The following is a 113,162-nucleotide window of genomic DNA, read 5'->3' on the forward strand; positions in this document are numbered from 1 at the left end:
GACGGCCCAGCGCGTCCAGCAGCGGCGCACGGATGCCAGGGAGGAGACGAGGGTGCCGTCGTTGTCGAACAGGAGGGCCTGTGCGTGGAGCTTCATGCACCCGACCCTACGGGGCCGGGGACGGCGGGCCTTTTGGGCCGTAATAGGCTCGCTGCCATGCTTGACGTCCTGACGCTGGTGACCGGCGTCGCCGCACTGCTGCTGGCCGCCTGGTGCGGCTGGGCCGCCTACCGTGACCAGCCGACGAAGGACTGGCACTTCATCGGGATGGCCGCGGTCTCGGCGCTGGCGCTGATCCAGCTGGTGGTCGGCGTCGTGCAGCTGGCGCGGGGCGAGGAACCCGAGCAGGGCACGACGATCTTCGTGGCGTATCTGCTGGGCGCCTTCGCGTGTGTGCCGGCGGCGGGGTTCATGTCGCTGGCCGAGCGCACCCGCTGGGGCTCGGTGACGGTCGCGGCCGGCGGTGTCGTCCTCGCCGTCCTCGAGGTGCGGCTGTTCGACATCTGGGGAGGCTGACGTGGTGGCCACGGAGGAGAAGCGGACCGGGCAGCGGCTGATCGGCGGGCCCGGCATCCTGCTGGTGTGGCTGTACGGCGTGATGGTCGTCGGCGCGGTGTCGCGGTCCGCGTACCAGATCGCGACCGAGTTCGACCGGGCCCCGCTCGCCTACTCGCTGTCGGCCCTCGCGGGCGTCGTCTACGGGTTCATCACGTACACCCTGGTGCGCGGCGGCGAGAGGGCCCGCAAGGCCGCGCAGGTGTGCTGCGCGGCCGAGTTGGCGGGGGTGCTGACCGTCGGCACCTGGACACTGGTGGAGCCGTCCGCCTTCGCCGACACCACCGTGTGGTCGGACTACGGGATGGGGTACCTCTTCATTCCCGTGCTGCTGCCGCTGTCGGCCCTGTACTGGCTGCGCCGGGCCCGCACCGCGTAGCGGTCGCCGGGGCCCGGCGGTCGCTCAGGCCGTGGTCGCGTACGACCCGGCCGGCTTCTCCAGGACGATCATGGGTACGCCGTCGGCGCCCTCGGCGGTCCCGACCGTCTCGTAGCCGACCCGGCGGTACAGCCGCAGGTTGTTCTCGCTGCGGTGCCCGGTGTGCAGCCGGAACCGCTTGGCGCCGCGCTCCCCGCCCAGGGTGGACTCGGCCGCCCGCAGCAGCCGGGCCCCGATGCCGTGCCCCTGGAGCCGGGGATGGACGCAGAGCTTGCCGATGGACGCCGCCCCGTCCTCGGTCACCCGCCCCCGCACCGAGCCGACGACCTCGTCGCCGAGCCGCGCCACGAAGACGCAGTCGGCGGCGACCTCCTGGCGCACGGAGTCCAGGGTCTGGACGAGCGGGTCGATGCGGTAGTTGGCGTACAGCGCCGCCTCGCTCTGGAAGCAGAGGTACTGCAGCCGGAAGATCTGCTCGGCGTCCTGTTCGGTCGCCGCCGAGATGGTCACGCTCATGCCCATGTGCGCATGCCTCCCGCTCACCTGATCACCTGTGGTCCCCCACTCCTATCCCCGTCCTCAGCCGGCCGCAACCTCCGGCGTCAGCAATCGACGCAGACATCCCAGACATCGGGAGCGTTCCGGACCAAGACTGCCCTGTGAGATACCCAACTCCCCCGCGATTTCCCGGTATGTGAGGTCCCTGGGGGACAACAGGGCCTCCATCAGCCGGGGGCAGCGCCCCGGCAGCCTGCGCACGGCCTCGCGCAGGGCGCGGTGCCGGGCCGCGGTGAGCGCGAGCCGCTCCGGCTCGTCCGCGTACGCGGCGACACCGGCGGGTTCGGTCCCGTACGGCCGCTCGTGTCGGGCCCTGCGGCGGGTGCGGCGGGCCTCGGTGCGCACGGCGCTGCGCAGCCAGCGGTGCGGGTCGGGGGGCGGGCCGTCGGCCTCCAGGCGTTCCAGCAGGCGCAGCCAGACGGCCTGTTCCAGATCGCCGGGCTCGGCTCCGGACGCATATGCCTCGGCCGAGGCCTCGGCGGTGAGCAGGGGGCGCAGGGAGGTGACCAGGTCGTGCGTCATATGCACGTCGACGCGGCCGCCCGGGCGGCGGGTTGCCCGGGCGGCCGGAGGTTCACCCCAACCGGGGGCGGTCGCTCAGTCGTTGACGAAGTCCTCGCGGGCCAGCACACCGGTGTCCGGATTGTCGGTGAAGACGCCGTCGATACCGGTGGCGAAGTACGTCCGGAAGGCGCCGAACACGTCGCCGTAGGCGTCGGGGTCACTGCCCACGCGGAACTCCGCGGGCAGGAAGGGGTTCTCGTTGCGCATGGTGTAGGGGTGCAGGATCAGGCCCGCACGGTGCGCGTCGCGGACGAGCGTCGTCGGTGCGGTGAGGCGGCCGGCGGAGTCCTTCGGGATGATCAGGTCGAGCGTCGGGCCGATGCCCTGTGCGTAGGAGGCGATCTCCTTCAGGCCCTCCGGCGTGATGAGATCGGCGGTGGTGCGCGGGTCGCCGGTCTCGACGAAGTCCCAGGGGCGGCTGTTCGCGCCGGACAGCAGGACGGCGAGGGGGTTGCGGACGAGCCGGTTCATCCGCTGGATGCTGGTGGGCTCGAAGGACTGGATGATGACGGGCGAGTTCTTGCGGTCCTTGCCGTACTTGCGCAGCAGCCGGGCCAGGCGTTCCTCGGTGCCGAGGCCCAGCTTGCGGAAGTAGGTGGGGTGCTTGAGTTCGGGGTAGATCCAGACCTGCTTGCCGCGCCTGCGCGTCTGCTCGTTCTGCCAGCGCAGCACCTCCTCGAAGGTGGGGATCTCCCAGCGGCCGTCGTAGAGGGTGTTGTGCGGGCGGTTGGCCGGGATGCGCTCGGTGGCGCGGAGCGTCTTCAGCTCGGCGAGCGTGAAGTCCTCGGTGAACCAGCCGGTGGTGGAGACCCCGTCGAGCAGCTTGGTGCGCCTGCGGTCGGCGAACTCCGGGTGGTCGGCGACGTCCGTGGTGCCGCCGATCTCCGGTTCGTGCCGGCAGACGAGGTGGCCGTCCTTCGTGGGGACCAGATCGCCGGCCTCGACGATGTCGGCGCCCAGGTCGAGGGCCAGCTCGTAGGAGCCGAAGGTGTGCTCGGGGCGGTAGCCGCTGGCGCCGCGGTGGCCGATCACGGTCGGGACGGGCAGGCTCTCGACCCCGCCCCCGTGTCCGCCGCCGTGCCGGGTGCCGGCGGCTCTCGCCGTGCCGGGCACGCCCAGTACGGCCCCGCCCGCGCCGAGCACCGCCGCGCCGAGAAGCGCCCGCCGTCCGGTGCCGCCGCCCGCCCGCTCGTCCGACTCCTGCGTTCCCATGGGGCCCTCCTGCCGTTGACCGTCCCGTGCGCGCCGATCGTAGGGGCGCGTACATGACGAGCGGGAGACCGCGGCCGGAACACGCGGGTGCGCCGAGGTGTCGTGTGGGGCGGACGGCTGACGTGCCGTCGGCTTGGCGGGGGCGTGCCGTCGGCTTGGCGGCGGCGTGCCGGGGTAGGCGAAGGACACGGGCCCGGTGGCGTCGCCCGGGCGGCGCGCCTCACGCGGACCGGGTGCCGTGTGTGCTTCGATCCGGGCCGTGTCCGGTGAACACGCGTCAATACGCGTCAAGGCCGCGCCGGCCCCGGGAGACCCGAGGTGCGTGATCCCCCGGGCCGCGAGTAATGTCCTCACCTGCACAGACTCATACCGCATCCCCGACACCGGAGGGCCACGTTGTCCCGCTTCGTGTTCATCAAGGCAGTGCTCGGTCCGATCATGCGCCTGATGTTCCGCACACGGGTGGAGGGTGTGGAGAACATCCCGGGCGACGGTCCGGTGATCCTGGCCGGCAACCACCTCACCTTCATCGATTCGGTGATCATGCCCCTGACCTGCGACCGGCAGGTCTTCTTCATCGGCAAGGACGAGTACGTCACCGGCAAGGGCCTCAAGGGCCGGCTGATGGCGTGGTTCTTCACCGGGGTCGGCATGGTCCCGGTCGACCGGGACGGCGGCCGGGGCGGGGTGGCGGCCCTGATGACCGGCCGCCGCATCCTGGAGGAGGGCCACGTCTTCGGCATCTACCCCGAGGGCACCCGCTCCCCCGACGGCCGCCTCTACCGCGGCCGCACCGGTATCGCCCGGCTCACCCTGATGACGGGCGCCCCGGTCGTCCCGTTCGCCGTCATCGGCACCGACAAGCTCCAGCCGGGCGGTGCCGGTCTGCCGCGGCCGGGCCGGGTCACGGTCCGCTTCGGCGAGGCGATGGAGTTCTCCCGCTACGAGGGCATGGACCGCGACCGCTATGTGCTGCGGGCGGTGACCGACTCGGTGATGACGGAGGTCATGCGGCTGTCGGGCCAGGAGTACGTCGACATGTACGCGAGCAAGGCGAAGGCGGCGTAGTTCCGCCCACGGCAGGCGACGGGGCGGGCCGCTCGGTGTGCGGCCCGCCCCGTCGCCTTCGCACGCCGTGCGGCAAGGGCGCGCCGTACGGCTACGGGTGTGCCACCCCGTCCTCCAGGCGCTGGCCCCGCAGCAGGTACCAGGACGCCGCCGCGGCGGCCAGGAGTACGGCGGCGCCGACGCCCGCGGCGAGGGTCAGGCCGTCGACGAAGGCCTGCCGGGCGGAGTCGAGGAGCGCCTCACCGGCGGGGCCGGGGAGTCCGGCGGCGGCCTCCACCGCACCGCCCAGCGACTCGTGGGCGGCGTCCGGGGTGCCGGCGGGCCCGGTGAAGTCGCGGTAGACGCCGGTCACGATGGAGCCCAGCACCGCGATGCCGAGGGCGGCGCCGAGTTCGTACGCCGTCTCGGAGACCGCGGAGGCGGCGCCCGCCTGTTCCCCTGGGACGCTGGAGAGGATCACGTCGGCGGTGACGGTGAACGCGAAGCCCGCGCCGAGGCCGACGACCAGCAGGGCCGCGCCGAGCAGCGGGTAGCCGGTGTGCTGTCCGATGACGGTCAGCGCGGCGAGCGCGAGACCGACGGCGGCGAGCCCGCCGGCGACCACGGCACGGACCGAGAAGCGCCGGGCCGCGCGCCCGGCGATCAGACCGGCCGCCACCGCGCCGACCGCGGCGGGCAGTTCGGCCAGGCCCGCCTCGAAGGGCCGCCTGCCCTGGACGAGTTGCAGGTACTGGGAGAGGAAGAACACCAGTCCCGACAGGCCCAGGATGGTCAGCAGGTCGGCCAGGACCGCGCCGCTGAAGCCGCGGTTGCGGAACAGCCGCATGTCGAGCAGCGGCACCGGCATGGTCAGCTGGCGGCGGACGAAGCCGTAGAGCGCGGCGGCGCCCAGCAGCCCCGCGCCGAGCGTGGCCCACGCGAACCCGTGGGCGGCGGTCTCCTTGACGGCGTACACGACACCGACCATCCCGACCAGGGACAGGGCGACGCTGGCCAGGTCCCAGGGGCCCGGGTTCGGATTGCGGGACTCGGGCAGCAGTTTCACGCCGACGACGACCAGGACGGCCATCACGGGCAGGTTGATCAGGAAGACGGAGCCCCACCAGAAGTGCTCCAGCAGGAACCCGCCGACGACCGGACCGACCGCCGCACCGGCGGAGGCGGCCGCGCCCCAGATGCCGACGGCGAGGCTGCGCTCGCGCGGGTCGTGGAAGAGGTTGCGGATCAGGGCGAGGGTGGCGGGCATCAGGGTGGCGCCCGCGACGCCGAGCAGGGCCCGGGCGAAGATCATGACCTCGGGCGTGTGCGCGTAGGCGTTGAGGACGGATATCGCGCCGAACGCCGTGGCGCCGACGAGCAGGATCCGTTTGCGTCCGACGCGGTCGCCGAGGCTGCCCATGGAGACGAGCAGTCCGGCGATGACGAAGGAGTAGACGTCGCCGATCCAGAGCAGCTGGGTGCCGGAGGGTGCGAGGTCCTCGCTGATGTAGGGGGTCGCGAGACCGAGGACGGTCGCGTCGACGGCCACCAGCAGCACGGCCAGCACCAGGACGGACAGCGCCAGCCAGCGGCCGGGGCGCTTCACCGCCTCGGTCGGGCGGGCCGGCCGCAGGGTGCGGGTCATGGTTCCTCTCTCCGGAGTGCGCCGCCGAGCAGCAGCTCGACGATCATGTGGGTGAAGTCGTTGCGGGCCACGCGGCCCTCGGCCACCGCCCAGGCGCCGGAGGCCAGCAGGCCGTACAGCGCCTCGGTGAGCCAGGCGGGCGTGAGGTCGATGCGGAACTCGCCGCTCTCCTGGCCCCTGCGAAACAGCTCGGTGAGCCCGGTGTCGATACGGGCCCAGCCCTCGTTCTGCTCCTCGCCCTCGAACAGCTGGTTCTCGGTGTAGAGGAAGGCGAGCAGACCGGCGGAGGGTTCCATCTCGCGGACCAGCCGGCGCACCGCGTCGGCCGCCGGGCCCTCGTCGGTGCGGGCCGCCGCCAGGGCGGCCTCGCACTCGGCGATACCGAGCGACTCCAGCGCGCGGACGAGGGCGTCGCGCCCGGCGAAGTGCCGGTGCAGCGTGGCCCGGCTGAGGCCGGCGGCCCTGGCGACCTCGTCCATGGTCGCGGTGGATTTCCGGGTCAGCAGGGCCGCGGCGCTGCGGAGTACCTGTTCACGATCGACGGCCATGAGACAACCATAACCCACATGAGACACACTTGTCTCATGCCGGGCGTGCGTGACTCACCTCTCGCGGTCGGTCACGGATCCGGGGCTCAGTGCCAGGGCAGTTGTCCGCGCCGCTCCCAGTAGGCTTCCGGGGCTTCGACGAGGGTGCCGAGGCGCGCCACCTGGTCGTCGTCGAGGTCGACGGCGGCGGCGTGCAGATTGGAGCCGAGCTGGTTCACGGTCGCGGCACCGGACAGCACGACACCCGCCCAGGGCCGGCGCAGGATCAGCGCGAGGGCGACCGCGTCGCAGCCCAGCGCCGTCTCCTCCGCGACCGCCCTGAGGACGTCGGGCGCATGGCGGTCCGCGAGGCGGCCGTTGGCCATGCCCTCCTTGACGATCACGGTGAGTCCGGCCTCGTGCGCCTCGGTGAGCGCGGGTCCGGCGGAGGTCTCCAGCGCGTTGTACGTCGACTGGACGGTACGGAAGAGGGGCTCGCCGCCGACGGTCACGGCGAGCGCGGCGCGGATGGCGTCGGCCTGGGCGGGCCCGCTGGTGGAGAAGCCGATGGTGCTGCCCTGCGCGGCGGCGTCGGCCAGCCTGGAGTGCAGGTCCTTGTCGGTGAGCGCCGGGCTGTCCGGAGTGAGCGAGTGGATCTGGTACAGGTCGAGCCGGTCGCCGAGCAGGGCGTCGGTCTCGGCGCGCTGGCGGTCGTAGGTGGCGAGGCCGTGGTCCTTGACCTCGTGCTTCTCGGCCTCCGTCGACCAGTCGGCGGTGTAGGTGTAGCCCCATTTGCTGCCGACGACCACGTCGTCGACGTCGGGGCGGTCCCGGAGCCAGTCGGCGAGGAACTCCTCGGAGCGCCCGTAGGAGCGGGCCGCGTCGAAGTAGCGCACGCCCTGCGCGTAGGCGGCGTCGAGGAGGTCGTGGGTGCGTTCGCGCAGCGCCTCGACGGTACGGGCCGCTCCGAGGTCACGGTCGCGGTCGAGGTTGATGTAGCCGGGGCGCCCGACGGCGGCGAGACCGAGGCCGATGTGGCAGGTCGGGGTCGTTGCGGTGGCCAGGCGGGCGAAGGGCATCGCGGGCTCCGTTCGGTCGGCTGCTGAAGCTGCTGAGCTGTTGACCAACGTAACCGCGATACCCCTCGGACACACCGGCTGCCGCTGCGGCCTGCCGCTACAACCTGCTGCCGCTACTTCTTGGCGTCCGCCCAGGCGTGCTGGGCCGCCACGTCCGCCTTCACCTCGGCGAGCTGGACGGCGACCGCGCTGGGCGCCGTGCCGCCGCGGCCGTCGCGGGAGGCGAGGGCGCCGGGGACGTCGAGGACGGTGCGCACCTCGGGGGTGAGGTGCTCGGAGATCTTGGCGAACTGCTCGTCGGTCAGCTCGTCCAGCTCCTTGCCGTCGGCCTCGGCGACCTTGACGCACTCGCCCGCCACCTCGTGCGCGACGCGGAACGGCACGCCCTGCCTGACCAGCCACTCGGCGATGTCGGTGGCGAGCGAGAACCCGGCCGGGGCCAGCTCCGCCATCCGTTCGCGGTGCACGGTGAGGGTGGCCATCATGCCGGTGAAGGCGGGGAGCAGGACCTCCAGCTGGTCGATGGAGTCGAAGACCGGCTCCTTGTCCTCCTGGAGGTCGCGGTTGTACGCGAGCGGGAGCGCCTTGAGGGTGGCCATCAGGCCGGTCAGGTTGCCGATCAGGCGCCCGGACTTGCCGCGGGCCAGCTCGGCGATGTCGGGGTTCTTCTTCTGCGGCATGATCGAGGAGCCGGTGGAGAAGGCGTCGTGGAGGGTGACGAAGGAGAACTCCTTCGTGTTCCAGATGATGATCTCCTCGGCGATCCGGGAGACGTTGACGCCGATCATCGCGGTGATGAAGGCGAACTCGGCGACGAAGTCGCGCGAGGCCGTCCCGTCGATGGAGTTGCCGGAGCTGCCGTGCTCGAAGCCCAGGTCGCGGGCGACGGCCTCCGGGTCCAGGCCGAGGCTGCTGCCCGCGAGCGCGCCCGAGCCGTACGGGGAGACGGCCGTGCGCTCGTCCCACTGGCGCAGCCGCTCCGCGTCCCGGCCCAGCGCCTGGGCGTGGGCGAGGACGTGGTGGGCGAAGAGCACCGGCTGGGCGTGCTGGAGGTGGGTGCGGCCGGGCATGGCCACGTCCGGGTGGGCCTCGGCGAGGCCGATCAGCGCGTCCTGGAGGTCGGCGATCAGCGAGCCGACGGTCCGGGCGTGGTCCCGCAGGTACATCCGGAAGAGGGTCGCCACCTGGTCGTTGCGGGACCGGCCGGCGCGCAGTTTGCCGCCGAGGTCGGGGCCGAGCCGCTCCAGCAGCCCGCGCTCCAGGGCCGTGTGGACGTCCTCGTCGGCGATGGTGCCGGTGAAGGAGCCGTCGGCGACGTCCGCCTCCAACTGGTCGAGCCCGGCGATCATCCGGGTCAGCTCGTCCTGGGTGAGCAGCCCGGCCTTGTGCAGCACGCGCGCGTGGGCGCGCGAACCGGCGATGTCGTAGGGCGCGAGCCGCCAGTCGAAGTGGACGGAGGCGGACAGCTTCGCCAGGGCCTCGGCGGGACCGTCGGCGAAACGGCCGCCCCAGAGCCGGACATCACCGCTGTTGCTGCTCACTGGGTCGCTCCTCAACCGTACGATCACTGTCATGCATGAGTATGCAGAACTCTGCATGTTTCGTCAATCTCGCAGGCCGGCGGCGCCCATCGCGTCCCGTGCCCCCATAATCGTTAGGCATGGGAAAGACTTATGAGCGCATAGACGGCAGACTCCGCGCCTTCATCGAGGCGCAGCCCCTCTTCTTCACCGCCACCGCTCCGCTGGCCGACGACGGCACGGTCAACCTGTCCCCCAAGGGCCTCACGGGCTGCTTCGCGGTGCTCGACGAACTGACCGTGGCCTACCTCGACTTCGCGGGTTCCAACGCGGAGACCATCGCCCACCTGCGGGAGAACGGGCGGATCACCCTGATGTGGTGCGCCTTCCAGGGCCCGCCGAACATCGTGCGGGTGCACGGCCGCGGCGAGCCGGTCTTCCGCGACGACGCCCGCTTCCCGGAGCTGCTCACGCACTTCCCGGACATCGACCCCACCGTGCACGGCCTGCGCGCCGTGATCGTCGTGAGCGCCGAACTCATCCGGGACACCTGCGGGTACGCCGTCCCCTTCATGGCGTACGAGAGCGACCGGGACCTGCACGGCAAGCGGTTCGCCCGGGAGGACGACGCCTCGCTCGACGCGTACTTCACCAAGAAGGAGCACATCGCCACCAGCATCGACGGCCTCCCCGGGCTGCCGTTGCCGCTGCCTCCTTCTACCGTCTGAACCATGCGCCCCGGTGCCGTCGCCGTCCTCGTGTCCGCCACCCTCCTCCTGCTCGGCGCCGCCCCCGCCGACGGGCCGGCTCCCCGGCCGCTGCCGGACCGGATGGCGGACACCGGCGGCGGCACCCAGCTGATCACCGCCGTCGCACCGGACACCGGCTCGACCACGGGCACCGTCACCTGGTGGGACCGCGAGGGCCAGGACGGCGGTCGCTGGGTGGCGGCCGGGTCCGCGCCCGCCCGCTTCGGCTCCGGCGGACTCACCGACGGGACGACCCGCGTCCAGGGCACGAACACCACGCCGACCGGGCTGTACGACCTGCCGTACGCCTTCGGCATCGAGGCGGCGCCGCGCGGCACGGCGTACCGCTACCGACCGGTGGGCCAGAACTCCTGGTGGTGCCAGGACAACGCGTCCCGCTCCTACAACCGCTGGACCGAGCCGCGCCCCGCCGACTGCCGCGCCGCCGAGGCCGAGCACCTGATCACCTACTCGGCGCAGTACGCGCACGCCCTGGTCGTCGGCTTCAACTACGACCGCCCGGTGCGCGGCCGCGGCGCGGGCATCTTCCTGCACGTCGACGGGCGCGGGGCGACGGCCGGCTGCGTGTCAGTGCCGAAGGAGGCGATGCGGCGGATCCTGCGGTGGGCGCAGCCCGGTGAGCGCCCGCACATCGCCATCGGCACCTCGGGCGGGGCGACGGCGGTCACCCGGTACTGAACGCGGACGGCATCGCCGGTCCGGGCTGAACGCTCGCCCGGCACGGCGCGTATCTGTGGGCCAAGGGCCGAGTCCCACGGAGGAACCGTGACCACCACGCTCGCCGGCGGCCGTGCCGCCCGCCGTCAGACGATGCGGCGCATCCGTCCGCGCCGCTCCCCCGCCGTCCCCCTGCTGCTCGCCGTGTGGGCGGGCGCGGCGGGCGTGTTGTGGCTGTGGTGGCGCAACACGCCCGCCATCTCCGACGACACCGGCAAGATCCTGGGCGCGGGCCGGATCACCGGTCTGCTGGCCGGGTACCTGATGGCGCTGGTGGTGCTCCAGATGGCCCGGGTCCCGGCGCTGGAGCGGCGCGTCGGTTCCGACCGGGTCGCCCGCTGGCACGCCATGACCGGCCGCTACACCCTCTGTCTGGTCCTGGCCCACGTCTTCCTGATCATGTGGGGCTACGCGGCGCAGGCCGGCCGGGGCCTTGGCGACATCGTCGCGCAGACGGTCGACTCCGTGAACCAGCTGCCGGACATGGGCAAGGCCGCCATCGGCACCGGCCTGCTGGTCGTCATCGGGCTCCTGTCCGTCGGCCCCGTCCGCCGCCGGATCCCGTACGACGCCTGGTACCACGTGCACCTGCTCACCTACGCGGCGGTGTTCCTGACCTTCTGGCACCAGCTGACCACCGGCAACGACTTCGCCGTCGAGCCGGTCGCCAGGACCGTCTGGTACGTGCTGTACGGCTCGGTGACCGCGCTGGTGCTCTGGTACCGGGTGCTGACGCCCCTCCGGCTCAACCTGCGGCACCGGATGCGGGTGGAGGCGGTGATCGAGGAGACGCCCGGCATCGTGTCGGTGCTCATCGGCGGGCGCAGGCTGCACCGGATGGGCGCGGAGGCCGGGCAGTTCTTCCGCTGGCGGTTCCTGGCGCCCGGCATGCGGTTCAGCTCGCACCCGTACTCGCTGTCGGCGGCACCGCGCCCGGACATGCTGCGGATCACCGTGAAGGCGATCGGCGACCACAGCGCCCGGCTCCGCGAGCTGACCCCGGGCACCCGGGTGTGGGCGGAGGGCCCGTACGGCGCCCTGACCGCGCAGCGCCGCAGCCGCGGCAAGGTACTGCTGGTGGCGGGCGGGGTGGGGATCACGCCGATGCGGGCGCTGTTCGAGACGCTGCCCGGCGCGTCCGGCGACATCACGCTGCTCTACCGGGCCAACAGCACCCAGGACCTGGCTCTCTGGGACGAGCTGGCCGGGATCGCCGACGAGCGCGGGGCCCGGCTGATGTACGCGGTCAACAGCCCGGACGGGGAGCGCCCGGACATCTCGGCCGAGACCCTGGCCCGGAAGATCCCGGACGTCGAGCGCCACGACGTCTTCCTGTGCGGGCCGCCCGGCTTCGCCCAGTCGGTGTACGAGGCACTGCGCGGCGCGGGGGTCCCCGCTCGCCGTATCCACCACGAGTCGTTCGAGATGTGAGCGACGGACATCGGGAGTCCAGGACAGATGAGGAAAAGCCACCCCGTTCGGCGTGCCGTGCTCGCCGGGGCCGCCACCGTGTCCGGGATCGTGCTGCTGCTGTCGCTGAAACCGGCGTCCGACCCGGGCGCCGGCTCGGCGGCGGGCGGCGCGGCACCGCCCGTGGCCGCCCAGTCGCCCCAGGGCGGCCGGGGCGCCGGAGCCGGCACGCTCACGGGTGACGCCGCGCAGACCCAGTACGGACCCGTGCAGGTCCGGGTCACCGTCAGCGAGGGCAGGATCACCAAGGCCGAGGCCGTGCGGGCGCCCAAGGGCGGGCAGAGCGACCGGATCACCGCCGACGCCGTACCCAGGCTCAACCGGGCCGCCGTCACCGCGGGCACCGCCGACATCGACGCCGTCTCCGGCGCCACCTACACCAGCGCCGGGTACAAGCAGTCCCTCCAGTCGGCACTCGACAAGGCGGCCGCGGCCGCCGGACCCGCCGGGCAGGAGTCGAGCGGCACCGGGCAGGGCACGCAGGTGCTCACCGGGGACGCCGCGCAGACCCAGTACGGAGCCGTGCAGGTCCGGGTCACCGTCAGCGGCGGGAGGATCACCGACGCCGAGACCCTCCAGGCACCCAGTGGCGGCCGCAGCGACCAGGTCACCGCCGACGCCGTACCCAGGCTCAACCGGGCCGCCGTCACCGCGGGCACCGCCGACATCGACGCCGTCTCCGGCGCCACCTACACCAGCGCCGGGTACAAGCAGTCCCTCCAGTCGGCGCTGGACCGAGCCGGTGGCTGACGCCGTGACCGAGTCCGCCGGGGCTCCCGCCGCGGTGCGTCATGCGGAGGAGGCGATGGGGACCGTCTTCTCCTTCGACGTCCGCGGCGGGGAACCCGCGGCCGTACGGGCGGCGCTGGACGAGGCGGTCGCCGGGCTGCACCGGGCCGACGAGGTGTTCAGCACGTACCGGGACGGCAGCCAGATCTCCCGGCTGGCGCGCGGGGAACTGACCGTCGCCGCCTGCGCGCCGGAGGTCTCGGAGGTGCTGGAGCTGGCGGCCGAGGCGGAGCGGGTGAGCGACGGCTGGTTCAGCACGCGGTACCGGGGCCGGCTCGACCCGACCGGGATCGTCAAGGGCTGGGCCGTGGAGCGCGCCGCACGGGGAATCGCGGCGGCGTGCGGTGCGAGCGGGGTCAGCGTCAACGGGGGCGGGGACGTGCAGTTGCTCGGGACGCCGGGTGCGGAGCGGCCCTGGCGGGTGGGTGTGGCCGACCCGCTGCGGCCGGGCGGGCTCGCGGCGGTCGTCTCGGCGGCGGGGGTGGCGGAGCTGGCCGTGGCGACGTCCGGCTCCGCCGAGCGGGGTGCGCATGTCGTCGACCCGCGCACCGGGCGCTCGGCGGTGACCGACCTGCTGTCCGTGACGGTGGTGGCGTCCCGGCTGACGTGGGCGGACTGCTGGGCGACGGCGGCGTTCGCGATGGGGTCGCGGGAGGGGCTGCGGTGGCTGGATTCGCTGCCCGGCGTCGAGGGGCTGCTGATCACGGCGGGGGACGAGGTGCGGTGCACGGGAGGGCTGGCGGCCCGCTTGGGCTGAGGTACCGGCGTGGCATTGGCCCGCGTCGGCGGGCGCAGGTTGCGCGGGGGGGGGGTGACGTTATGGCCCGCCTCGCTGCAACGCCCTCAGGGGCGCGGGGAACTGCGCGACCGGCCACGGACCACCCGCAGTCGACGGACGTGGGAAGCCGCCGCGGCGCTCAGCCCCCGTTCTGGGCCAAGCGCAGCAAGTGGTCCGCCAGGGCCTGCCCGCCCGTCGGCTCCCGGCTGATCAGCATCAGCGTGTCGTCGCCCGCGATCGTCCCCAGGATGTCGTGCAGCTCCGCCTGGTCGATCGCCGAGGCGAGGAACTGCGCCGCCCCCGGAGGGGTCCGCAGGACCACGAGGTTCGCCGACGCCTCCGCGGAGATCAGCAGCTCCGCGGAGAGCCGCCGCATCCGCTCCTCCTTGGCCGACTCCCCGAGCGGCGCCCGCGGGGTGCGGAAGCCGCCCTCGCTGGGCACCGCGTAGATCAGGTCGCCGTCGGTGTTGCGGATCTTGACCGCGTTCAGCTCGTCCAGGTCCCGGGAGAGTGTCGCCTGGGTGACGGTGAGCCCGTCGTCGGCGAGCAGCTTCGCCAGCTGGCTCTGCGAGCGGACCGCCTGCCGGTTGAGGATGTCCACGATCCGGCGGTGGCGGGCGGTGCGGGTCTGCGGCAGGGCGGGCCCGGCCGTCTGCTCGTGCTCCTGCGCGTGGCTCATCGTCGTCTCATTCTCCGGATCGTCCGTCCCCGTGGGCCGTCTCGGCGGCCTGGTCAAGGATGCCGGGCAGCGCCCCGAGGAACGCCTCCACCACGTCGTCGCCGAGGTTCAGCGCGGGCATCAGCCGTACGACATCGGGTGCGGGCGCGTTCACCAGGATTCCGGCGTCCTGAGCCGCCTGCTGCACCTGGGCGGCGAGCGGCTCGGTGAGCACGATACCCAGGAGCAGTCCGGCGCCCCGGACGTGGGCGACGAGCGGGTGGCCGAGCGCCTCGACCCCGCCGCGCAGCGTCTCGCTCTGCCGCTTGACGTTGTCGAGCAGTCCCTCGTCGGCGATGGTGTCCAGGACGGCGAGTCCGGCGGCGCAGGCGACCGGGTTGCCGCCGAAGGTGGTGCCGTGGTGGCCGGGCCGGAGCAGGTCTGCGGCGCGCCCGAAGGCGACCGTCGCGCCCAGGGGCAGTCCGCCGCCGAGGCCCTTGGCGAGGGTGACGACGTCCGGCAGGACGCCCTCGTGGGCCTGGTACTCGAACCAGTGCCCGGTCCGGCCGACGCCGGTCTGCACCTCGTCCAGGACGAGCAGCGCGCCGGTGGCGGCGGTGATGGCGCGGGCTGCCTTCAGATAGCCGGGGGGCGGCACGACGACGCCGTTCTCGCCCTGGATCGGCTCGATGATGACCAGCGCGGTCTCCTCGGTGACCGCCGCGGCCAGCGCCTGCGGGTCGCCGTACGGCACGTGCGTGACGTCGCCGGGCAGCGGCAGGAAGGGCTCCTGCTTGCCGGGCTGGCCGGTCAGCGCCAGGGCGCCCATGGTGCGGCCGTGGAAGCCGCCCCGGGTGGCGACCATGTGCGGCCGGCCGGTCAGCCGGCCGATCTTGAAGGCGCCCTCGTTGGCCTCGGCGCCGGAGTTGCAGAAGTAGACCTTGCCGTCGCGGCCGAAGTGCTGGAGCAGCCGTTCGGCGAGGGCGACGGGCGGCTCGGCGATGAAGAGGTTGGAGACGTGGCCGAGGGAGGCGATCTGCCGGCTCACGGCGTCCACCACCGCCGGGTGGGCGTGGCCGAGCGCGTTGACCGCGATGCCGCCGACGAAGTCGAGGTACTCCGTGCCGTCGGCGTCCCAGAGCCGGGCGCCCTCGCCGCGCACCAGGGGCAGGCGCGGGGTGCCGTAGTTGTTCATGAGGGTGGCCTGCCACCGCTCGGTCAGCTCTTCGTTGCTCACGACTCCCCCTGTTCGTCGGGCACGACCATCGTGCCGATCCCCTCGTCGGTGAAGATCTCCAGCAGGATCGAGTGCTGGACCCGGCCGTCGATGACGCGGGCGGTGGTGACGCCGCCGCGTACGGCGTGCAGGCAGCCCTCCATCTTCGGCACCATGCCGCTGGAGAGGTCGGGCAGCAGTTTCTCCAGCTCGGACGCGGTGAGGCGGCTGATCACCTCGTCGGAGTCCGGCCAGTCCTCGTAGAGGCCCTCGACGTCGGTGAGGACCATGAGAGTCTCGGCGCCGAGCGCCGCAGCGAGTGCCGCAGCCGCCGTATCAGCATTGACGTTGTAGACATGGTGGTCGTCCTGGGAGCGGGCGATCGACGAGACGACCGGGATGCGGCCGTCCGCGAGCAGTGCCTCGATGGCGCCGGTGTCGATCTCGGTGATCTCGCCGACCCGGCCGATGTCGACGAGCTCGCCGTCGATCTCGGGCTGGTGCTTGGTGGCGGTGAGGGTGTGCGCGTCCTCGCCGGTGAGGCCGACGGCGAGCGGTCCGTGCTGGTTGAGCAGCCCGACCAGCTCGCGCTGCACCTGCCCGGCGAGCACCATCCGTACGACGTCCATGGCGTCCTCGGTGGTGACGCGCAGGCCGGCCTTGAACTCGCTGACGATGCCGTGCTTGTCGAGGGCGGCGCTGATCTGCGGGCCGCCGCCATGCACGACGACGGGCTTGAGTCCGGCGTGCCGCAGGAAGACGACGTCCTGGGCGAAGGCGGCCTTGAGGTCCTCGTCGATCATGGCGTTGCCGCCGAACTTGATGACGACGGTCTTGCCGTGGTGCCGGGTCAGCCAGGGCAGCGCCTCGATGAGGATCTGGGCCTTGGGGAGCGCGGTGTGCTTCCGCGTGGGTGCGTTGCTCGTTCCGTCGCTCATGAGGAGTACGCGCTGTTCTCGTGGACGTAGTCGGCGGTGAGGTCGTTGGTCCAGATGGTGGCCGTGGCGTCGCCCGCGGCGAGGTCGGCGACGATGTGCACCTCGCGGTAGCGCATGTCGACCAGCTCGCGGTCCTCGCCCACGCCGCCGTTCTTGCAGACCCAGACGCCGTTGATGGCGACGTTCAGCCGGTCGGGCTCGAAGGCGGCGTCGGTGGTGCCGATGGCGGAGAGCACGCGGCCCCAGTTGGGGTCCTCGCCGTGGATGGCGCACTTGAGCAGGTTGTTGCGGGCGATGGTGCGGCCCACCTGGACGGCCTCGTCCTCGGTCGCCGCGTTCACGACCTCGACCTTGATGTCCTTGCTGGCGCCCTCGGCGTCCCGGATGAGCTGCTGTCCGAGGTCGTCGCAGACGGTGCGGACGGCCTCGGCGAAGGCGTCGTACTCCGGGGTGACGGCCGAGGCACCCGAGGCGAGCAGCAGCACGGTGTCGTTGGTGGACATGCAGCCGTCGGAGTCGACCCGGTCGAAGGTGACGCGGGTGGCGGCGCGCAGGGCGCGGTCCAGTGCCTCGGTCTCCAGGTCGGCGTCGGTGGTGATCACGACGAGCATGGTGGCGAGGCCGGGGGCGAGCATGCCCGCGCCCTTGGCCATGCCGCCCACCGTCCAGCCGTCCCTGCTGACGACGGACGTCTTGTGCACGGTGTCGGTGGTCTTGATGGCGATGGCGGCCTTCTCGCCGCCGTGTTCGGAGAGCTGGCCGGCGGCCGTCTCCACGCCCGGGAGCAGCTTGTCCATGGGCAGCAGCACCCCGATGAGCCCGGTGGAGCACACGGCGACCTCGCCCGCCCCCGTCCCGAGCACGTCGGCGACCTTCTCGGCGGTGGCATGCGTGTCCTGGAAGCCCTTGGGCCCGGTGCAGGCGTTGGCGCCGCCGGAGTTGAGCACGACGGCGGTCGCCTCACCGCTCTTCAGCACCTGCTCGGACCACAGGACGGGCGCGGCCTTGACGCGGTTGGAGGTGAAGACGCCCGCGGCGGAGCGTCGGGGGCCGGTGTTGACCACGAGGGCCAGGTCGGGGTTGCCGCTCTCCTTGATCCCGGCGGTGATGCCCGCCGCCGTGAATCCCTTTGCTGCCGTCACACTCACGGCGCAACTCCGATCGTCGTCAGTCCGGTGGTCTCGTCGAGACCGAGGGCGAGGTTCATGCTCTGGACGGCACCGCCCGCGGTGCCCTTGGCCAGGTTGTCGATGGCGCTGATGGCGATGATCCGGCCGGCGGCGGCGTCGTACGCGACCTGCACCTGGACGGCGTTGGAGCCGTACACGGAGGCGGTCGCGGGCCACCGGCCCTCGGGCAGCAGGTGCACAAACGGTTCGTCGGCGAAAGCCTTCTCGTAGGCGGCCCGCACCGTCTCGGCGGTGACCCCGGGCTTGGCCTTCGCGGTGCAGGTGGCGAGGATGCCGCGGGGCATCGGGGCGAGGGTCGGGGTGAAGGAGACGGTGACCGGCTCGCCCGCGACCGCGCCGAGGTTCTGGATCATCTCGGGGGTGTGCCGGTGGCCGCCGCCGACGCCGTACGGCGACATGGAGCCCATGACCTCGCTGCCCAGCAGGTGCGGCTTGGCCGCCTTGCCCGCGCCGGAGGTGCCGGAGGCGGCGACGATCACGGCCTCGGGTTCGGCCAGCGCCGCGGCGTACGCCGGGAAGAGGGCCAGGGACACGGCCGTGGGGTAGCAACCGGGCACCGCGATGCGCTTGGACCCCTCCAGCGCGGCGCGGGCACCCGGAAGTTCGGGGAGGCCGTAGGGCCAGGTGCCGGCGTGCGGCGAGCCGTAGAACCGCTCCCAGTCGCCGGGGTCCTTGAGCCGGAAGTCGGCGCCCATGTCGACGACGAGGACGTCCGGCCCGAGCTGCTCGGCGACGGCGGCGGACTGCCCGTGCGGCAGCGCGAGGAAGACGACGTCGTGACCGCCGAGCGCCTCGGGGGTGGTCGCCTCCAGCACCCGGTCGGCCAGCGGCAGCAGGTGCGGTTGCAGCGCGCCGAGCCGCTGCCCCGCGTTGGAGTTGCCGGTCAGGGCGCCGATCTCGACCTCGGGATGGGTCAGGAGCAGACGCAGCAGCTCACCGCCCGCATACCCGCTCGCTCCGGCCACCGCCGCACGTACCGCCATGGAAAACCCTCCTCCTGGAGAGCATGACTATACGTGCCGCTGCACGTTTATGCAACGCCATGCGGTATGGCCCCGGGGCGCCGCCGCAGGTATCGGCTAGCCTGCCGCTTCCGGACTCCGAGCACCGTGGGGGTGGCTGTGCGTGCGTGGGTGGTCGAGCTGGTCGTCGGGCTGAGGCCGTGGCAGCGTGCGGCGCTCGTCGTGTCCCTGTGCGCCCTCGCCATTCCTCTGTGGTTCGCCGCGGGGAACACGGACCGGTATCGGCAGGGGCAGCCGGCCGTGACGGAAGGGTTCGTCGACTGCGAGTGGGACGGGCCGTGCCAGGGCGCGTGGACGCTGGCGGACGGAAGCCGGGGCCGGGGCACCATCGAGGGCCTGGACTTCTACGCCGATGAGGAGCTCGTCGAGGACATCCCGCTCTTCGGCGGCCGCGACTGGGCGGTCACCGACCGCGGGACCCTGCTCCGCCACGCGGTGGCCCAGTACACGGTGGCTCCGGTCGGCGCGGCGCTCGTCGTCTGGATCGCCCGGCGGCGCTCGAATTACAACCAGGAGATGCGTGCGCTGATCCGGCGGTACCGCAGCACTACGCCTTGACGGCCTCCGCGATCCGCAGCGCCGCCTCGGCGGGCGTGAGGTGCGTGGTGTCGACGACCTCGGCCTCGGCGTGCAGCCAGGTGCGGGCGGCCTCGGCGTACGGCTCGAGGTACCGGAGACGGAACGGCGAGTTCGGCCCCAGTACGGTGTCCCCCGCGATGCGCCCCCGCAGGGTCTCCTGGTCGGCGTGCAGGACGAAGTGCCGTACGGGGATCCCGTGCGCGGCGAGGCCGCCCGCGATCTCCCTCCAGTACTCCTCGACCAGGACCGTCATCGGCATCACCAGGGTGCCGCCGGTGTAGTCGAGCACCCGTCGGGCGGTCTCGACGACGAGCGGCCGCCACGGCGGCCAGTGCTGGAAGTTGTCCGTGTCGGGCAGCCCCGGCGTGATGTCCATGAGCGTCTCGCCGACCTTCTCGGCGTCGAACACCCGCGAGTCCGGGAGCAGCTCCCGCACGAGCGCGCCGGTCGTCGTCTTGCCGGCGCCGTGGGTGCCGTTGAGCCATACGATCATGCGCCCACGCTAGCCGCGGACCGGCGGTGCCGTTGCACGGTTTCGCCGGTCCGGGGCGCGAGGTGCCGGGCTACCGCTGCCTGATCCGCAGGAACGTCACGGAGTTCGCCGGGAAGGTGTACGTGAACTCGCTCGCCGCTCCCGAGAAGGTCGAGGTCACCGGGGTGACCGGGGTGTCCGTCTCGGTGTTGACCGCGTCCTTGCCGGCGGCCAGCGTGGTGACCGCGGCCCTGGACGCCACCTTCGCGCCGCCGAGGTCGACGGCGGTGCGGGCCGCGGTGTCCTGGGCGTTGACGACCTTGACGATCAGCTCGCCGGTGCGGTCGTCGCGGGTGACGGTCTGGCGGAAGGGTTCGGCCGGCTTGTCGTCGGTGAAGCCGCCCCACTCCTCGCCGTCGAGGTAGAGGGTGACCTGGCGGCCCCTGACCTTGACGTCGATGTCGTAGGCGCGGCCCGTCTCGATCGACCCGGCCTTGGACAGCAGCGTCGACTTGCCGCCGTCGGAGGCCTGCTCGACGGCGGACCGGGTGTTGTTCCAGCCGCCCAGGTTCCACCAGTAGTGGTTGCCGGTGTCCTTGACGCCGAAGGCGACCAGGAAGCCCTCGTTGCCGGACTTCTTCGTGGCCCTCACGTGCAGGTCGTAGTCGTGCCAGGCCGGGTCGCCCGCCGTGACCATGGTGTTCTCGGCGGCCGTGTCGCTCTGGACGTACTGACCGTCCTGGACCGTCCAGCTGCCGGTGCCCGAGTGGGTCCACTGCGAGGCGTCGCCGGAGAAGTCGTCGGCCAGGAGGGTCTGCCCGTCGGCCGAGGTCACCCGCACGTCGTCGTACGCCGCACTGGTCGCCCAGGTCGACAGGCCGACGGCGCCGGTGATGGGGCCGCTGACGGCGGGGGTGCCGGTGGCCGTGGAGGGGACGACGCGGTCGCCGGTGTTGTTCATGAACAGCTTCTGGACCTCGTAGTTGGCCGAGCCCCAGGACGCGTGGTTGTTGAACCAGATCAGGTCCGGGCTCCACTGCACGTAGTCCTCGTTGGACAGCAGCGGGGCGTAGGAGGCCAGCTTCACCACGTCGGCGTTGCGCTCCAGGCCGGTCATGAACGCGGCCTCGGCGAGGGCGTTCTTCCAGGCGTTGCCCTGGGAGGCGTACTCGCCGAGGAAGACCTTGGGCCCGTTGCGGTCGTAGGAGTCGTAGCGGTCGTTGTTCTGGAGGAACCACTGCGGGCTGTTGTAGTAGTGCTCGTCGACCATCGCGACACCGGCGTCCCGGTTGAGCTGCCAGGCGGTGTCGAAGGTGGTGCCGGAGTCGTCGGGGCCGGAGTTGGAGACGACGGTGATGTCCGGGTACTTCGCCTCGACGGCGGTGCGGAACTGCTCGAAGCGGGCGAAGAACTCCTTCGGGAGGTTCTCCTCGTTGCCGACTTCGAGGTGGGTGAGGTGGAAGGGCTCGGGGTGGCCCATCTCGGCGCGCTTGCCGCCCCACTCGCTGGTGCGGGGGCCGTTGGCGAACTCGATGAGGTCCAGGGTGTCCTGGATGTGCCGCTTCAGCAGTGCGTCGTCGTCGACCGCCTTGTTCTGGCCGCAGCCGGTGACCAGGGCGGGGACGACGGGCAGCGGCATGGCGCCGATGTCCTCGGCGAAGCGGAAGTACTCGTAGTAGCCGAGGCCGTAGCTCTGGTTGTAGCCCCAGAAGTTGGCGTTGGTGGCGCGCTCCTCGACCGGGCCGATCGTATCCTTCCACTGGTAGGACCGCTTGCGCTGCCAGCCGGAGTCCGCGCTGTAGTCCGCCATGGAGCCGGTGTTGACCAGGCAGCCGCCGGGGAAGCGCAGGAAGCCGGGGTGCAGGGCCTCGATCTTCTCGGCGAGGTCCTTGCGCAGGCCGTTCGGCTGGTGCCGGTAGGTGTCGCGGGGGAAGAGGGACACCATGTCGAGGGCGGCGGGGGCGGTGGTGCCGACGGCGAGGCGGCCGCGGTTGCTGGTGCGGGCCGCGGTGAAGGTGGCCGTGTACTTGCGCCACTGCCCCTTCGCCGCCACCTGCCGCGCCTTCGCGAGGGTGCCCGCGGCGTCCGCGAGCGTCACGGTGAGGGTGGTGCCGTGCTCGGCCCGGGACCAGACCGAGAAGTCGTACCGCTCGCCCTTCTCGACCCGGATGCCGGTGTTGTAGCCCGCGTTGGTCACGGTGGAGCCGGCGGCGAGGGAGAGGTAGTTGCGGTTGCGCTCGTTGAGGCGGCCCCCGTCGTTCACCACCTCGGCCGTGCCGTCGGCCGCCCACGCGGTGAGCGGTGTGTACGAGGCGTTGTCGGCGGTGGAGTACTCGAAGGACCGGTTCTGCACGAGTTCGGCGTACAGGCCGCCGTCGGCGGCGCGGTTGATGTCCTCGTAGAAGACGCCGTACATCGTGTCGTCGATCGCGGGGCCCCGGCCGGACGGGTCGACGGTGATCGTGTAGTCGGCGACGGCCTCCGCGTGCGCCGGGGACGGCAGCAGGGCGGATGCCGTCAGGAGGGCGGTGACGCTGAGACCGAGTCTCCAGCGGGTGCGTGACATGGATACTCCGCGGCTCTCACCAGATAGTCGTTCGGGATATCGGACATTGGTCAGCACTTCGAACGGCAAGATAGGGAGGGGGTCGCGGGGCGTCAATGGGTCGCGCGGCGATGAGTGGGCCGGAGCGGGAAAGCGAGTGGAAATGGGCGAGTTGTGGCCGGTGCCCGACGTGCTGGCGTACCTCGCGGGGCGCTGGCGCACCGAGCGGTCGGTGCGGGATCTGGCAGGGGGCCTGGAGGGCCGCTTCGAGGGGCTCACGTCGTTCGACGCGCTCGACGGCGGCGGGCTGACCGGCCGGGAGTCGGGCTCCTTCACCTGGCAGGGCGTGACCCGGCCCGCCGAGCGCACGCTGCGTTACGAGCCGGGGAGCGGGCCGGGCCGGGTGGACGTGCGTTTCGCGGACGGCCGCCCCTTCCACGGCCTGGACCTGACCTCGGGACACCATGTGGCCGACCACCCCTGCGCCGCCGACCTCTACCGGGGCGAGTTCACCGTCCGGGGCCCGGACCGCTGGCGGACGGTGTGGCGGGTGGGCGGCCCGGCCAAGGACCTGCTGCTCACGACGGATTACCTGCGCGAAACGCCGGATGCGTAGCACCCTGGTCCGGCGCCCCCTCGAAGCGGAGGCTCCAGCGGCCGGCGCGGCCCGTCACGGTGGTCGTGGACAAGGGCCGGACGTCCAGGTTCCAGTAGGTTCCGGGCGGCGCCTTCAGCGCGTAGACCAGCGCGGCCCGGATCACGGAGGGCTCGGCCACGGCGACGATCCGGTCACCGTCCTCCCCGGGGCGGGTGTCGAGCCAGCCGCCCACCCGGGTGATGAACCCCAGCAGCGGCTCCCCGCCGTGCGGGGCCGACCGGGGGTCGGCGAGCCAGGCGTCCACGGCCGCCGGTTCGCGGGCCATGGCCTCACCGAGCGTCAGACCGCGCCATCGGCCCATGTCGCAGTCCCGCAGGGCCAGTTGGGACAGCGGCGCGCAGCCGATGGCGTCACCGGTGGCACGGCTGCGGGGCGTGGGCGAGCAGTAGCGCAACTCGGCGGCGGCGAGCGGCAGCAGGTCGCCCGCGGCGCGCAGCGCCTCGTCCCATCCGGCCTGGTCCAGCGGCCGCTCGTCGTCGAATCGCTCGGCGAGCAGCGGTGAGCTGCGCGCAGCCGCGACGAACGTGACCCGAAGCGCCATGCGGTGATGGTGGAGCCGGAAGGTGTCCGGGTCAAGGGTTGTTACCTGTGGGTCACCCAGGGTGTGTCACGGCTCACCGACCGAAGGCGGACGCCGACCACTGGTCCCCGTACGCGTCGGCGAGAGCGCGTCAGCCGCCCCACACCTCCTGGCAGGCGGTGCGCAGGCGCCGTATCCCTTCCGCGATCTCCCCGACGTTCGCCACCGCGGCGAAGCTCAGCCGGAAGTGGGCGGCCGGGGGTTCGGCGCTGAAGTACGGGCGGCCCGGGGTGATCGCGACGCCCGCGCGCAGGGCGGCCGAGGTGAGGGCGGTCTCCTCCGTGCCCTCGGGCAGCCGGGGCCACAGGTGGTAGCCGCCGGAGGGGACGTGGGCCAGGGAGATCTCGGGGAGGTTCAGCCGCAGTGCGGAGGTCATCGCGTCCCGGCGGGCCCTCAACTCGGCCGAGACCGCACGCAGGTGGCGCGGCCAGGCGGGCGAGCCGACGAGTTCCAGCGCCGCCTCCTGGAGCGGCCGGGGCACGAAGAAGGTGTCGACGATCTGAATGGCGCGCAGGCGTTCGAGGACCGGCCCGTGCGCGGCCAGGGCGCTCACCCGGAAGCTGGGCGAGGTCGCCTTGGTCAGCGAGCAGACGTGGACCACGACCCCGTCCGGGTCGTCGGCGGCGAGCGGGGCGGGCAGCGGGCCCGCGTCCTCGTGCACGAGCCGGCGCACGAAGTCGTCCTCCACGACGAAGGCGCCGGCCGCCCGCGCGATGCGCAGCACCTCGCCGCGCCGCTCGGGGGCGAGCACGGCGCCGGTCGGGTTCTGGAACAGGGGCTGGCAGACGAAGACCCGGGCGCCGGTGGCGCGGAAGGCGTCGGCGAGCAGGGCGGGCCGTACGCCGTCGGCGTCCACGGGGACGGGCACCGGGCGCAGGCCGGCCGCCCGCGCGATGGCCAGCATGCCGGGGTAGGTCGGGGACTCGACGAGCACGGGGGTACCGGGCGGGGCGAGCGCGCGCAGGGCGGTGGCCAGCGCGGACTGGCCGCCCGCGGTGATCAGCACCTCGGCCGCCGTGATGGCGCCGCCGATGCCCCGCGCGAACCACTCCCGCAGCTCCGGCAGCCCCTCCATCGGCGGCCGGCCCCAGGCGCCGGGCCGCCGTCCGGCCCGGGCCAGGGCCGCCGCCATCGCCCGCTCCGGCTGCAACGAGGGGTGCAGGTACCCGCCGTTGAACTCCACGACGCCGGACGGCGGGGCCGCCAGCGAGACCAGCACCCCGGAGGCGTCCACCGAGCGCGGTACGAGGTCGGCGGCGCCGTCGGCGCTCAGCGCCACCTCCTGCCAGGAGGTGTCCCCGGCGGGTGCGGCCGGGGGGCGTGGCCGGGCACGGAAGGCCCCGGCACCGGGCCGGGTGACCACCAGCCCCTCGGCGGCCAGCTGGGCCAGGGCACGGGAGACCGTCACCGGGCTGACCCGGAACCGGTCGACGAGGGCGCGGCTGGACGGGAGCTTTCCGCCCGGTGAGTAGCGGTCAAGCTCTCGCCGCAACACAGTCACCAGGTCAGCGACACTGCTACGCTCTTGCATGAGAGCACAGAGTAGCGCTACCGCGTCACCCCGGATAGCAGTCGGCGCCCCCGGCGCGGACACCGGCAGTGCGTCCTTCGGCACCGCCCAGGCCGCCCTCGGCGTCGTCGCCTTCTCCCTCACCTTCCCCGCCACCGCCTGGGGCCTGGAGGGCTTCGGGCCCTGGTCCCTGATCGCCGTGCGCAGCATCCTCGCCGCCGCGGTCGCCGGGGCCTGTCTGGTGGTGCTGCGGGTGGCACCGCCCGAGCGGCGGCACTGGCTGGGTCTCGCGGTGGTGGGCGCCGGGGTGGTCCTCGGCTTCCCCCTGCTCACCACGCTCGCCCTGCAGACGTCGACCACGGCGCACGCCGCCGTCGTGGTGGGCCTGCTGCCGCTGACCACCGCGCTGCTGTCCGCCCTGCGCGTCGGCACCCGCCCCTCGCGCACCTTCTGGATCGCGGCCCTGGCGGGCGCGGCGGCCGTGATCGCCTTCACGGTGCAGCAGAGCGGCGGCGCGCTGACCTCGGCCGACGCCTATCTCTTCGCGGCCCTGCTGGTGTGCGCCGCCGGCTACACGGAGGGCGGCCGGCTGGCCCGGGTGATGCCGGGGTGGCAGGTCATCGGCTGGGCGCTGGTGCTGTGCCTGCCGCTGACGGTGCCGATGGCGGCGGTGGCACTGTCCTTCGAGCCGGTGCACCTGACGGCGCACGCCGTGACCGGGCTGCTGTGGGTGGCGATCGGTTCGCAGTTCCTCGGCCTGGTCGTCTGGTACCGGGGCATGGCGGCGATCGGCATCCCCAAGGCCAGCCAGTTGCAGCTGGCCCAGCCGCTGCTCACACTGGTGTGGTCGGTACTTCTCCTGGGCGAGCACCTGCCGGTGGCCGCTCCGCTGACGGCCGCGGCCGTACTGGTGTGCATCGCGGTCACCCAGCGGGCCAGGGGTTAGCGCCCGCCCTCGGGCCACACACAGGTGAGGAGGCCTCACGGATGCACGCAACCAAGGGCGACCAGCTGGTCCAGCACGGCCGGGTGGTCGGTGAGCACGACAAGGTCGCGGAGATCGTCGAAGTGATGGGCGACAAGGGCACTCCCCCGTACCGGGTCCGGTTCGAGGACGGGCACGAGGCCGTGTGCTCGCCCGGCCCCGACTCGGAGATCCGGCACAAGGAGACCCGGCTGTAGCTCAGGGGCCGCACCCCCGCGTCGGAGCGGTTCAGCGCGGGGCGGCGGCCGGCTGCGTGTAGTGGTCGGCGGCCACCCGCGCCATCGCGCCGCCGCGGTCGTCGGCGACGTCCTTGGCCGAGAAGTAGACGTGCCCGCGGACCTCCGGGTACCGAGCGGCCAGCGTCAGGTGACGGGAGAGTTCGGCCGGGTCCTGCCAGGCGGCGGGCTGCGCCGGGTCCCCGGACTTGTACAGCGCCTCGCCCACGTACAGCTGGGTGCGGCTGCCCCGGGCGGTCTCCGCCCACCAGGGCAGCAGCTTCGCGTAGTCGGCGCCGTCCAGGCCGATGTTCCAGTACAGCTGCGGCACGACGTAGTCGATCCAGCCCTCGCGCACCCACTTGCGGGTGTCCGCGTACAGGTCGTCGTACGTCTGCACGCCCGCCCGGGTGTCGGAGCCGCGCTCGTCGGTGGCGGAGTTGCGCCACACGCCGAAGGGGCTGACGCCGAAGCGGGCGGCAGGCCGGACGTCCTTGACGCGCTGCGCGGTCTCGCGCACCAGCCGGTCGATGTTGTCCCGCCGCCAGTCGGCCTTCGTGGCGAAGCCGGTGCCGAACGTGCCGAAGGTCGCGCCGTCGGCGAAGCTCTGGCCCGCCACCGGATACGGGTAGAAGTAGTCGTCGAAGTGGACCCCGTCCACCTCATACTTCGCCACCGCGTCCATGATCGCGTCCTGGACGAAGGCCCGGACCTCGGGCAGCCCGGGGTTGTAGTAGAGCTGCCCGCCGTACGGCACCACCCACCCGGGGTTCTTCCGCGCGGGGTGGGAGGAGACGAGGCGGGCCGGGTCGTCGTGGGTGGCGACGCGGTACGGGTTGAACCAGGCGTGCAGTTGCAGGCCGCGGGCGTGGGCCTCCTTGACCGCCGTGCCCAGCGGGTCCCAGCCCGGGTCGCGGCCCTGGCTGCCGGACAGGTACTGCGACCACGGCTCGTGCGCCGAGGGCCACAGCGCGTCGGCCGTCGGCCGCACCTGGAGGATCACCGTGTTGAGGCGGTGCCGGACCGCGTTGTCGAGGTGCTCGATCAGCTCCGCGCGCTGCTCGGCGGCGCGCAGCCCCGCGCGGGTGGGCCAGTCCCGGTTGGCCACGGTCGCCAGCCACATCCCCCGCATCCCGGCGGCGGCGCTGCGCGGGGGCACCGGCTTCGCCGGACCCGGGGTCGCTGCCGACGCCTCGGGCACGAGCGTGAACGCCGACAACGCCGCCACCGTGAAGGCACGGCGCGAGACACCGCCCATGGGAAGACCTCCTGAACGCTGTGGATCCGTACGGTCACGGATCGTGTACGGAGCCTCAGCATGCCCGACCCGGGAGACGGAACCGTGACCATTCGGGGGTAACGTGCTCGATCGGAGCAGGCGCCGGGGACCCCGGCATGCCTGCGGCCAGCAGTGGAGTCAGCGAAAGGGACGATGTGACCGGCATCTCGGGAGATATCGCACGCGTCGGCGTGGTCGGCTGCGGTCAGATGGGGGCGGGCATCGCCGAGGTGTGCGCCCGCTCGGGTCTGGAGGTGATGGTCGCCGAGACCACCGGCGAGGCTCTGGAGATCGGCCGCACCCGGCTGTACAACTCGCTGGCCAAGGCGGCCGAGCGCGGCAAGATGACCGAGGAGGAGCGGGACGCGACGCAGGCGCGCCTCAGCTTCACCACCGACCTCGGCGAGTTCGCCGACCGCGACCTGGTGATCGAGGCCGTCGTCGAGAACGAGCAGGTCAAGACCGAGATCTTCCAGGTGCTCGACCAGGTCGTGACCCGGCCGGACGCGATCCTGGCCTCCAACACCTCCTCCATCCCGCTGGTGAAGCTGGCGGTCGCCACCTCGCGGCCCGACCACGTCATCGGCATCCACTTCTTCAACCCGGCCCCGGTGCAGCAGCTCGTCGAGCTGATCCCGGCGCTCACCACCTCCGAGGGCACGCTCAGCCGGGCCCAGCTGTTCACCGAGAAGGTGCTGGGCAAGCACGCGATCCGCGCCCAGGACCGCTCCGGCTTCGTGGTCAACGCGCTGCTGATCCCCTACCTGCTCTCCGCGATCCGGATGTTCGAGTCGGGCATCGCCAGCCGCGAGGACATCGACAACGGCATGGAGATGGGCTGCGCCCACCCGATGGGCCCGCTGAAGCTGGCCGACCTGATCGGCCTGGACACGGTCGCCTCGGTGGCGTACTCGATGTACGAGGAGTACAAGGAGCCCCTGTACGCCGCTCCCCCGCTGCTCCAGCGCATGGTCGACGCGGGCCGCCTCGGCCGCAAGAGCGGCTCGGGCTTCTACGCCTACGGCTGACGCCGGTCGCGGCGCCGCTCCTCATCCCAGGCCCTTGTCCTTCCTGAGGCCCAGTCCCCGGCTCTGCTCCTGCTCCCGGTCCTGGCTCTGGTTCCGGCTCTGCTCCTGGGTGACCGCCGCCGTGCCGTCGGGCCCGCCGCGTGCGCGGTTCTCGGCGGCCCGGTTCGGGGGGCGGGGGCTCGACAGCCCCGCCGCGGCCACGCGTAGCGTGTTCGCCACGTCGGGGTCCAGTCTGCTCGATTCCCGGGGAGCGTCGCTTTCGTCGTCCGGCCCGTCCCGGTTCTCCCGCTCCCGGTCCGGGTCCTCCCGACGACGTGCCTGAGCCGAAGCCTCGTAGGCCTGTTGGGCCTCCACGGCCCGGGCCATGTTGGCTCCGCGCATGCGGTCCACGTTCGGCTCGAGCTTGAACCCCTCGATCTTGAGTTCCTTGGTCTCGATGTCGGATCGGTCCTCGTCGTCCTCGTCCCCGCCGTCGTCGGGCGGTGCGCCGTGGTCGTCCGGGTCGTCGGGACCGTCGCCGGAGCCGCCGGGAGCACCGGCTCCGTCCGGGGGCGGGCCGTCCGCGGGTGGTCCGACCCTGAGGTTGAGCCATGGATTGGGGCGCTGCTCCCCACCGTCTCCGTCCGGCTCCTGGTCTGCCGGGCCCTCCGGGTCGTCCGCGTAGGTATCCGGTGGATCGCCGTCCTGCCAGGCGCCGTCCGGCGGCCCGTCGGCGGCAAACGCCTCACGAGCGGCGTCGGCCCGGCCTTCGAAGGCGGCACCGGCGGCGGCTTCCTCCAGGGCGTTCGCGGTCTCCGCAACAAGATCCGCGGCGCCCTCGGCTGCGGCGACAGCGATTTCGGCCACGCCCTCGGTCGCCGACACCAGGGCCCTGCCTGCCTCGTCGAGCTCACTCCGAGCCGTCCGGCCCCCCGGTTCGGCGGGCTCCGGCGGCTCCCGGTCATCCGCTTCGGAATCCGGGGTCGAGGCCGCCCTGTCCGGTTCCCCGGGCTCCGGCATGGCCGCCGCTTCGGGCTCCGGCTCGGTGTCCGGCCGCGCTTCCGCGACCGCAGCTTCTCGTTGCGGCCGTTGCCCGGACGCGGGCTCGGGCTCGGGCGGGGGCTCCGCGTCGGGCGGGGGCTCCGCGTCGGGCGGGGGCTCGGGCGCCCCCTCGTGTCCCCGCTCCGTCTCGGACGCGGACTCGGCGAGCGGTGCGGGCTCGGGCGCTTCGTCGGGGTCTCGCTCGGAGTCGTGCTCCGGGTCCGGCACGGGCTCCGGCTCCGGCTCCTGCTCCGGCACGGGCTCCGAGTCAGGGTCAGGTTCCGCCGTGGGCCTCGCTTCCCTCTCAGCATCGGGGTCGCGTTCCGACTCGGGCCCGGGCTCTTGTTCCGGCTCGGGCTCTCGCGCTCGCTCCCGCTCGGTCTCAGAGACGGGCTCAGGTTCCGGCTCGCGCTCGGCCTCGGGCTCGGGCTCGGGCTCGGCCTCAGGCTCGCGCTCGGACTCGGGCTCGGGCTCCGCCTCGGGCTCGGACTCGGACTCGGCCTCAGGCTCCGCCTCGGGCTCGGACTCGGCCTCCGCCTCGGGCTCGGACTCGGCCTCCGCCTCGGGCTCGCGCTCGGACTCCGCCTCGGGCTCGCGCTCGGACTCCGCCTCGGCCTCGGGCTCGCGCTCTGCCTCGCGCTCGGGCTCGGGCTCCGGGCCCGGGTCTGCGCGGTCCTGGTCCGGCGGCTGTGCCGGCTCCGGCTCGTCCGGCTCCGGCTCGTCCGTCGGCGGGTCGCCGTCCTCCGAGGCCTCCACGACGGGCGGCGCCGGATCGTCGGGCCGGGAGTCGGTCTCCGGAACGTCGCCGTCCCCGGTGTCCTCCGCCCGTTGCCCGTCCTGCGGCGCCTCCGCGTTCTCGCCGGACCGGTCCGGCACGTCTCCGTCACCGGGTGCGTGCGCGTCGCGAGGGGGCGGGGGCGGTGGAGGGGGCGGCGGGGCGTCGTGGACCGTACCGCCGAGTTCGCTCATCCGTGGGCCCCCGTCCCCTCGGCGCACACCTGCGCCACCCGTGCCGCCGTCTCCGCCACCAGCGCGCGCAGCCGCGGACCTTCCTCACAGGCCAGGGCGAAGGCCCGCCGTACGTGGTCCTCCGTCGTGGCACCCGTCACCGCCGCCACCGCCCGGCGCAGTCCGCTGCGCTCCACGTCGCCGATCCGGGCGTGCGCCTTCCCCGGTCCGTACCCGGGCAGGGCACGGACCTGGAGGCGGTGGGCGGCGCCGGAGGTTCCGGTGAGCACCAGCCCGCGGGCCGCCCACTCGGCCTCGTGCTCCGGGTACGCGTGGGGTCCGTCCGGGGCCGTCTTCCGGGCGCGCTGGATGACTTCCAGCACGTCCCGGAACCGGTAGTTGGCGTAGGTGTACCGGCGCCGGTCGACGGGCGGCGGCTCCCGGCCCAGCAGCGCGGCGTACAGCACGGTGTGCAGGCGCTCCGCGAAGTCCCCGGGGTCGACCTCGTCCCGCATCAGGGTCTCCCGCGCCGAGACGGCTCGTTCCGCGGCGTATCCGAGGGTGCACTCCAGATCGCGTGCGGTGAGGTCCGTCAGGGCCGCCCGTACCCGGGACGCCGGGGCCGGGGCGGCCATGCCCATCGCCTGGGCGCAGGCGGCTGCCTCCACCCAGATCAGGTGGAGCGGCTCCGTGGACCGGTGGTGGGAGTCGTTCATGGCGCGCAGCGTGCAGGGTTCGCCGCGGCACGTGGGCCCGCACAGGCGGCTGCGGCTGCCCAGCAGCGGCGGTTCGCCGGAGGCGCCCTTCGCGCTCTCGTCGTGCTCGCCGTGCGGGACGGACGTCAGTACGGGCCGGTCCATGCCGTCGGCGGCGACGGCGGCGCGGCCCGGGGGCAGGGCGACGACGCTCTCGCTCTGCTCCGGCCGGAGGTTCATCGTGGCGCCCACGAACCGTCGGTCGTCCTCGGCGGGCAGCCTGTGCATGATCTTCAACGCGCTGTTCTTGACCACGTCCGGGAGGATCTTGCTGGGGATCTGCTCGACGATGACGACGCCCTCGCCGTAGGCGCGGATCTCGGCGAGGAGCGATGCGAACAGTTCGACCGCGGCGGCCGCGGGGCCGTCGTCGACGTTCTTGAGCAGGCGGTGCGCCTCCTCCACGACGAGCACGTGGCGCAGGGGCACGCCGCCCGCGCCGTGGTGGACCCGCAGGTGTTCGACGAGGCGGATGAGGGTGGCCCCGATGAGGAAGGCCTTGTCCTGGTCGTTGGTGATCGTTTCCAGTTCGAGGACGACGTTCCCGGAGAGCAGTCCGGCGACGTCCAGCGGGTGGCCGCCCTCGAAGAACCGGCCCGGGGTGCCTTCCCGCAGCGAGCCCATGCGGACGTCGACGAAGCCCCGCACGTCGGCGGTGACCTCTTTGCCGTAGCCGATCGTCTCGACCACCTGCCGTGCCGTCGCCTGGAGTTCGCCGAGGGTCGGGTAGGCCGCCGTGCGGGGCTCGTCCGGCTCGTCCGGCAGGAACTTCGGTTTGTGGGCCGGGCGCGGCTCGCCGGTGACCAGGTCCCATCCGGCCTCCGTGTAGCACTGGGACAGTGCTCGGGCCAGCACCTGCGGGAACGGCTCGTGTCCCTCGAAGGCCGCCAGGAAGAGGGCTCTGACGAGGTCCACGTGGCTCTGCAGGGGGAAGCCGGGCTCCGGTTCCAGCGGGTTGAGCGAGGCGGGCGGGACGTCCACGTCCCCCGGCCGGATCACGGTGACCCGCCGGGCTTCCTCCGGTCCTCCGGCCGCGCCGAGGCGGCCGGCCATGCGCGCGTACTCGGCCTTCGCCGGTTCGATCGCCAGCCAGGGGACCGGCCGTTCGTGCGTGGACAGGGCGGTGAGCAGGCTCCGCACGGTCTGGGACTTGCCCGAACCGGTGGCACCGCAGATGAAGGCGTGCCGGTTGAGGGTCGCGCGCGACACGTGGAGCCGGCCCGTGGCCGACAGCGACTCGTCGAGAATGTCGCCGATCGGGAAACCGTCGGCGGCCGTGCCCTGCGCCGTCCCCTGGACCGTGCCCTGTTCCGTGTCCTGTTCCGTGTCCTGTTCCGTGTCGTCGGAGGTGACGTCGAAGCGGTTGGGGGCCACCGTGCGGATGCCGGGCAGCTCCCGCTCCGGTGGCCGGGCGAGCGCGGCCACGAGTTCCGCGGGCGCGACGAAGGGGGTGGCTCCCGGCGGCACGGAGGCGGAGGCGGCCTGGGTGGTCGCGGTCAGCGCCTCGGCGAAGGGCAGCGGGTGCCTGGTCGGCACGAGGACGTACGGCAGGTCGTCCAGGTCGCCCGAGCCGCACAGCAGCGCGGCCGAGGCGAGGGCGGACCCCGGCCGCTCCGCGCCGACCAGCACGCGTACGCTCCATACGCCGGTGGCGAGCGCCCGGGTCAGTTCGCGGTGGCGCGCTTCGGCCCGTTCGGCCGCCAGCCGGTCGGCCGCGGAGTTCTCCCGCTGGCGCAGCCGGGGCAGTTGCACGGACAGCGCGGCGCGCTCCCGCTCCAGCCGCTCGTACGGGAGGGGTTCGGCCAGGAGCAGCCAGGCGAAGGCGTCCGGGAGGTGGGCGACGGCGTCGTCGAAGGAGCCGCGGCGTTCGGCGGGCAGGGCACGTTCGTCGTCGCCCATGCGCAGGGCGTCGTGGGACCCGAGGCAGGGCAGCCAGTACGGCATCCGCTCCAGCAGTGCGGCGGCCTCGCCTGCCGGAACGTCCCGGGCGGTGGCGCCGGGCGGGTAGCCGACGGGGCGTTCGGCCGTATCGTGGGGCCGATCCCCCGCGGGCGGGAAGTACGGGGCGCCGCCCACCAGGAAGTGCATGGGCCGGTGCGGGCCGGGTCGGATCCACGCGGTGGCGAACCCGGTGGGCCCGCCCTCGCCGCGGTGGCCGAGCACCGCGTGGGCCGCGGTCACCGCGGCGGTCAGCTGAGCGGCCGTACGGTCCTGCCCGGGTTGCCGCTCGTCCGGTCGGCGGGGCACGGTGAGCAGCCGGTGGAAGCGGTACGCGGCGAGTTCCGCGGGCCCGCCGCGGGCGCCGGTGCCCGGCGTCACGGCAGGCTCGGGCGCGGCCGGTCGGACACTTTCGGCAGGAAGTTGATCCCGGGGCTGCAGTCCCCGAAGACGACCCGGCGACCGCCCGGGCCGGTCTCGACGAGGACCAGTCCGGTCGCGGGCAGGGCCTGCATCTGGGTGGGTTCGACCGTGAACTCGTACACCCGGCTGAGGTTCTCGCCGGTCGTGGTCGAGTGGGCGGTCGAGGTGGTGGTGGAGTCCTGCCAGCTACGGGAGAGCGAGGTGCCGGTGGAGTCCGAACTCCCCCAGTTGCTGCCCGTGCCGCTGCCGCCCCGGTTGAATCCCGAGGTCCGGGACAGTCCGCTCTGGAAGGTGTAGCTGGTGCCGCGTCCCTCCGTGAGCGTTTCCCCGACCTGGCGGGTCAGCTGATTCACGAGGAACTTGTGCTCCTGTCCGATGAACTGCGCGGCGGCTCTCGCCTCCTCGCCGTTGCCCATGCGCATGAACACCGTCGCGCTGTCGGATCCGCCGGCGACCTGGACCGCGGCCTCCCGCAGGTGTTCCAGGAGCACGACGAGCCGTACTCCGGCGGTGCGTGCCTGACGGGCCATCGTCTCCAGCGCCTCCCGGCCGAGGTGGTCGGCGCCCGCCACGACGAGCGTGCCCGAGCCCGGGGCGACCGTGCGCTTGCGCAGCGCGTGGAGCAGCTGGAAGAAGACGAAGCGGTCGGTGAGGTCCTTGCGCCGGTGCACCTGGTCCTCGGTCGTGACGACGGTGAGCCCGCCGGGTCTCCACCAGGAGGAGACGGGAGCGTCGGGCGTGTGGACCGTCTCCGCCCTGGTCAGCAGTTCCGTCTGGGCCCGCACGTAGCGGAGTTCGTTCTGGACGCGTTCGCTCTGGCCGACGAGGTCGATGGCCCGGGTCATCGACTCGACCTCGGAGTCGCTGAGCGGGCCCGGTGCCTGCGGGCCGGGGTCGTAGACGCGGAGCAGGACGCGCAGTCCGGCGGCCAGGCGGTCGAGGGTCACGGGTCCTTCGAGCAGCTCGGTGACGGTCTGGACCACGTCCACGTCGATGGTGTGGAGGTCGATGTCGGCGCCGGGCGGTCGCATGCTGCCCAGGGCCTCGGCCAGGGTCTCCGCCAGCTCCTCCGAGGTGAACTCCTCGCGCAGGTCGCGGCCGAGCAGCGCGCCGGGCACGGGTACGTGGCCGACGGTGACTCCGCGCCGGGCGGCGAGCCCGGCCAGCTCCAGGGCCACCGCCTGCTGGGTGAGGTCGAGGACGACGACCGACTGGCCGGCGGTGAGGAGGGGCCCGCCCAGCGTGGCGAGGAGGCTGGCCCAGCCGTTGCCCGTGCCGCCGAAGACGTCGATCCGGCTGGGCCCCGAGGTGAGGGAGATCGGGTACCAGGTGTCCAGTGTCTCGTTGTGGCGCAGGTGCGCGTCGCGGTGCTGGGCGAGCAGTTCCTGCCACGCCTTCGTGCGGGCCTCGTGGTCGCGCCGGGCCCGTTTGCGATCGCCTTCGAGGCGGCGTTCGGCGGCCCGCAGCCTGGCGTTGGGCGAGGTCGCGCGGAACAGGGCGACGACGACGATCATGACGATCACCGCGACGACGATGTTCCCGGCCACGAGCCCGATACCGCCCGCGATCAGGGTCGCGCAGCCGAAGCCGGTGGTGTTGCGGCCGCCCATGGCGTGCTCGCGCAGGGAGCGGACCTCGTGGTCGGAGGGCTCCTTGTACACGGGCGGGTTCCGGGCGGCGCGGTGCGCCGGGGGCTCCGGTGGCTGGACGAACTCCCAGCCCCAGCGTTCCGGTCCGGCGAAGACGCGCGTCGCCAGTTCCGCGGCGGCCCCGTCGCCGGGTTCCGCGGGCGTCCCGGCGGGCCTTGGTTCCGGCGTCGCCTCCCGGTGGTCCCGGCCGGTCCCGTCGTCCGGCCCGTCGAGCCCGGCTCTCTTCTCGGCAGCACTCATCACGCCCCCGTCCGATGTCGCAGCATCGTGCCCGTGCGGGCGGTGCCTGTCAGTACCTGCGGCGGGCGGGACGGCTCCTTGGCCGGAACACCTCAACAAATGACCGAAGTTGGCCAGTCCCGGCCACTCGCTACTCCTCCTGCGGCTGGTCGCGCCCGAGCCAGAGGTGGTGGAGCAGGAGCAGGGCGGCCGCCATGTTGGCGGCCGGGACCTCCCCTCGGGTGATCAGGTCGGGCACGAGTTTGAGGGGGACCCATTCCCGCCGCTCGGACTCGAAGTCGTCCACGGGGTGCCCGGTGTACGTGCCCCGGTCGGCCCAGTAGACGTGGTGGCGCGCGTCGGTGAGTCCGTTGGAGGGCTCCACGCTCATCAGGTGGTGCAGTGGTCCGGGCCGCCAGCCGGTCTCCTCCTCCAGTTCCCTGGCCGCCGCCACCGCGACGTCCTCGCCGTCCTCGACGACTCCGGCCGCCAGTTCCCAGCCCCAGCTGTCGGTGATGAAGCGGTGCCGCCACAGCAGGAGGACCTCGCCCGCCTCGTTCACGACCGTGGCGGCGGCCACGGGGCGCATCCGTATCAGGAAGTGGTCGAGGTGCCGGCCGTCGGGCAGGACGACATCGGCGCGATTGACGCTGAACCATCGATTTGAGTACACATTTTGTTCGCTCTGTTTCGTCCACTGCACTGTTCTGCCACCTTTCTTTGAGTAGGTGGCAATATCGCAGCAGCAGCGTTCCGGCAGCAGGCGTACGAGGGCCGCTCACGGCGCAGGAGTGGGCGCAGGGGTGGACGCAGAGGCGCGGCCGGACGGGACGGCTACAGCGGTACGCGCAGTGCCCCGTCGATGAGTTCGGCGGCCTCGGCCGTGCCCCCGCAACCGCTGTTCACCAGGTGCTCGCGCACCGCGCGCAGTCTGTCGCGCAGCCGGTGGGACTCCATTCCCCGGGCCTGTTCGGCCATCCGCACGGCCGTCGCCACCGCCTTGTCGGCGTGGCCCTGGCGCAGTTCGATCGTGCTGAGCATGGCGAGCCGGTGCACGCGGCCCCGGTCGTGCGCGGGGGTGTCCACGGCCGCCGCCGCGTGCTCCCCGGCCGCCGCGAGTTCACCGAGGCTCAGCAGCGCCTCCGCCACCTGGACGTTGACCAGTCCGGGCTGGACGTAGCCGGTCTCGTCGGGCTCGTACCCCCGCCGGATGCGCTCGGCGGCCTGCTCGGCCCGGCGGATGCAGGCCAGCGCGCCGCTGCCGTCGCCCAGGTGCGCGTACGCCTTCGCCTGCATCGCGTACAGGTCGGAGGCGAGCGCCGGGGTGATGTGCCGGCCGGCGGCGCGCAGCGCGGCCTCGGCGAAGGCGACGGCCTGCCGGTACTCCCGCATGAACAGCGCCTGGTTGACCAGCAGCGCGATGACGTACGCGCCGAGCCCCCGGTCGCCGCTGGCCTTGGCGAGCCGCAGTGCCTGGTGGAAGTAGCGCTGGGCGAGGCCGTGCGCGTCGGAGTCGTACGCGCAGATCCCGGCGACCGCCACCAGGCCCCCGGTGGCCCGGTGCAACTGCCGTCCGGTGGCGTCGGTGTAGCTGCCGCGCAGCAGCGGCGCGGCCTCGGAGTTGAGGAAGCCGACGATGCGGGCGCGGGTCGCGATGCCGCCGGCCTTGCGGTACATCTGCTCGTAGTGCGTGCGGGCGCAGCGCACCGTCTCCAGGTCGGCCGCGGTGACCCGGTGCCGTCCACCGCGGGAGACGTCCGTGTCCTCGGGCGGGTTCTCCCACTCCCACACGGGCATCACGGCCGGTGTGCCGGTGAGCGCGGGGGCGCCGAGGATGTGCGGGCGCTGCTGCTGGTCGGAGCGCCACAGGGCGGTCGCACGCTCCACGAAGCCGGACAGCGATCCGGTGTGCGGAGCGGCGGGTTCGCCGGGCACGCCGAGGCCGATGTCGTCGAGGGTGACGGGTCGGTGCAGCCGGGAGGCGAGGACCTCGCAGATCAGGTCGGGCACCTGGCCGCGCGGCCGCTGTCCCTTCAACCACCGGGCGACGGCGGTGTGTTCGTACCTCAGTGCGAGCCCGCGCGCCCGGCCCGCCTGGTTGACGTGCGCGGCCAGTCCCGCGTGCGAGATCCCGGCCTCGTCGAGGATCGCGTCGAGCAGGGTGTTGGGCTGCATGGGTGCCCCCGGTGAATCGGTGCCGACAGCGTAGTGCGTCGGTCTTCACACGGGGTGTGAACGGAGTACGCGCATCCGCAGCGTGTGCGCGCTGTCGCGGAGAGTTCCGGGCCGGTTGACTGAAGGGCCTCGAAAGAGGCCGGCCGGGCCGCCGGCTCCCCCTCGTACAGTGCGGCGGCCCGTATCCAGGCCGTCCGCCCGGCTGCCTGCCCGACACTCCGTGGCGGGGCGGACGGCTCCGCCGGCCGGAGAGGCGGTCGAACGCCGTTCAGGTGATGCCCCAGGGGCGCGGGGAACTGCGCGACCGGCCACCGACTGCCCGCAGCCGCCGAACCGGCAGAAACCCCACGCCCCTTGGGCGAACCGTCAGCTCCTGAGCACTGCGCCCACCCGCTCGCCCGCGAGGGCAACCGCCGCGTCGCGGGCGGCCGACGCCTCGTCGACCGTCAGCGTCCGGTCCCCCGCACGGAAGCGCAACGCGTACGCCAGGGACTTGCGCCCCTCACCGAGCTGCTCCGCGTTGTCGTAGACGTCGAACAGCCGGATGGACTCCAGCAGTTCGCCCGCGCCCTCGCGCAGCGCGGCCTCGACCTCACTGGCCGGGACGAACGCGTCGACCACCAGGGCCACATCCTGCGTCGCGACCGGGAACGTGAAGATGCCCGGCGCCTGCGGGGTGTCGTCGCCGACCCGCTCCACCGCGTCGAGGTCCAGCTCCATCGCGCACGTGCGCGCGGGCAGGCCCAGTGTCTTCAGGACCCGCGGGTGCAGCTCACCCGCATGCCCGATCACGCGGTCCTCGCCGTCCACGGTGACGAACAGCTCGGCGCAGCGGCCCGGGTGCCACGGCCCGTACTGGCCCTTGCGGACGCCCAGTTCGGCGCCGGCCTCACGGGCGACGGTGCGGGCGGACTCGACCGCGTCGGCCCAGTCGGCCGGACGGCCCCTGCCCCACCAGCCGGCCTGTTCGCGGGCGCCGGCCAGGACCACGGCGACGTGCCGGGGCTGGTCGGGCAGCGCGGCGTCCAGCGCGGCGAGGTCGTCCTCGCCGGGGCGCCGGTCGACGGGCAGGTTGGCGGCGACGCGCTGCTCGTCGCGCGGGTGGAAGACCAGGCCGGTCTCGAACAGCGCGAGGTCGTGCGCGCCCCGGCCGTCGTTGCGCCGCAGCGCCGCGAGCAGGCCGGGCAGCAGCGTGGTCCGCAGCGCGGGCTCCTCGTCGCTGAGCGGGTTGACCAGCCTGACGACGCGGCGGGCCGGGTCGTCGGCGTCGAGACCGAGCTGGTCGAAGACCTGCTCGCCGACGAACGGGTAGTTCAGCGCCTCGACGTAACCGGCACCGGCCAGGGCCCGCCCGACGCGGCGGTGCAGCCGCTGCCGGGAGGTGAGGCCGCGGCCCGCCGGGGGCCTGGGCAGCGTGGAGGGGAGGTTCTCGTACCCCTCCAGGCGGATGACCTCCTCGGCGAGGTCGTTCGGGTCGGTGAGGTCGGGCCGCCAGGACGGCACGGTGACGATCAGCTCGTCCTGGCCGTAGACGTCGCAGCCCACCTCCTGGAGGCGGCGTACGACGGTCTCGCGGCCGTAGGCGACACCGGCGACCTTGTCCGGGTGGTCGGCCGGGAGGCTGACGGTGTGCGGTGCGGACGGGGCGCTGATCTCCGTGACCCCGGCCTCGGCGGTGCCGCCCGCGAGCAGCACCAGCAGGTCGACGGTGCGCTGCGCGGCAGCGGCGGCGGCCTGCGGGTCGACGCCGCGCTCGAAGCGGCGGGAGGCCTCGGAGGACAGCTTGTGGCGGCGGGCGGTGCGCGCGATGGACACCTGGTCGAAGTGGGCGGCCTCGATGACCACGTCACTCGTCGCGTTCTCGGTGTCGCCGTGGTCCGCGATCTCCGTGTTGGCGCCGCCCATGACCCCCGCGAGGCCGATCGGGCCGCGGTCGTCGGTGATGACCAGGTCCTCGGCGTGCAGCTTCCGCTCGGTGCCGTCGAGGGTGACGATCTTCTCGCCCTCCTGGGCCCGGCGTACGCCGATGGTGCCCTGGACCAGACCGCGGTCGTAGGCGTGCAGGGGCTGGCCCAGCTCCATCATCACGTAGTTCGTGACGTCGACGGCCAGCGAGATCGGGCGCATGCCGACCTTCTGGAGCCGCCGCTGGAGCCAGATCGGGGAGCGCGCCTCGGCGCTGAGGCCGGTCACGGTGCGGGCGGTGAAGCGGTCGCAGCCGGTGGGGTCGGCGATCTTCACCGGGTAGCCGTAGGCGTTCGGGCCGGGCACGTCCAGCAGGGCCGGGTCGCGCAGCGGCAGGCCGTAGGCGATGGCGGCCTCGCGGGCGACGCCGCGGATGGACAGGCAGTCGCCGCGGTTGGCGGTGACGGCGATGTCCAGCACCTCGTCGACCAGTTCCAGCAGCTCGATGGCGTCCTTGCCGACCTCGGTCTCCGGCGGCAGCACGATGATGCCGTGCGTGCCGTCGTCGCCCATGCCCAGCTCGTCGCTGGAGCAGATCATGCCGTGGGACGTCTTGCCGTAGGTCTTGCGGGCGCTGATCGAGAAGCCGCCGGGCAGGGTGGCGCCCGGCAGGACCACGACGACCTTGTCGCCGACCGCGAAGTTCCGGGCGCCGCAGACGATCTCCTGCGGCTCACCCGTGCCGTTGGCCTGGCCGACGTTCACCGTGCAGAAGCGGATCGGCTTCTTGAAGCCCTCCAGCTCCTCGATGGTCAGCACCTGGCCGACGACGAGGGGGCCCTTGAGGTCGGCGCCCAGGTGCTCGACGGTCTCGACCTCCAGGCCGGCCGAAATCAGCTTGGCCTGCACGTCGCGGCCGGTCTCGGTGGCTGGCAGGTCGACGTACTCCCGCAGCCAGGAAAGCGGGACCCGCATCAGATCTCCATCCCGAACGGCCGGGTGAACCGGACGTCACCCTCGACCATGTCTCGCATGTCCTCGACGTTGTGGCGGAACATCAGCATCCGCTCGATGCCGAACCCGAAGGCGAAGCCGCTGTACTTCTCGGGGTCGATACCGCAGGCGGTGAGCACCCGCGGGTTGACCATGCCGCAGCCGCCCAGCTCGATCCAGCCCTCGCTGGAGCAGGTGCGGCAGGGCCGGTCGGGGTTGCCGACGGACGCGCCCTTGCAGACGTAGCAGAGCATGTCCATCTCGGCGGACGGCTCGGTGAAGGGGAAGAAGTTCGGCCGCAGCCGGGTCTTCATCTCCGCGCCGAACAGCGACTGGACCATGTGGTCCAGGGTGCCCTTGAGGTCCGCCATGGTCAGGCCCTCGTCGACGGCGAGCAGCTCGACCTGGTGGAAGACGGGGGTGTGCGTGGCGTCCAGCTCGTCGGTGCGGTACACCCGGCCGGGGCAGATCACGTAGACCGGCAGCTCGCGGGAGAGCGCGGAGCGGATCTGCACGGGCGAGGTGTGGGTACGCAGCACGACGCCGGACTCGGCGCCGCCCTCGGGGCCCGCCACGAAGAAGGTGTCGGCCTCGCCGCGCGCCGGGTGGTCCGGGCCGATGTTGAGGGCGTCGAAGTTGAACCACTCGGCCTCGGCCTCGGGGCCCTCGGCGACCTCGTAGCCCATGGCCACGAAGATGTCCTCGATGCGCTCGGAGAGCGTGGTGAGCGGGTGGCGGGCGCCGGCCGGTACGCGGTCGTGGGGCAGCGTGACGTCCACCGCCTCCTCGACCAGGACGCGCGCGTCGCGCTCGGCCTCCAGCTCCTCCTGGCGGGCGGCCAGCGCCTTGTTCACCGCGCCGCGGGCCATGCCGACGCGCTTGCCGGCCTCGGCCTTGGCCTGCGGGGGCAGGGCGCCGATCTCGCGGTTGGCCAGCGACAGCGGGGAGGTGCCGCCGGTGTGGGCGACCTTGGCCTCCTGGAGCGCGTCGAGGGAGTCCGCGGCGGCGAAGGCGGCGAGCGCCTCGTCCCGCATGCGCTCGATCTCTTCCGGTTTCAACGCCTCGACCTCGACAGGGTCGTACGACTTATTCGGTGCCGACATCTCTTCCCGTGCTTCCGATTGGCTGGCTGGGACGCCCCGTCTACGGTCCCCAGACGCGGCGGAGACGCTTCGTCGACGCTTCGTCTGCGGATCTGGACGCAAAGGTGCCAAAGACCGAGTCTAACGGGGCTGTGGAACGCTGGATTACGCCCGTGGGGTCGTCGGCCGTCTCAGCTGATGCTCAGGTGAGGTACGCCGGTGCCGCCACGGGCAACGTAAATCGGAACTCTGCGCCGCCGCCGGGGGCGCGGCCGACGGTGATGGTGCCGCCGTGGGCCTCGACGATGCCCTTGACGATGTACAGCCCGAGGCCGGTGCCACCGCGCTTGCTGCCCCGCCAGAAGCGGGTGAAGACGCGGTTCATGGACTCCTCCGGGATGCCGGCCCCCTCGTCGCTCACCGTGACCGACGTGCCGGTGTCCTCACCCTCGCGGGGGGACGCCGTGGGCGTGACGTCAATGGTGACGGTTCCCTCGCCGTGCCGCACGGCATTTTCCAGCAGGTTGCTCAGCACCTGGTCGACCTTGTCGGGGTCGGCCCACAGGTCGGGCAGCGGCTGGGCGAGGCGGAGCAGGAACCGGTCGGCCTCCTGTCCGGCGGCGACGTACGCCTGGATGTGCCGGCCGACGGCGGCGCCGATGTCGACGGGCTGGCGGCGCACCTCCAGGCGGCCGGAGTCGATCCGGGAGATGTCGAGCAGCTCGGCGATGAGCCGGGTGACGCGGTCGGCGTCGGCGTCGACGGTCTCCAGCATCAGCCGCTTCTGGTCGTCGGTGAACCTCTCCCACTTGGCCAGCAGGGTGGCCGTGAAGCCCTTGACGGAGGTGAGCGGGGAGCGCAGCTCGTGGGCGACGGTGGCGATCAGCTCGGCGTGGCTGCGCTCGGTGCGGCGGCGGGCCTCGGTGTCGCGCAGGGTGACGACGACGCGGTGGACGGGGCCGAGGCGTTCGGCGCGGACGTAGCGGGCGGTGACCAGGACCTCCCGGCCGCCGGGGAGCAGCAGGTTGCGCTCGGGCTGCCGGACCCGGATGGCGAGGCCGCCGTAGGGGTCGGTGAGCTGCCACCAGCGGCGGCCCTCCAGGTCCTCCAGCGGCAGGGCGCTCTCCAGGGGCCGGCCGAGAGCTTCGGCGGCGGGGGTGGCGGTGATGCGGGCGGCGGCCGCGTTGAAGCAGACCACCCGGCCGTGCTCGTCGGCGACGACGAGGCCGTCGGGCAGCTGGTCCGGGTCGATGCCGAGGTCGGCGGGATCGCCGGGCGGGCGGGGCGCGGGCGGGCGCGGCACCTGGCGTGCTCCCGGTGCGCTGCTCGTGCCGACGCTCATCCCCGTACCCCACCTCTCAACCGCGCAGGGGCCTTGAGCTGGTCACCCTACTAGCTCTCGGTGACGGAGCGGCACCCTCCGGCGGCGCGCTGTGCACGCGCCGACGCGTAGAGACATACGGCGGCGGCGGTCGCGAGGTTCAGACTCTCCGCCTTCCCGTGGATCGGGACGCGCAGGACGGCGTCGGCGAGGGCGCGGGTCTCCTCCGGGAGCCCCCAGGCCTCGTTGCCGAACACCCAGGCGGTGGGCCCGCCCATGGTGCCGGCGTCCAGCTCGGTGTCGAGGTCGTCCTCGCCCGCACCGTCGGCGGCCAGCACCCGTACCCCCGCCTCCCGCAGCCCCGCGACGGCCCGCTCGACGGGGACGCCGACGGCGACCGGCAGGTGGAACAGGGAGCCGACGGAGGCGCGTACGGCCTTGGGGTTGTACAGGTCGACGGAGGCGTCGGTGAGCACGACCGCCTCGGCCCCGGCGGCGTCGGCACAGCGCAGCACGGTGCCCGCGTTGCCGGGGTCCCGGACGTGCGCGAGGACGGCGACCAGCTTGGGCCGGGCGGCGAGGATCTCCTCGAAGGGCGTGTCCAGGAACCGGCAGACCCCGACCAGACCCTGCGGGGTGACGGTGGTGGAGATGTCCTCGATCACCGAGTCGGCGGCCAGGTGCACCCGGGCGCCCACCTCACGCGCGGCCCCGACGATGTCGGCGTACCGCTCGGCGGCGTCGACGGTGGCGAACAGCTCCACCAGCGTCTCCCCGTACCCCGCGGCCTCCCGCACGGCCTGCGGCCCCTCGGCCAGAAACAGCCGCTCCTTCCCCCGAAAGTTCCGCTTCCCAAGCCGCCGAGCGGCAGCGACACGGGGGGACCGGGGGGAGATCAGCTCGGGGCTGACAGGACGCACTCTTGCTCACCTTCACATCTGAATCGTCGTGGACTGCGACGCGCCCCAAAGGGGCGCGGGGAACTGCGCGACCAGCCACAACGCACCCGCGGCAGACAACGAACCGAACACAACGGCAACCGAAGGGACCCGCAGGCTCCAAGCCTGCGGGTCCCTTCAACTACGGCTCAAGCCAGCGCAGCGTCACGCCGCCTTCGGCGCGTTCACATCGCTCGGCAGCGCCTTCTGCGCGACCTCGACGAGCGCGGCGAACGCGTTCGGGTCGTTGACGGCCAGCTCGGCGAGGATCTTGCGGTCGACCTCGACGTTGGCGGCCTTCAGGCCCTGGATGAAGCGGTTGTACGTGATGCCGTTGGCGCGGGCAGCGGCGTTGATGCGCTGGATCCACAGCTGGCGGAAGTCACCCTTGCGCTTCTTGCGGTCGTTGTAGTTGTAGACCAGCGAGTGGGTGACCTGCTCCTTGGCCTTGCGGTACAGGCGCGAACGCTGACCGCGGTAGCCGGAGGCCTGCTCGAGGATCGCCCGGCGCTTCTTGTGGGCGTTGACTGCCCGCTTGACGCGTGCCACTTGTTAACTCCTTGTAGCGGGGCCGCGGTGGTCCTCACGCGGCCCGGTATCGAATGGGTCCCGGTCCTGCCGTACGGCGCTCAGTGGCGCCCGTACGTCACTTGCCGAGAAGCTTCTTGATCTTCGCGGCGTCGCCCGGGGCCATCTCGGCGTTGCCGGTGAGGCGACGCGTCACGCGGGACGACTTGTGCTCGAGCAGGTGGCGCTTGCCGGCGCGCTCACGGAGCACCTTGCCGGAGCCGGTGATCTTGAAGCGCTTGCTGGCACCGCTGTGCGACTTGTTCTTCGGCATAGCGCCGTTCTCTCCTCGTCGGTGGCGCTCCGGTGCCCGGTCGTGAAACCGGGCACGGTTGGAGCGTCGCTCTTGTATCGGGTATGTGTCCTGGGGACTGGCGGTCCCCCGGGGTCACGCTTCGGCAGGTGCCTCGGCCGGGGCCTCGGCTTCCGCGTCGTCGGCCTCCGCGGCGTTCTGCGACTTGCCGGGGTTCGCCTTCGCGTCCGCCTTGCGCGCTTCCTGCGCCTGGCGGGCCTCGGCCATCGCCTCGGTCTTCTTCTTGTGCGGACCGAGAACCATGATCATGTTCCGGCCGTCCTGCTTCGGGTTCGACTCCACGAAGCCGAGGTCCTGGACGTCCTCCGCGAGACGCTGCAGCAGTCGGTAGCCGAGCTCCGGCCGGGACTGCTCGCGACCACGGAACATGATCGTGATCTTGACCTTGTCGCCCTGCTTGAGGAACCGGACGACGTGACCCTTCTTGGTGTCATAGTCGTGCGGGTCGATCTTCGGCCGGAGCTTCATCTCCTTGATGACCGTGTGCGCCTGGTTCTTGCGCGCCTCACGGGCCTTCATGGCCGACTCGTACTTGAACTTCCCGTAGTCCATGAGCTTGCACACGGGCGGACGGGCGTTCGCCGCGACCTCGACGAGGTCGAGGTCGTACTCCTGCGCAAGCTCCAGGGCCTTGGCAAGCGGGACAATCCCGACCTGCTCGCCGCTGGGACCGACAAGTCGCACCTCGGGAACGCGAATCCGGTCGTTGATGCGGGGCTCGGCGCTGATGGATCCTCCTCGGTAGCACCACGCGACGGTCTGGCGGACAGCCGCGTAACGTCTGTGTTCGATAGACCTAACCGCGCCGGCACACAAAAAATGCCCCGGACGATCACAGGCGGGGCTCCTCGAACTGCTACCGGAGCACCGCCGCGATGACCGCGGGGCGCGACTTCGGGCTGGTCACCGCCGTGGGACGGGACCGCCTGACCGGTGACCCGCCGTCCGGAGGACGGCCAGGTGGGAGTTCGAAGCCTCCACTTGTGGGCCGGATCCGCTGCCGTGGGCGTGCGTGTCCGACCGGTCGTTACACAAGGTTAGCAGCTCGGCGGGGGAAGGGCTAACCGAGTCCGAGTGGGGCCCGCTCCCCCGCTGCGCCTATCGTGTGCGGCATGAGTGAGACCCCTCCCGAATCCTCGGCGAACCCCGACTTCGACGCCATGACCCGCGACATCGCCGAGGTCCCCGCGGTCGAGGTGATCGTGACGGTCGCCGTCAACCTGATGAGCGCGGCCGCCGTGAAGCTGGGCCTGACCGAGGAGGGCGACGCGCACAAGGACCTGGACGAGGCGCGCAAGCTGGTGCACGCGCTGGCCGGTCTGCTCGACGCGACCGCGACCGAGATCAGCTCGTTCCACGCGGCGCCGCTGCGCGACGGTCTGAAGTCGCTCCAGCTCGCCTTCCGCGAGGCCTCGCTCGTCCCGGACGAGCCGGGGCAGGGTCCGGGCGAGAAGTACACGGGCGCGGTCTACGGCTGACCGCCGCCCGGCGACCGGGAGCTACCTCCGCACGTACAAGGGCTCGCCCGGGGGCGTCGCCCCGGCCGGCAGCAGTGCCAGGTCGAGGCCGCGCACCAGGCGGGCCCTCAGCGTGTCGTCGGCGGCCAGCCGCTCGGCGACGGCGCGCGCGGCCTTCGCCGCGTCGGCGGCCGGGTCCAGGACCAGCGCGAGCGTGCCGTCGGCGCGTCCCGGCCCGAGGTGGGCGCGGAGCACCGCGGGCTCGTCGGCCAGGGCGGCGCGCACGGCCCCGGCCACGGCCGGATCCGCGAGCGGGTCGGTCGTCGTACGCCCCTCGGCCAGTGCCAGCAGCACCGCTCCGGTCAGCTCGAACGGCACCGGGCCCGCCAGGTCCAGTACGACGGTGTCCGCCTTCTCGTGCGCGGCGGCCTGCAACGCCTGGTGCACCGGTACGGCGACGGGACGGGCCGCGGGGTCCCAGCGGGCGAGCGACGCGGTCGAGGTGAAGGCGGGGAGCGCGGTGCGGTCGCCCGCCTTCAGGGTCGGTACGGCCATGTCGCTGGTCTTCTCGCGGCGCAGCCCGTTCTCGTCCTCTTCCACCTCGCCGAGTACGGCGACGACGGGTACGAGCAGCCGGGCGCCCTTGAGCGCCTCCAGGACCGGGCCGACGGCGGCGCGGTCCTCGGCCCAGGCGGCGAGCGCGGCGCTCAGCCGGGGGTCGGCGGTGCCGTCGTCGTCGGAGAAGGCGGAGTCGGGGATGTTCTTGTTCGCCACGGTCCCCGACCCTATCGGGGCGGGCGGCACCGTATCGTCGTCGGCCTCGGCACCCTCGGGCGGGGAGGCGGCGGTGGAGACGGTCGAGCCGGTCGGACCGGTGGTGGACGGCGACGCGCGGCTGGCCGCGGCCATGGCGTCGGTGCCGGTGCCGGACGGCGCCGAGGTGTCGGTGGCGGTGCTCGACCCGGACTCGGGCGCGGGCGCCGCGTACGGCACGGGCGCCTTCGACACGGCGAGCATCGTCAAGGTCGACATCCTGGCGGCGCTGCTGCTGCGGGCGCAGGACGCGGGACGTTCGCTCACCGCGGCGGAGAGGACGTACACCGCCGCGATGATCGAGTACAGCGACAACGACTCGGCGTCGGCACTGTGGCGGGCGATCGGGACGGCCGACGGGCTCGACGCGGCGAACGAGCGCTTCGGGCTGACGGGCACGCGGGGCGGCGACGGTCCGCTGTGGGGTCTGACGCAGACCACCGCCGCCGACCAGGTCGCGCTGCTGCGGCAGGTGTTCGTGGCGGACGGTTCGGCGCTGAGCGAGGCTTCACGGGCGTATGTGCGCGGGCTGATGGAGCGGATCGCGGACGGTCAGCGGTGGGGTGTGTCGGCGGCGGCCGACGCGGGCGAGGCATCCGGTGGGACGGCCGGTTCGGCTTGGGCGCTGAAGAACGGCTGGCTGCGGCGCAGCACCACCGGGCTGTGGGTCGTCAACAGCATCGGGCGGGTGGCGACCGGCGGCCACGGCTGCCTGGTGGCGGTGGTGTCGCGGGGCAGCGGTACGCGGGCGGAGGGGATCTCGCTGACCGAGGCGGCGGCGCGGGCGGCGGTGTCCGTGGTCCGGGACGACCCGTCCTAGGGAGCTCTCCGGGCGGTCAGAAGTCGTCGGGGCGTTCGCGGCGGCCCCGCCACAGGACCACGGCCGCGACCACCAGGACGCCGCCCGCCCCGCCGGCCAGCGGGGCGGCCCAGGCCGAGGTGTCGTCGTCGGAGGCGGCGGCGTCCGGTCCGGTGCCGAAGTACTCGTCCCCGTACGCCGCCGCCCTCAGCCCTTCCGGCTTCAGTCGTCCGGCCGCCTCGATGGCGGCGGCCGGGTCGACGAAGCCGAAGCCCCGGGAGTCGTCGCGGCCCTCGGCCGGGGCGTTGCGGGCGGTGTCCTCCAGGACGGACTTGACCTGGGCCGGGGTGAGGTCCGGGTGGGCCGCCTTCACCAGGGCGGCGGCCCCGGAGACGAAGGCGGAGGCGGCACTGGTGCCCCAGCCCTCGTAGTAGCGGTGGTCGGGGTCGGCGATGATCACGTCGACGCCGGGGGCGCTGACCGTGGCGTACCAGCGGCGGGTGGAGAAGGAGGCGCGGGTGCCGTAGCGGTCGACGGCGGTCGCGGCGATCACGCCGGGGTAGGCGGCCGGGTAGGAGATGTGGTCGCCCTTCTCGCCGCCGTTGCCGGCCGAGGCGACGACGATCACGCCCTTCTTCAGGGCGTACTGGATGGCCTCGTCCTCCGCCGGTTCGGGGTGGGCGGAGGCGGAGTCGTCGCCGAGGGAGAGGTTGATGATGTCGGCGCCGTGGTCGGCGGCCCAGCGGATGCCCTCGGCCAGCGCGTTGCCGCGGGTCTTGCGGGCCTTGGCGCGGGAGGGGTCGCCGTCCTCCAGGATCACGCGGAGCGGGAGGATCCTGGCCTCCGGGGCGATGCCCATGACGCCGTCGGTGTTGCCGGGGCCGTGTCCGTGACCGGCGATGATCCCGGCCATGGCGGTGCCGTGCCGGGCCCAGGAGCGGTCGCCCTCGCTCGCGCCGAAGCCGACCAGGTCCTTGCCGGTGAGGACGTTGCCGGCCAGGTCGGGGTGGTCGGCCTCGACGCCGGTGTCCAGGACGGCGACGGTGACGCCCGCGCCCTTGGTGGTGCGCCACGCCTGCTGGGTGTGCATGGCGTCCAGGGCCCACTGCTGGGCGCGGATGCCGTCGGCGTGCGCGGCGGGCGCCGGGGCGAGGACGAGGGCGGCGGCGAGGAAGAGGCTCAGGGCGCCGGTCCTGCGGCGGATGTCCGCGGGGGTCACGACGGGTGCTCCGTGGGCGCGCCGACGTGTCCGCGCAGGGCGCGTTCGACGCGGTCGGCGAGGCCCTGCGCCTCGTGGCCGAGACCGGCCTGGGCGGGCGCCGACGTGGCACCGGACTCGATGGCCTCCTCGGCGGGTTCGGGTTCGTCGACGGTGCGGCCGTCGGCCCAGCCGGACACCGCGTAGACGACGACGGGGGCGTCGGTGAGGACGGAGACGGTCCACGATCCCCGCTGGGGTGCGCCGAAGCCCTCGGCGACGGTGTCCTTCGCCGCGTACGGCAGGGGCATGAGGTCGTCCCGGCGGCCCAGGCCCTCCTTCTTGAACCGGCTCGCCAGCGAGGTCATGGCGGCGGCGTCGGCCTTGGTGAAGAGCAGGCCGACGGTGGTGACGTAGCTCTGGGTGGCGTCGGTGTAGGTGGCGCGCAGCAGGCGCGAGCAGCCGACCGGGTCGAGCACCTTGGCGAGGAGCCGGTCGAAGGCGCCCGCGCAGTCGCCGTCCGGGGCGACCGCGACCCGCGTCCAGGTGCGGTCGGCTCCGCCGGGTCCCGCGCCCTTGCCCTGGACGGTGGGCGGGAACAGCTGGTCGACGGGCACGCTGTGCCACAGGTCCCCGGCCTCGGTGAACGCACTGCGCGCGCCGTCGTCCCCGGAGCCCCCGGCGAGCCAGCTCCCGGTGACGGCTCCGGTGAGGAGCCCCACGCCGAGCACGAGACACACGGCGGCGGCGACGACCTGGGGCCGCGGGCGCCCGCCGAGCGGCCGCGGCCGGGCCAGTCCGTCGTACCCCTCGGGCTCCGCGAACGAGACCCGGGGCCGCGCCTCGTTCGGGGTGCTCCAGGAGAAGGCGGGGTCGGGGGTGCGGGGGGCGGCTGGGCCGGAGGGCGGGACGGCTGCCCGGGGCGTGGGAACGTCCGTTCCGGCCGCCGTCTGCGCGTCCGCCTTCTCCGCTTCGGGCGCCGCCGGGATCGGGCGCAGGCGTGCGGTCGTCTCCGTGGGGGTCTGTGCGGGAGCGCCGGGACGGCGGGACGGCGCCTGCGCCGCGCCGCCGCCGCGCGGGACGTCCCTGCCGACGGTCGGGGCGGCGTCGGGGAAGCGGGCGGAGGCGCTGGGGGGCGGGGCGGAGGCGTCGGCGTCGGCGGCGTCGGCTGCAGCGGGTCGGGAGCCGTCGCCGAGCCGGAAGCGCGGGTAGCGGGTCCGGGCACCGGGACCCGCGGCGCCCCCGTCCCGGCCGTCGTCGCCGTTCGGGGCGGTGGACGTGCCCCCACGGCCGTCACGGCCCGCCGTGGGCGCGGGTGCGCCGGCCCCACCGGGGCGCTCCCCCGCCGGGGCCTGCGCCGGGCGGGGAGGAACACCGGGACGGGGCGGGGTCCCCGGGTGCGGCGGCACGGACGAACGCGGGACCGCCGCCCGAAAAGAGACATCCCGGCCCGGCCCGGCCTCCGGGCGCGGCACAGCCTCGGCGCCGGCCGGCGTCCGCGGACCGGCAGCGGCATCCGGCCGGGGCGTCTCGTCCGGGCCCGACGTGGGTGCGGAAGGCGGTCCGGGGTCCGTGCGCGGCGGCGCCTCGGGACGGGGCGGGGTCTCGGGGTGGTGGGGCGGGGTCTCCGGGCGGGGTGGCGTTTCGGGGTGCGGGGGGAGGGAGGCGCGGCGCGCTTCCGTGCTCATGCACCCCCCGTTTCCTCGGGCCCGGCCCGTTTCTCCGACACGGGCCGGAGACGGTGGTCCTGCCCGTCCTCTCCTGCCCGGCCCGGCGCGGAACCGATCCGTCCCGGGCACGCATACCCGCTCGGGAGGACCGCCATCCCGGCGCGGGCTGCCGGGGCCCTGCCGCCGGGGCAGGGTCCGCCCGTGCGTGCGCGTCACTCTACGGCGTGACCGCGCCCGACGGGGAACCAGTCCGCGCGCCCGTGGCATTGGCCCGGATCGTCCCCCTACCCTGCGGTAATCCTGTCTGGCAGGCTGCCGTCATGACCGCACGCGCCGCAGACCGGGCCCGTTACGACCGGGCCACCGCCCATCTGGACGCCCCCGTGGCGATCGTGGACCTGGAGGCCTTCGACGCCAACGCGGACGACCTGGTCCGCCGGGCCGGCGGGAAGCCGATCCGGGTCGCCAGCAAGTCCGTACGCTGTCGAGCGCTGCTGGAACGGGCGCTGGCCAGGGACGGTTTCGCGGGCGTCATGTCGTTCACGCTGGCCGAGTCCCTGTGGCTGGCGCGCTCCGGTTTCGAGGACGTGCTGCTCGCCTATCCGTCGGCGGACCGCGCCGGGTACGCCGAGCTGACGGCGGATCCCAAGCTCGCCTCCGTCGTGACCGTGATGGTCGACGACCCGGCCCAGCTGGACCTCGTCGACGCGGCGCGCGACGGCGACGGCGGCGGGGAAGTCGTGAGGGTCTGCCTGGAGTTGGACACTTCGCTGCGGTGGCTCGGGGGCCGGGTGCGGGTCGGTGCCCGGCGCTCGCCGCTGCACTCCCCCGCCCAGGTCGCCGACCTGGCCCGGGCGGTGACCCGCCGGCCGGGGTTCGAGGTGGTCGGCATCATGGCGTACGAGGGGCATGTCGCCGGGGTCGGGGACGCGGTGGCGGGGCATCCGTTCCGGTCGCGTGCCGTGCGGCTGATGCAGGCCGCCGCGCGCCGGGAGCTCGCCGAGCGGCGGGCGGCCGTGGTGCGGGCGGTCCGGGCCGTGGTGCCCGGCCTGGAGTTCGTCAACGGCGGCGGCACGGGCAGCGTGCAGCACACCGCCGCCGAGGACGCGGTCACGGAGATCGCGGCCGGTTCCGGGCTGTACGTACCGCGGTTGTTCGACAACTACACCTCGTTCAGCGGTCGTCCGGCGGCACTGTTCGCCCAGCCCGTCGTACGGCGGCCGGGGGTCGGGGTGGTGACCGTGCTCGGCGGCGGGTATCCGGCCTCCGGCGCGGCCGGCACCGACCGGCTGCCGGTGCCGTATCTGCCCGAGGGGCTGCGCTACGACCCCCAGGAGGGTCCCGGCGAGGTGCAGACGCCGCTGCTGGGCTCGCCCGCCGACGACCTGCTCATCGGCGACAAGGTGTGGTTCCGGCACGCCAAGGCCGGGGAGCTGTGCGAGCGGTTCGACGCGCTGCACCTGGTGGCCGGGGACGCGGTGACGGCGAGGGTGCCGACCTACCGGGGCGAGGGGCACACCTTCCTGTAGCGGGGAGCCCCCGTGGGGTCGGTGCCGGTGCCGGTGTCCGTGTCAGTCCGTCGGGCCGATGCCGCTGCCCACGCCGCCGCCGGTGTCCGCGTCGCCGATGGGCCGGATGCCCTTGGTGATGGTGTCCATGTCGGCCAGCGGCGGCCCGTCCGCACCCGCGTCGAAGACGTAGCGGACGAGGACCGGGGACTCGGTGCCGACGGTGGACGGGAACACCATCGACTGCACGTAGCCGCCGGGTCCCTTCGCCGTCGTCACCCGCCAGCGCACGTAGTACCCGGCGCGTCCGGCGACCGCGACGGGGCCGGACGCCACCTCCTCGTGGGACTCGATGCCGCCGAAGGGCTTGTTGCCGATCAGGTCGCGGTCGTAGGCGTCGTCGGCCGCGTCCTCGATGTCCTGCTGGGCGAGGATCTTCGGGGAGGACTCGGCGTTCGCCGTGACGGTGCGCGAGACGACGAGGCCGTGCCGGCACACGCTGCCGTCGGCGGGGCAGTCGTAGGTGCCGTCGGTGGTCATCATGACGTCGTCCTCGGCGACGTACTTGGGCCGGACCCAGCCGTCCGGCAGCGGCAGGGTGATGCCGTTGAGCTGGTCCTCGACCCGGGCCGGGTCGTCGGCGGGGGGTTCGGAGGCGGTGGGCGAGGGGGACGGCGGCTCGCTGACCGGTGCGGGGTCGGTGGCGGTCGCGGTGACCGGCGGGGTCTGCGTCCGCGGGCTGCCGTCGTCGTCCTCGCCCAGCACGAACACGCCGGTGACGATCGCCGCGACCAGCACGGCCGCGGCGGCGGTGACGGCGACGGCCTTCCCACGTCCGCCGGTGCCGGAGCCGGTGCCCGTCCCCGGTCCGGGCCCCTGCACCTGCACCTGTCCCTGCATGGGAGCCTGGCTCGGCGCCGGCCCGTACCCGACGGGCTCGGGAGCCCGGCGGTGCTCCGTCCAGGCCGTGCCGTCCCACCAGCGTTCCTGGTGCGGGGCCGACGGGTCGCGGTACCAGCCGGGCGGTGGCGTCATGCTCATCTGGGCACTGTAGGACGCCGTGCGCGGGGATCTACAGCGGTGTGACGTACGCCCCGGAGATCCCGCCGTCCACCAGGAAGTCGGTGGCGTTGACGAAGGAGGAGTCGTCGCTGGCCAGGAAGGCGACGGCGGCGGCGATCTCCTCGGCCTCGGCGAACCGCCCCACCGGGATGTGCACGAGGCGGCGCGCGGCCCGCTCCGGATCCTTGGCGAACAGCTCCTGGAGGAGCGGGGTGTTGACCGGTCCCGGGCACAGCGCGTTGACGCGGATGCCCTCCCGCGCGAACTGCACGCCCAGCTCCCGGGACATGGCGAGGACGCCGCCCTTGGACGCGGTGTACGAGATCTGCGAGGTGGCCGCGCCCATCCGGGCCACGAAGGACGCGGTGTTGATGACGGACCCCCGGCCCTGGCGCCGCATGTAGGGGATGGCGGCCTTGCAGCACAGGTAGACGGAGGTGAGGTTGACCTCCTGGACGCGCCGCCACGCCTCCAGGCCGGTCTCCAGGATGGAGTCGTCGTCGGGCGGCGAGATACCGGCGTTGTTGAACGCGACGTCGACGCTGCCGTAGGTGTCGTACGCCGCCGCGAACAGCGCCTCGACCTGCTCGGGGTCGGTGACGTCGGCCCTGACGAAGATGCCGCCGGTCTCCTCGGCCGCGGCCTTGCCCCGGGTCTCGTCCACGTCGCCGCAGACGACGTGGGCGCCCTCGGAGGCGAGCCTGCGGGTGGCGGCGAGTCCGATGCCGCTGCCCGCCCCGGTGACGACCGCGGTACGTCCGACGAGCCTGCGGCAGACGATGTCTTCGCTCACTGTGCGGGGCCCTCCGTGCTCGATGGGGTGCTGCTGATGAAGACGTTCTTGGTCTCGGTGAACGCGGTCAGCGCGTCCGGGCCCAGCTCCCGGCCCAGGCCGGACTGCTTGAAGCCGCCGAACGGGGTCCAGTAGCGGACACTGGCGTGCGAGTTGACGGACAGGTTCCCGGCGCGCACCGCGCCCGACACACGCAGGGCGCGGCCGACGTCCCGGGTCCACAGCGAGCCGGCCAGGCCGTACTCAGTGGCGTTGGCCAGGCGGACCGCGTCGGCCTCGTCCTCGAAGGGCAGGACGACGGCGACGGGCCCGAAGACCTCCTCGACGGCCACGCGCGCGTGCGCGTCGACGCCGGTGAGGACGGTCGGCGGGTACCAGAAGCCGGGGCCGCCCTCGGGCGCCTTGCCGCGGATTCCTGCGGCGTCGGCGGGGACGTGGGAGCGGACGCGCTCCAACTGGGCGCGGGAGATCAGCGGGCCCATCTCGGTGCTCTCGTCGGCCGGATCGCCGACCCGGACGGCCTCGATCGCCGGGGCCAGCAGGGCGAGAAAACGGTCGTACACGGACCGCTGGACGAGGATGCGGGTGCGGGCGCAGCAGTCCTGGCCGCTGTTGTCGAGGAAGGACATGGGCGTCGCGGCCGCGGCGGCCTCGATGTCCGCGTCGGCGAAGACGATGTTGGGGCTCTTGCCGCCGAGTTCGAGGGTGACGGGTTTGAGCAGCGCCGCGCCCTTGGCCGCCACCCGTCGGCCCACGGCCGTGGACCCGGTGAAGACGATCTTGGCGACGCCGGGGTGTGCGACGAGCGCGTCGCCCGCGACCGGCCCGTGCCCGGGCAGCACCTGGAACAGGCCCTCGGGAAGACCCGCGGACAGGGCCAGTTCGGCCAGCCGGAGCGCGGTGAGCGGGGTCGTCTCGGCGGGCTTGAGGAGGACCGCGTTGCCCGCCGCGAGCGCCGGCGCGGTGGCCCAGGCCGCGATCGGCATCGGGAAGTTCCAGGGGGCGATGACGCCCACGACGCCGAGTGGTTCGAGGAGCGTGACGTCGAGGCCGCCGGGTACCGGGATCTGGCGGCCGGTGAGCCGCTCCACTCCCCCGGCGGCGTAGTCGAGCAGGTCGCGGACGTTGCCGGCCTCCCAGCGGGCGTTGCCGAGCAGGTGTCCGGCCTGGCGGAGCTCCAGGCGGGCCAGCTCCTCCAGGTGCTCGTCGACGGTGACGGCGAAGCGGCGCAGCAGCCGGGCCCGGTCGCCGGGGGCGAGGGCGGCCCAGGCGGTCTGCGCCCGTGCGGCGCGGGCGACGGCGGCGTCCACGTCGGCCGCGGAGGCGGCGGGGACGGTGGCGAGGACCTCTTCGGTGGCGGGGTTCAGTACGACCAGGTCGGGCGGCTCGTGGGACTTGTGGGCATGGGACTCGTGCGACAAGTGGGCCTCACATGCGTTCGAAGGAGCGGCGCAGTTCCCAGTCGGTGACGGCGGCGTCGAAGGCGTCCAGTTCGACGCGCGCCATGTTGCGGTAGTGGGCGACGACCTCGTCCCCGAAGGCGGCCTTGGCGAGGGTGCTGTTCTCCCACAGCTCGGCGGCCTCGCGCAGGGTGGTGGGGACGTGCTCGAAGTCGGCGGCGTAGGCGTTGCCGGGGCAGGGTTCGGGCAGCTCCAGCCGCTGCTCGACGCCGTGCAGTCCGGCCGCGACCAGGCCGGCCACCGCGAGGTAGGGGTTGACGTCGCCGCCGGGGAGGCGGTTCTCGAAGCGGAGGGAGCGGCCGTGGCCGACGACGCGCAGCGCGCAGGTGCGGTTGTCGTGGCCCCAGGCGACGGCGGTCGGGGCGAAGGAGCCGGGCTGGAAACGCTTGTAGGAGTTGATGTGCGGGGCGTAGAGCAGGGAGAACTCGCGCAGCGCCACCAGCTGTCCGGCGAGGAAGTGCCGCATGACGTCGGACATGCCCGCCCCGTCGGCCATGGCGTTGCGGCCGTCGGCGTCGGCGAGCGAGAGGTGGATGTGGCAGGAGTTGCCCTCCCGCTCGTTGTACTTGGCCATGAAGGTGAGGGACATGCCCTCCTGCGCGGCGATCTCCTTGGCGCCGGTCTTGTAGACCGCGTGCTGGTCGCAGGTGACCAGGGCCTCGTCGTACCGGAAGGCGATCTCGTGCTGGCCGGGGTTGCACTCGCCCTTGGCGGACTCGACGGTGAGGCCGGCGCCGGCCATCTCGATGCGGATGCGGCGCAGCAGGGGTTCGACGCGGCCGGTGCCGAGGACGGAGTAGTCGACGTTGTACTGGTTGGCCGGGGTCAGGCCGCGGTAGCCCGCGTCCCAGGCGTGTTCGTAGGTGTCCCGGAAGACGATGAACTCCAGCTCGGTGCCGACCTGCGCGGTGTACCCGTGTCCGGCGAGCCGCTCCAGCTGGCGGCGCAGGATCTGGCGGGGCGCGGCGAGCACCGGAGAGCCGTCCTCCCAGGCGAGGTCGGCGACGACCATCGCGGTGCCCTCGTTCCAGGGGAGCCGGCGCAGGGTGGCGGGGTCGGCGCGCATGGCGAAGTCGCCGTAACCGCGGTCCCAGGAGGACATGGCGTAGCCGTCGACGGTGTTCATGTCGGCGTCGACGGCGAGGAGGTAGTTGCAGCCCTCGGTGCCGTGTTGCAGGACCTCGTCGAGGAAGAACCGCGCGGCGAACCGCTTGCCCTGGAGGCGGCCCTGCATGTCGGGGAAGGCGAGGACGACGGTGTCGATGTCACCGGCGGCGACGAGGGCGTGCAGTTCCTCGACCCCGAGCGGGGGTGTGCGGTCTGCCACGGGGAGAGCCTCCTTCTGGCCGGGAGCCATAAGGTATTGCGGGGAACCTTTGGTTGGGAAGGGGGCGCGGCCGCGTGCGGGAGGAATCCGGCGGGAGTGCCGGGAGCGTGACGGACCGGCTGGCGCCGGTGCTGCGACCGGTGCGCGCCGGGAACGGCTTCGAGGAGGCGTTGGAGCAGATCCTCCAGGTCGTCAGGCTGGGCCTGGTGGCGGCGGGCGAGCGGCTGCCGGCCGAGCGGGAGCTGGCGGAGCGGCTGGGGATCAGCCGGGTGACGCTGCGCGAGGTCCTGCGGGTGCTCCAGGACCAGGGGCTGGTGGAGGCGCGGCGCGGCCGCTACGGCGGAACGTTCGTGCTGCCCCGCGCGGACGCGGGCGGCGAGGACGAGCTGCGGCGCCGGGTGGCCGGGGTCGACATCGAGGACGTGCTGCGCTTCCGGGAGGTGCTGGAGGCGGGCGCGGCCGGGCTGTGCGCGGCGCACGGGCTGACCCGGGCGCGGGCGGCGCGGCTGCGCGAGGCGCTGGCCGGCACGCGGGACGCGCCGCTCGCGCAGTACCGGCGGCTGGACACGATGCTGCACCTCACCCTGGCGGAGCTGTGCGGCTCACCGGCGCTGGCGGCGCAGTACGCGGCCGTCCGCGCCACCCTGAACGACCTGCTGGACTGCATTCCGCTGCTGGTGCGCAACCTGGAGCACTCCCAGCGCCAGCACGCCGCGCTGGTCGAGGCGGTGCTCGACGGGGACGCGGACGGGGCGCGGGAGATCGCCCGGGAGCACTGCGCGGGCACGGCGGCGCTGCTGCGCGGGTTTCTGACGTGAGCGTATTGCCGTGACCACGCGCTCCGGCAAAGGTGTGGGAACGGTCCATTGCCCGATCCATCATCTGGAGGACGGATGGCCGACCGGCCGCTGATCGGTGTCAGCACGTATCTGGAGTCCGGGGCGCGCTGGGGCGTGTGGGAGCTGGAGGCGGCGCTGCTGCCCGCCGGGTACCCGCGGCTGGTGCGGCGGGCCGGCGGGCTGGCCGCGATGCTCCCGCCGGACGCGCCGGAGCACGCCGCCGCGACCGTCGCCCGCGTCGACGGGGTGGTGATCGCGGGCGGCCCGGACGTGGAGCCGGTGCGGTACGGCGCCGGGCCCGACCCGCGCACCGGCCCGCCGGCCCGGGCCCGGGACACCTGGGAGCTGGCGCTCATCGAGGCGGCCCTGGCCGCACGCGTCCCACTGCTGGGCATCTGCCGGGGCATGCAGCTGCTCAACGTCGCCCTGGGCGGCACCCTCGTCCAGCACATCGAGGGGCACGCCGAGGTGGTGGGCGTCTTCGGCGGCCACCCGGTCCGCCCGGTGCCGGGCACGCTGTACGCCGGTGCGGTGCCGGAGGAGACGTTCGTGCCGACGTACCACCACCAGGCGGTGGACCGGCTCGGCAGCGGCCTGATCGCCTCGGCCCACGCGGTGGACGGCACCGTGGAGGCTCTGGAGCTGCCCTCCGGCCCCGGCTGGGTCCTGGGCGTGCAGTGGCACCCGGAGATGGGCGAGGACGTACGGGTGATGCGGGCCCTGGTGAACGCGGCCCGCTCGGACCGACCGGTGCCCGAGGACCTGCCCGGCCCTGGCCGGTGACGACGTCCGACGGGCACCCCGGCGGACCGAACCGAGCACCCCGTACACCTCGCAGCCGGGGGCCACGAGCGACCCCCTGCGCCGGGCACGAGGACCGACAGACGGAGCCGACCGACAGCACCGCGACCGACGGACCGGACCGTCCGCCCCCAGCCCGCCGGACACGACGGTCCCCCGTGCACCCGGTGCGGGCCCGACCGGCCGGGGCGGGGCACCTACGCGCGGGTCAGGGACAGGAGTTGGCGGGCCGGGCCGGCGGGGCGGTGGCCGGTGGGCCAGACCGCTCGCAGGTCGCGGGTCAGTACGACGTCCGCCACGGGGACGCTCACCAGGCGCCGGGTGGTCAGTTCCTCGCCGACGGCGAGCTCGCTGAGGACGGACGGGCCGGCGCCGCCCACCGCGGCCGCCTTCACCGCCGTGGTCGAGGACAGCTCGATCAGGGGGCGGGCCAGGCCGCCCAGCGCCGCGTCCAGGACCTGCCGGGTGCCCGAGCCCTTCTCCCGCAGGATCAGCGGGGTGGCCGCCAGTTCCGCCGCCTCCAGCGGGCGTCTGCGGCGTGCCCAGGGATGACCCGGCGCGGTCACCACGATGAGCCGGTCGTGCCCGATGACCGCGGAGTCGAGGCCGGTGGGCACACTGACCCCCTCCACGAAGCCGAGGTCGGCCTCGTCGGCCAGCAGGCGCTCCGCGACGGCCGCCGAGTTGCCCGCGAGCAGCGACACCGCGGTGTCCGGCAACTGGGCGCGCAGCGCGACCAGCCAGCCCGGCAGCAGGTACTCGGCGATCGTCATGCTCGCCGCGACCCGCAGCCGCGAGTCCCGCCGGTCGCGCAGCGCCTGCGCGCCCGCGTCGAACGCCTCGGCGGCCTCCACGATCCGCCGCGCCCAGTCCGTGACCAGCGCCCCCGCGTCGGTGAGCCGGGAGCCGCGCGGTGAGCGGTCCACCAGGGCGACGCCGAGTTGCCGTTCCATCGAGCGGATGCGGCTGCTGGCGGCCGGCTGGGTGATGCCCAGCTCGCGGGCCGCCCCGCCGAGACTGCCCAGCCGGGCCACCGCCAGCAACAGCTCCATCGCCCCGAGGTCCGGTACCCGGTGTGCCAGCGAGCCCGCCATATGCCGTGCCCGTGTGTCGTGCCCGCCGCCCTCGGTGCCAACGCTCCGGCCACCGCCCGTGCCACCGCTCGCACCGCTGCCCGTACTGCCGCCCGTACCGCTGCCCATAACTCCAGCTTATGCCCTCATAGAGACAGGGTCCCTGGTCAGGGATTACGCCCGCCGCGACCGTGGAGCCATGGTCACCGCAGCCCAGCCCCGCTCCCCCTCCCCCTCCCCTTCCTCCGCCGTCGCCGACCGGGCCGTCCGGCGGGTCCCGGCCGTCCGGCATCTCGGGCCCAACTGGTACGCGTGCGTCATGGGCACCGCCATCGTCGGCACGGCCGGAGCCGCGCTCCCGGGGCACGTGGTCGGCCTGCGCGCCGCCTGCACCGCGGTGTGGGCCCTGTCCCTCGTCCTGCTGGCGGTCCTGCTGACCGCCAGGTCCCTGCACTGGCTCCACCACCGCGACCAGGCCCGCGCCCACCTCCTCGACCCGTCGGCGGCCCCGTTCTACGGCTGCCTGTCGATGGCCCTGCTGGCGGTCGGCGGCGGCGCCCTGGCCCTCGGCCGGGACTGGATCGGCACTCCGGCCGCGGTCGCCCTGGACACGGTGCTGTTCACCGCCGGTACGGTGATCGGACTCGCGGCGGCGGTCGCCGTGCCGTACCTGATGGCCGTACACCACCGCATCGAGCCGGGGCAGGCCAGCCCGGTCTGGCTGCTGCCGCTCGTCGCGCCGATGGTGTCCGCGGCCGCCGGACCGCTGCTGGTGCCGCACCTCCCGGCGGGGCAGCCCCGCGAGACGCTGCTGCTCGCCTGCGTGGCCATGTTCGGCGTGAGTCTGTTCGCGACGCTGGTGACGCTGCCGGTGGTCTTCGGCAGGCTGCTCACCGGCGGGCCGCTGCCGCTCGCGCTCACCCCGTCGCTGTTCCTGGTCCTCGGCCCGCTCGGGCAGTCGACGACCGCCGTGGGGAAGTTCGCGGACGTGGCGCCGGGGGTCGTGCCGGGGCCGTACGCCGAGGGCTTCGCGGTCTTCGCCGTGCTGTACGGGGTGCCGGTGATGGGCTTCGCCCTGATGTGGCTGGCCCTCGCCGCCGCGCACGTCGTCCGGGCCCGCCGGGCGGGCATGCGCTTCTCGATGACCTGGTGGTCCTTCACCTTCCCGGTGGGCACCTGCGTCACCGGCGCCGAGGCACTGGCCCGCGAGACGGGCCTGCTCGTCTACGACGGGCTCACCGTCGCCCTGTACGTCCTCCTCGTCGCGGCCTGGGCCGTCGCCGCCGTGCACACCGCGCGGGGCCTGCTCAGCGGCGCGCTGCTCGCAGGGCCGCGGCCAGCACCCGGGGCGCCGCGGCCAGTGACGGCCCGTACCACGTGAGGTGCCGCCCGTCGACGAGGGCACAGGGCAGGCCGGGGAAGGCCTCCGGGCCGTCGTCGGCGGTGAAGCGGTACGGCTCGTCCGGCAGGACCACGACGTCCGGGCGGGCCGCCCGCAGTTCGTCCACCGGGACCTTCGGGTAGCGCTCGGCGTGCGCGGCGTACAGGTGGTCGACACCGAGGCGGGCCAGGACGTCGCCCGCGAAGGTGTCGCGGCCCAGCACCATCCAGGGCCTGCGCCAGATCGGTACGACGGCCGTGCTGCGCCGCTCCGGCACGGGCGGGTCGGCCCAGGCGGCCTGCGCCTCGTCAAGCCAGCGGGGCCGGGTGGGCGCGCCGCAGGCGGTCAGTACCCGGTCCAGCTCGGTGACGGCCTGCGGAACGGTACGCACCTCGGTCACCAGCACCTCGACGCCCGCCGCACGCAGCGCGTCCAGGTCGGGGGCGCGGTTCTCCTCCTCGTTGGCGACGACCAGGTCCGGGGCGAGGGAGAGGACGCGGTCGGTCCTCGGGTTCTTGGTGCCGCCGACGCGGACGACGTCGAGACCGGCCGGGTGGGTGCACCAGTCCGTGGCGCCGACCAGGGCGCCCGGCACCGTACGGGCCACCGCCTCGGTCAGCGACGGGACCAGGGAGACGACCCTCACGGGGACCCCCTCACCCGTACGCCTTCACCGATACGCCTTCACCGGCGGGGGCCTTCCCGGACCGCCTCGATGTGCTCGGCGACGGCGACGACGATCAGCCGGGTGTCCGGCACGGTGGCCCGCCAGCGGTGCCGGACCCCGCCGGTGAGGTACAGCGTGTCGCCGCGCCCGAGCCGGTAGGCCCGGCCCTCGGCCTCGATCTCCACGGCGCCCTCGGCGACGAACATCAACTGGTCGTTGCGGTACTGCAGTTCCCGTCCGGCGTCGTGGTCGCCGGTGAACTCGGAGGCGTGCATCTGGTGGTGCCCGCGCACCAGGGAGCGCACCCTGGGTGCCAGCTCGGGGTCGGGCTCCTCGGCACGGACCACGTCGACGCTGCACGCGGGGTCGGCCGCGGCGAGCAGTTCCACGGCGGTGGTGCGCAGGGCGTCGGCCACCTTCTCCAGGGAGGTCTGGCTGGGCCGCGCCCGGTCGTTCTCGATCTGGCTCAGGAAGGGCACGGACAGGCCGCTGCGCTCGGACACCACGGCGAGGGTGAGTTCGAGGTCCCGGCGCCGCCGCCGTACGGCCGCGCCCACCCGGAGGTGCTGATCTTTGTGGTCGCCCATCGCTCCGGCTCCCTCCTTCACCCGTCGTCCTGATGAGTTCTCTGCACCCTACGCATGTTCGGCAAACCGTTTCATGCGGCCGTCACATCGATGTCACGGTGTGATGGCCGCGACCTCACGTTTCTCGCCACGGGTGGGACCGTCCGCGCGCCGTCGCGCACGCCTTATCCGTTCAAGGCGTGCGCGGCCTCCCGTGTTCCCGCCAGTCGCTCGCACCCCGGCCGGGGCACGCTCAGGCCGGAGCTTGGCGCTCCGTGGTTGGCCGAATCCCTACCGTGTCCGGGCCGGGAACGACCCGAGGGGTGGGCCCGGGGCGCCTGGGGAGACGCCATCGGGCCCACCCCTCGGGGTGACCGTCAGGGAGTACCGCGCTACTGCGGGGTCATCCGGCCGACGACGTCCGGGTGCTCCTTCAGCCAGGCGGCGACGGCTTCCTCCTCCTTGCCCTGACCGCGGTCCTTGATCTCGGCCTCCAGGCTGCCCAGCTCGTCCTCGCTCATCTTGAAGTTCTTGATCCACTCGGTGAGCTGCGGGTACTGCTCGGGGAACTTCTTGCTGGAGATGGTCCGGATCGTGTTGCCCTCGCCGAAGGCCTTCTTCGGGTCCTTCAGCTTGGTCAGCTCGTAGTCGCTGTAGGCCCAGTGCGGCGACCACAGGGTGACCGCGACCGGCTCCTTCTTGGCCAGGGCGCGCTTGAGCTCGGCCAGCATGGCGGGCGTGGAGCCGTCGACGACCTCGTACTCGTCCTCAAGGCCGTAACCGGGCAGCACGTCGTTCTTCAGCAGCTGCATCTCACCGGTGCCGGGCTCGATGCCGATGATCTTCCCGTCGAACAGGTCGCTCTTGCCCTTGAGGTCGGCGAGGGACTTGACGTCCTTCACGTACGAGGGGACGGCGATCTCCAGGGAGGTCGGTTCGTACCAGGTCCCCAGGTCGACCAGGTTGTCCTTGTGCTTGTTCCAGTAGTTGCTCTGGGCGTAGGGCAGCCAGGCGTCGAAGTTGAGGTCGATGCCGCCGGAGGCCAGGCCGGTGTAGACCGGGCCGACGTCCATCTGCTTCAGGTTCATCTTGTAGCCGCGGCGCTCCAGGACGTTCTTCCACAGGTAGGTGACGGCGACGTCCTCCTCCCAGGGGAACCAGGCCACGTCGAGCGGCTGCTTGGCCTCGGCGGGAGTGGCGCCGGAGCCGCCCTCGACCGGGGCGAGCTTGTCGACGACGCCCGGGTTGGCCTTGAGCCAGGTGCGGACGGCCTCCTGCTGCCGGCCCTTGCCGGCCTTGTTGATCTCGGCCTCGAGGCTGGTGAGCTGCTTCTCCGTCATGGAGAAGTCCTTCAGCCACTTGGCCACGACCGGGTTGTCGTCCGAGAAGCCCTTGCGGGACAGCGAGTGCACGCCGTCGCCCTTGCCCCAGGCGCCCTTGGGGTCCTTCAGCTTCTTCAGCTTGTAGTCGTTGTACGCCCAGTGCGGGGACCACAGCGTGACGACGATCGGTTCCTGCTTGCTGTAGGCCCGCTTCAGCTCGGCCAGCATCGCCGGCGTGGAGCTGTCGACGACCTTGTACTCCTTGTCGAGGCCGTACTCCTTGAGCACCTTGGTCTTGAGCAGGTTCATCTCACCGGCGCTGGGCTCGATGCCGGTGACCTTCCCGCCGAAGAGGTCGGCCTTGCCCTTGAGGTCCTCAAGGGTGTTGACGTCCTTCATGTACGCCGGGACGGTCAGCTCCAGCGACGTCTCGTCGTACCAGGAGCCGAGGTCCTCCAGCTGCTTGCCGTACTTCTTCCAGTACTGCTCGTGGGTGGTCGGCAGCCACGAGTCGGTCTGGAAGTCGATGTTGCCCTGGGCGAGCGCGGTGTAGAGCGGCCCGGCCTCGAACTGCTTGGCCTCGACCTCGAAGCCGCGCTGTTCCAGGACCTCCTTCCACAGGAACGTGGAGGCGACGCCCTCGTCCCAGGGGATGTAGCCGATGGAGACCTTCTTGCCGTCGCCGACGTTCTTGCCGCCGCCGGCCGTGTCGGCGTCGTCGGAGCCGCCGCCGAACATGCCCATGCCGCCGGCCACCAGGGCCAGGATCACGATGCCGATCACGGCGACCTGCGGCTGGGGGCGGTAGGACCAGATCTTCAGGCCCTTGGCGGCGCGCGCCTTGGCCGCGGCGCGGCGGCCCAGCGGGGAGACGTGGGTGCCCAGCGCGCTGGTCATGCGGTCCAGGTAGATCGCGAGGATCACGATGGCGAGACCGGCCTCGGCGCCGAGGCCGACGTTGAGCTGGCCGATGGACTCCATGACGTCGCCGCCGAGGCCGCCGGTGCCGACCATGCCGGCGATCGCGGCCATGGACAGGCCGAGCATGATGACCTGGTTGACGCCCGCCATCACCGTGGGCAGCGCCAGCGGGAGCTGGACGCGCAGCAGGGTGTTGCCGGGCGTGGTGCCGAACGCCTCGGCCGCCTCGACCAGCTCCTTGTCGACCTGGCGGATGCCCAGCTCGGTCATGCGGACGCCGGGGGCGAGGGCGAAGATCAGGGTGGCCACGATGCCCGGGGCGGAGCCGGTCCCGAAGAACAGGATCGCCGGGATCAGGTAGATCATCGCGGGCAGCGTCTGCATGAAGTCCAGGACCGGCCGCACGAACGCGCTCACCCGGTCCGAGCGGGCCGCCCAGATACCCACCGGCACCGCCACGACCAGGGCGATGATCGTGGCGACCAGCAGGAGCGCCAGGGTGACCATCGCGTTCTCCCACAGTTCGAGGGAGTCGATGAAGGCGAAACCGGCGAAGGAGAGGACACCGGCGAAGGTGCCGCGCAGCCAGAAGGCGATCACGGCGAAGATACCGGCGAGCAGCAGCGGCTCGGGGGCCTGGAGGACGGCGTTGATGCCGTCGTAGGCGCCGGTGAAGATGTCCTTGAGGAAGGTGAAGAGCCAGGAGACGTTGTCGAGCAGCCAGTCGACGCTGCTGTTGACCCAGTCGCCGAGGGGAATCCTAGGCACGGCTGATCACCTTCTTGCCGCCCTTGTCCCGCGGGCTGTCGCAGACACCGGGGACCACGTCCTCGTCGTCGCCGAGGAAGCCGATGAGCCGCTGGGCCGGGACGACGCCGACCAGTCGGCGGTCACCGTCGACCACCGCCACCGCGTGGGGCACCCGGGCGCTGATCGCGCACAGCTCCGAGAAGGGCGTCCCGGGCGTCGCGGTCTCGCAGTCGCAGTCGGCCTCGTCGCCGCGCACGTCGGTCTCCATGACGGCGGCGGCCGTCAGGACGCGGGAGCGGTCGACGTCCTTGGTGAAGGAGGCGACGTAGTCGTTGGCGGGACGTATCAGGATGTCCTGCGCGGTGCCTATCTGCACGATCCGGCCGTCGCGCATGACGGCGATGCGGTCACCCAGGCGCATGGCCTCGTTGAGGTCGTGGGTGATGAAGACGATGGTCTTCTTCAGGGTCTTCTGCAGGTCGAGCAGCTGGTCCTGCATGTCGCGGCGGATCAGCGGGTCGAGGGCGCTGAAGGACTCGTCCATCAGCAGCAGGTCGGCGTCCGTGGCGAGCGCGCGGGCCAGGCCGACGCGCTGCTGCATGCCGCCGGACAGCTCGTCGGGCCAGGACTTCTCCCAGCCGGCCAGGCCGCACAGGGCGAGCGCCTCGTCGGCGCGGCGCTCGCGCTCGGCGCGGGGCACGCCCTGCACTTCAAGACCGTAGGCAGCGTTGTCACGGACGCTGCGGTGGGGGAAGAGCGCGAAGTGCTGGAAGACCATGCTGATCTTCATGGAACGGACCATGCGCAGCTCGCGGTCGCTGAGCGCGGTGAGGTCCTGCCCCCCGAAGCGGACGTGCCCGGCGGTCGGCTCCGACAGACCGTTGAGCATGCGCAGCAGCGTGGACTTGCCTGATCCGGACAGCCCCATGACCACGAAGATCTCGCCGGGCTCCACGGTGAAGGACGCGTCGATGACGGCGGCGGTGGTGCCGTCGGCGCGCAGTTCCTCCCGGACGTCTTCGCCCTGGCGCAGTCGTTCGACCGCCTGATCCGGTTTCCTGCCGAAGACCTTGTACAGGTTTTCGGCCTCTAGTCTGGCTGACACGCTTACCTCTTGGCTCGGGGGCAGGGGCAGGACCCAAAGCTCCCCTAACAGTTGAATGCATCAACCAGCTTCGGCCCGGCTGCGCGCCTGCCCCGATGCTTATACGCCAAACATTTAAGTGAGCCAGCTCACACGTCGCCCCCCTCCCGCACACACGACCTGCGGCATGATTGCGAGGCGTGACCGGACGACTGATGCTTCTCGACACCGCCTCCCTCTACTTCCGCGCCTACTTCGGCGTGCCGGACTCGGTGAAGGCGCCCGACGGCACGCCGGTGAACGCCGTGCGCGGCCTGCTGGACTTCATCGACCGACTGGTGAAGGACCACCGGCCCGAGCACCTGGTGGCCTGCATGGACGCCGACTGGCGTCCGCACTGGCGGGTGGAGCTGATCCCCTCCTACAAGGCGCACCGCGTGGCCGAGGAACGGCCGGCCGGCCCCGACCAGGAGGAGGTCCCCGACACGCTGTCCCCGCAGGTGCCGGTCATCGAGGCCGTCCTCGACGCGCTCGGCATCGCCCGCGTCGGTGTGGCGGGGTACGAGGCGGACGACGTCATCGGCACCTACACGGCGCGGGCCACCGGCCCGGTCGACATCGTCACCGGCGACCGTGACCTGTACCAGCTCGTCGACGACGCCCGCGGCGTGCGCGTGCTCTACCCGGTCAAGGGCGTCGGCACGCTCAACCTCGTCGACGAGGCCGCGCTGCGCGAGAAGTACGGCGTCGACGGCGCCGGGTACGCCGATCTCGCGCTGCTGCGGGGCGACCCCAGCGACGGGCTGCCCGGAGTGCCCGGCATCGGCGAGAAGACGGCGGCCAAGCTGCTCGCCGAGTTCGGGGACCTGGCCGGCATCCGGGCCGCCGTCGACGACCCGAAGGCCAAACTGACGCCCTCGCAGCGCAAGCGGCTGACGGAGGCCGGGCCGTACCTCGCGGTCGCCCCGAAGGTGGTCAGGGTCGCGGACGACGTGCCGCTGCCGGAGACCGGCACCGCCCTGCCGCACGGCCCGCGCGACGCCGGGGCGCTGGACGCACTGGCGGCCCGCTGGGGGCTCGGCGGGTCACTGCAGCGGCTGCTGACCACGCTCACCGCCTGAGCGGCGCCGCGCGGCGGTCCGCTTCCACGAGCCGCACACGGGCCGGGGATGCTAGCTTAGGTATGCCTAACTCATGGATCCTCACGCAGGGAGCAGGGAGGCCGTCATGGCAGACCGTCCGGCACGCAAGCCGCGCAAGCCGCACACCGCGCAGGTCGTCCGCACCGAGCGGCTGACCCCGCACATGCAGCGCGTGGTGCTCGGCGGCGAGGGACTCTCCGCGTTCGCGGCGGACACCTGCACCGACCACTATGTGAAGCTGCTCTTCCCCTCCGGGGGCGCGACCTACCCGGAGCCCTTCGACATGGAGCGGATCCGCGAGGAGTTCCCCCGCGAGCAGTGGCCGGTGACCCGGACGTACACCGTCCGCCACTGGGACGCCGAGCACCGTGAGATGACCCTGGACTTCGTCATCCACGGCGACGAGGGGCTCGCCGGGCCCTGGGCGAAGCGGGTGCGGCCGGGCGAGACGATCCGCTTCATGGGCCCCGGCGGCGCCTACGCCCCCGACCCCGCCGCCGACTGGCACCTGCTCGCCGGTGACGAGAGCGCGCTGCCCGCGATCGCCCGCTCCCTGGAGGCGCTGCCCGACGGCACCCGCGCGTACGCCTTCGTCGAGGTCGAGGGGTCCGAGGAGGAGCAGAAGATCGACTCCGACGTGGAGGTCGTCTGGCTGCACCGGGCCGGCCGTCCGGTCGGGCAGGCGCTGGCCGAGGCCGTGCGCGCGCTGGAGTTCCCCGAGGGCAGGCTGCACGCGTTCGTCCACGGCGAGGCGGCCTGCGTGAAGGAGCTGCGCCGCTACCTCCGCATGGAGCGCGAGATCCCCCGCGAGGACCTGTCGATCTCCGGCTACTGGCGGCTCGGCCACAACGAGGACGGCTGGCAGGCGTCCAAGCGCGAGTGGAACGCCCGCGTCGAGGCCGAGCAGGAGGGCGCGACGGCGGCGTAACGGGCCCGCCCGCCCACGGACAGGCCCCCGCCGGGCCCCTGGCGGGCCACGGGCCCGGTCAGTCGCCGCGTACGCGCGCGTGCAGGTGCATGTCGTGCCAGCCGTCGGGGTGGAGGACGGCGCTGCGCTTGGTGCCCTCCAGGGCGAAGCCGGTCTTCCGGGCGACCCGGCACGAGGCGTCGTTGGCCACCGCGTGCAGGAGTTCCAGGCGCTGGAAGCCGATCTCGTCCAGGGCCCAGTGGGCCAGGGTCCGGGTGGCCCGGGCGGCGACACCCCGGCCGCGGGCGCCCGCCGTCGTCCAGTAGGCGACCTCGGCCACCCCGTCGCCGAGCACCCACTCGCGCAGCGCGACCCGGCCGAGCAGCCGGTCGCCGTCCGCGTCCGCGACGGCCCACTGGGCGCCGCGCTCCCGTTCCCAGGCGCCCTGCCACTCGGTGATCCAGCCCCGCACCTCCTCCTCGGAGTCGGCCGCGCGGGCGTGCCACTGGTGCATCACCGGGTCCTGGAAGGCCACGTGCACGGCGGGGGCGTCCTCGGTGCGCCACGGGCGCAGCACCAGCCCGTCGCCGGTGGGGAGCGTGGGCTGCGGGGCGCGGGAAAGGGTGCCGGCCTCGAGGACCGGGCGTGTCAGGTAGGGCATGGACGGCATCCTGCCAACGGGCCCGGACTCCGGCCCAGCGGTTTTCCGGCGGGCCCGGCCCACTCGGTCCGCCGCCGCGGGTCACCGCCTCGTACGCTGGCAGGTGATGAGACGCCGTACCCCTCCCCCGCCCTCGCCCCTGCCGCAGCGCGACGGCATCGACGCGGTGCGGGTGCGGCTGCCCGCGGACGGGCCGTGGTCCACGGTGCGGGAGCACCTGGCGGAGCGGCTGTCGGCCGCGGGCGCCGGTGTGGTCGACGGCATGTTCGACGCCGGGCTGTTCGTCGGGGCGGACGGACGCCCCGTGGCGGGCGACGCGCCGTACGAGCCGGGCCTGTTCGTGTGGTTCCACCGCGAGCTGCCCGCCGAGGTGCCCGTGCCCTTCCCGCTGGAGATCGTGTACCGCGACGCGCACATCGTCGTCGCGGACAAGCCGCACTTCCTGGCCACCACCCCGCGCGGCGGCCACGTCACGCAGACCGCGCTGGCCCGGCTGCGCCGGGAGCTGGACATCCCGGCGCTGGGTGCCGCGCACCGCCTGGACCGGCTCACGGCGGGGCTGGTCCTGTTCACCGTGCGCCCCGGGGAACGCGGCGCGTACCAGGGCCTGTTCGCCGACCGGCGGGTGCACAAGGTGTACGAGGCCGTCGCCCCGTACGACGCGGCGCTCGCCCTGCCCCGGACGGTCCGCAGCCGGATCCTGAAGGAGCGCGGGGTGCTCGCCGCCCGCGAGGTGGCCGGCGAGCCGAACGCCGTGACCCGCGCCGAGCTGCTCGCACACCGGCCGGAGCGCGGGCTGGGCCGGTACCGGCTGGTGCCCGGCACCGGCCAGACGCACCAGCTGCGCGTCCACATGACCGCGCTCGGCGTGCCGATCCTCGGCGACCCCCTCTACCCGGAGGTGGCCGCTCCCGTGCCGGCCGGTGACTTCCGGCGCCCGCTGCAACTGCTCGCGCGGGAGCTGGGGTTCACCGATCCGGTCACGGGACGCGAGCACCGCTTCCGCAGCGGCCGGTCCCTCGGCGCCTGGACCGGGTACGAGGACTGGGCTGCGTAGCGGGGCCGGGCCGGCCGTCAGTAGCCGCGCCACCAGAGCAGGAAGCGCTGCCAGGCACCGCGGGGGCGGGGCTGCTCCGCTCCCGGTGCCTGCTGGGGCTCGGCGGCCGTCACCGACACGGGCTGCGGCGGCTGGGCGGGCAGCGGCGGCTGTGTCCGCCGTTCCGGCTTGGGCAGGCCGACGTGCCAGGGGACGCTCCGGGCCGGGGCCGGGGCGTGACTCGGCTGCTGCATGATGTCCTGCTGCGCCCTGGGCTCGAAACGGACCGGCAGCTCCACCAGGTGCCGCGAGGCGATCGACGACCGCCAGCGCAGCTCGTCCTCGTCGCAGTCGAGCTGGAGGTCGGGCAGCCGCATCAGCAGTGCGTCGATACCGGCGTCGGCGATGGCCCGCCCGATGTCCTGCCCGGGGCATTCGTGCGGGCCGCCGCCGAAGGCGAGGTGGGCGCGGTTGCCCATCATGCTGGCATCCAGGTCGGGGCGGATGCGCGGGTCGACGTTGCCCGGCGCGATGCCGAGCAGCAGGCCGTCGCCGGCGCGGATGCGCTGGCCGCCGAGTTCCGTCTCCTGCTTGGCGAAGTAGGCGAAGACGCTGCTGAACGGCGGCTCGTCCCACAGGGACTGCTCGACCGCCTGGGGCACCGTCATCTGGCCGCCGCTGAGCTGGGCGCGGAAGCCCGGGTCGGTGAGCACCACGCGCAGCACGTTGGCGATCAGGTTGACGGTCGCCTCGTAGGCGGCCAGCAGGACCACCCTCAGGTGCTCGCGGACCTCGTCGTCGGTGAGCCCGGCCGGGTGGGTGACCAGGCGGCCCGCGATGTCGTCGGCCGGGTCGGCCCGGCGGGTGGCGGTGAGCCGTCCCAGCGCCTCCATGACGTAGGCGTGGCTGGCGATCGCCGTGTCGGTGCCCTTGAGGGTGTCGCGGGCGGCCTCCACCAGCCGGTCGTTGTACTCCTCGGGCATGCCGAGCAGATGACACATCACGCCCATCGGCAGGTGCTCGGCGAACCGGCCGACGAGGTCGGCGCGGCCCTCCTCGCAGAAGCGGTTGACGACGCGCTGGGTGTAGCGCTTGATGTGCCGGCGCAGCTCCCGGTAGTCGAGGTCGGACATGGCGCTGGTGACCGCGCCGCGCAGGCGCTTGTGCTCGTCGCCCTCGGCGTGCGAGCAGATGGGCTGCCAGGCGATGTGCGGCATGAGGGGATGGTCGGGCTTGACCATCCCCTCGTTGAGCGGGGTCCAGATCCGGCTGTCGCGGCAGAACTGGGAGGGGGTGCTGACCATGTGCAGGTTCTCGGCGTGGCCGAGGACCACCCACATGGGTACGTCGTCGTGGAGCAGCGCGGGCGCCACCGGCCCGTGCTGCTCGCGCAGCTTCTCGTACAGCTCCTCCAGGTCGTCGGCCTCGTGCAGCCGGTGCAGTCCGCCCGGCCCGAGGCCGTGCGCGGGGCAGCCGGGCGGTGGTTCGAGCAGGGGTTCGCCCGTTCCGGTCGGGGAGTGGCTTTCAGGCGTCACAGTCTCGCTCCGCAACAAAAGGTGTGGTCACGTCAGAAGGTGTGGGTCACGTCGGGGGGTTGGCGGGGCGCGCGGGTCAGGTGAGCGCGCCCTTCATGGCGAGGGAGTGCAGGAAGCGCATCAGGGTCATCAGTACGTCCCGGCTGGAGGCCCGGCGCCGCACGTCGCAGTCGAGGATGGGGATCTCCTCGGGCAGGTCGAGCGCGGTGCGCAGTTCCGCGACGGGGTAACGCGGCGCGTCGGGGAAGGTGTTGACGGCGACCACGAAGGGCACGCCGCGTTCCTCCAGGCGGCCCATGACGTCGAAGCTGACCTCCAGGCGACGGGTGTCGACCAGGACCACCGCGCCGAGGGCGCCCTCGAACAGGCCGTTCCACAGGAACCAGAAGCGCTCCTGGCCGGGTGTGCCGAAGAGGTAGAGCACCAGTTCGTCGGTGATGCTGATGCGGCCGAAGTCCATGGCGACGGTGGTGGCCGTCTTGGAGGCGGAGCCGTAGTTGTCGTCGACGCCGATACCGGCCTGGGTCATCGTCTCCTCGGTGGTCAGCGGTCGGATCTCGCTGACCGAACCGACCATGGTGGTCTTGCCGACCCCGAAGCCGCCCACGATGACGATTTTCACGGCGGCCTCGGCCGTGTGCGGCAGCCGGTCCTCGGTGCGTGGGCCCGGGATCGTGTCAGAGCTTTTGAAGTCCATGCATCACCGCTTCGAGGAGGTTTCGGTCGGCGACCTTCTGGCGGACGATCGGGGCGCGGGCCTGCACCAGTTCCGACGCCAGCAGGTCGGTGAGCAGCACGGTCACCACACTGAACGGCAGGCTCAGATAGGCCGACAGCTCGGCGACGGACAGGGGTGCGGCGCACAGCCGCAGCAGCGCGGCCTGTTCCGGTGTGGCGGACACCGGGGGGTCGGCGCGGGCCACGATCAGGGTGACGAGGTCGATGTCGGCGCGTTCGCCGCCTCCCTCGCCGCCGATGACGAAGAGCCGCTCGGGGTTGCGGACCTCGCCCTCCTTGGCGGGCGCGCCGGAAGGGGCGGGCGCGGTGGGAGGAGCAGGCGCGGCGGGCCGGCCGGGCCCGGGGGTTCGCCTCTGGCGCCTGGGAGGAGTCATACGGTCTGCCCGTTGCGCCGTGCCGGACTGGTGAGGTGGGGGCCGATCCGGGCGACCAGGTCGGCCATGCTCAGGCCCATCCGGCCGGGTTCGCAGCGGACGTCGGAGAGCACGGCGAGATAGGCGTTGGGCCCGGCGGCCATCAGGTAGAAGTAGCCGCCGTTCATCTCGATGAGCACCATCTTCATGTCGCCGTCGCTGGTGGGGATCTCCTGGCTGACGGCGCTCGCCAGGCTCTGCAGGCCGGCGCAGGCGGCGGCGACGCGGTCGGCGGCGTCCGGGTCCCCGGAGTAGCGGGCGATGCGCAGGCCGTCGGCGGAGAGCACCACGATCATCTCGATGCCCGGGACGCCGTCGTAGAGGTCCCGGAGCATCCAGTCGAACTTGCCTTGCTGCTCGATCACTTGAGGTTCCCCTCGTCGTCTGCCGGGGCGTGGGCCGGCTCGTTGCTGCTGGACTGCTGGTGGGCCTGCGTGCTGCCCGGGTGCTGCTTGAGTCCCTCCCAGAAGGCGCCGATGAAGTGGCCCGGCGGGAGCCCGCCCTGGTCCTTGTCCTGCGCGGGCTCCGGCTCCGCGGGCGCCGGGATGCCGTTGCGGGCGCGCTCGGCGGCCTGCCGGGCCTCGCGCTCGGCGTCCTCCCGCTCCCACGCGGCCTGCTCGGCGAGGCGCTGGCTGAGCGGCATCTTGACCCGGCTGCGGCGCTGCGGGAGCCCGCCGGCCGTCCACTCGGTCACCTCGGGGACGTCGTCCTCCAGGGACACCGTGGCGGGGATCCGGGGGCTGGTGGGGCGGCGCTTCTTGGGCTTGCGCTCCGGTCCGGGCAGGGCGTCGGGGCCCGGGGTGGGGATCGAGGTGGCGCCGATGCCGTGGGCGAGGCCGACGCCGGGCTCGGTGGTCATCATCTTGCTGGGCACGATGAGGATGGCGCGGACGCCGCCGTACGCGGAGGCGCGCAGCGAGACGTCCATGCCGAACTGGGTGCACAGCCGGCCGACGACGGACAGGCCCAGGCGCGGGTGGTGGGCGAGGTCCTGCACGTCGGTGCCGCGCTTGGCCTGCTCCAGCAGGCCCTCGATGCGGCCGCGGGACTCCTCGCTGAGGCTGACGCCGGCGTCCTCGATCTCGATGCACACTCCGCTCTGCACCTCGGTCGCGGTGACGTGCACCTTGGCCGCGGGCGGCGAGTAGCGGGTGGCGTTGTCGAGGAGTTCCGCGGCGGCGTGGATGACCGGTTCGACGGCGGTGCCCTTGATGTTGACCTTGGCGATGGAGGCCAGGTTGATCCGGCGGTACTCCAGGATCCGGGACATGGCGCCGCGCAGCACGCTGTAGAGGGCGACCGGTTCGGGCCACTGGCGTCCGGGCCGGCCGCCGCCGATCACCGAGATGGAGTCGGCGAGGCGGCCGATCAGCGAGGTGCCGTGGTCGATGCGCAGGAGGTCGTCGAAGACCTCGGGGTTGCGCCCGTGGTCCTCCTCCATCTCGCGGAGTTCCTTCTGCTGCTGGTGGACGATCGCCTGGACCCGGCGGGCGATGTCGACGAAGGAGCGCTCGGCGGACTCGCGCATGGCGTCCTCGTGGTCGACGATCTCGCAGACCATCCGGATCAGCTCGCGCTGGGGCCCGCCGAGTTCGGTGTAGGCGGGGTTCACCTCGCCGAGGCGGCTCATCAGTTCGCGGGGCGTGACGCCCCGGCGCATGAAGTTCAGGACGTCGGGGAGGACTTCGGCGCCGAGGCGGACCATCTCCTCGTGGTGGCTCGCGGCCCGGTGCTCCAGATACGCGGTGTGACGGGCGTGCTCGGCGCCGAGGGCCCGCAGCGCGCGGCCGCGGCGTACCGCTTCGGCGGCCGCGGCGATCACCAGGACGGTGGCGACGGCACCGCACAGGCCGACGGCGAGCCGGGCCGGTTCCGTCACGAGGGCGACGGCGGCCCCGGTGGCCGCGGCCATCAGTATGGCCGGCAGCAACAGCGTTCGCGCGTAGGGAAGTTCACGGCGACCTGGAGGGGAATCAACACTCACCATGTAGGCCCTCTGAAAACGAATCGGCTGGGATGGGGGAGCTTGCGACGGGGTACGTCTCGGAGTTGTCAGGATTTTCGGCGCATTGGGAACAAGCGCGCGATTACACCTCAACTCGGTGCGCTGCGGGCGAGCTTAGTCCGGGGGGATCATCGCCGTGTCATATTCGGCAAGCACCTGAAACGGGCATGGGGACTGGAGTAGGGTCGGGCCCATTTGCACGCCAAGGAGTCATTCGAACACGTGGAGTAATGCCTCAAGGGTGCTCGAAAACCACTCACCGTGACGAGGGAACGAGGCGCGGGGGCGCGGGGCGGGGGCGCGGAACGCGCGAAGGCCCGGCGGGTACTCCCGCCGGGCCGGTGTGAGGTGTCGGGGCCGGGGTCAGCCCACGGACGAGTAGGCGACCACCCCGCGCAGCAGCTCGTCGACCGCCTTGCGCGCGTTCTTCGGGACGGTGGAGCCCGCGCCGGGCGCGGCGGCCGAGATCTGGCCGAGGACGTCGATGACCTGCTTGCACCAGCGCACGAAGTCGCCGGCCGGCATCTCGACCTCGCGCAGCACCTCGTCGAGCCCCTTGCCGGAGGCCCACATGTACGCCGCCCAGGCGAAGCCGAGGTCGGGCTCGCGCTGGCCGACGCCCTCGGTCTGGCTGATCCGGAAGTCCTCCTCCAGGGCGTCCAGGCGGCCCCAGATGCGGACCGTCTCGCCGAGCGCGGCCTTGGCCGGGCCGGAGGGCAGCTTCGGGGCCATCGCGTCGTCGGCGGCCCGCGACTCGAAGACCAGCGCCGAGACGCAGGCGGCCAGCTCGGCCGGGGACAGCCCCTCCCAGACGCCCTCGCGCAGGCACTCGCTGGCGAGCAGGTCCAGCTCGCCGTAGAGCCGGGCCAGGCGCTTGCCGTGCTCGGTGACCTCGTCGCCGCGCAGGTAGTCCAGCTCCGTCAGCAGCGCGACGATCCGGTCGAAGGTGCGGGCGATGGTGTTGGTCCGGCCCTCGATCCGGCGCTCCAGCTGCGAGGTGTCGCGCAGCAGCCGGTGGTAGCGCTCGGCCCAGCGGGCGTGGTCCTCGCGGTCGTCGCAGCCGTGGCAGGGGTGGGCGCGGATCGCCTTGCGCAGCCGGTTGATCTCCCGGTCGTCGGCGGCCTGGGAGCGCTTCTTGCGGGCCCGCTCCGGCGTGATGTGCCCGGCCTTGGTGCGCAGCGCGGAGGCGAGGTCGCGGCGGGACTGCGGCGAGCGCGCGTTGAAGGACTTCGGGATCCGCATCCGGTCCAGCGCCTCGACGGGCACCGGGAAGTCGATCGACGCCAGCCGCTTGACCTGCCGCTCGGCGGTCAGCACCAGCGGGCGGGGCCCGTCGTGCTGGTCGAAGCCGCGGTGGCCGTTGGACCGCCCGGCGGGCAGCCCCGGGTCGAGGACCAGGGCGAGGCCCGCGTACTTGCCGGTCGGCACGTGGATGACGTCGCCCGGCTTCAGCTTCTCCAGCGCCACGGCGGCCTCGGCACGCCGCTGGTTGGCGCCCTGCCGGGCCAGCTCCTGCTCGCGGTCCTTCAGCTCGCGGCGCAGCCGGGCGTACTCGTCGAAGTCGCCGAGGTGGCAGGTCATGGAGGCCTTGTAGCCCTCCAGGCCCTCCTCGTTGCGCTGCACCTGCCGGGAGATGCCGACGACCGACTTGTCCGCCTGGAACTGCGCGAACGACGTCTCCAGCAGCTCCCGCGAGCGGTGCCGGCCGAACTGCTCGACCAGGTTGACCGCCATGTTGTACGACGGCTTGAAGCTGGAGCGCAGCGGGTAGGTGCGGGTGCCGGCCAGTCCCGCGAGGTGCTCGGGGTTCATGGCCCGCTGCCACAGCACCACCGCGTGGCCCTCGACGTCGATGCCGCGCCGTCCGGCCCGGCCGGTGAGCTGGGTGAACTCGCCGGGGGTGATGTCGGCGTGCTGCTCGCCGTTCCACTTGACGAGCTTCTCCAGCACGACCGAGCGGGCCGGCATGTTGATGCCGAGGGCGAGGGTCTCGGTGGCGAAGACGGCCTTCACCAGTCCGCGGACGAACAGCTCCTCCACGACCTCCTTGAAGGTGGGCAGCATGCCCGCGTGGTGGGCGGCGATGCCGCGCTCCAGCCCCTCCAGCCACTCGTAGTAGCCCAGGACGTGCAGGTCCTCGCGGGGGATGGAGGCGGTGCGCTCCTCGACCAGGGCCCGCACCCGCTCCCGGGCGCCCTCGTCGTTGAGCCTGAGGCCCGCGTACAGGCACTGCTGGACGGCGGCCTCGCAGCCGGCCCGGCTGAAGATGAAGGTGATCGCGGGCAGCAGCCCCTCGGAGTCCAGCCGCTCGATGACCTCGGGCCGGCTCGGCGTCCACACCCGTGAGCGCTGTCTGCGCTCCCGCTCCCGGTCGGCCTCCTTCATGGCGCGGCCGCGCCTGCGGTCCTGGTAGGAGGGGCGGCTCGCCTCCAGGCGCGCCATGCGCGTCAGGTCGGGGTTGACGGCCTTCTTGTGGCCCTCGGCCTCCTCGAACAGGTCGTACATCCGGCGTCCGGCCAGCACGTGCTGGAACAGCGGCACGGGCCGGTGCTCGGAGACGATCACCTGGGTGTCGCCGCGCACGGTGTCCAGCCAGTCGCCGAACTCCTCCGCGTTCGACACGGTCGCCGAGAGCGACACCAGGGTCACGGACTCGGGGAGGTGGATGATCACTTCCTCCCACACGGCGCCGCGGAACCGGTCGGAGAGGTAGTGCACCTCGTCCATGACCACGTGGCCGAGGCCGAGGAGGGTCTGCGAGCCCGCGTACAGCATGTTCCGCAGGACCTCGGTGGTCATCACGACCACCGGGGCTTCGGAGTTCACGCTGTTGTCGCCGGTGAGCAGGCCCACCTTGTCGGCGCCGTAGCGGCGGCACAGGTCGGCGTACTTCTGGTTCGACAGGGCCTTGATCGGCGTCGTGTAGAAGCACTTCCGGCCCTGCTGGAGGGCGAGGTGGACGGCGAACTCGCCGACGATCGTCTTGCCGGAGCCGGTGGGCGCGGCCACCAGCACGCCCTTGCCCGCCTCGAGTGCCTGACAGGCCTCGATCTGGAAGGGGTCGAGGCCGAAGTCGTACATCTCGCGGAAGGAGGCGAGCGCGGTGGCCTGCTCGACAGCGCGCTGACGGGCTGCCGCGTACCGCTCGGCCGGTGAGAGATCCTCTGTCATCGTGCTTTCGAGCGTACCGGCCCGCACCGACAACCGGACGATCATTATCGGGATCGGCCGTGTGGGGGCCGCGCGGGGGCGGCGGCGGGTGCCGTCACCGCCCCGGCGGTCCTCAGGTCACGTCGTCGTAGCCGTTGACCCGGTCCTTCGTGGCCTGCTCGGGCAGCGCACGGGCGGTGGTCACGGCCTCGACCTCGCCGATGTCCTCGGGGGTGAGGTCCAGGTCGGAGGCCTCGTCGTCGTCGGGCTCCAGCGCCTCGCGGCGGGCCCTGCGACGGTCGTTCAGCAGGGAGATGGTGACCGCGGCGAAGTACAGGACCCAGATCGGACCGGCCAGCATGATCATCGTCAGCGGGTCGGTGCTGGGCGTGGCGATGGCCGCGAACAGCGTGATGCCCATGATCATCGCGCGCCACCAGCCGAGCATCCGCCTGCCGGTCAGCACGCCGGTGAGATTGAGCATGACCAGCAACAGGGGCAGCTCGAAGGAGAGGCCGAAGACGACCACCATGCGCGTCACGAGGTCGAGCAGCTCGTCCAGCGGCAGCAGGTTGTCGACGTCGTTCGGCGTGAACTCGATCAGCACCTTCGCCGAGGTGGGCAGCACCGCGTAGGCGAAGTAGGCGCCGGCGAGGAAGAGCGGGGCGCCGGTGGCGACGAAGGCGTAGGCGTACTTCTTCTCGCTCTTGTGCAGCCCCGGGGCGACGAACGCCCACAGCTGGTAGAGCCAGACCGGCGAGGCCAGCACGACACCGGCCGTCAGGGACACCTTCAGCGCCAGGGTGAAGGGGCCGAGCAGACCGTTGATGGTGATCTGCGCGCACGGCTCCGAGCCGGCCTCCGACTTGGCCAGCTCCGCGAACGACTTCTCACATCCGATCGACTGGAGGATCGGGTCGGTGAGGGCGTTGATGATCCACTGGTAGAAGAAGGCGGCGACCACCGTGACGACGACGATGGCGAGCAGCGCCTTCGCGAGCCGGTTGCGGAGCTCACGAAGGTGTTCCGCGAGCGGCATCCGCCCCTCGGGGTCCTTCTCCTTGTTGCGGGCAGGCTTCAGCAACCCACGTTCCCATCTCGTGCGGCGGGCCGGAGATCACCGGCCCTGCGTCAGCGCTTGGTCGTGTCCGTCGGCTCGGTGACCGGCCGGGAGCTGGTCACGTCGCCGGGGGCGGCCTGGATGGTGCGCTGCGCCGCGGACTGCTCGGGGTTCGGCGGGTCGGCGGGGGCGGCGTCGTCGGACTTGGCCTCGCTCTTCATGGCCTTGGCCTCGCTCTTGAGGATGCGCGCCGACTTGCCGAGCGAGCGCGCCATGTCCGGAAGCTTCTTCGCGCCGAACAGCAGGATGATGACGACGAGGATGAGAATGATCTCGGGGGCGCCGAGCCTTCCGAACATAAGTCTTTACCTTCTCACCGAGGCGGCTGGGTGGGGGTGCTGTCCGACCGGCCGGACATATGTCCGATCGATCGTCTTGTGCAGCGATCGTAACGCTCAGGGGTGAACGTGAGGCAATCCCCGTGCGTACTCCCGTCCGCGACCGGGCCTCGTTTTCCTGGCCGCGACCAGCAGCGTACCGCCCGGGGCCCGTGGGGTGACAGGGCGAAGTGTCCCAAAACGTAACTCGGACCGGCCTGTCGGGCCGCCGGCACCGTCCCGTGGCGGGTTTCGGCCTTCACAAGGCGTCCACGGCGCGGGCGGCGCTCTCGGTGGCGCGCTCCAGGTCCTCGGCGGCCCGGCTGATCCGGCCGGCGGAGTCCGTCACCTGCCGGCCGAGGCGCTGCGCCTCCACGAACACCTTCACGGCGAACACCGCGAGGACGGCGAGACCCAGGAAACCCACGGCAACCGCGAACATCGGCCAGAACATGACGTCGAGACTAGACGGTGGAGTGAAGGCGCAGGGTCCTGACCCCGCCGCCGGTGAGCAGCTCCACCACCCGCTCCCCCGCCGGCTTGCGCACGGCCGACCCGCACTCCGGGCAGGTGAACGAGTAGAAGGTGGTCCGGCTCGTGGCACCGATGGCCAGGCGCAGGGCACTCGCGGCCAGTTCGAAACGGCCCCGGCAGTCCGGGCAGCCCGCCTTGAACACGACCGGTGACACCCGTCTCATGCCGGCGAACGCGACCGCCGCGGTCATGCCCGGCCCGGACGGGCCGGTCGCCCCGGACGGCCCCAGGGGGTCGCTCACAGTCCTCGCTCCTGCCTGTCGTGCTGCCCCTCGGCCGCCGCCGCCCCGCGGCGCGCGCCCTCGGCGGTGTCGGCCCCGCCGTGCGCCCCGGCCGCCTCGATCCCGTCGTACGCGGCGAGCGCCTCGCGGGCGGCCCGCCGGGCACTGTCGGCCAGCGCGGGCGGGGAGACGATCCGGCCGTCTTGTCCGAGCCGCAGCGCGAGCCGCCGCAGCGAGGCCGGGTCGGGAGTGCGCAGAGTGATACGCAGCCCGCCGTCGGGACGTTCATCGGCGCTGTCGTGCGGGTAGTACTCGGCGACCCAGCGCCCGCCGGGACCGACCTCCACGACGACCTCGGGGTCCTCCGCGGCGGGCTGCACCAGCCCCTCCGACAGGTCCCGCAGCTCCACCTCCGGCGGTGCGGACGGCTCGTCCAGGATGCGGATCTCGGCCACCCGGTCGAGCCGGAAGGTGCGCCGCGCCTCGGAGCGGCGGCACCAGGCCTCCACGTACGTGTGCCCGACGCTGACCAGGCGGATGGGGTCGATCTCCCGCTCGGTGACCTCGTCGCGGGCCGGCGAGTAGTAGCGGATCCACAGCCGGCGGCGCTCCGAGATGGCCCGGTCGACGTCGGCGAAGACACCGCCCTCGGACTCGAAGGTGACGGACAGGCGGGAGCTGGCACCGGCGGCCTCACCGGCCGAGGCCTCCACCTTCGCCGTCGCCCGCAGCAGCGCCTGCCGGTCGCTCTCGCGCAGCCCCGGCAGGGTCGCGACGGCACGGGCGGCGACGAGCAGCGCGGTCGCCTCGTCGGCCGCCAGCCGCAGCGGCTCGGCGGCGTCCGCGCCCAGCGCGGCCGGGTTGTGCCACCAGATGCGCTCGCCGTCGGTGTCAATGTCGAGGAGGTCGCCGCCGCGGAAGCTGGTCCCGCACATCGGGAGCACGTCGAGGTCGGAGACCAGCTCGTCCTCGGTGATGCCGAAGGCGCGGGCCACGTCCTCGACCCGGGCGCCGGGACGCTCACGCAGATACGTCACCAGGGACAGCATCCGCCGGGTCTGGTCGATGGCGTTCACGGGCCTGACCGGTTTGCCTGCCACAGTGTTGTCCGCTCCCCCTCAGCCCTTGGCGACGGCACGCAGCCGGTCCACCACGTCCGCACGCAACTCCGCGGGCTCCAGCACCACCACGTCCGGCCCGAACTCCACCAGCCAGGCGTCCAGGCCGTGCCCGTACGGAATCTCCAACTCGTCCCAGCCGTCACCGAGTTCCCGCACCCCGGTGGCCTTCGCCCGAAGGGGGTACCCCGCGCCCGCACGCAACCGGATCAGCGCGGACCGGTCGGCGGTCTCCCCCGCCCAGCTCGCGACGGTCTCCCGGACCGTGACGACGTCGGGCACCGGCGCGCCGAAGCGGGAACCGCGCGAACGCACCTTCCCCGTGATCCGCGACAGCCGGAACACCCGCTCGGCACCGCGGTCGCGATCGAAGCCCGCCAGGTACCAGTGGCCGCGCCAGCACTCCAGCGCCCACGGCTCCACATGCCGGGGCTCGGGCTGGGCGGCGTTCGCCTTGCGGTAGTCGAAGACGACCGGCCGACGGTCGCGGCAGGCCAGCATCAGCGGCTCGAAAGCCGCCTCGTGCACCGGGATGCGGGGCTCCAGCGCGCTGTGCGCCTCGTAGGGGTCGACATCCTCGGGCAGCCCGGCCGCCCGCAGCTTCTGCAGCGCTCCGCTCGCGGCACCGGCGAGGCGGGCCTGCTGCCACACCTTCGCCGCCAGCCCGAGCGCGGCGGCCTCCTCGGCGTCCAGGGTGATGGGCGGCAGCCGGTTGCTGTCCCGGCGGGCCAGGTAGCCGATCTCGCCGTCGAGGCTCTCCACGGTCTCGATGACCAGTCCCAGCTCGCGCAGATCGTCCTTGTCGCGCTCGAACATGCGGTTGAAGGAGTCGTCCGAGGCCGCTTCGAGGTAGGCCTCGACGGACTCGCGCAGTTCGCGCTTGCTGAGTGGCCGCCGCGTCCCGAGCAGACACAGCGCCAGGTTCATCAGCCGCTCGGCCTTGGCAATGGCCATCGACGCCCTTCTCCCTATGGTGCTTACGACGGATGACCGTACCGCCCCGCGGTGGCGCGGCAAAAGCCGAGGGCCCATGCCCGGACAGGCATGGACCCCAGGTGACCGGCTCCGAACGCCGAGCGCTCGTACTTCGATCAGACTCCGAGCAGATCGACCACGAAGATCAGCGTCGAGCCGGCCGGGATCGCCGGGGCCGGGCTCTGGTCGCCGTAGGCGAGGTGCGCGGGGATGGTCAGCTGGCGGCGGCCGCCGACCTTCATGCCCTGCACGCCCCGGTCCCAGCCCGCGATGACGCGGCCGCCACCGAGCGGGAAGCGGAACGGCGCACCGCGGTTCCAGCTGGCGTCGAACTCCTCGCCCGTGCTGAAGGTCACGCCCACGTAGTGGACGGTCACGGTCTGACCGGCCTCGGCAACCGGGCCGTCGCCCTCCCAGATGTCCTTGATCTCGAGGTCCGCCGGGGGCTCGCCGCCCGGGAAGTCGACCTCGGGCTTGTCGATGCTCACGTGTTCAGCTCCTGCTTGTCTGCGGAAAGGCAACGGCCCAAGTCTTACATCCCCGGGCGTCACATCTTCGCGAGGATGTCCACGGAGAAGACCAGCGTGGAGTCCTTCTCGATGCCGCTGCCCTCCGGCGGGCTGTCGCCGTACCCCAGGTCCGGCGGGATGACGATGAGGACGCGGCTGCCGACCTTCTTGCCCGTCAGACCCTGCGCCCAGCCCTTGACGACCTGCTGCAGCGAGAACGACGTCAGCTGCTTCCTGCCGTACGTGGAGTCGAACTCCTTGCCACCGTCCCACAGCACACCCTTGTACTGCACGAGCACACTGTCCTGGGCCCCGACCTCGGCGCCGTCGCCCTCCAGGACGTACTCGGCGGCGAGCTTCTTCGGCGCGTCGGCCTTCGGCACCTCGATGGAGGGCGCCTTGCCGTCGGTGTTGGTGCCGACCTTCGGCAGGGCGGCGTCGTCCTGCGCGACCTTCTTGCCGTCGGCACTGCTCTTCGCGTTGAACGTGTCCTGGACGTCGACCACGAACACCAGCGTGTCGTCGCCCTTGATGCCCGCCTGCTCGTTGCCCCCCTCCCCGTACCCCCAGGTCGGCGGCACCGAGAACTGGACGCGGCTGCCGGTCTTCTTGCCGGTGAGCGCGTACCGCCAGCCGTCGATGATGCTGCCCTGGGCGAGCTGGATGACCAGCGGGGTCTTGCGGTCGTAGCTGTTGTCGAAGACCTTCGCGCTCTGCCAGACCTGGCCGAGGTAGTTCGCCGAGATGAAGTCGTTCTCCGCGACGGCCTTGCCGCCGCCCGCGATGACCGTCTTGACCGCGAGGTCCTTGGACGGCTCGCCGCTGCCCTTGGCCACGGTCGGCTTCTCGTCGAACTTCGTGCCCGCCGTGATCGCCGGCAGCGGACCGTCCACGATCTTCGGCGGCGGCGCGGCCGAGGTGGCAGACGCGTCGGGCGACGGGCTCTCGCTCGCGTTGCTCGAAGAGCCGGAGTCGTCGCTGTCACCGCAGGCGGCGAGCGTGGCCAGTCCCGCGGGGACGGCGATGAGGAGTGAGCGTCGGCGCACGGTGGGGGCCTCGTATCGGTATCGGGTCGGTCCTGTTGGCTGGCGTGCGCGCAACTCTACGGCGTGAGAAGGGCACCGCACGGCTAACGTACGGTGCCCGTGTGGCGTTCCGCCCTTTCGCGCGAAGACGCCGCTCTCACCCGTCCGGACCCCTGCCCGCCCGGGTCACATCCCGGCGATCAGCTTCTCCACCCGGTCGTCCACCGAACGGAACGGGTCCTTGCACAACACGGTGCGCTGCGCCTGGTCGTTGAGCTTGAGGTGGACCCAGTCGACGGTGAAGTCCCGGCGCTGCTCCTGGGCCCGCCGGATGAAGTCGCCGCGCAGCCGGGCCCGAGTGGTCTGCGGCGGAACGGACTTGCCCTCGAAGATCTTCAAGTCGTTGGCGACCCGGGCCGCCTGGCCCTTCTTCTCGAGCAGGTAGTACAGACCACGACGCCGGTGGATGTCGTGGTAGGCGAGGTCTATCTGCGCGACCCGCGGATGCGACATGGTCATGTTGTGCTTGGCCCGGTACCGCTCCAGCAGCTTGTACTTCATGACCCAGTCGATCTCGGTGTCGATGCGGTCCAGGTCCTCGGCCTCGATCGCGTCCAGCGTGCGGCCCCACAGCTCCAGCACCCGCTCCACGGTGCCCGTACGGATACCGCGGCGCTCGCAGAAGTCCACGGCCTTCTCGTAGTACTCCCGCTGCACCTCCAGCGCCGACGCCTCCCGGCCGCTGGCCAGACGCACCTTGCGCCGCCCGGTGATGTCGTGGCTGACCTCGCGGATCGCCCGGATCGGGTTCTCCAGGGTCAGGTCCCGCATCACCGTGCCCGCCTCGATCATGCGCAGCACCAGGTCGGTGGCGCCGACCTTGAGCAGCATGGTCGTCTCCGACATGTTCGAGTCGCCCACGATGACGTGCAGACGCCGGTACCGCTCGGCGTCGGCGTGCGGCTCGTCGCGCGTGTTGATGATCGGCCGGGACCGGGTCGTCGCCGAGGAGACGCCCTCCCAGATGTGCTCCGCCCGCTGACTGACGCAGTACACGGCACCGCGCGGCGTCTGCAGCACCTTGCCCGCACCGCACAGCAACTGCCTCGTCACCAGGAACGGAATCAGGATGTCCGCGAGCCGCGAGAACTCCCCGTGCCGGGCCACGAGGTAATTCTCGTGACAGCCGTAGGAGTTGCCCGCGGAGTCGGTGTTGTTCTTGAAGAGGTAGACGTCGCCCGCGATTCCCTCCTCGTGCAGGCGTCGTTCGGCGTCCACCAGGAGTCCTTCGAGAATGCGCTCGCCCGCCTTGTCGTGGGTGACGAGCTCGATCACGTTGTCACATTCGGGTGTCGCGTACTCCGGATGCGAACCCACGTCGAGATAAAGGCGGGCACCGTTGCGCAGAAAGACATTGCTGCTGCGGCCCCATGACACGACACGGCGGAAGAGGTACCGCGCCACCTCGTCAGGCGACAGGCGGCGCTGTCCCCTGAACGTGCACGTGACGCCGTACTCGTTCTCCAGCCCGAAAATGCGGCGGTCCATGACTGAACATTACGCCTGATGACCCGAACTGAAACGGGGTTCGACGGCACGGTTTGGATCATTTTCCGATGAAGCCGCAACCACCGCCTCCCGCACGGGAGCTGCGAGGACCCGCCCCGTGCACGCCAGTACGAGCAGCGAGACGAAACCCGCCGCCCCCGGCACCGCGAAGCCCCACAGCGCCCCGCCGTGCTCCACGACGGGGCCCGCCAGACCCGTCCCCACCGAGGCACCCACCGTGAACGTCGTCACGAGCCACGAGAACGCCTCCGTCACCGTGCCGCGCGGCGCGTGCACATCGACGAGCACGAACGCACAGGCGATGCACGGCGCGAGGAAGACACCCGCGAGGACCGTGAGCAGCACCATGGCCACCGCGCCCGGCATCAGCATCAGCGGCAGGTAACAGACCGCCAGCAGAGCCACCAGCACCCGCAGCCGCCGCGCCGGCTCACCGCCCCACCGCCGCGCCCCGTAGACCGCTCCGCCCACCAGCGCACCCAGCCCCAGCGCGGCCATCAGCCACCCGTACACCGCGTCACCGCCGTGATCGTCGGCATACGGCACCGAGGCCACCGTGATCGACCCGAGCGCCATCCCGATGAACAAGAAGGCACCCAGCAGCGCCAGCAGCCCGCCGGAACGCAGCGCGCCCAGCCAGTGCGCCTCCCGGGGCGCCGACCGCCACGCCCGCGACGGCGGCGACACCACCACCGACAGCGCGCCCAGCACACCGACGCCGTTCAGCACGAGCAGCGCCGCCTGCGGCGACCACAGCGACACGCACACCGTCACCAGCAGCGGCCCGACGGTGAACATGACCTCCTGCGCCACGGCGTCCATCGCGTACGCCGTGTGCACCTGGTCCTCCTTGCCCAGCACGCTCGGCCACAGCGCCCGCAGCCCGCCCTCCAACGGCGGCGTGAACAGCCCCGCGGCCCCCACGGACAGGTACGCGAGCGCGGCCGTGCCGGTGCCCGCGAAGGCGAACACGGCCATCGCCAGCCCCGACAGCACCGCGGCCGGCAACTGCACCCGCGGCTGCCCGTGCAGGTCCACCAGCCGCCCCAGCACCGGCTGGCCCACGGCGTTCGCGACGCCGTACACCGCCGCCAGCGCCCCCGCGAGGCTGTACGAACCCCCCTCGGCCCGCACGAACAGCACGATCGCGATCGCCGCGGTGGCGTTGGGCAACCGCCCGACCAGCGTGCCGACCAGCAGCCGCACGGCATGCCTCGCCCGGAGGATGTCCAGATACCCGGCGACCACGACGCACCTCCTTGTCCTCGGTCCCGCACGTGTTACGTATAACTACTGTCGCCATACGTACCATGTCGCCAGTTCAGCAGTCCAGACGAAAGCGCAGGCGAACGGTGGCACGAGGCAGCACCCGCCCCACGAGCCGGGACGTCGCCCAGGCCGCCGGCGTCTCCCAGGCAGCGGTCTCCCTGGTCCTCGGCGACAAATGGCGCGGCCGCGTGTCGGAACCCACGGCCCAGCGAGTCCGCGACGCCGCACTGGAACTCGGCTACCGCCCCAACCTCGCCGCCCGCAACCTCCGCCTCGGCCGCACCCGCACCGTCCTGCTGGTCGTCCCCGCGCTCACCACGGAGTTCTTCGCCGAGGTCTACACCGGCGCCGCACGCGTCGCCGCCGCACACGGCTTCGGCGTCGTCCTCTACCCCTCACCCGAAGGCGTCGGCCCCGCCCGGGACCCCTTCGCCTCCGCCCAGGCCGCACTCGACGGCGTCATCGCCTCCTCCATGGCCGCCGACGCCCTCACCGCCATCCGGGGCGACCAACTCCCCCTCGTCATGCTCGACAGCGACCCGGCGGGCAGCCTGGGCGCCGCCACCGTCAACCTCGACATCGCCGACGGCATCCGCCAGGTCACCGAGCACCTGCTCTCCCTCGGCCACCGCAGCTTCCTCCACCTCGCCGCGGACATCCCGTCCTGGACCTTCGAGGTACGCGCCCGCGAACTGGCCTCACGGCTCGCCACCGTCCCCGGCACCGAACTGCGCACGATCCGCGCCCCCATCTCGATCGAGGGCGCCCTGAGGGCCACCGAAGCCGCCCTCGCCACGCCCGGGCCCCGGCCCACGGCACTGGTCTGCGACGACGACAAACTCGCGGCCGGCGCCTACAAGGCCATCCGGCGCGCCGGACTCCGCGTCCCCGACGACCTCTCCGTCACCGGCCTGGACGACCTCGGCCTCGCCACCGCCATCGACCCCGAACTCACCACCGTCCGCCTCGACGCGGAAGCCTTCGGCGAACGGGGCATGCGCGCCCTGCTGGCGGTACTGGAAGGCAGGCCCCCCGAGAAGGGGGACCTGCCGGTCAGCCTGGTGGTACGGGGGTCTACGGCCCCGCCGCGGTGAAGTGGGCCCAGGTGGCGCCTACTCCTCGTCCGACCCGGAGTCGGTCTCGGTCTCGGCCTCGGCCTCACTGTCCGCCGACGCCGCACCCGCTGCCGCCCCCGACTCCAGCAGCCGCGACAGCTGCCCGCCCACGATGCGCTTGAACTTGCGCTGCTGCGGACGCGTCCGGTCCAGCACCGCGACCTCCAGCCGCTCCGCCGGAATCTCCCGCTCACTCCCGTTGGTGTCACGGGACAGCGCCTGCACCGCCAGCCTCAGCGCCTCGGCCAGCGTCATGCCGTCCCGGTGCCGCTGGTCCAGATACCCGCTGATCTGCTCCGCGTTGCCGCCGACCGCTACCGAACCGTGCTCGTCCACGATCGAGCCGTCGTGCGGCAGCCGGTAGATCTGGTCGTTCTCCGGACTGTCCCCGACCTCCGCGACGACCAGCTCCACCTCGTACGGCTTCTCGGCCTGACTGGAGAAGATCGTGCCCAGCGTCTGGGCGTACACGTTCGCCAGACCCCGCGCCGTCACATCGTCACGGTCATAGGTGTAACCCCGCAGATCGGCATAGCGCACGCCGCCGATCCGCAGGTTCTCGTACTCGTTGTACTTACCGGCGGCCGCGAAGCCGATGCGGTCGTAGATCTCGCTGAACTTGTGCAGCGCACGGGACGGATTCTCACCGACGAACACGATGCCGTCGGCATACTGCAGCACCACCAGGCTGCGGCCACGCGCGATGCCCTTGCGGGCGTACTCCGCCCGGTCCGCCATCGCCTGCTGAGGAGATACATAGAACGGCGTCGACACCGGTTATCCGTCCCTTCCTGTCGAAATCACTGGACCACCTGACAACGAAGACCCGCGCCCGCTACAGCAGCGCGGCCCGCGGACCGTCGGGCTGCTCGAGCCGGGCCTGCAGCACCGAGGCGGCCAGCTCCGCGGCCTCGTCCTCACCGAGCCGACGGAAACCGTCCTCGGTGATCACAGTGATGATCGGATAGATCCGGCGGGCGACATCGGGACCACCGGTCGCCGAGTCGTCGTCGGCCGCGTCGTACAGCGCCTGCACCACGAGCGTCGTGGCCTGCTCCTCGGTCAGGTCGTCACGGAACAGCTTCTTCATCGCACCGCGCGCGAAGACCGAGCCCGAACCCGTGGTCGCGTAGTTCCGCTCCTCGGACCGGCCACCCGTCACGTCGTACGAGAAGATGCGGCCCCTGCCCCGGTCCACGTCGTACCCCGCGAACAGCGGCACCACGGCCAGCCCCTGCATCGCCATGCCCAGGTTGGACCGGATCATCGTCGACAGACGGTTCGCCTTGCCCTCCAGGGACAGCTGCGCGCCCTCGACCTTCTCGAAGTGCTCCAGCTCCAGCTGGAACAGCTTCACCATCTCCACGGCCAGGCCGGCCGTACCGGCGATGCCCACCGCCGAGTACTCGTCCGCCGGGAAGACCTTCTCGATGTCCCGCTGGGCGATCATGTTGCCCATGGTGGCCCGCCGGTCACCGGCGAGCACGACACCGCCGGGGAACGTGACCGCCACGATCGTGGTGCCGTGCGGTGCCTCGATGACGCCCTGCACCGGCGGGAGCTGCCGGTTGCCCGGGAGGATCTCCGGCTGGTGCTCCCCGAGGAAGTCCATGAAGGAGGAGGATCCAGGCGTCAGGAAGGCAGCTGGTAGACGCCCGGTGCTACGAGTGTTGGCTTCCACGCGATTCCTTCCACGTAAGCGGCAGCCCGCCTTATGGCATCGGGCCGGTCCTTGAACTGCCCCAGCGCAGCGTTGCAGCTGAAGCACAGTACGCCACGGACCCTACCCGTCTCGTGGCAGTGATCCACATGTGCGGCGGGAGCGGCAAGACATATGCAGCAGACGCCGCCCTGGTCGGCGATCAACTGATCGCGCTCGGCTTCGGTAAGGCCGTATTTACGCTTGAAGTAGCTCGCTCTGAGGCGTTGCGCACGACACGCACGGCAGTAGCTCGCCCAACCGTCAGAGGCGGACTTGTTGCGCTCCCACTCAGAGTGCGGCTTCACTTCGCGACATTGCGGACATCGCTTGTGCCCCTGCGGGACGGACACCTTCTCGCGTACCTTCTTGCCTTTTGCCTCCTGGCGCTGCCGGTAGTACTCAGCAGAGCACTCCCGGCAGTACGCCTGAAGACCGTCAACAACAGACTTGTTGCTGGCGAACGCCGCCCTCGGCAGGTGTCGCTCACACCGCGAGCAGCGTTTCGACGCCGACGCTTCGATCACTCCGCAGCCCCCTGATTTCACCTTTGAATCAAAGGTGAAATCACTCTCCACCCTTCTGAACGAAGGACCTCACGAAATCCTCGGCATTCTCTTCGAGCACATCGTCGATCTCGTCCAGGACGGAGTCCACGTCGTCGTTCAGCTTTTCCTGGCGTTCCTTGAGGTCCTCGGAAGCCTGCGCGTCCTGCGCCTGCTCCTCGACCTCCTCGGTGGACCGCGTGGCCTTCTGCTGCCCGCCGCCGGTGTCCTTGGTCGCCATAACCCTCACCCCGCTCGGTTCGCCCGACACAGTTGCTCGGTCAAGATCAGACCCTACAAGCCGGGTCCGACATCGGCCCCGCACTCTCCTCAACGTAAGGGGGCCATCTCCATGGTTCCCGGACCTGGGATATTCCACCCTGTCCGGCTGTCTACTCCCCGGTACCCGCTCGGGCCGCTCACCCGCCGGACAGGACCCTGACCAGGTCGTCCGCGGTGCGGCAGCGGTCCAGGAGCTCCTTGACGTGATTACGCGTTCCGCGAAGCGGTTCCAGGGTTGGGACCCGCTGGAGCGAGTCCCGGCCCGGCAGGTCGAAGATCACCGAGTCCCAGGAGGCCGCCGCGACGTCGTCGGCGTACTGCTCCAGGCAGCGCCCGCGGAAGTAGGCCCTGGTGTCCTCCGGCGGCTTCGTACGGGCCCGCTCGACCTCGTTCTCGTCCAGCAGGCGCTTGATGCGGCCACGGTCCACCAGGCGGTTGTAGAGGCCCTTGTCGGGCCGTACGTCGGCGTACTGGAGGTCGACGAGGTGCAGCCGGGCGGCGTCCCAGTCGAGGTTGTCGCGGCGGCGGTAGCCCTCCATGAGCTCCCGCTTGGCGACCCAGTCCAGTTCGCCGGCGAGGCTCATCGGGTCGTTCTCGAGCCGGTTGAGGGTGTCCTCCCAGCGGCCGAGGACGTCCTTGGTCTGGTCGTCGGCGTCCGCGCCGTAGCGTTCCTCGACGTATTTGCGGGCCAGCTCGTAGTACTCCATCTGGAGCTGTACGGCGGTGAGTGTGCGGCCGCTGCGCAGCGTGACGAGGTGCTTGAGCGTGGGGTCGTGCGAGACCTGGTGGAGGGTGCGTACGGGCTGGTCGACGGCGAGGTCGACGGCGATGAAGCCGTCCTCGATCATGGAGAGGACGAGGGCCGTCGTGCCCAGCTTGAGGTAGGTCGAGATCTCCGACAGGTTGGCGTCGCCGATGATCACGTGCAGGCGGCGCCATTTCTCGGCGTCGGCGTGCGGTTCGTCGCGGGTGTTGATGATGGGGCGCTTGAGTGTCGTCTCCAGGCCGACCTCGACCTCGAAGTAGTCGGCGCGCTGGCTGAGCTGGAAGCCGTGTTCGTGGCCGTCCTGGCCGATGCCGACGCGGCCGGCGCCGGTGAAGACCTGGCGGGAGACGAAGAAGGGTGTCAGGTGGCGCACGATGTCCGAGAAGGCGGTTTCCCGCTTCATCAGGTAGTTCTCGTGCGTGCCGTAGGAGGCGCCCTTGTTGTCGGTGTTGTTCTTGTAGAGGTGGATGGGCTGGGCGCCGGGGAGCTGGGCGGCGCGTTCGGCGGCTTCGGCCATGATGCGTTCGCCGGCCTTGTCCCACAGGACGGCGTCGCGCGGGTTGGTGACTTCCGGAGCGCTGTATTCGGGGTGGGCGTGGTCGACGTAGAGCCGTGCTCCGTTGGTGAGGATGACGTTGGCGAGGCCGATGTCCTCGTCGGTGAGCTGGCTGTTGTCGGCGGCCTCGCGGGCGAGGTCGAAGCCTCGCGCGTCCCGGAGCGGGTTTTCCTCCTCGAAGTCCCAGCGGGCCCGGCGGGCCCGGTGCATCGCCGCCGCGTAGGCGTTGACGATCTGGGACGAGGTGAGCATGGCATTGGCGTTGGGGTGGCCGGGGACGGAGATTCCGTACTCCGTCTCGATGCCCATTACTCGCCGTACGGTCATGCGGCCCTCCTTGCCCGGCGGTGCCCGTAGTGGGCGCCGCTCAAGTACCGCTGGCGCTCCGATGCGTGTGCGGTGCCCGTCCCCGCACTGCGCGACTCGGCGGTATGGAAGAGCCTAGAACGCCTTTGCGCTGGCGGGGAGATCATTTGCGTCATTGCCTTGCTCCAGCCGGGGCTCCGGAAAACAGTCGGCTGCGGGTACCCGGTGTGGGCACCCGCAGCCGCCCCGCGTTTTACAGGTACTGACCGGTGTTTGCCACCGTGTCGATGGAGCGTCCGGTGTCCGCGCCCTGCTTTCCGGTGACGAGCGTACGGATGTACACGATCCGTTCGCCCTTCTTTCCGGAGATGCGGGCCCAGTCGTCGGGGTTGGTGGTGTTGGGCAGGTCTTCGTTCTCCTTGAACTCGTCCACGCAGGCCTGGAGGAGGTGGGAGACGCGGAGGCCCTTCTGGTTCTTGTCGAGGAAGTCCTTGATCGCCATTTTCTTGGCGCGGCCCACGATGTTTTCGATCATGGCGCCGGAATTGAAGTCCTTGAAGTAGAGGACTTCCTTGTCGCCGTTGGCGTAGGTGACTTCCAGGAAGCGGTTCTCCTCGGATTCGGCGTACATCTGTTCCACCGCCGTCTGGATCATGCTGGAGACGGTGGCCGCCTTGTCCTTCTCGTGCTCCGCGAGGTCGTCGGAGTGGAGGGGGAGGCGTTCGGTGAGGTACTTGCCGAAGATGTCCTTGGCGGCTTCGGCGTCCGGACGTTCGATCTTGATCTTCACGTCGAGCCGGCCGGGCCGCAGGATGGCGGGGTCGATCATGTCCTCGCGGTTGGAGGCGCCGATGACGACCACGTTCTGCAGGCCTTCCACGCCGTCGATCTCGGCGAGGAGCTGGGGGACGATGGTGTTCTCCACGTCCGAGCTGACGCCGGAGCCGCGGGTGCGGAAGAGGGATTCCATCTCGTCGAAGAAGACGATGACGGGGGTGCCCTCGCTGGCCTTCTCGCGGGCTCGCTGGAAGACCAGGCGGATCTGCCGCTCGGTCTCGCCGACGTACTTGTTGAGCAGCTCGGGGCCCTTGATGTTGAGGAAGAAGCTCTTGCCTGCGGCCTGGCCGGTGACCTCGGCGACCTTCTTGGCCAGCGAGTTGGCGACGGCCTTGGCGATGAGCGTCTTGCCGCATCCGGGGGGCCCGTAGAGCAGGACGCCCTTGGGGGGTCGCAGCTCGTGCTCCCGGAACAGGTCGGGGTAGAGGTAGGGGAGCTCGACCGCGTCGCGGATCATCTCGATCTGTCCGCCGAGGCCGCCGATCTGCTCGTAGCCGATGTCGGGGACCTCTTCGAGGACGAGTTCTTCGACCTCGCTCTTGGGGACGACCTCGTAGACGTAGCCGGAGCGGGGTTCGAGCAGGAGGGCGTCGCCGGGGCGGATGGTGAGTCCGCGCAGGGGTTCGGCGAGCCGTACCACCCTTTCCTCGTCGGTGTGGCCGAGTACCAGGGCGCGCTCGCCGTCCTCGAGGATCTCCTTGAGGGTGACGATGTCGCCGACGCTCTCGTACTCCATGGCCTCGACCACGTTGAGTGCTTCGTTGAGCATCACTTCCTGGCCGCGCCTCAGCTCGTCGAGCTCGACGCTCGGGCTGACGTTCACCCTGAGTTTGCGGCCGCCGGTGAAGATGTCGGCGGTGCCGTCCTCGTTGGCCTGCAGGAAGACGCCGAAGCCGGCGGGTGGCTGGGCCAGCCGGTCGACTTCTTCCTTGAGGGCCACGATCTGGTCGCGGGCCTCGCGCAGTGTGCCGGCGAGTCGCTCGTTCTGGGCGGACACGCCGGCCAGGTTGGTCTGCAGTTCGACGATCCGCTCTTCGAGAATTCTCGTGTGCCGCGGAGATTCGGCGAGCTTGCGTCGCAGGACGGCGATCTCCTGCTCAAGGTAGGCCACCTGCCCGGCCGGGTCCTCGGACCCGCGTCCCGGGCGGATGCCGCGGTTCATGTCGTCGTCGTGGGCTGCCACGGTCCTCACCTCCTCCAAGGGGAGCTGGACGCTTCCAGACCCTACCTGGGTGGGTGTCGATTGAAACCCCTAGATCACAAAGACTGTCGGGGTGTGTCCGATCTTCACCCTTGCGCTCTCCCTCACGCCAGGGGAATACCCACGGAACGTGGGGGGAACCCCGGCGGGGGTAGGGTCGAAGTGTTCAACACCCGTCAGAGCTGGCCGGATTCCCGGACGGCTCGGCGCAGGAAACGGCAGGAGAGATGAGCGTGCAGCAGGAGGCCGTTGTCGAGGGCGAGGCTCTGGAGGTCTGGATCGACCAGGACCTGTGTACCGGCGACGGTATCTGCGCGCAGTACGCGCCCGAGGTGTTCGAGCTGGACATCGACGGTCTGGCCTATGTGAAGGGCGCGGACGACGAGCTTCTGCAGGCTCCGGGGGCGACAACGCCCGTGCCGCTGACGCTTCTCACGGATGTGGTGGACTCGGCGAAGGAGTGTCCGGGCGAGTGCATCCATGTGCGTCGCGTTTCGGACAGGGCCGAGGTCTACGGTCCGGACTCAGAGTGACCAAAATGTGACTTGGCGCGTACGTTCCGTGACTGCTGTCTGGTGTGTCACACCGTCTGTCTGTCCCGGGGGGCCGGTCACACGGTGCGTGCCTGTGAGGGCGTGTCGCTGACGAACGTGCCGTTCTTCCACTGCCACTTCACGTCGTCGGTGACGTCGGGGCAGCAACTGGGCACGTCGGCGGACGAGTAGCCGAGGAGGGTGGCGTGGACGGCGCCGTCGCGCACCGAGAGTTCGGTGGCGGTGCGGCGGTCCTTGGGGTCCACGAGGGTGGCCACGACGCGGGGCTTGCCGCCGTCGGTGTCCCGTGTGATGACGTACACGGCGTCGGGCGGGGTGCCCATGGGGGCGTCGCAGTGCACGGCGGCCACCGTTTCGGGGCGGCCGTCGCCGTCGAGGTCGCCGGAGGCCTTCTTCTGCACCAGGGCCTTGACGGGGCCGCATTCCAGGGGGAAGGCCACGGCGGCCGGGTCGGGCGGCGCGATGGGGGCGGGGGCGCTCCTGGGTCCGGGGGCCGCGGCCCTGTCGGCGCTCTGGGCGGCCGTGGCGGCGTCGGGCTGGAGGACCGAGGACAGGGCGACCACGCCCGCGACGGCCGTGGCGGTGGCCACCCAGTGGATCGGCCGGGTGTGGGTGTGCGAGAGGTCCGGAACGGCGGGGTGCTGCACGAGGAGTGTCTCCTGTGAGGGCTGTGCCGGTGGGGGTGGCCAGCATCGTGCCACACGTCACAGTGCGGGGGAACGGCGGGGTGGGTACTCGTTCCGATTCCTGTGCGGGCTGTCGTCCCGTCGGGTGGTCGCCGTCAACGCGTCGACGCCGTGGTGGAGTTCCCGGACACTGCCGGAACTGCACCACGGCGTCGGTACGTTGTACGCGGCACGGGGCCGCCTCAGCGGCCGGAGCCTCCGCCGGCGTTGGGGCCGTCGTAGTCCTCGCCGTAGGCGCCCTTGGCGGGGCGGCGGCGGCGCATGGGCGGCTCGACGCCGTCGGCGAGGCGGCGGGCGGTGAGCAGGAAGCCGGTGTGGCCGATCATCCGGTGGTCCGGGCGGACGGCGAGGCCCTCCACGTGCCAGTTGCGGATCATCGTCTCCCAGGAGGTCGGCTCGTTGAAGCAGCCGATCTCGCGGATGGACTCGACGGTCCGGGCGAGCTGGGTGGTGGTCGCGACGTAGCAGCACAGGATGCCGCCGGGCACGAGGGCCTTCTTGACGACGTCCAGGCACTCCCACGGGGCGAGCATGTCCAGGATGACGCGGTCGACGTCGGTGTCGGACAGGTTGTCCTGGAGGTCGCCGACGGTGAGCTGCCAGGCGGGGTGCGGGCCGCCGAAGTAGCGCTGGACGTTCTGCTGGGCGATCTCGGCGAAGTCCTCGCGGCGCTCGTAGGAGTGCAGCATGCCCTGGTCGCCGATGGCGCGCAGCAGGAAGCTGCTGAGGGAGCCGGAGCCCACGCCTGCTTCGACGACGCGTGCGCCGGGGAAGATGTCGGCGAAGGCGAGGATCTGCCCCGCGTCCTTCGGGTAGACGACGGCTGCCCCGCGGGGCATGGACAGGACGTAGTCGGGGAGCAGGGGGCGCAGCGCGAGGTAGGCGACGTTCCCGGTGGTGCGGACGACGCTGCCCTCGGGAGCACCGATCAGTTCGTCGTGGGGGAAGGAACCCTTGTGGGTGTGGAAGTTCTTCCCTGCCTCGAGCGTGAACGTGTAGTGGCGGCCCTTGGGGTCGGTCAGCTGAACCTGGTCCCCGACCGTGAAGGGCCCGCGCCTGCGGGCGGCACCGGTCGGTTCGGACATGTGACCAGCCTACCGGTCCCGGGCGGGGCCGCCGACCACCGCTGGGGGCGGGCGGGGGTCAGGAGGGGCGGGCCATGGCCTTGACGAAGGCGCGCTCGACGTCGGCCGCGGACAGGACGCCGTAGATCTCGCCGGTCTCCTCGACGACGAGGTATTCGGTGGCCGGGTTGGCGCGCAGGGCGTCCAGGAGTTCCTCGCCGGACAGTTCGGCGGAGACGCGCATGCCGTCGGTGAGGTCCTGGGCGAGGGTGCTGACCGGTACCCAGGGGCGGCGGTGCTCGGGTACGCCGACGATGGCGGCCTCGCGGACCAGGGAGGCGGGGGTGCCTTCGCCGTCGACGACGACCAGGGCGCGGGCGCCGGAGGCGTTGGCGCGGCGCAGGGCCTCGGAGAGGGGGGTGTCGGCCTGGACGGGGACGGCGCGCCGGGTGAGGGCGCGGGCGCGCAGTTCGGGGAGGTGTTCGCGCAGGCGGGCCATGCGGAGGCTGTTTCCGGCGCCGGTCCAGATGATCGCGGCGAGGATGGCGGCGAGCAGGGCGTCCATGACGGTGTCCATGCCGACGTCGTCGGCGGCGTCGCTGCCGAGGGACTGGGTGAGCAGCGGCAGGCCGATCAGTACGGCGATGGCGAGGGCGCGGCCGACCCAGGCGGCGGCGATCGTTCCGCTCATGGGTTTGCCGGTGAGCTTCCAGACGACGGCGCGGAGCATGCGGCCGCCGTCGAGGGGGAGGCCGGGCAGCAGGTTGAAGGCGGCGACGATGAGGTTGGAGACCATCAGGCCGGCCAGCAGCACGCCGGCGACGCTGTCGGGCTCCACGGGCAGCAGGGCGGCGTAGAAGACGCCGGAGAGGACGAGGGAGAGCAGCGGGCCGACGAAGGCCAGGACGAATTCGCGGCCGGGGGTCTCGGCTTCCTTCTCGATCTCGGAGACGCCACCGAAGAACTGGAGCTGGATGCGGCGGACGGGGAGTTTGAAGCGGAGGGCGGCGACGGTGTGGGCGAGCTCGTGGACGAGGACGGAGGCGTAGAAGGCGACGGCGAAGAAGAGGGAGACCAGGTAGCGGGCGGCGCCCAGCTCGGGCAGTACGCGGTCGAGCTGGCCGCCGAACACCCAGGTGATCAGGACGGCGACCAGGAACCAGCTGGGGGCGACGTACACGGGCACGCCGAAGGGCCGGCCCATCAGCAGCCCGCCTCCGGGTTCCGGTCGGCGCTGGGGCGGCTTGCCGGGTCCGCCCGGGCCCTGGGTGTGGGCCTCGGCACGGTGGTGGTGCGGGGCACCGGTGCCGTGCGGGGCACTGGTGCCGTGTGCGGTGTGCCGGGCGTCCGTGTCGCGCCGGCCGTCGGCACCCGGCTCCGGTTGCCGCCCGGTCACGGCCTCCGGGGTGTCTTTACCGGGCTCGCCGGGTACGGCGGGGGCTTCGCCCGGGGTCTGCCCCGGTCCGGGGGGCGTCGGCGCCTGCGAATCCGGGGTCTCGGAGGCCGAGGTCTCGGGGCGTGGAGCTCCGGGGCCCGGCGTCTCGCGGCCCGGCGTCCCGGAACCCGGTGCCTCGGAGCCCGGGCCTTCGGCCGCACGCTTGTCGGGCCCCGTGGCCGTCGGACCGGTGGGTCCCGGCTCCGCGGGGTCGGTGGGGTCGGCGGCCGGGGCCGTGGGATGTGCCTGGGGCTCGGCCGACTCGTCGTTGCCGGACCGCGGCTGCCCGCTCCCGCCGCTCACGTCCACGGTGTCCCCTCGTTCGAAGCGTCTCCCGCCTGCGGACGGGAGGGTCTCGTGTCGATGGTATGCGTCCGTCGCCGCCCGTTCCGCTCCGGCACCCCTCTGCTTCCCATCCGCCACACGGGTCACGCCTGCGGGCTGGGTCGTTGTCGGTGCCCGGCCGTAAGGTCTGTGGGCATGGAGACGAGTACCGAGGATGTCGCGGAGGACACCGGCGGGCCTGCCCGACCGGCGGCGGCAGTGGCGCACGGGACGGACGCTGCGGTGGAGCCGGGGGCCCCGGCATCGCAGACGGCGGCCGCAGCCGCCGCGCCCGCAGCCGCCGCACCCGTGGCGATACCGCCCACCTCGCTCTCGCCCTCCCGGGCCGGCGACTTCATGCAGTGCCCGCTGCTGTACCGGTTCCGGGTCATCGACCGGCTGCCGGAGAAGCCCAGCGAGGCGGCGACCAGGGGCACCCTGGTGCACGCGGTGCTGGAGCGGCTCTTCGACGCCCCGGCGGCCGAGCGCACCGCGCCGACCGCGCGGGCGCTGGTCCCCGGTCAGTGGGACCGGCTGCGGGAGAGCAGGCCGGAGGTGGGTGAGCTGTTCGCGGACGATCCGGAGGGCGAGCGGCTGGCGCAGTGGCTCTCGGAGGCGGAGCGGCTCGTCGAGCGCTGGTTCAGCCTGGAGGACCCGAGCCGGCTGGAGCCCGCCGAGCGGGAGCTGTTCGTCGAGGCCGAGCTGGACTCCGGGCTGCGGCTGCGCGGCATCATCGACCGGGTCGACGTGGCCCCCACCGGCGAGGTGCGGATCGTCGACTACAAGACGGGCAAGGCACCCCGGCCGCAGTACGCGGAGGGCGCGCTGTTCCAGATGAAGTTCTACGCGCTGGTGGTGTGGCGGCTGAAGAAGGTCGTCCCGCGGCGCCTGCAGCTGGTCTATCTCGGCAGCGGCGACGTGCTCACGTACGACCCCGTCCTGGCGGACCTGGAGCGGGTCGAGCGCAAGCTGCTGGCGCTGTGGGAGGCGATCCGGCTGGCGACCGAGACGGGTGACTGGCGGCCGCGTCCCACGAAGCTGTGCGGCTGGTGCGACCACCAGGCGCACTGTCCGGAGTTCGGCGGCACTCCCCCGCCCTACCCGCTGCCGGTGAGGGCGGCCGACTCCGGCGCCGTCGGGCAGGGCAGAATGGGGCCGGACTAGCGAGAAGGAGACTTACGTGGCCATCCGCGTCCTACTGGTCGACGACCAGCCGCTGCTGCGCACGGGCTTCCGGATGATTCTGGAGGCGGAGCAGGACCTCGCGGTCGTCGGCGAGGCCGGAGACGGCCTCCAGGCGCTCGACCAGGTGCGGGCGCTGCAGCCCGATGTGGTGCTGATGGACATCCGCATGCCGCGGATGGACGGTGTGGAGGCGACCCGGCAGATCACCGGGCCGGAGCGGGACGGTCCGGCCAAGGTGCTGGTGCTGACCACCTTCGACCTGGACGAGTACGTGGTGGAGGCGCTGAAGGCGGGCGCCAGCGGCTTTCTGCTCAAGGACGCCCCGGCCAACGAGCTGGTGCAGGCGATCCGTGTGGTGGCCAACGGCGAGGCGATGCTCGCGCCGAGCATCACCCGGCGGCTGCTCGACAAGTACGCCACGCATCTGCCCTCCGGGGACGAGCCGGTGCCGGACACCCTGCACACGCTCACGGACCGCGAGGTCGAGGTGCTGAAGCTGGTGGCCCGGGGGCTGTCCAACGCGGAGATCGCCGCGGACCTGTTCGTCAGCGAGACGACGGTCAAGACGCACGTGGGCCATGTGCTGACCAAGCTGGGCCTGCGGGACCGGGTGCAGGCGGCGGTGTACGCGTACGAGAGCGGTCTGGTGCGTCCCGGCGCGCAGTAGCCGCTCCCCCGCACGACGCGAAGGGCGCCCTCTTCCGGACGGGAAGAGGGCGCCCTTCGGGCTTGTCCGGTGCCGGCGTCAGTCGCTCACGCCCCGGCCCAGCTCCCACAGCTGGAGCGAGGAGGAGGAGTTGAGCAGGTAGGCCGTGCCGGTGACGTCGTCGCGGGTGGCGACGTACTGCTTGCCCTGCCAGAGCGGGATCAGCGGGACGTCCTTGGCGGTGATGTCCTGGATCTCGGTGAGGCTGTCCACCGCGGAGAGCCGGTCGGCCTCGCCGCGGGAGGCGGGGATCAGGTCGTTGATGATCTCCGGGTTGGCGTACGGGATGTTGAGGGTGTTGCCCTTGTCGAGGAACGGCGCGATGAAGCTGTCGGCGTCCGGGAAGTCGGGGAACCAGCCCATGCCGAAGACGTCGTACTCGCGGTTCCGCTCCGCCGGGTGGAACTTCTCCCAGGGCGTGCCCTTGATGTCGACGTCGAACAGACCGCTGTCGTTCAGCTGCTTCTGGAGTTGCTCGAACTCCGGCTTGGTCGCGGCGCCGTAGTGGTCCGTCGTGTAGTGCAGCGTCAGCTCGACCGGCGTGGTGATGTCCGCGTCCTCCAGTGTCGCCTTCGCCTTGGCGACGCTGGGGTCGCCGTACTTGTTGAAGAACGAGTTGGAGTGGCCGGTGATGCCGGCCGGAACCATCGAGTACAGCGGTTCGGCCTGGGATCCGTAGACCGCGGAGACGAGTTCGCTGCGGTTGATGAGCTGGGCCATGGCGGCGCGGACGGCCTTGTCCTTGACCGTGGCGGCGTCCGTGTTGAAGGCGAGGTAGCGGATTTCGAGACCGGCCACCTCGACCAGGTCGACGTCGCCGTCCGTGCCCTTGGACAGGCTCTGGATCTGTTCCGGCGTCATCGCGCGGGTCATCACGTCGATGTCGCCCTTGTCGATGGCGTCGCCCATGGCCTCGGCGTCGGCGAAGGACACGAGTTCGACCTTGTCGTTGTTCACCTTGAGACTCCCCTTGTAATTGGGGTTCTTGGTGAACACGGCCTTGGTCATCTTGTCGCCCTTGACCTCGGCCTTCATCGTGTACGGACCCGAGCCGGTCAGCTCGAAGCCGTCGCGCACCTTGTCCTTCTCGTAGTCGTCCGGGTTGACGATGCCGGCGACCGGCGTGGACAGCTTGAACGGGAAGGTGGCGTCGGCGGTGTTGAGGTGGAAGATGACCTCGCGGTCGCCCTTCGTCTCGACGGTGTCCACCGTGGAGAGGATGGAGGCCACCTCGGTGTCGGCGTCGATCTTCCGGACGCGCTCGATGGAGTACTTCACGTCCTCCGCGGTGACGGGGTCGCCGTTGGCGAACTTCAGGCCGTCTCGCAGGGTGCAGGCGTAGCGCTCGTTGCCGGTGTCGGTGAATCCGCACTGCTGGGCGGCCTCGGGCACGGGTTCGCCGTCGCCGCGGGGCAGCACCATCAGCGTCTGCGAGGTCTGGCGCATGATGTTCCAGGCGCCGACGTCATAGGCGTACGCCGGGTCGAAGGGCGCGGTGATCTCTTTCGAGACGCTGAACCCGTCCGTGGTGCCGACGACGATCGCGTCCCCGTCGCCGCTGCCGCTGTCCGAGCCGCCGCAGGCGGCGAGCACCGGCGCGAGCAGACCGACGACGGCCGGCAGCACCAAAGTCTTGCGGTTCATGCTCGAGTTTCTCCAGAGCTGTCGGTCCGTGTATCCGGCATGCAGGGGTGTCGCGGCGGATCACGGGGGTAGTGGCCGATGTTCTCGCGACGAGATTAGTCCGCGCCCGCACGGGCGCTCGCAGCCACCGGAGTTGAGGGCTCATCACGGAGCGAAACCGGGTGTGGACACACCGAAAACCCGACAGTGGAAGGATTCGTGCAGTGTTTCATCAATCAGGACACAAAGGCTCCTCGACAACGTTCGCCAAGCGGTGGGCAGCACATCCGGGCCCTGCTGTCGACCCCCGGTCGCGTGGTGAACATCACAGCCGATCTTCGGCCGCCGCTGCCGGAATTCGGCCATCCGCGGTGGTGGAAATGGTCGGTGAACATCCGTCGGGTCGCGCCGCGCGGCGCTTCTCAAAATTGCCGCGCCAACGCCCCCGCACGCTTGGTGAAGGGCTAGCGCATTCGGGTCATCAGACCGCGCAGAAATGTCAGGTCGACCTCTTCCAGGGAGGCGACCACCGTGCGCCGGGCGGCCGGGGTGATGGGGGCGACCGAGGGGACCGCCACGACGTGGCAGCCGGCCGACTCGGCGGCGGCGACACCGGTCGCGGTGTCCTCGACGACGGCGCACCGGGCCGGGTCCGCGCCGAGGCCGGCCGCGGCGGCCAGGTAGGGGTCGGGGTGCGGCTTGGTGCGGGGCACCTCGTCGCCCGCGACGGTGAGGGCGAAGTTCTGGGGGCCCAGGGTCTTCAGCACGCGGTCGATGATCCGCCGGTGCGAGGCGGAGACCAGGGCCGTGGGGATGTCGTGCGCGGAGAGCTCCGCGAGCAGTCGGGCGGCGCCGGGCATGAGCGGCAGGTCACGGCCGATGCGCTGCTCGAAGCCGTCGTTGAGCAGGACGCTGAGCTCGGCGAGGGTGATGTCGGCGCCGGTGGCCTCGATGAGGAAGCCCGCGCTGCGGGTCATGGGGCCGCCGACCACGACGTGGCGCCAGGAGTCGTCCAGGGTGTGGCCGAGGGAGGCGAAGACGTCCAGCTCGACGTCCCACCAGAAGCCCTCGGTGTCCACCAGGGTGCCGTCCATGTCGAGGAGCACCGCCTGCAGGGCGGAGCCCTCGGCCGTACGGGTTCCGAGCGCGGGGACCGTACTGGTCATCCACGTACCTCCTTGAGGGACGATCAGGCCGGCTCCCACGAAGGGAGCCGGCCTGCGGTGGACCGACCAGTGTACGTCGTGCGGGGCGCGAACGCCTGGTGAGGCCGGGGAGGCCCGGCGTGGCCTCAGCGGGCGTTGAAGTACTTGGCCTCCGGGTGGTGGATGACGATGGCGTCGGTGGACTGCTCGGGGTGGAGCTGGAACTCCTCGGAGAGGTGGACGCCGATGCGCTCCGGCTCCAGGAGGGCCGCGATCTTGGCGCGGTCCTCCAGGTCGGGGCAGGCGCCGTAGCCGAGGGAGAAGCGGGCGCCCCGGTACTTCAGGGCGAACATGTCCTCCATCTCGGCCGGGTCCTCCCCGGCGAAGCCGAGTTCGGAGCGCACGCGCGCGTGCCAGTACTCGGCGAGGGCCTCGGCGAGCTGCACGGACAGGCCGTGCAGTTCGAGGTAGTCGCGGTAGGCGTTGGCCTCGAACATCCGGGCCGTCTCCTCACCGATGCGGGAGCCGACGGTGACGACCTGGAAGCCGACCACGTCCCTCTCGCCGGACTCCTCCGGCCGGAAGAAGTCGGCCAGGCACAGGCGCCGGCCGCGGCGCTGGCGGGGGAAGGTGAAGCGGGTGCGTTCGTTGCCGTCGTCGTCGAGGACGATCAGGTCGTCGTCCTTGGAGACGCAGGGGAAGTAGCCGTAGACCACGGCCGCCTCCAGCAGGTTCTCCGTCTGGAGCCGGTCGAGCAGGCCACGCAGCCGCGGCCGGCCCTCGGACTCGACCAGTTCCTCGTAGGAGGGTCCCTCGCCGGTGCGGGCCTGCTTGAGGCCCCACTGGCCCTTGAAGAGGGCGCCCTCGTCGAGCCAGGAGGCGTACTCCTTGAGCTGGATGCCCTTGACGACGCGGGTGCCGCGGAAGGGCGGGGTGGGGACCGGGTTGTCGGTGGCGACGTCGGAGCGGACGTGGCCTTCCTCGGGGCGCTCGTCGATCTCGACGGTGGCGGCCCGCACCCGGCGCTGCTTCAGCTCCGGCAGCTTGGCGCCGGGCACGCCGCGCTTGATGCCGATCAGCGCGTCCATCAGCCGCAGGCCCTCGAAGGCGTCGCGGGCGTAGCGGACTTCGCCGTCGTAGATCTCGTGCAGGTCCTGTTCGACGTAGGCCCTGGTGAGGGCGGCGCCGCCGAGGATGACCGGGTAGTCGGCGGCCAGCTTGCGCTGGTTCAGCTCCTCCAGGTTCTCCTTCATGATCACCGTGGACTTGACGAGGAGGCCGGACATGCCGATGACGTCGGCCCGGTGCTCGTCGGCCGCTTCCAGGATCGCGGAGACGGGCTGCTTGATGCCGAGGTTGACGACGTTGTAGCCGTTGTTGGACAGGATGATGTCGACGAGGTTCTTGCCGATGTCGTGGACGTCGCCGCGGACGGTGGCCAGCACGATGGTGCCCTTGCCGTCGTCGTCGGTCTTCTCCATGTGCGGCTCCAGGTGGGCCACCGCGGTCTTCATGACCTCGGCGGACTGGAGCACGAACGGCAGCTGCATCTGGCCGGAGCCGAACAGCTCGCCGACGACCTTCATGCCGTCGAGCAGGGTGTCGTTGACGATGTCGAGGGCCGGGCGCTCCTGGAGGGCCTCTTCGAGGTCCTGTTCCAGGCCGTTCTTCTCGCCGTCGATGATGCGGCGCTTGAGGCGCTCCTCCAGCGGGAGGGCGGCCAGTTCCTCGGCCTTGGAGGCCTTCAGCGACTTGGCGGTGGCGCCCTCGAAGAGGGCCATGAGCTTCTGCAGGGGGTCGTAGCCCTCGCGGCGGCGGTCGTAGATGAGGTCCAGGGCCGTGGTGACCTGTTCCTCGTCGAACCGCGCGATCGGCAGGATCTTGCTGGCGTGCACGATCGCCGAGTCCAGGCCCGCCTTCACGCACTCGTCCAGGAAGACGGAGTTGAGCAGGATCCGGGCCGCCGGGTTCAGGCCGAAGGAGATGTTCGACAGGCCGAGCGTGGTCTGCACGTCCGGGTGGCGCCGCTTGAGTTCCCGGATGCCCTCGATGGTGGCCAGGCCGTCCTTGCGGGACTCCTCCTGGCCGGTGCAGATGGTGAAGGTCAGGCAGTCGACGAGGATGTCGGACTCGTGGATGCCCCAGTTGCCGGTGAGGTCGTCGATGAGCCGTTCGGCGATCTCGACCTTCTTCTCCGCGGTGCGGGCCTGTCCCACCTCGTCGATGGTCAGCGCGATCAGCGCGGCGCCGTGCTCCCGGGCGAGCTTGGTGACGCGCGCGAACCGGGACTCGGGGCCGGCGCCGTCCTCGTAGTTGACCGAGTTGATCACCGCGCGGCCGCCGAGCTTCTCCAGTCCGGCCTGGACGACGTCGACCTCGGTGGAGTCCAGCACGATCGGCAGCGTGGAGGCGGTGGCGAACCGGCCGGCCAGTTCCTCCATGTCGGCGACGCCGTCCCGGCCGACGTAGTCGACGCAGAGGTCGAGCATGTGCGCGCCTTCGCGGATCTGGTCGCGGGCCATCTCGACGCAGTCGTCCCAGCGGCCCTCCAGCATGGCCTCGCGGAACTTCTTGGACCCGTTGGCGTTGGTGCGCTCGCCGATGGCCAGGTAGGAGGTGTCCTGGCGGAAGGGCACGGTCTGGTAGAGCGAGGCGGCGCCGGGCTCGGGGCGCGGGTCGCGTGCGGTGGGGGCGGTGTCCCGGACCCGCTCGACGACCTGGCGCAGGTGCTCGGGGGTGGTGCCGCAGCAGCCGCCGACCAGGGACAGGCCGTACTCGCGGACGAAGGTCTCGTGTGCGTCGGCCAGCTCGGGCGCGGTCAGCGGGTAGTGGGCGCCGTCCTTGCCGAGGACGGGCAGACCGGCGTTGGGCATGCAGGTCAGCGGGATGCGGGAGTGCCGGGCGAGGTAGCGCAGGTGCTCGCTCATCTCGGCGGGGCCGGTGGCGCAGTTCAGGCCGATCATGTCGATGCCGAGCGGTTCCAGCGCGGTGAGCGCGGCGCCGATCTCCGAGCCGAGCAGCATGGTGCCGGTGGTCTCGACGGTGACGGACACGATGAGCGGCAGGTCGAGGCCCAGGGCGTCCAGGGCGCGCCGGGCGCCGAGCACCGAGGCCTTGGTCTGGAGCAGGTCCTGCGTGGTCTCCACCAGCAGTGCGTCCGCGCCGCCCGCGACCAGGCCCTCGGCGTTGCGCTGGTAGGCGTCGCGCAGGACGGTGTACGGGGCGTGGCCGAGGGTGGGGAGCTTGGTGCCGGGGCCCATGGAGCCCAGCACCCAGCGCTGCCGGCCGTCGCGGGCACCGAACTCGTCGGCGACCTCGCGGGCGACGCGGGCGCCGGCCTCGGACAGTTCGTGGACGCGCTCGGGGATGTCGTACTCGCCGAGGGCGGAGTGGTTGGCGCCGAAGGTGTTGGTCTCGACGCAGTCGACGCCGGCCGCGAAGTACTCCTCGTGCACCGAGCGGACGATGTCGGGCCGGGTGAGGTTCAGGACCTCGTTGCACCCTTCGAGCTGCTGGAAGTCGTCCAGCGTGGGGTTCTGGGCCTGCAGCATGGTGCCCATGGCGCCGTCGGCGACCACCACGCGGGTGGCGAGGGCCTCTCGGAGGGCGGACACGCGGGTGCGGGTGTCGGCGGGCGGGGTGGATGGCGACGAGGCCATGAAAGGGCTCCCTAGGATGCGACGGCTGTCGGCTTTGCCTCTGCCCGGTGCCGCCCGTCGTGGACGTCCCCGGGGAGAACGCACGCCGCCAGGGTAGCCGGGACCGGGGGCCGATGGTCAGGGCGTCCACGAGACGGACGAGGATGGCGGGGCGAATACCCGCCGAACGGACGAGCCGCCGCCGCCCGGAACGGCCCGGAACCGTCCGGTCCGGCGGTGGGCCGCGCCCGGCGCACGTGCGGGGTGCACGCGCCCGGCGGGGGCCGTCCGCGGTCACCGGGAGGTGGCCGAAGTGCAACAGTTGCCCGCCGACCATTGGCGGGAGGTCGGCATGGACCGGTAGTGTTCGGCATTGCCGAACGACGTCAGCGACGCCGAGGTCGGCAGTCGAAGGGGACGGAGGCAGTACGTCGATGGCACGCAACATCCAGTCGCTCGAGCGGGCGGCCGCCATGCTGCGCCTGCTCGCGGGCGGCGAGCGGCGGCTCGGCCTGTCGGACATCGCCTCGTCGCTGGGTCTGGCCAAAGGCACCGCGCACGGCATCCTGCGCACCCTCCAGCAGGAGGGGTTCGTGGAGCAGGACGACGCCTCCGGGCGCTACCAGCTGGGCGCCGAGCTGCTGCGCCTGGGCACGACCTACCTGGACGTGCACGAACTGCGGGCCCGCGCCCTGGTGTGGACGGACGACCTGGCCCGCTCCAGCGGCGAGAGCGTCCACCTCGGGGTCCTGCACCAGCAGGGCGTCCTGATCGTGCACCACGTCTTCCGGCCCGACGACAGCCGGCAGGTCCTGGAGATCGGGGCCATGCAGCCGCTGCACTCCACGGCGCTGGGCAAGGTGCTCTCCGCCTACGACCCGGTCGCGCACAGCGAGGCGCTGGAGGCCGACCGCAAGGCGTTCACCGACCGGACGGTCTGCGAACCGGACAGCTTCGAGCACGTCCTGGACATCACGCGCGCGCGTGGGTACGCCGCCGACGTCGAGGAGACCTGGGAGGGCATCGCCTCCATCGCCGCCCCCATCCACGACCGCAGGCGGATGCCGGTCGGCGCGGTCGGCATCACCGGCGCCGTGGAACGGCTGCGCCGGGAGGGCGAGCTGCGGCCCGAGCTGGTCGCGGCGGTGCGGGACTGCGCCCGCGCGGTGTCGCGGGACCTGGGCGCCGGGCGGTTCTAGGGCACACACGGGCCGACGCGGGGCGACGCGGGCAGACACGGGGCGACGCGGGCAGACGCGGGCAGACACTGAGGCCGGGACACCGAAGGTGTTCCGGCCTTCGGCGTTCCCGCGGGAACGGGGGCCGGGCAGGGAGATCGATAGCCCACGACGATCAATAACGATCGTGCTTTCGATAACACAGCTCTTGACGCACGCGTGACACCGAACGAGACTCGCGTCCATCGGTCGGCATTGTCGAACACCTACCGGCAATACGCGTTAGAGTGTCCACAGTGCCAAGGGCCGCCATCGCTCTCACACCGAGGGCGCCGGAACACCCGGAGGGACCCGGGGTTCGGCTTTCCCTGGACGAAGGACAAAGGAGTCGCGGGTGTCCAGCTCCGACATCTTCATCGGCGAGACCATCGGTACCGCCCTGCTCATACTGCTCGGCGGCGGCGTGTGTGCCGCCGTCACGCTCAAGGCCTCCAAGGCCCGCAACGCCGGCTGGCTCGCCATCGCCTTCGGGTGGGGCTTCGCCGTCATGACGGCGGCGTACATATCGGGTCCGCTCTCCGGCGCCCACCTCAACCCGGCCGTGACCGTCGGCATCGCGATCAAGGACGGCGACTGGAGCAACACCCCGACCTACTTCGCGGGTCAGCTCCTCGGCGCCATGATCGGCGCGGTCCTGGTCTGGATCACCTACTACGGCCAGTTCCAGGCCCACCTCACCGACCGCGAGATCGTCGGCGGCCCCGGCGCACAGGACACCACGGCCAAGTCCGTCGAGGCGCAGGAGAAGGGCGCCGGCCCGGTCCTGGGCGTCTTCTCCACCGGCCCCGAGATCCGGCACACGGTCCAGAACCTCGCCACCGAGATCATCGGCACCTTCGTGCTGCTGCTCGCCATCCTCACCCAGGGCCTGAACGACGAGGGCAACGGCCTCGGCATCCTGGGCGCCCTGATCACCGGCTTCGTCGTGGTCTCCATCGGCCTGTCGCTCGGCGGTCCGACGGGATACGCGATCAACCCGGTCCGCGACCTCGGCCCGCGCATCGTGCACGCCCTGCTGCCGCTGCCCAACAAGGGCGGCTCCGACTGGTCCTACGCCTGGATCCCGGTCGTCGGTCCGCTGATCGGCGGTGCGATCGCCGGAGGTGTCTACAACGTCGCGTTCGCCTGAGCGGACCTCCGCTCGGCGATCATCGAGCCGCAGACCACGCGCCGTACGCACCGGCCACCGCCACCCACCACGGAACCCCAGGAGCACACAGTGACCGACGCCCACACCACCGGCATCGCCTCCCACGGCCACGGGCCGTTCATCGCCGCGATCGACCAGGGCACGACCTCCTCGCGCTGCATCGTCTTCGACCGCGACGGACGCATCGTCTCCGTCGACCAGAAGGAGCACGAGCAGATCTTCCCCAAGCCGGGCTGGGTCGAGCACGACGCCACCGAGATCTGGACCAACGTCCAGGAGGTCGTCGCCGGAGCCGTCGAGAAGGCCGGCATCACCCGTGACGACATCAAGGCCATCGGCATCACCAACCAGCGCGAGACCACCCTCGTCTGGGACAAGAACACCGGTGAGCCCGTCCACAACGCCATCGTCTGGCAGGACACCCGCACCGACGCCCTGTGCAAGGAGCTCGGCCGCAACGTCGGCCAGGACCGCTTCCGCCGCGAGACCGGCCTCCCGCTGGCCTCCTACTTCGCCGGTCCCAAGGCCCGCTGGCTGCTCGACAACGTCGACGGTCTGCGCGAGCGCGCCGAGGCGGGCGACCTGCTGTTCGGCACCATGGACACCTGGGTCATCTGGAACCTGACCGGCGGCGTGAACGGCGGCAAGCACGTCACCGACGTCACCAACGCCTCCCGCACCATGCTGATGAACCTGCACACCATGGCGTGGGACGAGAAGATCGCCGAGTCGATCGGCGTGCCGATGCAGATGCTCCCGGAGATCCGCTCCTCCGCCGAGGTCTACGGCGAGATCACCGGCGGCCGCCTGGGCGACCTGCTCGGCGGCATCCCGGTCGCCTCGGCGCTCGGCGACCAGCAGGCGGCCCTGTTCGGCCAGACCTGCTTCTCCGAGGGCGAGACCAAGTCGACGTACGGCACCGGCACCTTCATGGTGATGAACACCGGTGACAAGCTGATCAACTCCTACTCGGGCCTGCTGACCACGGTCGGCTACAAGATCGGCGACCAGGACACGGTCTACGCCCTGGAGGGCTCGATCGCCGTCACCGGTTCGCTGGTGCAGTGGATGCGCGACCAGATGGGCCTGATCTCCACCGCAGCCGAGATCGAGACCCTCGCCCTGACCGTCGAGGACAACGGCGGCGCCTACTTCGTACCGGCCTTCTCCGGCCTGTTCGCCCCGTACTGGCGCTCCGACGCCCGCGGTGTGATCGCCGGACTCACCCGGTACGTGACCAAGGCGCACCTCGCGCGCGCCGTCCTGGAGGCCACCGCCTGGCAGACCCGCGAGATCGCGGACGCCATGACGAAGGACTCCGGCGTGGAGCTGACCGCCCTCAAGGTCGACGGCGGCATGACCTCCAACAACCTGCTGATGCAGACCCTCGCCGACTTCGTGGACGCCCCCGTGGTGCGCCCGATGGTCGCCGAGACCACCTGCCTCGGCGCCGCCTACGCCGCCGGTCTGGCCGTCGGCTTCTGGAACAGCACCGACGACCTGCGCGCCAACTGGCGGCGGGCCGCCGAGTGGACCCCCCGCATGGACGCGGACACCCGCGACCGTGAGTACAAGAGCTGGCTCAAGGCCGTCGAGCGGACCATGGGCTGGCTCGAGGACGAGGAGTAAGAACCATCATGACCACTCAGTCCACCCTGCAGTCCGTGCCTGCCCTGGGTACGCACCCGGCCTCCGGCTCCAACCCGAGCCGGGCCGAGACCCGGGAGCAGCTCTCCAAGGCGTCGTACGACCTTCTCGTGATCGGCGGCGGCATCCTGGGCATCTCCACCGCCTGGCACGCCGCGCAGTCCGGCCTCAGGGTGGCCGTGGTCGACGCCGGCGACTTCGCCGGCGCCACCTCCTCCGCCTCCTCCAAGCTGCTCCACGGCGGACTGCGCTACCTGCAGACCGGCGCGGTGAAGCTGGTGGCGGAGAACCACTTCGAGCGCCGTGCGGTCTCCCGCCAGGTGGCCCCCCACCTGGCGAACCCGCTCACCTTCTACCTCCCCGTGTACAAGGGCGGGCCGCACGGCGCGGCGAAGCTCGGGGCCGGCGTCTTCGCGTACTCGGCGCTGTCCGCCTTCGGCGACGGCGTCGGCCACCTGCTCTCCCCGGCGAAGGCCGCGCAGGACGTGCCGGAGCTGCGCACCGACAACCTCAAGGCCGTGGCCGTGTACGGCGACGACCAGATGAACGACGCCCGCATGGCCCTGATGACGGTCCGCGCGGCGGTCGACTCCGGCGCCGTGGTCCTCAACCACGCCGAGGTCACCGGGCTGCGCTTCACCGACGGCCGGGTGACGGGCGCCGAGCTGAAGGACCGGCTGTCCGGCGACGAGTTCGGGGTGAACGCCCGCCTGGTGCTGAACGCGACCGGGCCGTGGGTCGACCACCTGCGCCGTATGGAGAACCCGAACGCGGCGCCGTCCATCCGCCTGTCCAAGGGCGCGCACCTGGTGCTCAAGCGCACCGCGCCGTGGAAGGCCGCGCTGGCCACCCCGATCGACAAGTACCGGATCACCTTCGCCCTCCCCTGGGAGGACATGCTGCTGCTCGGCACCACCGACGAGGAGTTCGAGGGCGACCCGGCGGACGTCGCGGTCAACGACAAGGACGTGGCCCAGATACTCGACGAGGCCGCGTTCTCCATCCGCGACCAGCAGCTGGACCGTGACCTCATCACGTACTCCTTCGCGGGCCTGCGGGTGCTGCCCGGCGGCCCCGGAGACACGTCGAAGGCCAAGCGCGAGACGGTCGTCACCGAGGGCCGGGGCGGGATGCTGTCCGTCGCGGGCGGCAAGTGGACCACCTTCCGCCACATCGGCCGTACGGTGATGAAGAAGCTGGAGTCGCTGCCCGGCCACCCGCTGGGCGACGGCTTCGAGCCGATCGCGTCGCTGCCGAAGAAGCTGCCGCTGCCCGGCGTCGCAAACCCGCGCGCGGTGGCCCACCGGCTGCTGGTGGACGGCTCCGCGCCCGGCCCGCGCATGGCGGCCGACACCGCCAGGCACCTCGCCACGCACTACGGGTCACTCGCCTTCGACATCGCCCGGCTCGCCAACGAGAGCCCGGAGCTGGCGCAGCGCGTGCACCCGGACGCCCCGGAGATCTGGGCGCAGGTCGTGTGGGCCCGGGACAACGAGTGGGCCGAGACGGCCGACGACGTGCTGCGCCGCCGTACGACGCTGACGATCCGCGGCCTGGCCACGGACGACGTCCGCGCGCGGGTCCAGGACGTGCTCGACAAGAAGTAGCACCGGCCGGCTCCCGCGTCGGGTGTTCCGGCCCCGGGTACGGGGCAGTGATCCGTTCACTGCCCCGTGCGAAGGGGCTGCGGGCGGCCCCTCGGCACGCCGTAAGGTTGGGGGGTACGCGAGGGCACGTCGGAAGGAGGCGCTGGGTGATCGAGCTCGAGGGGGTTCCCGAGCTGGTCGACCCGGTCATGGTGGCCGCGTTCGAGGGCTGGAACGATGCCGGTGACGCCGCCTCCACCGCGGTCGCGCATCTCGACAGGGAGTGGAAGGGCGAGGTGTTCGCGGCGCTGGACGCCGAGGACTACTACGACTTCCAGGTCAACCGTCCCACGGTGTTCATGGAGGACGGCGTACGCAAGATCACCTGGCCGACGACCAGGCTGTCGGTGGTCCGGGTCGGCGGCGACAAACCGCGCGACCTCGTGCTCGTCCGCGGTATCGAACCGTCCATGCGCTGGCGCTCGTTCTGCAACGAGCTGCTCGGTTTCGCCCACGAGCTGGGCGTCGAGCTGGTGGTCGTCCTGGGCGCCCTGCTGGGCGACACGCCGCACACCCGTCCGGTCCCGATCAGCGGGACCACGTCGGACGCCGACCTGGCGCGGCGCATGGACCTGGAGGAGACCAAGTACGAGGGGCCCACGGGCATCGTCGGCATCCTCCAGGAGGCGTGCACGCACGCGGGTGTGCCGGCCGTGTCGCTGTGGGCGGCGGTGCCGCACTACGTGTCGCAGCCGCCGAACCCGAAGGCCACGCTGGCGCTGCTGAACCGGCTGGAGGACCTGATCGGCGTGCGGGTCCCGCTGGGCGAGCTGCCCGAGGACGCGCGTGCCTGGCAGGTGGGCGTGGACCAGCTGGCCGCGGAGGACACCGAGGTCGCCGAGTACGTGCAGTCGCTGGAGGAGGCCCGGGACACGGCGGAGCTGCCGGAGGCGTCGGGCGAGGCGATCGCGCGGGAGTTCGAGCGGTATCTGCGGCGGCGGGACGGATCGGGGCCGGGTGGGCCCGGCGGGCCTGGTGGGCATGCCACGGCGGACGGGGGTGACGGGCCGGCCGGGGCGCCGTTCCTGCGGGACAATCCGAGTGGGCGGACCCGGCCACCTCGGCCGCCGAAGCCGAGTGGGGACGACGAGGAGTCGTCGGAGGACTGAGCGAAGGAACCAGGGCCGCTTCCGGAGAAGCGGCCCTGGTTCTTTCGTCTGTACGCCTGCTTACAGCGCCACGCCCAGCAGGGCGTCCACCGCTCGGGAGACCACGCCCGGGGCGCCGGGGTCCGTGCCGCCGGAGTCCTGCTGGAGGGCGGCCCAGCGGTCGATCGCGTCGAGGGCGGCCGGGGAGTCCAGGTCGTTCGCGAGGGCCTCGCGGATCTGCTCCACCAGGGCCTCGGCGG

The 113,162-nt window shown here is 72.2% G+C and carries 103 protein-coding genes (2 of these 103 cut by a window edge); 31 read left to right on the forward strand and 72 right to left on the reverse strand.

The window, feature by feature from the left end; translation table 11 throughout:
* Window positions 1-96, reverse strand: the start of a protein-coding gene (locus ACH4D3_RS22945) for an HAD family hydrolase (protein ID WP_398324780.1). 555 nt of this gene lie to the left of the window's left edge; only the first 96 of its 651 coding nucleotides appear in the window; its start codon is at window positions 94-96; the stop codon falls past the left edge of the window.
* Between the two features lie 60 nt (window positions 97-156).
* On the opposite strand from ACH4D3_RS22945, the gene ACH4D3_RS22950 reads away from it, so the two are divergent.
* Both ACH4D3_RS22950 and ACH4D3_RS22955 read left to right on the forward strand, forming a co-directional pair.
* Window positions 157-516, forward strand: a complete 360-nt coding sequence (locus ACH4D3_RS22950) for a hypothetical protein (RefSeq protein WP_115741216.1) — start codon at window positions 157-159, stop codon at window positions 514-516.
* A gap of 1 nt (window position 517) precedes the next feature.
* The gene (locus tag ACH4D3_RS22955; RefSeq protein WP_398324783.1) at window positions 518-934 is read left to right on the forward strand and encodes a hypothetical protein; all 417 of its coding nucleotides are present in this window, start codon (window positions 518-520) and stop codon (window positions 932-934) included.
* A gap of 24 nt (window positions 935-958) precedes the next feature.
* Here ACH4D3_RS22955 and ACH4D3_RS22960 read toward each other — a convergent pair whose 3' ends face one another.
* From ACH4D3_RS22960 to ACH4D3_RS22970, 3 genes are all read right to left on the reverse strand, one after another.
* Window positions 959-1,456, reverse strand: a complete 498-nt coding sequence (locus tag ACH4D3_RS22960; protein WP_398325315.1) for a GNAT family N-acetyltransferase — start codon at window positions 1,454-1,456, stop codon at window positions 959-961.
* Window positions 1,457-1,513: 57 nt separating this feature from the next.
* Complete coding sequence (locus tag ACH4D3_RS22965; protein ID WP_398324786.1) at window positions 1,514-2,014, reverse strand: sigma-70 family RNA polymerase sigma factor; 501 nt, start codon at window positions 2,012-2,014, stop codon at window positions 1,514-1,516.
* 75 nt (window positions 2,015-2,089) lie between these two features.
* The gene (locus tag ACH4D3_RS22970; RefSeq protein WP_398324789.1) at window positions 2,090-3,268 is read right to left on the reverse strand and encodes a glycerophosphodiester phosphodiesterase; all 1,179 of its coding nucleotides are present in this window, start codon (window positions 3,266-3,268) and stop codon (window positions 2,090-2,092) included.
* Window positions 3,269-3,664: 396 nt separating this feature from the next.
* On the opposite strand from ACH4D3_RS22970, the gene ACH4D3_RS22975 reads away from it, so the two are divergent.
* Window positions 3,665-4,336: a 1-acyl-sn-glycerol-3-phosphate acyltransferase gene (locus tag ACH4D3_RS22975; protein WP_007447704.1), complete on the forward strand. Its 672-nt coding sequence runs from the start codon at window positions 3,665-3,667 to the stop codon at window positions 4,334-4,336.
* Between the two features lie 91 nt (window positions 4,337-4,427).
* Here ACH4D3_RS22975 and ACH4D3_RS22980 read toward each other — a convergent pair whose 3' ends face one another.
* The 4 genes from ACH4D3_RS22980 to argH all read right to left on the reverse strand — a co-directional run bounded on the left by ACH4D3_RS22980 (window position 4,428) and on the right by argH (window position 9,107).
* Window positions 4,428-5,960, reverse strand: coding sequence for an MFS transporter (locus ACH4D3_RS22980; RefSeq protein ID WP_398324792.1), 1,533 nt, complete (start codon window positions 5,958-5,960; stop codon window positions 4,428-4,430).
* The gene (locus ACH4D3_RS22985; RefSeq protein WP_398324795.1) at window positions 5,957-6,508 is read right to left on the reverse strand and encodes a TetR/AcrR family transcriptional regulator; all 552 of its coding nucleotides are present in this window, start codon (window positions 6,506-6,508) and stop codon (window positions 5,957-5,959) included. Before ACH4D3_RS22985 ends, ACH4D3_RS22980 begins: the two co-directional genes overlap by 4 nt.
* Window positions 6,509-6,594: 86 nt before the next feature.
* The gene (locus tag ACH4D3_RS22990) at window positions 6,595-7,566 is read right to left on the reverse strand and encodes an aldo/keto reductase (RefSeq protein WP_398324798.1); all 972 of its coding nucleotides are present in this window, start codon (window positions 7,564-7,566) and stop codon (window positions 6,595-6,597) included.
* A 113-nt stretch (window positions 7,567-7,679) separates the two neighbouring features.
* On the reverse strand, window positions 7,680-9,107 hold the full coding sequence (gene argH / locus ACH4D3_RS22995; RefSeq protein WP_398324801.1) for an argininosuccinate lyase: 1,428 nt from the start codon (window positions 9,105-9,107) through the stop codon (window positions 7,680-7,682).
* A gap of 119 nt (window positions 9,108-9,226) precedes the next feature.
* Here argH and ACH4D3_RS23000 point away from each other — a divergent pair, with 119 nt between their 5' ends.
* From ACH4D3_RS23000 to ACH4D3_RS23020, 5 genes are all read left to right on the forward strand, one after another.
* Window positions 9,227-9,814, forward strand: a complete 588-nt coding sequence (locus tag ACH4D3_RS23000) for a pyridoxamine 5'-phosphate oxidase family protein (RefSeq protein WP_398324804.1) — start codon at window positions 9,227-9,229, stop codon at window positions 9,812-9,814.
* A 3-nt stretch (window positions 9,815-9,817) separates the two neighbouring features.
* Window positions 9,818-10,534: a L,D-transpeptidase gene (locus tag ACH4D3_RS23005; protein ID WP_398324807.1), complete on the forward strand. Its 717-nt coding sequence runs from the start codon at window positions 9,818-9,820 to the stop codon at window positions 10,532-10,534.
* A gap of 87 nt (window positions 10,535-10,621) precedes the next feature.
* The gene (locus tag ACH4D3_RS23010; protein WP_398324810.1) at window positions 10,622-12,004 is read left to right on the forward strand and encodes a ferric reductase-like transmembrane domain-containing protein; all 1,383 of its coding nucleotides are present in this window, start codon (window positions 10,622-10,624) and stop codon (window positions 12,002-12,004) included.
* 27 nt (window positions 12,005-12,031) lie between these two features.
* Window positions 12,032-12,793: an FMN-binding protein gene (locus ACH4D3_RS23015; protein ID WP_398324813.1), complete on the forward strand. Its 762-nt coding sequence runs from the start codon at window positions 12,032-12,034 to the stop codon at window positions 12,791-12,793.
* A 55-nt stretch (window positions 12,794-12,848) separates the two neighbouring features.
* Window positions 12,849-13,589 (forward strand): FAD:protein FMN transferase, encoded by a 741-nt coding sequence (locus ACH4D3_RS23020; protein WP_398325318.1) that lies wholly within the window; start codon window positions 12,849-12,851, stop codon window positions 13,587-13,589.
* Between the two features lie 160 nt (window positions 13,590-13,749).
* On the opposite strand, the gene ACH4D3_RS23025 is transcribed toward ACH4D3_RS23020, so the two are convergent.
* From ACH4D3_RS23025 to argC, 5 genes are read right to left on the reverse strand one after another with little or no spacing between them, the layout of a single operon-like run.
* Window positions 13,750-14,289, reverse strand: coding sequence for an arginine repressor (locus ACH4D3_RS23025; protein WP_059299601.1), 540 nt, complete (start codon window positions 14,287-14,289; stop codon window positions 13,750-13,752).
* 7 nt (window positions 14,290-14,296) lie between these two features.
* Entirely contained in the window at window positions 14,297-15,505 is a 1,209-nt protein-coding gene (locus tag ACH4D3_RS23030) for an acetylornithine transaminase (protein WP_398324816.1), read from the reverse strand.
* On the reverse strand, window positions 15,502-16,422 hold the full coding sequence (gene argB / locus ACH4D3_RS23035) for an acetylglutamate kinase (RefSeq protein ID WP_003977246.1): 921 nt from the start codon (window positions 16,420-16,422) through the stop codon (window positions 15,502-15,504). Before argB ends, ACH4D3_RS23030 begins: the two co-directional genes overlap by 4 nt.
* Window positions 16,419-17,570 carry a bifunctional glutamate N-acetyltransferase/amino-acid acetyltransferase ArgJ gene (gene argJ / locus ACH4D3_RS23040; RefSeq protein ID WP_398324819.1) on the reverse strand — a complete coding sequence of 384 codons (1,152 nt, stop codon included), beginning with the start codon at window positions 17,568-17,570 and terminating at the stop codon, window positions 16,419-16,421. Before argJ ends, argB begins: the two co-directional genes overlap by 4 nt.
* Window positions 17,567-18,595, reverse strand: a complete 1,029-nt coding sequence (gene argC, locus ACH4D3_RS23045) for an N-acetyl-gamma-glutamyl-phosphate reductase (protein ID WP_398324822.1) — start codon at window positions 18,593-18,595, stop codon at window positions 17,567-17,569. The genes argJ and argC overlap by 4 nt, the downstream gene beginning before the upstream one ends.
* A gap of 132 nt (window positions 18,596-18,727) precedes the next feature.
* On the opposite strand from argC, the gene ACH4D3_RS23050 reads away from it, so the two are divergent.
* Window positions 18,728-19,192, forward strand: a complete 465-nt coding sequence (locus ACH4D3_RS23050) for a hypothetical protein (protein WP_398324825.1) — start codon at window positions 18,728-18,730, stop codon at window positions 19,190-19,192.
* Here ACH4D3_RS23050 and ACH4D3_RS23055 read toward each other — a convergent pair.
* Window positions 19,182-19,706: an AAA family ATPase gene (locus tag ACH4D3_RS23055; RefSeq protein WP_398324827.1), complete on the reverse strand. Its 525-nt coding sequence runs from the start codon at window positions 19,704-19,706 to the stop codon at window positions 19,182-19,184. The genes ACH4D3_RS23050 and ACH4D3_RS23055 overlap by 11 nt on opposite strands.
* Before the next feature lie 70 nt (window positions 19,707-19,776).
* Complete coding sequence (locus ACH4D3_RS23060; RefSeq protein ID WP_398324830.1) at window positions 19,777-22,251, reverse strand: alpha-L-arabinofuranosidase C-terminal domain-containing protein; 2,475 nt, start codon at window positions 22,249-22,251, stop codon at window positions 19,777-19,779.
* Between the two features lie 142 nt (window positions 22,252-22,393).
* On the opposite strand from ACH4D3_RS23060, the gene ACH4D3_RS23065 reads away from it, so the two are divergent.
* Complete coding sequence (locus tag ACH4D3_RS23065) at window positions 22,394-22,846, forward strand: DUF6314 family protein (RefSeq protein ID WP_398324832.1); 453 nt, start codon at window positions 22,394-22,396, stop codon at window positions 22,844-22,846.
* Here ACH4D3_RS23065 and ACH4D3_RS23070 read toward each other — a convergent pair.
* Entirely contained in the window at window positions 22,809-23,429 is a 621-nt protein-coding gene (locus tag ACH4D3_RS23070; RefSeq protein ID WP_398324835.1) for a histidine phosphatase family protein, read from the reverse strand. The genes ACH4D3_RS23065 and ACH4D3_RS23070 overlap by 38 nt on opposite strands.
* A 130-nt stretch (window positions 23,430-23,559) precedes the next feature.
* Window positions 23,560-24,999 carry a PLP-dependent aminotransferase family protein gene (locus ACH4D3_RS23075; protein WP_398324838.1) on the reverse strand — a complete coding sequence of 480 codons (1,440 nt, stop codon included), beginning with the start codon at window positions 24,997-24,999 and terminating at the stop codon, window positions 23,560-23,562.
* Here ACH4D3_RS23075 and ACH4D3_RS23080 point away from each other — a divergent pair.
* Both ACH4D3_RS23080 and ACH4D3_RS23085 read left to right on the forward strand, forming a co-directional pair.
* Complete coding sequence (locus ACH4D3_RS23080; RefSeq protein ID WP_398324841.1) at window positions 24,998-25,924, forward strand: DMT family transporter; 927 nt, start codon at window positions 24,998-25,000, stop codon at window positions 25,922-25,924. The two genes, ACH4D3_RS23075 and ACH4D3_RS23080, sit on opposite strands and share 2 nt — an antisense overlap.
* A 41-nt stretch (window positions 25,925-25,965) precedes the next feature.
* A complete protein-coding gene (locus ACH4D3_RS23085; RefSeq protein ID WP_398324843.1) occupies window positions 25,966-26,160 on the forward strand; it encodes a DUF1918 domain-containing protein in 195 nt (64 codons plus the stop codon).
* A gap of 31 nt (window positions 26,161-26,191) precedes the next feature.
* Here the strand turns inward: ACH4D3_RS23085 and ACH4D3_RS23090 are convergent, their stop codons facing one another.
* The gene (locus ACH4D3_RS23090) at window positions 26,192-27,436 is read right to left on the reverse strand and encodes a glycoside hydrolase family 10 protein (protein WP_398324846.1); all 1,245 of its coding nucleotides are present in this window, start codon (window positions 27,434-27,436) and stop codon (window positions 26,192-26,194) included.
* 137 nt (window positions 27,437-27,573) lie between these two features.
* Here ACH4D3_RS23090 and ACH4D3_RS23095 point away from each other — a divergent pair, with 137 nt between their 5' ends.
* Window positions 27,574-28,485 (forward strand): 3-hydroxybutyryl-CoA dehydrogenase, encoded by a 912-nt coding sequence (locus ACH4D3_RS23095; RefSeq protein ID WP_398324849.1) that lies wholly within the window; start codon window positions 27,574-27,576, stop codon window positions 28,483-28,485.
* Between the two features lie 21 nt (window positions 28,486-28,506).
* Here ACH4D3_RS23095 and ACH4D3_RS23100 read toward each other — a convergent pair whose 3' ends face one another.
* From ACH4D3_RS23100 to infC, 12 genes are all read right to left on the reverse strand, one after another.
* Window positions 28,507-30,474, reverse strand: coding sequence for a hypothetical protein (locus ACH4D3_RS23100; RefSeq protein ID WP_398324851.1), 1,968 nt, complete (start codon window positions 30,472-30,474; stop codon window positions 28,507-28,509).
* A complete protein-coding gene (locus tag ACH4D3_RS23105; protein ID WP_398324854.1) occupies window positions 30,471-33,527 on the reverse strand; it encodes an ATP-binding protein in 3,057 nt (1,018 codons plus the stop codon). The genes ACH4D3_RS23100 and ACH4D3_RS23105 overlap by 4 nt, the downstream gene beginning before the upstream one ends.
* Window positions 33,524-35,458: a hypothetical protein gene (locus ACH4D3_RS23110; RefSeq protein WP_398324857.1), complete on the reverse strand. Its 1,935-nt coding sequence runs from the start codon at window positions 35,456-35,458 to the stop codon at window positions 33,524-33,526. Before ACH4D3_RS23110 ends, ACH4D3_RS23105 begins: the two co-directional genes overlap by 4 nt.
* A 130-nt stretch (window positions 35,459-35,588) precedes the next feature.
* Window positions 35,589-36,140: an NUDIX hydrolase gene (locus ACH4D3_RS23115; RefSeq protein WP_398324859.1), complete on the reverse strand. Its 552-nt coding sequence runs from the start codon at window positions 36,138-36,140 to the stop codon at window positions 35,589-35,591.
* 131 nt (window positions 36,141-36,271) lie between these two features.
* Entirely contained in the window at window positions 36,272-37,612 is a 1,341-nt protein-coding gene (locus ACH4D3_RS23120; protein ID WP_398324862.1) for a transcriptional regulator, read from the reverse strand.
* Window positions 37,613-37,978: 366 nt separating this feature from the next.
* Window positions 37,979-40,492: a phenylalanine--tRNA ligase subunit beta gene (pheT, locus tag ACH4D3_RS23125; RefSeq protein ID WP_398324865.1), complete on the reverse strand. Its 2,514-nt coding sequence runs from the start codon at window positions 40,490-40,492 to the stop codon at window positions 37,979-37,981.
* Window positions 40,492-41,613: a phenylalanine--tRNA ligase subunit alpha gene (pheS, locus tag ACH4D3_RS23130; protein WP_393639302.1), complete on the reverse strand. Its 1,122-nt coding sequence runs from the start codon at window positions 41,611-41,613 to the stop codon at window positions 40,492-40,494. Before pheS ends, pheT begins: the two co-directional genes overlap by 1 nt.
* A 181-nt stretch (window positions 41,614-41,794) precedes the next feature.
* Window positions 41,795-42,934, reverse strand: coding sequence for an ATP-binding protein (locus ACH4D3_RS23135; protein ID WP_398324868.1), 1,140 nt, complete (start codon window positions 42,932-42,934; stop codon window positions 41,795-41,797).
* 50 nt (window positions 42,935-42,984) lie between these two features.
* Window positions 42,985-43,833, reverse strand: a complete 849-nt coding sequence (locus ACH4D3_RS23140; protein WP_398324871.1) for a TrmH family RNA methyltransferase — start codon at window positions 43,831-43,833, stop codon at window positions 42,985-42,987.
* A 183-nt stretch (window positions 43,834-44,016) separates the two neighbouring features.
* On the reverse strand, window positions 44,017-44,400 hold the full coding sequence (gene rplT, locus ACH4D3_RS23145; protein ID WP_003977226.1) for a 50S ribosomal protein L20: 384 nt from the start codon (window positions 44,398-44,400) through the stop codon (window positions 44,017-44,019).
* 97 nt (window positions 44,401-44,497) lie between these two features.
* Entirely contained in the window at window positions 44,498-44,692 is a 195-nt protein-coding gene (gene rpmI, locus ACH4D3_RS23150) for a 50S ribosomal protein L35 (RefSeq protein WP_003977225.1), read from the reverse strand.
* 114 nt (window positions 44,693-44,806) lie between these two features.
* Entirely contained in the window at window positions 44,807-45,460 is a 654-nt protein-coding gene (gene infC, locus ACH4D3_RS23155) for a translation initiation factor IF-3 (RefSeq protein WP_356866163.1), read from the reverse strand.
* Between the two features lie 383 nt (window positions 45,461-45,843).
* Here infC and ACH4D3_RS23160 point away from each other — a divergent pair, with 383 nt between their 5' ends.
* Complete coding sequence (locus ACH4D3_RS23160; RefSeq protein WP_003977223.1) at window positions 45,844-46,209, forward strand: DUF1844 domain-containing protein; 366 nt, start codon at window positions 45,844-45,846, stop codon at window positions 46,207-46,209.
* 21 nt (window positions 46,210-46,230) lie between these two features.
* On the opposite strand, the gene ACH4D3_RS23165 is transcribed toward ACH4D3_RS23160, so the two are convergent.
* Entirely contained in the window at window positions 46,231-46,962 is a 732-nt protein-coding gene (locus ACH4D3_RS23165) for an SseB family protein (protein WP_398324875.1), read from the reverse strand.
* A gap of 133 nt (window positions 46,963-47,095) precedes the next feature.
* On the opposite strand from ACH4D3_RS23165, the gene ACH4D3_RS23170 reads away from it, so the two are divergent.
* The gene (locus ACH4D3_RS23170; RefSeq protein ID WP_398325322.1) at window positions 47,096-47,821 is read left to right on the forward strand and encodes a serine hydrolase; all 726 of its coding nucleotides are present in this window, start codon (window positions 47,096-47,098) and stop codon (window positions 47,819-47,821) included.
* Between the two features lie 16 nt (window positions 47,822-47,837).
* On the opposite strand, the gene mycP is transcribed toward ACH4D3_RS23170, so the two are convergent.
* Together mycP and ACH4D3_RS23180 are read right to left on the reverse strand one after the other, a co-directional pair.
* Entirely contained in the window at window positions 47,838-49,019 is a 1,182-nt protein-coding gene (mycP, locus tag ACH4D3_RS23175; RefSeq protein ID WP_398324877.1) for a type VII secretion-associated serine protease mycosin, read from the reverse strand.
* Window positions 49,016-50,407 carry a hypothetical protein gene (locus ACH4D3_RS23180; RefSeq protein ID WP_398324880.1) on the reverse strand — a complete coding sequence of 464 codons (1,392 nt, stop codon included), beginning with the start codon at window positions 50,405-50,407 and terminating at the stop codon, window positions 49,016-49,018. The genes mycP and ACH4D3_RS23180 overlap by 4 nt, the downstream gene beginning before the upstream one ends.
* A gap of 581 nt (window positions 50,408-50,988) precedes the next feature.
* On the opposite strand from ACH4D3_RS23180, the gene ACH4D3_RS23185 reads away from it, so the two are divergent.
* The gene (locus ACH4D3_RS23185; RefSeq protein ID WP_398324882.1) at window positions 50,989-52,197 is read left to right on the forward strand and encodes an amino acid deaminase/aldolase; all 1,209 of its coding nucleotides are present in this window, start codon (window positions 50,989-50,991) and stop codon (window positions 52,195-52,197) included.
* Between the two features lie 42 nt (window positions 52,198-52,239).
* Here the strand turns inward: ACH4D3_RS23185 and ACH4D3_RS23190 are convergent, their stop codons facing one another.
* From ACH4D3_RS23190 to glnA4, 4 genes are read right to left on the reverse strand one after another with little or no spacing between them, the layout of a single operon-like run.
* On the reverse strand, window positions 52,240-53,211 hold the full coding sequence (locus tag ACH4D3_RS23190; RefSeq protein ID WP_398325325.1) for a DUF2510 domain-containing protein: 972 nt from the start codon (window positions 53,209-53,211) through the stop codon (window positions 52,240-52,242).
* Between the two features lie 37 nt (window positions 53,212-53,248).
* The gene (locus tag ACH4D3_RS23195) at window positions 53,249-54,031 is read right to left on the reverse strand and encodes a 3-oxoacyl-ACP reductase (RefSeq protein ID WP_398324885.1); all 783 of its coding nucleotides are present in this window, start codon (window positions 54,029-54,031) and stop codon (window positions 53,249-53,251) included.
* Window positions 54,028-55,452, reverse strand: coding sequence for an aldehyde dehydrogenase family protein (locus tag ACH4D3_RS23200; RefSeq protein WP_398324887.1), 1,425 nt, complete (start codon window positions 55,450-55,452; stop codon window positions 54,028-54,030). Before ACH4D3_RS23200 ends, ACH4D3_RS23195 begins: the two co-directional genes overlap by 4 nt.
* 7 nt (window positions 55,453-55,459) lie before the next feature.
* Window positions 55,460-56,818 carry a gamma-glutamylethanolamide synthetase GlnA4 gene (gene glnA4, locus ACH4D3_RS23205; RefSeq protein WP_398324890.1) on the reverse strand — a complete coding sequence of 453 codons (1,359 nt, stop codon included), beginning with the start codon at window positions 56,816-56,818 and terminating at the stop codon, window positions 55,460-55,462.
* 74 nt (window positions 56,819-56,892) lie between these two features.
* On the opposite strand from glnA4, the gene ACH4D3_RS23210 reads away from it, so the two are divergent.
* Window positions 56,893-57,636, forward strand: coding sequence for a FadR/GntR family transcriptional regulator (locus tag ACH4D3_RS23210; protein WP_398324893.1), 744 nt, complete (start codon window positions 56,893-56,895; stop codon window positions 57,634-57,636).
* A gap of 75 nt (window positions 57,637-57,711) precedes the next feature.
* The gene (locus ACH4D3_RS23215; protein WP_398324895.1) at window positions 57,712-58,440 is read left to right on the forward strand and encodes a gamma-glutamyl-gamma-aminobutyrate hydrolase family protein; all 729 of its coding nucleotides are present in this window, start codon (window positions 57,712-57,714) and stop codon (window positions 58,438-58,440) included.
* Between the two features lie 215 nt (window positions 58,441-58,655).
* Here ACH4D3_RS23215 and ACH4D3_RS23220 read toward each other — a convergent pair whose 3' ends face one another.
* A complete protein-coding gene (locus ACH4D3_RS23220; protein ID WP_398325328.1) occupies window positions 58,656-59,552 on the reverse strand; it encodes a LysR family transcriptional regulator in 897 nt (298 codons plus the stop codon).
* A 178-nt stretch (window positions 59,553-59,730) separates the two neighbouring features.
* On the opposite strand from ACH4D3_RS23220, the gene ACH4D3_RS23225 reads away from it, so the two are divergent.
* Window positions 59,731-60,912, forward strand: a complete 1,182-nt coding sequence (locus ACH4D3_RS23225; RefSeq protein WP_398324898.1) for a TDT family transporter — start codon at window positions 59,731-59,733, stop codon at window positions 60,910-60,912.
* Here ACH4D3_RS23225 and ACH4D3_RS23230 read toward each other — a convergent pair.
* From ACH4D3_RS23230 to ACH4D3_RS23245, 4 genes are all read right to left on the reverse strand, one after another.
* On the reverse strand, window positions 60,839-61,558 hold the full coding sequence (locus ACH4D3_RS23230) for a helical backbone metal receptor (RefSeq protein WP_398324901.1): 720 nt from the start codon (window positions 61,556-61,558) through the stop codon (window positions 60,839-60,841). The two genes, ACH4D3_RS23225 and ACH4D3_RS23230, sit on opposite strands and share 74 nt — an antisense overlap.
* A gap of 38 nt (window positions 61,559-61,596) precedes the next feature.
* Window positions 61,597-62,166 (reverse strand): helix-turn-helix domain-containing protein, encoded by a 570-nt coding sequence (locus ACH4D3_RS23235; RefSeq protein WP_003977207.1) that lies wholly within the window; start codon window positions 62,164-62,166, stop codon window positions 61,597-61,599.
* A gap of 371 nt (window positions 62,167-62,537) precedes the next feature.
* Window positions 62,538-65,156 (reverse strand): ABC transporter permease/substrate binding protein, encoded by a 2,619-nt coding sequence (locus ACH4D3_RS23240; RefSeq protein ID WP_398324904.1) that lies wholly within the window; start codon window positions 65,154-65,156, stop codon window positions 62,538-62,540.
* A complete protein-coding gene (locus ACH4D3_RS23245) occupies window positions 65,149-66,243 on the reverse strand; it encodes a glycine betaine/L-proline ABC transporter ATP-binding protein (protein ID WP_398324907.1) in 1,095 nt (364 codons plus the stop codon). The genes ACH4D3_RS23240 and ACH4D3_RS23245 overlap by 8 nt, the downstream gene beginning before the upstream one ends.
* Window positions 66,244-66,437: 194 nt before the next feature.
* On the opposite strand from ACH4D3_RS23245, the gene ACH4D3_RS23250 reads away from it, so the two are divergent.
* Both ACH4D3_RS23250 and ACH4D3_RS23255 read left to right on the forward strand, forming a co-directional pair.
* The gene (locus ACH4D3_RS23250) at window positions 66,438-67,343 is read left to right on the forward strand and encodes a 5'-3' exonuclease H3TH domain-containing protein (protein ID WP_398325331.1); all 906 of its coding nucleotides are present in this window, start codon (window positions 66,438-66,440) and stop codon (window positions 67,341-67,343) included.
* 106 nt (window positions 67,344-67,449) lie between these two features.
* Window positions 67,450-68,292, forward strand: a complete 843-nt coding sequence (locus tag ACH4D3_RS23255; RefSeq protein WP_398324909.1) for a siderophore-interacting protein — start codon at window positions 67,450-67,452, stop codon at window positions 68,290-68,292.
* A 58-nt stretch (window positions 68,293-68,350) separates the two neighbouring features.
* On the opposite strand, the gene ACH4D3_RS23260 is transcribed toward ACH4D3_RS23255, so the two are convergent.
* Entirely contained in the window at window positions 68,351-68,932 is a 582-nt protein-coding gene (locus ACH4D3_RS23260; RefSeq protein WP_398324911.1) for a GNAT family N-acetyltransferase, read from the reverse strand.
* A 106-nt stretch (window positions 68,933-69,038) separates the two neighbouring features.
* Here ACH4D3_RS23260 and ACH4D3_RS23265 point away from each other — a divergent pair, with 106 nt between their 5' ends.
* Entirely contained in the window at window positions 69,039-69,989 is a 951-nt protein-coding gene (locus ACH4D3_RS23265) for an RluA family pseudouridine synthase (RefSeq protein ID WP_398324914.1), read from the forward strand.
* A 17-nt stretch (window positions 69,990-70,006) separates the two neighbouring features.
* On the opposite strand, the gene ACH4D3_RS23270 is transcribed toward ACH4D3_RS23265, so the two are convergent.
* The 16 genes from ACH4D3_RS23270 to ACH4D3_RS23345 form a co-directional block, all read right to left on the reverse strand.
* A complete protein-coding gene (locus tag ACH4D3_RS23270) occupies window positions 70,007-71,503 on the reverse strand; it encodes a cytochrome P450 (RefSeq protein ID WP_398324917.1) in 1,497 nt (498 codons plus the stop codon).
* Between the two features lie 76 nt (window positions 71,504-71,579).
* A complete protein-coding gene (locus tag ACH4D3_RS23275) occupies window positions 71,580-72,200 on the reverse strand; it encodes an ATP/GTP-binding protein (RefSeq protein WP_115741270.1) in 621 nt (206 codons plus the stop codon).
* Window positions 72,181-72,615, reverse strand: a complete 435-nt coding sequence (locus ACH4D3_RS23280; protein ID WP_398324920.1) for a DUF742 domain-containing protein — start codon at window positions 72,613-72,615, stop codon at window positions 72,181-72,183. Before ACH4D3_RS23280 ends, ACH4D3_RS23275 begins: the two co-directional genes overlap by 20 nt.
* Complete coding sequence (locus ACH4D3_RS23285) at window positions 72,612-72,989, reverse strand: roadblock/LC7 domain-containing protein (RefSeq protein WP_167308645.1); 378 nt, start codon at window positions 72,987-72,989, stop codon at window positions 72,612-72,614. The genes ACH4D3_RS23280 and ACH4D3_RS23285 overlap by 4 nt, the downstream gene beginning before the upstream one ends.
* Before the next feature lie 26 nt (window positions 72,990-73,015).
* A complete protein-coding gene (locus ACH4D3_RS23290) occupies window positions 73,016-74,641 on the reverse strand; it encodes a sensor histidine kinase (RefSeq protein ID WP_398324923.1) in 1,626 nt (541 codons plus the stop codon).
* Between the two features lie 381 nt (window positions 74,642-75,022).
* Entirely contained in the window at window positions 75,023-77,875 is a 2,853-nt protein-coding gene (locus ACH4D3_RS23295; protein ID WP_398324926.1) for a DEAD/DEAH box helicase, read from the reverse strand.
* A gap of 67 nt (window positions 77,876-77,942) precedes the next feature.
* Window positions 77,943-78,893 carry a twin-arginine translocase subunit TatC gene (gene tatC, locus ACH4D3_RS23300; protein ID WP_398324929.1) on the reverse strand — a complete coding sequence of 317 codons (951 nt, stop codon included), beginning with the start codon at window positions 78,891-78,893 and terminating at the stop codon, window positions 77,943-77,945.
* 47 nt (window positions 78,894-78,940) lie between these two features.
* Complete coding sequence (gene tatA / locus ACH4D3_RS23305; protein WP_109033667.1) at window positions 78,941-79,228, reverse strand: Sec-independent protein translocase subunit TatA; 288 nt, start codon at window positions 79,226-79,228, stop codon at window positions 78,941-78,943.
* A gap of 277 nt (window positions 79,229-79,505) precedes the next feature.
* Window positions 79,506-79,700, reverse strand: coding sequence for a hypothetical protein (locus ACH4D3_RS23310; protein WP_398324932.1), 195 nt, complete (start codon window positions 79,698-79,700; stop codon window positions 79,506-79,508).
* Window positions 79,701-79,710: 10 nt separating this feature from the next.
* Window positions 79,711-80,022 carry a hypothetical protein gene (locus ACH4D3_RS23315; RefSeq protein WP_398324935.1) on the reverse strand — a complete coding sequence of 104 codons (312 nt, stop codon included), beginning with the start codon at window positions 80,020-80,022 and terminating at the stop codon, window positions 79,711-79,713.
* Window positions 80,019-81,101 carry a helix-turn-helix transcriptional regulator gene (locus ACH4D3_RS23320; protein ID WP_398324938.1) on the reverse strand — a complete coding sequence of 361 codons (1,083 nt, stop codon included), beginning with the start codon at window positions 81,099-81,101 and terminating at the stop codon, window positions 80,019-80,021. The genes ACH4D3_RS23315 and ACH4D3_RS23320 overlap by 4 nt, the downstream gene beginning before the upstream one ends.
* Before the next feature lie 18 nt (window positions 81,102-81,119).
* Complete coding sequence (locus ACH4D3_RS23325) at window positions 81,120-82,073, reverse strand: helix-turn-helix transcriptional regulator (protein WP_398324941.1); 954 nt, start codon at window positions 82,071-82,073, stop codon at window positions 81,120-81,122.
* 137 nt (window positions 82,074-82,210) lie between these two features.
* A complete protein-coding gene (locus ACH4D3_RS23330; RefSeq protein WP_398324944.1) occupies window positions 82,211-82,582 on the reverse strand; it encodes an FKBP-type peptidyl-prolyl cis-trans isomerase in 372 nt (123 codons plus the stop codon).
* 59 nt (window positions 82,583-82,641) lie between these two features.
* Window positions 82,642-83,649, reverse strand: coding sequence for an FKBP-type peptidyl-prolyl cis-trans isomerase (locus ACH4D3_RS23335; RefSeq protein WP_398324947.1), 1,008 nt, complete (start codon window positions 83,647-83,649; stop codon window positions 82,642-82,644).
* Between the two features lie 165 nt (window positions 83,650-83,814).
* Entirely contained in the window at window positions 83,815-85,176 is a 1,362-nt protein-coding gene (gene pafA, locus ACH4D3_RS23340; protein ID WP_055416065.1) for a Pup--protein ligase, read from the reverse strand.
* 9 nt (window positions 85,177-85,185) lie between these two features.
* The gene (locus ACH4D3_RS23345; RefSeq protein WP_398324950.1) at window positions 85,186-86,445 is read right to left on the reverse strand and encodes an MFS transporter; all 1,260 of its coding nucleotides are present in this window, start codon (window positions 86,443-86,445) and stop codon (window positions 85,186-85,188) included.
* A gap of 104 nt (window positions 86,446-86,549) precedes the next feature.
* On the opposite strand from ACH4D3_RS23345, the gene ACH4D3_RS23350 reads away from it, so the two are divergent.
* Window positions 86,550-87,560 carry a LacI family DNA-binding transcriptional regulator gene (locus ACH4D3_RS23350; protein WP_398324953.1) on the forward strand — a complete coding sequence of 337 codons (1,011 nt, stop codon included), beginning with the start codon at window positions 86,550-86,552 and terminating at the stop codon, window positions 87,558-87,560.
* Between the two features lie 18 nt (window positions 87,561-87,578).
* Here the strand turns inward: ACH4D3_RS23350 and prcA are convergent, their stop codons facing one another.
* The 6 genes from prcA to arc form a co-directional block, all read right to left on the reverse strand.
* The gene (gene prcA / locus ACH4D3_RS23355) at window positions 87,579-88,355 is read right to left on the reverse strand and encodes a proteasome subunit alpha (protein ID WP_398324956.1); all 777 of its coding nucleotides are present in this window, start codon (window positions 88,353-88,355) and stop codon (window positions 87,579-87,581) included.
* Between the two features lie 61 nt (window positions 88,356-88,416).
* Window positions 88,417-89,262, reverse strand: a complete 846-nt coding sequence (prcB, locus tag ACH4D3_RS23360) for a proteasome subunit beta (protein ID WP_398324959.1) — start codon at window positions 89,260-89,262, stop codon at window positions 88,417-88,419.
* On the reverse strand, window positions 89,214-89,807 hold the full coding sequence (locus tag ACH4D3_RS23365; protein WP_398325334.1) for an endonuclease VII domain-containing protein: 594 nt from the start codon (window positions 89,805-89,807) through the stop codon (window positions 89,214-89,216). The genes prcB and ACH4D3_RS23365 overlap by 49 nt, the downstream gene beginning before the upstream one ends.
* A gap of 40 nt (window positions 89,808-89,847) precedes the next feature.
* Entirely contained in the window at window positions 89,848-90,066 is a 219-nt protein-coding gene (locus tag ACH4D3_RS23370; RefSeq protein WP_043374843.1) for a ubiquitin-like protein Pup, read from the reverse strand.
* 178 nt (window positions 90,067-90,244) lie between these two features.
* On the reverse strand, window positions 90,245-91,756 hold the full coding sequence (gene dop, locus ACH4D3_RS23375; protein WP_346265862.1) for a depupylase/deamidase Dop: 1,512 nt from the start codon (window positions 91,754-91,756) through the stop codon (window positions 90,245-90,247).
* Window positions 91,757-91,988: 232 nt separating this feature from the next.
* On the reverse strand, window positions 91,989-93,755 hold the full coding sequence (gene arc, locus ACH4D3_RS23380; RefSeq protein ID WP_007447848.1) for a proteasome ATPase: 1,767 nt from the start codon (window positions 93,753-93,755) through the stop codon (window positions 91,989-91,991).
* Between the two features lie 245 nt (window positions 93,756-94,000).
* On the opposite strand from arc, the gene ACH4D3_RS23385 reads away from it, so the two are divergent.
* A complete protein-coding gene (locus ACH4D3_RS23385; RefSeq protein ID WP_385354685.1) occupies window positions 94,001-94,306 on the forward strand; it encodes a ferredoxin in 306 nt (101 codons plus the stop codon).
* 77 nt (window positions 94,307-94,383) lie between these two features.
* On the opposite strand, the gene ACH4D3_RS23390 is transcribed toward ACH4D3_RS23385, so the two are convergent.
* The 3 genes from ACH4D3_RS23390 to ACH4D3_RS23400 all read right to left on the reverse strand — a co-directional run bounded on the left by ACH4D3_RS23390 (window position 94,384) and on the right by ACH4D3_RS23400 (window position 97,821).
* Window positions 94,384-94,974, reverse strand: a complete 591-nt coding sequence (locus ACH4D3_RS23390) for a hypothetical protein (protein WP_398324965.1) — start codon at window positions 94,972-94,974, stop codon at window positions 94,384-94,386.
* Between the two features lie 221 nt (window positions 94,975-95,195).
* Window positions 95,196-96,098, reverse strand: a complete 903-nt coding sequence (locus tag ACH4D3_RS23395) for a tRNA (adenine-N1)-methyltransferase (protein ID WP_011027901.1) — start codon at window positions 96,096-96,098, stop codon at window positions 95,196-95,198.
* Window positions 96,099-96,156: 58 nt separating this feature from the next.
* Window positions 96,157-97,821 carry a site-2 protease family protein gene (locus tag ACH4D3_RS23400; protein WP_398324968.1) on the reverse strand — a complete coding sequence of 555 codons (1,665 nt, stop codon included), beginning with the start codon at window positions 97,819-97,821 and terminating at the stop codon, window positions 96,157-96,159.
* Between the two features lie 171 nt (window positions 97,822-97,992).
* On the opposite strand from ACH4D3_RS23400, the gene ACH4D3_RS23405 reads away from it, so the two are divergent.
* Together ACH4D3_RS23405 and ACH4D3_RS23410 are read left to right on the forward strand one after the other, a co-directional pair.
* Window positions 97,993-99,000: a RecB family exonuclease gene (locus ACH4D3_RS23405; RefSeq protein WP_398324971.1), complete on the forward strand. Its 1,008-nt coding sequence runs from the start codon at window positions 97,993-97,995 to the stop codon at window positions 98,998-99,000.
* A gap of 16 nt (window positions 99,001-99,016) precedes the next feature.
* Window positions 99,017-99,688: a response regulator transcription factor gene (locus ACH4D3_RS23410; protein ID WP_003977171.1), complete on the forward strand. Its 672-nt coding sequence runs from the start codon at window positions 99,017-99,019 to the stop codon at window positions 99,686-99,688.
* 78 nt (window positions 99,689-99,766) lie between these two features.
* Here the strand turns inward: ACH4D3_RS23410 and ACH4D3_RS23415 are convergent, their stop codons facing one another.
* The 3 genes from ACH4D3_RS23415 to metH form a co-directional block, all read right to left on the reverse strand.
* Window positions 99,767-101,371, reverse strand: coding sequence for an ABC transporter substrate-binding protein (locus tag ACH4D3_RS23415; RefSeq protein ID WP_398324974.1), 1,605 nt, complete (start codon window positions 101,369-101,371; stop codon window positions 99,767-99,769).
* Window positions 101,372-101,814: 443 nt separating this feature from the next.
* A complete protein-coding gene (locus tag ACH4D3_RS23420; protein ID WP_398324977.1) occupies window positions 101,815-102,516 on the reverse strand; it encodes an HAD family hydrolase in 702 nt (233 codons plus the stop codon).
* A 125-nt stretch (window positions 102,517-102,641) separates the two neighbouring features.
* A complete protein-coding gene (gene metH / locus ACH4D3_RS23425; RefSeq protein ID WP_398324980.1) occupies window positions 102,642-106,154 on the reverse strand; it encodes a methionine synthase in 3,513 nt (1,170 codons plus the stop codon).
* Between the two features lie 413 nt (window positions 106,155-106,567).
* On the opposite strand from metH, the gene ACH4D3_RS23430 reads away from it, so the two are divergent.
* From ACH4D3_RS23430 to parJ, 5 genes are all read left to right on the forward strand, one after another.
* Window positions 106,568-107,332, forward strand: coding sequence for an IclR family transcriptional regulator (locus tag ACH4D3_RS23430; RefSeq protein ID WP_123622721.1), 765 nt, complete (start codon window positions 106,568-106,570; stop codon window positions 107,330-107,332).
* Between the two features lie 373 nt (window positions 107,333-107,705).
* Complete coding sequence (locus ACH4D3_RS23435) at window positions 107,706-108,500, forward strand: MIP/aquaporin family protein (protein ID WP_398324983.1); 795 nt, start codon at window positions 107,706-107,708, stop codon at window positions 108,498-108,500.
* A 90-nt stretch (window positions 108,501-108,590) separates the two neighbouring features.
* Entirely contained in the window at window positions 108,591-110,150 is a 1,560-nt protein-coding gene (gene glpK / locus ACH4D3_RS23440; protein WP_398324986.1) for a glycerol kinase GlpK, read from the forward strand.
* Window positions 110,151-110,158: 8 nt separating this feature from the next.
* Window positions 110,159-111,775 carry an FAD-dependent oxidoreductase gene (locus ACH4D3_RS23445; protein ID WP_398324988.1) on the forward strand — a complete coding sequence of 539 codons (1,617 nt, stop codon included), beginning with the start codon at window positions 110,159-110,161 and terminating at the stop codon, window positions 111,773-111,775.
* Between the two features lie 146 nt (window positions 111,776-111,921).
* Entirely contained in the window at window positions 111,922-112,923 is a 1,002-nt protein-coding gene (gene parJ, locus ACH4D3_RS23450) for a filament polymerization regulator ParJ (protein WP_398324991.1), read from the forward strand.
* Window positions 112,924-112,983: 60 nt separating this feature from the next.
* Here parJ and mshC read toward each other — a convergent pair whose 3' ends face one another.
* Window positions 112,984-113,162: the 3' end of a cysteine--1-D-myo-inosityl 2-amino-2-deoxy-alpha-D-glucopyranoside ligase gene (gene mshC, locus ACH4D3_RS23455; protein WP_398324993.1), read on the reverse strand. The gene runs 1,051 nt beyond the window's last position; 179 of the gene's 1,230 nt are visible here — the last part of the coding sequence; its start codon lies beyond the right edge, outside the window — the gene reads right to left on this strand; its stop codon occupies window positions 112,984-112,986.

The organism is Streptomyces sp. NPDC018026, from assembly GCF_044327745.1.
Taxonomy (GTDB): Bacteria; Actinomycetota; Actinomycetes; order Streptomycetales; family Streptomycetaceae; genus Streptomyces; species Streptomyces rubrogriseus.

Bases quoted from the DNA above. Each gene is read 5' to 3' on its own strand.
- ACH4D3_RS22950 (WP_115741216.1), top strand. From the start codon at position 157: ATGCTTGACGTCCTGACGCTGGTGACCGGCGTCGCCGCACTGCTGCTG.
- ACH4D3_RS22960 (WP_398325315.1), bottom strand. From the start codon at position 1,456: ATGGGCATGAGCGTGACCATCTCGGCGGCGACCGAACAGGACGCCGAG.
- ACH4D3_RS22965 (WP_398324786.1), bottom strand. From the start codon at position 2,014: ATGACGCACGACCTGGTCACCTCCCTGCGCCCCCTGCTCACCGCCGAG.
- ACH4D3_RS22970 (WP_398324789.1), bottom strand. From the start codon at position 3,268: ATGGGAACGCAGGAGTCGGACGAGCGGGCGGGCGGCGGCACCGGACGG.
- ACH4D3_RS22980 (WP_398324792.1), bottom strand. From the start codon at position 5,960: ATGACCCGCACCCTGCGGCCGGCCCGCCCGACCGAGGCGGTGAAGCGC.
- ACH4D3_RS22985 (WP_398324795.1), bottom strand. From the start codon at position 6,508: ATGGCCGTCGATCGTGAACAGGTACTCCGCAGCGCCGCGGCCCTGCTG.
- ACH4D3_RS22990 (WP_398324798.1), bottom strand. From the start codon at position 7,566: ATGCCCTTCGCCCGCCTGGCCACCGCAACGACCCCGACCTGCCACATC.
- ACH4D3_RS23000 (WP_398324804.1), top strand. From the start codon at position 9,227: ATGGGAAAGACTTATGAGCGCATAGACGGCAGACTCCGCGCCTTCATC.
- ACH4D3_RS23005 (WP_398324807.1), top strand. From the start codon at position 9,818: ATGCGCCCCGGTGCCGTCGCCGTCCTCGTGTCCGCCACCCTCCTCCTG.
- ACH4D3_RS23015 (WP_398324813.1), top strand. From the start codon at position 12,032: ATGAGGAAAAGCCACCCCGTTCGGCGTGCCGTGCTCGCCGGGGCCGCC.
- ACH4D3_RS23020 (WP_398325318.1), top strand. From the start codon at position 12,849: ATGGGGACCGTCTTCTCCTTCGACGTCCGCGGCGGGGAACCCGCGGCC.
- ACH4D3_RS23025 (WP_059299601.1), bottom strand. From the start codon at position 14,289: ATGAGCCACGCGCAGGAGCACGAGCAGACGGCCGGGCCCGCCCTGCCG.
- argB (WP_003977246.1), bottom strand. From the start codon at position 16,422: ATGAGCGACGGAACGAGCAACGCACCCACGCGGAAGCACACCGCGCTC.
- argC (WP_398324822.1), bottom strand. From the start codon at position 18,595: ATGGCGGTACGTGCGGCGGTGGCCGGAGCGAGCGGGTATGCGGGCGGT.
- ACH4D3_RS23055 (WP_398324827.1), bottom strand. From the start codon at position 19,706: ATGATCGTATGGCTCAACGGCACCCACGGCGCCGGCAAGACGACGACC.
- ACH4D3_RS23060 (WP_398324830.1), bottom strand. From the start codon at position 22,251: ATGTCACGCACCCGCTGGAGACTCGGTCTCAGCGTCACCGCCCTCCTG.
- ACH4D3_RS23065 (WP_398324832.1), top strand. From the start codon at position 22,394: ATGGGCGAGTTGTGGCCGGTGCCCGACGTGCTGGCGTACCTCGCGGGG.
- ACH4D3_RS23070 (WP_398324835.1), bottom strand. From the start codon at position 23,429: ATGGCGCTTCGGGTCACGTTCGTCGCGGCTGCGCGCAGCTCACCGCTG.
- ACH4D3_RS23080 (WP_398324841.1), top strand. From the start codon at position 24,998: ATGAGAGCACAGAGTAGCGCTACCGCGTCACCCCGGATAGCAGTCGGC.
- ACH4D3_RS23075 (WP_398324838.1), bottom strand. From the start codon at position 24,999: ATGCAAGAGCGTAGCAGTGTCGCTGACCTGGTGACTGTGTTGCGGCGA.
- ACH4D3_RS23085 (WP_398324843.1), top strand. From the start codon at position 25,966: ATGCACGCAACCAAGGGCGACCAGCTGGTCCAGCACGGCCGGGTGGTC.
- ACH4D3_RS23090 (WP_398324846.1), bottom strand. From the start codon at position 27,436: ATGGGCGGTGTCTCGCGCCGTGCCTTCACGGTGGCGGCGTTGTCGGCG.
- ACH4D3_RS23095 (WP_398324849.1), top strand. From the start codon at position 27,574: ATGCCTGCGGCCAGCAGTGGAGTCAGCGAAAGGGACGATGTGACCGGC.
- ACH4D3_RS23100 (WP_398324851.1), bottom strand. From the start codon at position 30,474: ATGAGCGAACTCGGCGGTACGGTCCACGACGCCCCGCCGCCCCCTCCA.
- ACH4D3_RS23110 (WP_398324857.1), bottom strand. From the start codon at position 35,458: ATGAGTGCTGCCGAGAAGAGAGCCGGGCTCGACGGGCCGGACGACGGG.
- ACH4D3_RS23120 (WP_398324862.1), bottom strand. From the start codon at position 37,612: ATGCAGCCCAACACCCTGCTCGACGCGATCCTCGACGAGGCCGGGATC.
- pheT (WP_398324865.1), bottom strand. From the start codon at position 40,492: ATGCGGGTCCCGCTTTCCTGGCTGCGGGAGTACGTCGACCTGCCAGCC.
- pheS (WP_393639302.1), bottom strand. From the start codon at position 41,613: ATGTCGGCACCGAATAAGTCGTACGACCCTGTCGAGGTCGAGGCGTTG.
- ACH4D3_RS23135 (WP_398324868.1), bottom strand. From the start codon at position 42,934: ATGAGCGTCGGCACGAGCAGCGCACCGGGAGCACGCCAGGTGCCGCGC.
- rpmI (WP_003977225.1), bottom strand. From the start codon at position 44,692: ATGCCGAAGAACAAGTCGCACAGCGGTGCCAGCAAGCGCTTCAAGATC.
- ACH4D3_RS23160 (WP_003977223.1), top strand. From the start codon at position 45,844: ATGAGTGAGACCCCTCCCGAATCCTCGGCGAACCCCGACTTCGACGCC.
- ACH4D3_RS23170 (WP_398325322.1), top strand. From the start codon at position 47,096: ATGGCGTCGGTGCCGGTGCCGGACGGCGCCGAGGTGTCGGTGGCGGTG.
- ACH4D3_RS23185 (WP_398324882.1), top strand. From the start codon at position 50,989: ATGACCGCACGCGCCGCAGACCGGGCCCGTTACGACCGGGCCACCGCC.
- ACH4D3_RS23190 (WP_398325325.1), bottom strand. From the start codon at position 53,211: ATGACGCCACCGCCCGGCTGGTACCGCGACCCGTCGGCCCCGCACCAG.
- ACH4D3_RS23215 (WP_398324895.1), top strand. From the start codon at position 57,712: ATGGCCGACCGGCCGCTGATCGGTGTCAGCACGTATCTGGAGTCCGGG.
- ACH4D3_RS23220 (WP_398325328.1), bottom strand. From the start codon at position 59,552: ATGGCGGGCTCGCTGGCACACCGGGTACCGGACCTCGGGGCGATGGAG.
- ACH4D3_RS23225 (WP_398324898.1), top strand. From the start codon at position 59,731: ATGGTCACCGCAGCCCAGCCCCGCTCCCCCTCCCCCTCCCCTTCCTCC.
- ACH4D3_RS23235 (WP_003977207.1), bottom strand. From the start codon at position 62,166: ATGGGCGACCACAAAGATCAGCACCTCCGGGTGGGCGCGGCCGTACGG.
- ACH4D3_RS23250 (WP_398325331.1), top strand. From the start codon at position 66,438: ATGCTTCTCGACACCGCCTCCCTCTACTTCCGCGCCTACTTCGGCGTG.
- ACH4D3_RS23255 (WP_398324909.1), top strand. From the start codon at position 67,450: ATGGCAGACCGTCCGGCACGCAAGCCGCGCAAGCCGCACACCGCGCAG.
- ACH4D3_RS23260 (WP_398324911.1), bottom strand. From the start codon at position 68,932: ATGCCCTACCTGACACGCCCGGTCCTCGAGGCCGGCACCCTTTCCCGC.
- ACH4D3_RS23265 (WP_398324914.1), top strand. From the start codon at position 69,039: ATGAGACGCCGTACCCCTCCCCCGCCCTCGCCCCTGCCGCAGCGCGAC.
- ACH4D3_RS23275 (WP_115741270.1), bottom strand. From the start codon at position 72,200: ATGGACTTCAAAAGCTCTGACACGATCCCGGGCCCACGCACCGAGGAC.
- ACH4D3_RS23280 (WP_398324920.1), bottom strand. From the start codon at position 72,615: ATGACTCCTCCCAGGCGCCAGAGGCGAACCCCCGGGCCCGGCCGGCCC.
- ACH4D3_RS23285 (WP_167308645.1), bottom strand. From the start codon at position 72,989: ATGCTCCGGGACCTCTACGACGGCGTCCCGGGCATCGAGATGATCGTG.
- ACH4D3_RS23290 (WP_398324923.1), bottom strand. From the start codon at position 74,641: ATGGTGAGTGTTGATTCCCCTCCAGGTCGCCGTGAACTTCCCTACGCG.
- ACH4D3_RS23295 (WP_398324926.1), bottom strand. From the start codon at position 77,875: ATGATCGTCCGGTTGTCGGTGCGGGCCGGTACGCTCGAAAGCACGATG.
- tatA (WP_109033667.1), bottom strand. From the start codon at position 79,228: ATGTTCGGAAGGCTCGGCGCCCCCGAGATCATTCTCATCCTCGTCGTC.
- ACH4D3_RS23310 (WP_398324932.1), bottom strand. From the start codon at position 79,700: ATGTTCTGGCCGATGTTCGCGGTTGCCGTGGGTTTCCTGGGTCTCGCC.
- ACH4D3_RS23325 (WP_398324941.1), bottom strand. From the start codon at position 82,073: ATGGCCATTGCCAAGGCCGAGCGGCTGATGAACCTGGCGCTGTGTCTG.
- pafA (WP_055416065.1), bottom strand. From the start codon at position 85,176: ATGGACCGCCGCATTTTCGGGCTGGAGAACGAGTACGGCGTCACGTGC.
- ACH4D3_RS23370 (WP_043374843.1), bottom strand. From the start codon at position 90,066: ATGGCGACCAAGGACACCGGCGGCGGGCAGCAGAAGGCCACGCGGTCC.
- dop (WP_346265862.1), bottom strand. From the start codon at position 91,756: ATGACCGTACGGCGAGTAATGGGCATCGAGACGGAGTACGGAATCTCC.
- ACH4D3_RS23385 (WP_385354685.1), top strand. From the start codon at position 94,001: ATGAGCGTGCAGCAGGAGGCCGTTGTCGAGGGCGAGGCTCTGGAGGTC.
- ACH4D3_RS23395 (WP_011027901.1), bottom strand. From the start codon at position 96,098: ATGTCCGAACCGACCGGTGCCGCCCGCAGGCGCGGGCCCTTCACGGTC.
- ACH4D3_RS23405 (WP_398324971.1), top strand. From the start codon at position 97,993: ATGGAGACGAGTACCGAGGATGTCGCGGAGGACACCGGCGGGCCTGCC.
- ACH4D3_RS23415 (WP_398324974.1), bottom strand. From the start codon at position 101,371: ATGAACCGCAAGACTTTGGTGCTGCCGGCCGTCGTCGGTCTGCTCGCG.
- ACH4D3_RS23420 (WP_398324977.1), bottom strand. From the start codon at position 102,516: ATGACCAGTACGGTCCCCGCGCTCGGAACCCGTACGGCCGAGGGCTCC.
- metH (WP_398324980.1), bottom strand. From the start codon at position 106,154: ATGGCCTCGTCGCCATCCACCCCGCCCGCCGACACCCGCACCCGCGTG.
- ACH4D3_RS23430 (WP_123622721.1), top strand. From the start codon at position 106,568: ATGGCACGCAACATCCAGTCGCTCGAGCGGGCGGCCGCCATGCTGCGC.
- ACH4D3_RS23445 (WP_398324988.1), top strand. From the start codon at position 110,159: ATGACCACTCAGTCCACCCTGCAGTCCGTGCCTGCCCTGGGTACGCAC.